Source organism: Rhizobium sp. FKL33 (assembly GCF_005222915.1).
Lineage (GTDB): Bacteria > Pseudomonadota > Alphaproteobacteria > Rhizobiales > Rhizobiaceae > Rhizobium_E.
Genome location: NZ_STFX01000018.1, coordinates 1 through 113,650, shown reverse-complemented (window position 1 = coordinate 113,650; position 113,650 = coordinate 1). Strand labels below are relative to the sequence as shown.

The window sequence follows — 113,650 nt, the reverse complement described above, 5'->3', positions numbered from 1 at the left end:
GTCGGCCGCGACGTGCTGACACGCATCCTCTACGGCGCGCGGATCGATCTTCTTATGGCTGTAGCAGGCGTCGCAGGTCCCTTCGTGTTGGGCACGACGATCGGCCTGGCGGCCGGCTATTTGGGCGGCTGGATGGATGGGCTGCTGATGCGCATCCTCGACGTGACGATCTCCTTTCCCTATTTCGTCCTGGTCATCGCGATCGTGGCGATCATGGGACCCGGCCTTCAGAGCTATCTGATTTCGCTGACGGTGGTGAACTGGGTCACCTATGCCCGGCTGGTTCGGGCTGAAACCATGGTTCTGTCGAATGCCGATTTCGTGCTGGCCGCCCGGGTTCTCGGCTATAGCCCGAGCCGGATCATGCTGCGTCATGTCTTTCCGAACGCGATCATTTCGGCAAGCGTGTTCCTGATGACCGACGCGGTGCTGACCATTGTTCTCGGATCATCGCTGGGCTTTCTCGGCCTCGGCGTGCAGGCGCCGACGCCGGAATGGGGCGTGATGATCGCCGAAGGCCGCACCTATCTGGGGACGGCCTGGTGGATTTCGCTCTGCCCCGGGATCGCCCTTTGCAGCCTGGCCTTTGGCCTTTCGCTTGTCGCCGACGGTATGGCGCAGGTTCTGGACCCGGAGAGCTGAGATGGACGACCTCGTTTCGATTGAGAATTTGTCGGTCAGCTTTGACACCCGGCATGGTCAGGTCGACGCCGTCAAGAACGTGTCCTTCGCCATCCGACGTGGCGAAGCGCTGGGCATCGTCGGCGAATCCGGATCAGGCAAATCGGTTGTCTGCCGCGCCCTGTTGCAGCTCTTCGCCGCCAATGCGCGGGTGACTGGCGGCAAGATCCTGTATGAAGGCGACGATGTGCTGGCGATGACGGAGGCGGACCTGAACCGCTATCGCGGCGAGAAAGCCGCGATGATCTTCCAGGATCCGTCCACCCATCTGGACCCGATCATGAGAGTGGGGGATCAGGTCGCCGAAGGCCTGAGGATACATCGCAAGCTCGACCGTGCGGAAGCGACTGTGCAGGCGGTGCAACTGCTCGACGACATGAAGATCCGCGACGCCGGGCGAAGAGCCTCCTCCTATCCACACGAATTGTCCGGCGGCATGCGCCAGCGCGTGATGATCGCCGCGGCGCTTGCATGCTCCCCGGACCTGCTGATCGCCGACGAACCGACAACGGCGCTCGACGTCACCGTACAGGCGCAGATCCTGAGCCTGCTCGCCAAGATCCGGGAAGAGCGCAAGCTGACGGTGGTGCTGGTGTCGCATGATCTCGGCGTGATCGGCGCGGTCTGCGACCGCATCGTCGTCATGAAGGACGGTCGCATCGTCGAGACCGGCACGACAGAAGAGATCCTGACTGCACCCAAGGCCGACTATACCCGCAACCTCATCCGCTCCCAGCCGTCGCTGCTGCCGGACCGGACCGAGGCCGCGGCGGCCGGCCCCGAAATCCTGTCGATCGACAAGCTTTCCGTGGAATTTGCGGCGCCGAGGCGTCTCGCCGATATCGTCGCTGGCAGACCGGCGCATAGTGTCCGCGCCGTCGATGACGTCAGCCTGTCGGTCAGACGCGGCGGCTCGCTTGGCATCGTCGGCGAATCGGGGTCTGGCAAGAGCACGCTCGCCCGCGCCATCGTGGGGCTGACAAAGGCGAAATCCGGTTCGATCCGCATTGACGGCCCGCAAGACAAGCAGGCGAGAGCGCGGATCGTGCAGATGGCGTTTCAGGATCCCTACCTGTCGCTGAACCCCTCCTACACCATTGCCCAGACGCTGTCGGAACCATTTATCGCTCACCGGCTCTGCGCGCCTTCCGAGACGCCGGAACGGGTGAGACGGCTGATGCGAACCGTGGAACTGCCGGAGAACTTGCTTCGCCGGAAATCCGGGCAGTTGTCCGGCGGGCAGCGCCAGCGGGTGGGAATCGCCCGCGCGCTCGCCATGTCGCCGGAAATTCTGATCGCCGATGAAGTGACCTCGGCGCTCGACGTCTCCATCCAGGCGCAAATCCTCGATCTGTTCAAGCGTCTGCAGGCTGAGCTCGGGCTGACGCTGATCCTGATTTCGCACGACCTCGCCGTCGTCCGCTATCTCTGCGAGGATGTGGCCGTGATGCAGCATGGCAAGCTCGTGGAATATGGCCGCAGCGCCGATGTTCTGCGCCATCCGCGCACTGACTATACCCGGGCGCTGCTAGCCGCCGCGCCGAAACTGATGACCGCCAAGACAGGACTGAACTGACCATGACCAAACCTCGCGCCCGCGCGCTTGGGCTGCCGTTTCCCGGCGCGCCCGGCCCTCACAACGCCATCACCGATGTGCCCGGCGTCATGGTCGGCTTCACGACATTGACGGACCCAGAAAAGAATATGCGCACCGGCGTCACCGCCATCCTCCCGCGCGCCGAAAAAGACAGTCCCAAACCCGTCTGGGCCGGCTTCCATACGCTCAACGGCAATGGGGAAATGACCGGCGTGCACTGGATCAACGATGCCGGCTATTTCGTCGGACCGGTCTGCATCACCAACACGCATGGCGTCGGCGCTGCGCATACCGGGGCGACGCGCTGGATGATCGACACCTACGCCAAGCATTTCCGTGAAGAGCATGCCTGGGCGATGCCGGTGGTCGCCGAAACCTATGACGGCTGCCTGAACAACATCAACGCGATGTTCGTCGAGCCCGAACACGCCGTCGCCGCCCTGAATGCGGCGCGTTCCGGCCCCGTCGCCGAAGGATCCGTTGGCGGCGGCAACGGAATGATCGCCTATGGGTTCAAGGGCGGAACGGGAACCTCGTCCCGGCAGGTCGTCATCGGAGGCCAGACCTACACGGTGGGCGTACTGGTGCAGGCCAATTTCGGCATCCGGCCCTGGCTGACGGTGCTGGGCGTGCCGGTCGGGCGCGAATTTCCCGAGGACTGGCCCCAGCAGAAGGAGCGGGGCTCCATCATCGTGGTCATCGCCACCGATGCGCCGCTATCAGACGCCATTCTCCGACAGCTCGCCAAGCGCGCCTCCATCGGCATCGGTCGGTCGGGCACGCCGGGGGGCAACGGATCGGGGGACATCTTCCTCGCCTTTTCCGTCGCCGACGACATGCCCAACTCCCTGCATGCCGGCCCGATCATCAGCCGCCGATCGCTGAATTGGGAAGAGCTGGACCCGCTCTATGAGGCGGCGGTCGAAGCCGTCGATGAAAGCGTGATCAACGCCATCGTCGCCGGCGAAGACGTTCCGACCTTCAAGCCCGCAGGCTATATCTGCCCGGCCATCGACATCGACCGTCTGTTGACGATCATGGCGGCGCATGGCCGGCTTGAACAGCCAAAACAGGGAGCCTGACGATGACCAGTCCCAGCCAACAGGACAATGCCCGCTTTCTGATGACCGGCGTGCAGATGCCGATATCCCTGACCGAGAATAACATTCCCGCCATGCGCGCCAAGGTGACGGAGGTCATGGCGCTCTTCCCCGGCACAGGCATGATCGTCTTTTCGGAGCTCGCGATGCATGGGCCGCTGGAGCAGCGCATCGCCGCCGAGCCCGAAAAGGATCTCGAAATCTTCCAGGATCTCGCCGCCCGCCACAAGGTCTGGATCGCGCCGGGCTCCATGTATGTCCGCCGGGAGGGGAAAGTGTACAACCACGCCGTCATCATCGACCCGGACGGTGCGATCGTGGGACGCTACGACAAGCTCTTTCCTTTTCGGCCATTCGAGTCGGGCGTCACCGGCGGCGCATCCGTCCTCGCATTCGACGTGCCTGGCGTCGGACGTTTCGGCCTCAGCATCTGCTACGATATCTGGTTTCCGGAAGTGATGCGGGCGCTCACCAGCATGGGCGTCGAGGTCCTGATCCATCCGACACTCACCGGCACCACGGATCGCGCCGCCGAAAATGCCATCGCCAGGGCGACGGCCGCCATGTTCCAATGCTATGTGGTCGACGTCAACGGCCTCGACGGCGGCGGCAACGGCCAGTCCCTCGTGGCCGATCCCTGCGGCAACGCCGTCTATCAGGCCGGCCAGGTGACGCAGATTTTTCCGGTCATGCTGGATCTGGGCCTCGTCCGCCAATCCCGACGCGAGGGCGCCAACGCTCTCGGACAGGTGCTCAAATCCTGGCGCGACCGAGAAACCGAATTCGATGTCTACACGCCCGGGCGAACGTCAGCCTATCTCGACAGCCTGGGGCCGCTTGTGCCGATGAAGCGATAAAGGGCTGACTGTCTCGGCGCGGCTTGCGAGATCACAGATGGAACGTCCTGATGTCTCGGCCGTTGCGCTCAAGGGGCCGTGAGCCGGACAGGAAATCGACATCATGAAAATACGCGCGGGATTCCGCATTGGCTATGAATGCCCGATCGAGACGCCGATGTTGCTTGTCCTGAAGGTTCATCCCTTACGGGAGAGGGATCTGTGCAGCGAACAGACGCTCGCCTTCGACCGCGTGGTTTCCCAGCGGGATTATCTCGACGATTACGGGAATGCCTGCACGCGCATATGCTGCGCCTCTAGACCATGCTGCCGACCTGCGTGGACACATGGTTGAATTCGCTGAAAATCAACGGTTTCGGCCAGCTATGGACCAAGCTGTCAACCGGCGCCATGGAAGCGGGACAGATCATCGCTGGCAGCGTCTTGAGCTTTGGGCATAACACTACGCCGGTCGATACCGCTCAGCGACGACTATACGCGGCAATTCGTCGACAAGTTCGCAGCTGTGGTGCGCGCCACCGTGCGCGGCAATGTCACCATCGCACTCGCCCAAGGCGTGATCGGCGGCGTCAGCTTCTGGGCCCTCGGCATCGAGGCGGCCCTGCTGTGGGGCGTGGTCATGACGTTCCTGTAGATGCTGCCGGCCGTCGGGGCCGCGATCGTCTGGGCGCCCGCTGCGCTCTGGCTCTTTCTCGCCGGCGCCTGGATCAAGGCCATCGTCATGGTGGCCATCGGCGTGCTGATCATCGGGCTGATCGACAACCTTTTGCGTCCGCCGCTCGTCGGACAGGGCACGAAGATGCCGGATTATGTCGTCCTCATCTCCACCGTAGGAGGGCTTTCGCTGTTCGGCCTCAGCGGCTTCGTCATCGGTCCGCTGATCGCCGCGCTCTTCATTTCAGCCTGGTCGCTGTTTGCCCAGCAGCAACTTCAGCGTCCCCCGCTGGCGGTCGAAGATCGACCTTTGGGAGTAACAACGCAGATTCTGACAAGCGACGGCGAACCGGCCGTTAGTGAAGACAGATTGACAACAGCGGAACGATGACGCGTTGTCTTTGCCTGACAGCCCGCAAAGCTATTTGTTCAAGGAATATGCGCCAGCAAAAATCATGTCGTTGCTCCTGGCCTTTTGGGCGTTTGTCGAAGTCCTGCAATCGGCAAGCGGCCAGACCGTAAATCAATTGCGCTTAGAACAAGGATGTACTTGCGCAGCGCGACAACATACAAAGCGAGGCCAAGCAGTTTGTCTGGCCTTTTTTCATGTCTGCAGGTGCGTCTTGAAGCGCTCGGTTTTCGTTTTTTCCAGACGTCTTCTCAACTTGTAGCCAGAGTCACAGGGTCGACGCCGAACACCAACAGATGGCCGCCGTCTATGAGCGCTGCGGCAAGGAGCGTCGTGACGCCGAGCGCGAGCCATGCCGGCCAGTCCCATCTGACCGCGAGGGGACTGCAGACGAAAAATGAGGTTCCGTCCGCCATAGAATTCCAGCGCGCGCCGAGGCGTTTTCGGCTGCGGCGTTCCTGCATGGCCACACCGCCCAGGGAAAACAGCGCGAAACCGCCGAACAGCAGCAGCGACCGCAGATCGCCATTCGGTGCGATATGGCCGATAGCCCAGACGAAGAAACCCCAGAGCACCGGATGGCGGGTGAAGCGGACGATCGCGCCGACCTTGTCCGTTTGCCGTCTCAACGTAACGGAGAAAGGATTTTGGCTGATCAGTCCGGCGGTGACCAGAAAAAGGCCGACCGGAGCCAGCAGGAAGGTGATCCAGGCTTGCCAGGGCGTGGGCTCCCAAAGCTCGATATAATCCGTCTGCAGCGCCTCGTAGAACAGCCAGCCGAGAACCAGCGTCGAGACGACCGAATAGGCGATGAGGTAGGCCCTGCGCCCCATTTTTTCGATCAGCCGACCGCGCAGGGCAGGGATCGCCGGGACCGAATGCAGCGCGATGAAGACGGAGAACGCGATGAGAAGGCGGATCATGGCGGCCTCAACCCTATTGCTGAAAGAACAGCACGCCCGCGATCACGACAGACGCCATCACCGCGACCGTCGTGCTGTAGCGCTGCAGCACGCCCATTCTGTAAAGCGCGATTGAAAATCCGATGATCACAGGCGTCGCCACCATAAGTCCCGTCTGCGCATCCGTCATGGTCAAATCTCCGTTTCTCGTTCTATCCGCCGTTGAAGCCGCCTGCTCTTTGTCAAAGAGCAAAGAAGAGAAAATTTCGCCGCGCTACCCCGGATCGACGAAACGGAGAGACGGCGATGGCGGCGATCATAGACAGCACTGCATTGGAAGACGAAGGCGGAGACCTCATTCTTTGGATTTTGGTATGGAGCGAGCTTGCGGCCTTCGGCGTGTTGCTTGGCGGTTTCCTGGTGATGTCGTTTCTGCATCCGGAGGATTTCGGCGTCGCCAAGCTCCATCTCGACACGCGGCTCGCCAGTCTCAACACGCTGGTCTTGCTTGCAAGCGGCTGGCGGGCGGCGGCGGCGGTGCGGGCCAACACCGAACTGGGTCGCAAGATCGGTCTGTGGTCGGCGGCCTTTCTCGGCCTCGTCTTCGCCGCGATCAAGGCTTGGGAATATCGGGGCGATCTGCATTTCGCAGGCGAAGCGAGCTTCAACGCTTTCTTCGAACTCTATTTCCTGATCACCGGCTTCCATCTCGCCCATGTCGTCGTTCTGAGCTTGATCATGTTGCTGGTGGCGCGGCGGCCGCAGCCGGGCAATATCGCCCTTGTCGCCACGCTCTGGCACGCGGTCGATCTCGTCTGGCTCGTCATTTTTCCCATCGTCTATCTCGGGTGATTTCATGCGCAATATGCAAACGCGCTGGCTGTTCGGCTGCGCCATCTGGCTTTTCCTTATCGCCATCGCCGCCTCGCTGATCGTCTCGCAGTGGAAACACGAGACGTTGCCGCTCTGGGCGCTCGCCGCCGTGATCGGGCTGACGATCATCAAGGCGCGGATCGTCATTCTCGATTTCATGGGACTGCGCGGGGAGAGGCCGCGACTGGCTGCGGCGCTGATCGCCTGGCCCGCGCTGTTCACGGCGCTCGCGGCCGCCAAAGCCGCCATTCCCTTTTTCCTGAGCTGACGCGGAGGCCCTTCGGGGCCTCTCATTTTTGGCGTCAGATTTGTTTGCCTTTCGACAAAGAAGGCGCGCGTCTCTTCCGGCATCCCTAAACTCAGAGGTTGGCGCGCCGGCCTCCGCATCATCCGATCCCGCGCCTTGTCCGCGGGAAGCGAGAGGGACAGACATGTCGGACTATTTGACCAAAACAGGAGCGCGGAACGTCTTCTACGGCGGCTCGGCCTTCTTCTTCGCCATCTTCATCGGGCTGACCGCGCACAGCCACTACTACATGCGCACCACCTCGACAGACGAAAGCACGCTCACCTCTGCGGTCGAGCGGGGCAAGCGGGTCTGGGAGAAGAACGCCTGCATCAACTGCCACACACTGCTCGGCGAAGGCGCCTATTTCGCCCCCGAACTCGGCAATGTCTGGACCCGCATGGGCGGCGACGATGATGTTGAGACAACGCGCGAGACCTTCAAGGCCTGGATGGCTGCCCAGCCTTCGGGCATCGAGGGTCGTCGTCAGATGCCGCAGTTCCATCTCAACGATCAGGAACTCAACGATCTCTCCGAATTCCTGCGCTGGACCAGCAAGATCAAAACCCAGAAATGGCCGCCCAACGAGGCCGGTTGAGAGACGGGAAGGAGCATCATCATGAAATATCAGACCCAGAAGGTCGCCATGCTGTATTTCTACGGCGCGCTCGGCCTCTTCTTCGCCCAGATCCTGTTCGGCGTGCTCGCCGGAACGATCTATGTCCTGCCCAACACGCTGTCGGAGCTCCTGCCGTTCAACATCGTGCGCATGATCCACACCAATGCGCTGATCGTCTGGCTGTTGATGGGCTTCATGGGTTCCACCTATTTCCTGCTGCCTGAAGAGGCGGAGACGGAGCTTTACAGCACCCGCATCGCGGTGGCGCAGTTCTGGTTGTTCCTTGTCGCGGCCGCGGTCGCCGTCGTAGGCTATCTCTTCCACATTCATGAGGGCCGTGAATTCCTCGAACAGCCCTTCGCCATCAAGGTCGGCATCGTCGTCGTCGCGCTGATGTTCCTGTTCAACGTCACGCTGACGGTGCTCAAAGGCCGCAAGACAGTGGTCACCAATATCCTGATTTTCGGGCTCTGGGGCGTGGCGGTCTTCTTCCTGTTCGCCTTCTTCAATCCCGCCAATCTCGCGCTCGACAAGATGTATTGGTGGTTCGTCGTCCATCTCTGGGTGGAGGGCGTGTGGGAGCTGATCATGGCCTCCGTCCTGGCCTTCCTGATGATCAAGCTCAATGGCATCGACCGCGAAGTGGTGGAGAAGTGGCTCTATGTGATCGTCGGGCTCGCGCTGTTCTCGGGCATTCTCGGCACCGGCCATCATTTCTACTGGATCGGCGCGCCCGGTTACTGGCAGTGGATCGGTTCGATCTTCTCGACGCTCGAAGTCGCGCCCTTCTTCACCATGGTCGTCTTCACCTTCGTGATGACCTGGAAGGCCGGGCGCAAGCATCCCAACCGCGCCGCCATTCTCTGGTCGCTCGGCTGCTCGGTCATGGCCTTTTTCGGCGCCGGCGTCTGGGGCTTCCTGCACACGCTGTCCTCGGTCAACTATTACACCCACGGCACACAGGTCACCGCCGCGCATGGTCATCTCGCCTTCTTCGGCTCTTATGTGATGCTCAACCTCGCGATGATGGCCTATGCGGTGCCGGAACTCAGGGGACGCGCGCCCTATAATCAGATGCTGTCGATGATCAGCTTCTGGATCATGTGCTCGGCCATGTCGGTGATGACCTTCGCGCTCACCTTCGCCGGCGTGCTGCAGGTGCATCTGCAGCGGGTTCTCGGCGAAAGCTACATGGATGTGCAGGACCAACTGGCGCTCTTTTACTGGATCCGGCTTGGCTCGGGTGTCTTCGTGCTGATCTCGGCCGTCATGTTCCTCTGGGCTTTGTTCGTGCCGGGCCGCGAACGCGAGACCCGCGCGGCAAGCCTGCAGGCGGCTGAATGATCTCCCTTCGGTTTCGCCTCGGGCGGGGCCGTCTTCTTTCCCCTTCTCGGAGTGACGTCATGAATATGCTCTCCACCGCGCGCGAACGCGCAGCCATCGATATTCCACCCTACATCCCGAGCGGCCGCGAATGCGAACTCTTCGAAGCCGCCTGGACCCGTCAATTGCCGCTGCTCCTCAAGGGACCGACCGGCTGCGGCAAGACCCGGTTCGTGAGCCATATGGCGGCGCGGCTGGGACTTCCACTCTCCACCGTGTCCTGCCACGACGATCTCGCCGCCGCCGATCTGACCGGCCGTTATCTGCTCAAGGGCGGCGATACAGTCTGGGTCGACGGGCCCCTGACCCGCGCCGTGCGCGACGGCGGGATCTGCTATCTCGACGAGATCGTCGAAGCGCGCAAGGATGTCGCCGTGGTGCTGCATCCCTTGACCGACGACCGCCGCATTCTGCCGCTCGAACGGACCGGCGAAACGCTCGCCGCGCCAGCGGGCTTTATGCTGGTCGTGTCCTACAATCCCGGCTACCAGACCATGCTGAAGGCGTTGAAACCCTCGACCAAGCAGCGTTTTGTGTCGATTGAGTTCGACTTCCTGCCCAAGAAGCAGGAGATCGCCGTCGTCGCGATCGAAAGCGGGCTAGACGAAGCCCGTGTTGCGCCCCTGGTGGAGCTGGCGAGCAGGCTGCGCAAGTTGAAGGGCGCAGACATCGAGGAGGGGGTGTCGACCCGGCTGCTCGTCTATTGCGCCGCCCTCATCGACAGCGGCATGGACCGGAAGGATGCGATCCGCGCCGCCATCATCGAGCCCCTGAGCGACGACGCCGACGTCAAGGCCGCACTGACCGAAGTCGCCGCCGCCATCATCGCCTGAGGCCGCCATGTTCGAATTCCTGGAACTCGAGGAGAGCGTCGGCAAGGCCTGGCACCGACTGGTCGGATCCACCTCCAGCATGCCGCGCTATCCGCAGGCCGCCATAAGCTTCGATGACGTCAAGCCGGTGCTGGCGACCTGCTTTCGCGGCTTCGGCGGCGATATCGCCGCCCAGCTCGGCCCCGCCCATGCAAGAGCCAGCGGCCATCGGCTGCGGCTTCGGCAATTGGTGGGGTTGGGAGAGGAAAAGACTGCTCCCGCGGCGCGCGATCGCGGCGCTGTGCAGCTACCGCCCGTGATCGACCTGTTCCCTGAAGCAGTGCTCAATCGCGACCTCTATATCTGGCTCGCGGCCTATATGGCGCAGATGGAGCTGACCTCCACCGATGCGGAAGACGCGCTCAACGCGGATGTCGCCGCGCTGGACGCGGCCAAGCGCGCGACGCGGCGGACGCTACAGGCCTTTCCGGGACTGGCGTCGCGTTATGCCGCGCTCTGCCGCGGCGTGCTTGCTGGTCGCCGGCGCGGCGCGCTTCCGCCGGTGGAGCAATTGGTGGAGAACGAGGCGCTCGCCATGCTCAAGGCCGGCGCCGGTCTGCCGATCGATTGTCCGCCGTCGATCTTTCCACGCAGCGCGCCGGCAGGCTACCAGCCCCTGATGCCCATCCCGCTCTGGCCGCGCTACGAGCCGCGCGCCGAAGTTCCGAAGGGCGTCGAGGCCGAGGATGATGCGGCGACCACCGGTGACGGACTGGGCTCCGCCGGCCGCTACCGCGCCGATCGCGAAACAGAGCGCGGCGCCAGCGACCGCTCGCCCTTCATCCTCAACCGTTTCGAGAAGATCCTGGCGATGGCGGAGATGGTCAATGTCGACCGTCCCACCGACGACAATGACGAGGCCGATCGCGAGGCCGCGCGGGACCTTGATGAAATCACGCTGGGCCGGCGCAAGGAACGGCCGTCCTCGAAATTCCGCTTCGATCTCGACCTGCCGCCCGAAGCGGTCGATCCCTCGGCTATCGAGGCGGAGATCAGCTATCCAGAGTGGAACTACCGGACCGGCGCCTATATGCCCGCTTACTGCCGCGTCGTCACCACTGTTCCGGGCGAGGCGGAGGCGAGTCTGACGTCCACCGAGGAGACGCGCGCACATATCCGCAAGGTGCGGCGGCAGTTCGAATTGTTGCGGCCTAAAAATGAGGCGCTCAAGGCGCAGCTTGATGGGGAGGAACTCGATCTCGACGCGCTGGTGCGCCGGCAGACGGACCTAGTCGCAGGCGGCGAGGGCAGCGACCGCATTCATCTTCTGTCGCGGCCGCAAGGCCAGGATCTGGCTGTGAGTATTCTCGTTGATGTGTCTCTCTCCACTGATGCCTGGCATGACGATCATCGCGTGCTGGACGTCGAGAAAGAAGCGCTCGCCGTGCTGACCCATGGCTTGTCGGCCTGCGGGGTCAACCATTCCGTCCTGACCTTCACCTCGCGGCGGCGCGCCTGGGTGCGGATCGAAACGGTGAAGGCCTTCGGCGAGCCGATGAGTGACCGGATCGAGCGCCGCATCGCAGGTCTCAAGCCCGGCTATTACACCCGTATGGGCGCGGCGATCCGGCATGCGGCGGCGGAACTGTCAAAGCAAGCCAACCGCCGCAAGCTGCTGCTGGTGCTGACAGACGGCAAGCCCAACGACATCGATCATTATGAAGGCCGTTTCGCGCTGGAGGACTCGCGCAAGGCGGTGGCGGAGGCGCGCCGAAGCGGCGCGGCCGTCTTCGCCGTCACTGTCGATAAAGAGGCGCAATCCTATCTGCCCGTCATGTTCGGCCGTCACGGTTTCACCGTCGTGGGCGATATCGGCAAACTGCCCAGGGCGCTGCCCGCGATCTATCGCGGCCTGACCCGCTGACCGACAAGACGACTAAAAAAAGACCCGGCGGAGCTGGTCTCGGCCGGGTCTTTTTATGCGCGTGGGTAATGTTCTTGCTGCTTTACGCCGCTTTGCTGAAGGTGCGCCCGAGATCATTGAGATAGGCGTCGAAGGCGGCCGCCACGGCGCGGATCAGAAACCGCCTGGACGGATCGACCCGAACGACGCCATCGGCAATCGTTGCGATCCCATCCTCGGCGAGAGAATGCAGCGCGGCATTGCCGCGCAACAGCATATCGCGCTCAAAACCGTGAGAGGCGGAGATTGATGCGACATCAGCAGCGAAATCGCACATCAGCCGCTCGATCACATGCGCCCGCAGCCGGTCTTCGGCGGTGAGACGATAGCCTTTCGCCGTGGGAAGACGACCGGCCACGACTTCGCGGGCATAGACGCCCGGCGGCGTTGCGTTTTGCACATATCCCTCGGCGAGCCGACCGATGGATGAAGCGCCGAAGCCGATCAGAGCGTCGCAGCTGTCCGTCGTATAACCCTGGAAATTGCGGCGCAGCAGGCCGGCGTCGGCTGCTTTCGCCAAATCGTCTTCGGGGAGGGCGAAATGGTCGAGGCCGATGCGACGATAGCCGCCGGCTTCGAGCGTCTCGGCGATGGCTTCGGCCTGTTGATGGCGGGCGGCGGCGTCGGGGAGCGCAGCTTCATCGATGAGACGCTGGTGTTTCTTGAAGCTCGGCACATGCGCATAGCCGAACACGGCGAGTCGTTCTGGCCGCATCGCCACGCAGGCGCGGGCGGTTTCCTCGCAGGAGCGGATGGCCTGGTGCGGCAGGCCATAGATCAGGTCGAAATTGATGCTTCCGATTCCATTTGCCCTCAAACCCTCGGTCGCCAGCGCCGTTTCCTCCTCCGACTGAATGCGGTTGATGGCTTTCTGGACGCGGGGGTCGAAGCTCTGCACGCCCAGGCTCGCACGGGTGACGCCGGCTTCCCCTAAAGCTTGCGTCATCTCTGGGGTTAGCCGGCGCGGATCGATCTCCACCGACACATTGGCGCGGCTGTGAACGCCAAAGCTGCCGCGCAACCGCGCCATCAGGCCGAGAAATTCTTCGGGCTTGATGATGGTGGGCGTGCCGCCGCCGAAATGGATCTCGCGGACATCGAGATCGCCCTCTGTCAGCCGGGAGACCATGTCGATTTCCCGCGTCAGAGCATCGAGATAATCGACGATCGGCTGGTCGCGCTCGGTGATCGTGGTGTGGCAGCCGCAATACCAGCACATCGACCGACAGAAAGGGATGTGCAGATAGAGCGATGTCTGGCCTCCCCTCGCGCCCTTCAGCCATTCGGCATAGTCCGCCGGACCGATCGTATCGGCGAATTTGGGCGCCGTGGGATAGCTGGTGTAGCGCGGCAGGCGCGCTTCTCCATAACGGGCGATGACGGCGTCGGACATGGCGTTTCCTCTGATTTTGCTGTCCGAGGCGTAAGCGTTTCGCGCCGTCCCTTCTTTGCCCCAGCGCAAGCCGGCCTGACGAAATGCAAGCAGTTTGTTCCGGAACAAGGTGCGCAAGGCGGCGTCCGTCTATCCAATGCTTGCCGGGCGAAAGACCCGGCGCGACAGCAACATTGAACCGGAGACGATATGTCGAGCGCCATTCCAGAAATCGATGTGCGGGTGATCCCGCCCAGCCAACGCCATCCCTCCATCTTCGGCATGCTCGCCCAGCTCGAACCGGGCCGGGCGATGCAGGTGACCAGCGACCACGATCCGCGGCCGCTGCATCACCAGATCATGACCCGCTTTCCCGACGAATTCGGCTGGGATTATGTCGAGCGGGGTCCCGACGTCTGGAAAGTGCTGATCACCCGCGCCGAAGGCGGCGGCTGCGACTGCTGCTGCGGCGGTCACTGAGGACCGATCATGCCGGGAGCTCCCTTGTCACGCTGGACCATGAGCTATTTCGCCGTCGCTCTCGCCTGCCTGTTGTCAGGGCTTGCGCTGATGGGATTCGGCTTCGGCTTTCCGTCCGCCGATGCGGGGGCTCCGGACACGCTTGTTCTTGTGCATCTCATCGCGATCGGCTGGCTGGGATTGCTGTTTCTGGGCGCGCTCCTGCAATTTGCGCCAGTGTTGGCGGCCGCCTCGCCGCGATTGCCCGGGATTGCCGCGCCTGCGCTCGTAGCGCTTTCTTTCGGGCTGCTTCTGCTGCTTTTGGGTTTTCTGTCCCTTGGCGGTCGGCTCGAATTCGACATTGTCGTTCTACCGATCGGCGGCATTCTGCTCCTCATCGGATTTGGCGTCCATGTTCTGTCGATCGCGGCCACGCTAATGGCGCGAAAGCAGCATGATCCGCCGGGGTTTTTGGTGCTGCTCGGCCTCTTGGCGCTTGCCGTCACGGCCGGCCTCGGCCTCGCATTTTCCTGTCTACTCGCCGGCGTGGTCATGCCCGATTGGGCGGGCGATCTTCTTGCCCATGGCCTTCCCGCTCACGCTTTTTCGGGCCTTGTGGGCTGGATGACGCTCACCGCCATCGGTGTGAGCTACCGTCTGTTTTCTATGTTCATGCTGGCCCCGGAAAAGAGCCGCTTCGGACGCTGGCTCGGGGTTGCGGCTTTTACCGGTCTTATATCACTTTGGGCGGGGGCGATGACGGCTTGGGTTCTCCCGGAGTTTCGCGACGTCGCATTTTGGCCCGCCAGCGCCTTCTTCGCGCTCTCAATTGTCTGCTATCTGGCCGATCTCGTCGCCATGTTTCTCGCCCGCCGCCGCAAGGCGCTGGAGCTCAACACGTCTGCAGGCCTGGTCTCCGTGCTGCATCTGCCGACCGGTCTCGTGCTTATCTTTCTGTCGCAAACCGTTGCGGCGTCTGGGCCGCTTCTCGAAACCGGCGTCTATTGTCTGGCCATGGGTTGGCTTTCCGGCCTCGGCCTCGCGCAACTCTACAAGATCGTGCCGTTTCTCACCTGGCTCGAAGCCTATGGGCCGGTGATGGGCCGCAGCGCCGTGCCGCGCGTGCAGGATCTGGTCCGGGAGCCGAAGGCGCGGATGTACTTTGCGCTGTATCATGTCGCGGTCATCGCCGGCGGTCTATGCCTGCTCTTGGGGCTCGATTTCTGGTTCCGGCTCGCCGCCTGGGCGCAGTTTGCGACGGTGGCGGGGCTTGGGCTGGAATTCATCCGCGCCCGGCGCCTGAGCTACGCGCCCGAGCGCCTGCGGCTTCCCTCGGGCGCTGTGCGCCCGCAACTCGTCACCGCCAATCCGAATTGAAGGAGATCATCATGGCCGTGGAGTACAAGGACCTCGATGTGAGGCCGATCCTCAAGGCGGGCGTTGAGCCCTTCGCCGAGATCATGGCAAGCGTCAATGCGCTCGGTCCCGATCAGGGGCTGAGGCTGATCGCGCCGTTCAAGCCTCAGCCGCTATTTTCGGTGATGGCGCGCAAGGGCTTCCGTCACGAAGTGGTCGAATTGGAGGATGGCGATTTCGAAGTGCGCTTTCTGCCGGAAACCATCGCCGTGCGCGTTTCTGATGACGCCGAAGGCGCGGACGCCTGGCCGGATGCCCTCATCGAGCTCGATCTCACCGATCTCGATCCACCGCAGCCGATGCTGCGCATTCTTCAGACGCTGGAAACGTTGCCGTCGGGGGCCGTGCTGTTTGCGGCCCTCGGCCGCGAGCCAATCTTGCTTTATCCCGAACTGGTCAAGCGCGGCCATCAGTGGGTCGGCAACTACGACAAGACCGGCGAGACCTTCCGCGTGATGATCCGGCGTGGGGAGACGGCGACATGACCGCCGATCTCGTTCCTCAAATAGCCGCAGCGCTCGCCGAGGTCATCGATCCAGAACTCGGCCTGAGCGTCATCGACATAGGCTTGATCTATCGAGCCGAAGCTATGCCGAAGGGCGGCCTTCGCATCGTCATGACCACGACGACGCGCGGCTGCCCCGCCGCGGGTCTTCTGGTCGAAGCGGTTCGGGAGAGGGCGCTGGCGTCGGGTCTGGCCGCTTCCGTCGAGGTGGAGCTGACCTATGATCCGCCCTGGACGCCGGACCGCATGCGCGCCTGATCCCGCACAAACGAAAAGCCGGGAGGAACCAGATCGGTTCCTCCCGGCTTTTTTCGTCTCCCATCAATCGCCGATCGACTGCCGGCGGCGGTTGACCAGCATCGGGCCATATTCCCATAGATAGAGGCCGAAACCGCCGACCCACAGCATCCCCGCTGCCGCATAGATCAGCGACAGTTGATCCGGGAACAGGCCGGCGAGCGGGCGAATGAAGGCGCAGACGAAGAGGGCGGCATAGCTCAGGCAGGTCATGCGTGAGGCGGTCAGCGCCCGGCCGGTATGGCCGCGGGTGGCGCGCGTCATCACCGCCAGCATCATCGTCGCCACGCTGCCCACCGTCAGGACATGCAGGCTCGATACGGGGTCGAGAACGTCGAAAGCAGTGGCGGCGATGGCAAGAAAACCGAGCGGAATGAAGGCGTAAGCAAGATGCAGCACGCTCACCAGCGGCTCCCGGCCGGTCGTCCAGCCCTTCCAGCGAATGAGCCTCGCCGCGTGGAGCGCCGCTGCCGCGAGCGCCGCCGCGCCGGTGATCCTCTCGTCCGGCAGCATGATCCAGAGCGCCAGAGCCGGCAGCGAGGCGAGGATTGCCGTCGCGTCGTACCGATTATGGGGCGTGGGGAAACTTGTCTTGCCCGCCTTGGCGAGCCAGTTGCGGGTGAAGCTCGGCAGCATGCGGCCGCCCACCACGATGATCATCATCAGATAGGCGGAGACCCCCAGCCTTCCGGCATGAACAGGACCACCCTCGGCAATGACTTCATAGTGAAAGCAGAGATTGGCGAGCGCCAAGGCTCCGAGCCCGGCCATGACCTTGAGATCCGCCCATTTGCGGCCGGCGATGATCTCGCGAACGCAGACGACGGTCATAACCGGCAAGAAGGCCGCTTCGATCATTGCTGATGGGACCACTCCGAGCGTATCCGGAAACAAGAGGGCAAGCCGGCCCGCCGCCCAGAGAAGAAACAGCAGCATCAATGGCGGCCCGGAAATCGGCAATCTGCCCGTCCAGTTCGGCGTGGCGGTCAGCAGAAAGCCTGCGACAATGGCGGAACCGAAGCCGAACAGCATTTCATGCCCGTGCCACGCGCGCGCGCCATAGCCGCCGCCTATCCCGATGTCTGTGGAAAGAGACGCGATCCAGAGGATCATGCTTACGCATGCCCAACTTGCGCCGCCGAGGAAGAACGGCCTGAAACCGTAAGAAAACAGTATTGGGCCGAACCTCGACAAGCCACGGGGATCCTGTCTTTTGTCAATTGCTTCCTGTGATAACGTCATGGCGGTCTCCTGATTGTTTTGGAGACAGTAAAGACGGCGGCGATCATGCTCTTTGCGAAAACACAAGTCCGGAGAAGGTTGATAAATCCTTGAGATATTGTGCTGGCGCAAAGAGAGGGGAGGGCTGATCGGTTAGGTTCTTCTTCGACAGGGCGGCAAAACCTCCGTCCACATCAAGGAGATGTCCGATGAGCAATGAGTTCCAGATCACAAGACGCTCGATCCTCGCAGGCGCCGCTTTCGCAGGCGCCATGGCGCCGCTCGTGGCCGCCAGCGTCGCCCAGGCCAACGACAAGCTCGCGGCGAAGCCGGCTCCGGCCGACCTCTCGACCCTCGAACGGGTAAAGCTCGAACTGGTCAAGCCTCCTTTCGTCCATGCCCATAGCCAGAAGGCTGAAGGCGCTCCGAAAATCTATGAGGTGACGCTGACCATCCAGGAAAAGAAGATCGTCGTCGACGACGAAGGCACGGAAGTCCATGCGATGACCTTTGACGGCTCTGTGCCCGGTCCGATGATCGTCGTTCATCAGGACGATTATGTCGAACTGACGCTGGTCAACCCGGAAACCAATGAATTGCAACACAATATCGATTTCCATTCGGCCACCGGCGCGTTGGGCGGCGGCGCGCTCACGATCGTCAATCCCGGTGAAAAGGCCGTGATGCGCTTCAAGGCCACTAAGGCGGGCGTGTTCGTCTATCACTGCGCCCCTCCCGGAATGGTGCCCTGGCATGTCACCTCGGGCATGAATGGCGCGATCATGGTGCTGCCGCGTGATGGGCTCAAGGATCACAAAGGCCATGATCTCGTTTACGACCGCGTCTATTATGTCGGCGAGCAGGATTTCTACGTGCCGCGTGACGAGACAGGCGCCTACAAGAAATATGAAAGCCACGGCGACGCCTATGCCGACACGCTTGAAGTGATGAAGACGCTCACTCCCAGCCATATCGTGTTCAACGGCGCGGTCGGCGCGTTGACCGGCGAAAATGCGCTCAAGGCCAAGGTCGGCGAAAACGTGCTGATCCTGCATTCGCAAGCCAACCGCGACACCCGCCCGCATCTGATCGGCGGTCATGGCGATTATGTCTGGGCGACCGGCAAATTCGCCAATCCGCCGGAACTCGACCAGGAGACCTGGTTCATTCCCGGCGGCGCGGCAGGGGCGGCTTTCTACACGTTCCAACAACCCGGCATCTACGCCTATGTGAACCACAATCTGATCGAGGCTTTCGAGAAGGGCGCAGCCGCCCATTTCAAGGTTGAGGGCGAGTGGAACAACGACCTGATGACGGCAATCGTGTCGCCGAACAGCCACTAACCGGGCGGAGCAACCGAGGAGATCGCCATGACGGGCCAGACTTTCATCACCAAGACCGTCTCGCTCTTCTCGGTCGCCGCGCCGGCTGCGCTTCTCCTCGCCTTCTCGCTCGGCGTCGCCCATCAACTGGGCGTCGGAAATGGGAAGGCGAGCGTCAATCCAGCGATTGCGCCGGTGACGGTGACTATTCCCGACCACGCTTTCCGTTATCGCGCCGACGGCGAATTTTATCGAAATGGATTTGCCGTCGATCCGCCGATGGTGTCGAAGGACGGTCTCGGTCCGATCGCTGTTATGAAATATCAGGTTTCGGAGGTCGACTATCGTCGTTGCGTCCAGGCCCAAGCCTGCCCCGCCACTGCAATAGCCGATCATCATGGCGAAGTTTTCCCTGTGACAGGCGTCAGCTTCGATGACGCCAGCGCCTATGCCCGCTGGCTGAGCCGAGAAACTGGCGAGGTCTGGCGGCTGCCGAGCCATGAGGAGATCGCCTATGCGGCGGGCGACCGCTTTCCCGACGATGCGCTCGGCGTCGATGAAGATAGCGACAATCCTGCTCTGCGTTGGCTGGCGGATTACGATCGCGAGACTGCACGCAAGGCGGCCAGCGATCCCAAGCCGCGCGAGCGCGGCCACTACGGCGAAAACCTCTATGGTCTCGCCGATTTCGCAGGCAATGTCTGGGAATGGACCACCACCTGTCATCGCCGCGTCGATCTCGCGGGTGATTGGACTGCGTCGGCCGTATCGAGTTGCGGCGTCTATGTCACGGTTGGGCAACATCGGTCGCCGATGAGCGCCTTCGTGCGCGATCCCAAAACTGGCGGCTGCTCGGTCGGCGCGCCGCCCGCCAATCTCGGTTTCCGGCTGATCCGAGACGATCGCTGGTACGCCAAGGCCTTGATGCGGTTGAGGGAGCGCGGGCTTATTTCGTGACGATTTGCTCTATGTCAATTGCGGAGGGTCTCCATCGGTTATCGTCGCGCCAAAGACCGGGGAGAATTCCGTGAAGATCGACAGAACCGTCCTGCGCCGTTTTTCCATGTTCGAACGCATGCCGGACGGGGATCTCGACGCGCTGATCGCGCAAGCCGTTCCCAAGCGCGCGGATGCCGGCGAAGCCTTCTTCGAACAGGGCGCGCCGGCGACGCACTTTTATCTGCTGATCAATGGCCGGCTGAAGGTGACGCAGGTCACGCAGGACGGGCAGCAGATCATCGTACGGGTTGTTCATCCTGGCGATCTTTTCGGCTTTGCGCGAGCGTTGCGGCGCAACGATTATCCCGGCACCGCGCTGACGATGACGGAGAGCCTCGCTATGTCCTGGCCGACCGAGGCCTGGCCGCAATTCATCGACCGAAGCCCGCATCTGGCGGTCAGCGCGCTCAACACCATCGGCCAGCGGCTTGAAGAAGCCCATACCCGCATTCGGGAAATGTCCACCGAAGAGGTGGAGCGCCGGGTCGCCCATACGGTCCTGCGGCTCAGCCAGCAGGCGGGCAAGCCGGCCGAAAACGGCGTGCGCATCGATTTCCCGATCACCCGCCAGGACATCGCCGAGATGACCGGCACCACGCTCCACACTGTTTCGCGCATTCTCAGCGCCTGGGAATCCAAGGGGCTTGTCGAGGGCGGAAGGCAGAAACTTCTGGTGCGCGACGTCAAGGGGCTGCAGGCCCTCGCCGACGCCTCAAATCGCTAAGTCTGTCTTTCCTCAAGATCTTTGACGAACCGCAAAGAGCGTCTCGGCGAAACGATTATGGTCTTCTCAACAGAGCCGAATGCGCTCTCAAACCGGAGCTAGACCGATGACCAAGACCCTCCTCTCCCTCGCTGCTACAGCCGTAATTTCCTTGGCGTTGGCCTTTGGCGCTCAGGCGGCCGACCATGAAATCCACATGCTCAACAAGGGCAAAGACGGTGCGATGGTGTTCGAACCCGGCGGCCTGAAGGTCGCCCCTGGCGACACGGTCACCTTCGTTCCAACCGACAAAAGCCACAACGCGGAAAGCGTCAAGGATCTCATCCCGGTCGGCGCCGAAGCCTTCAAGGGCAAGATGAACGAGGCGATCAAGATCACCTTCACCGTGCCAGGCGCCTATATCGTAAAATGCGCGCCGCATTTCGGCATGGGCATGGCCGCCGTCGTGGTCGTGGGCGATGCGCCGGCCAATCTCGACGCAGTCAAATCCGCAAAACTGCCGAAAAAGGCGCGCGAGCGTGTCGAAAAAGATCTCAGCGCACTGGGCCTCTGACATCCACGGAGGTGCTGCGCAACAGAGCGGTTGGTGGCGACAGCCCCGGCCGCTCTCTTTTCATGGGGGCATTCGAGAACAACACCGTTGACGGAGAGAGATCAGATACCTCGCTCATCCTTCCGGATGAATGGGCTCGTTGACGAAGTGACCGCCCTGATACAAGGACGCTGCGTCCGAGGGGGGCGGAACCGGCATGGCGGCGTCGAGTTCGGCGCGAAACTGTTCGGCATTGTCCTTGGGGCGCCAGCCGAGATAGCCGGCGGCGCTATTGTCCCACCAGGATCGATCATTGTTCGATACGCCCCAGATGATCGGGCAGCCGAGCATCGGCGCCGTGAAGACGCGGCCAATCAAGGCCTCGAAATCGTCGAAAGACATCCAAGTGGCCAGCATTCGATGGTTCCGTGGCTTTTCAAAGCAACTCCCAATGCGAACAAGGGCTGTTTCCTGGCCGAATTTTTCGAAATACATCCGGGCGAGCGCTTCGCCGAAACATTTCGACACCCCGTACAGGCTGTCGGGCCGCATCGGAGAGGCGGCATCGATATGCTCGTCCTGGCGGTAATAGCCGATTGTATGGTTCGAGCTTGCGAAAAGGATGCGTGGCATGCCATGCGCGCGCGCCGCTTCATAGAGATTGAACAGTCCCGCGATGTTCGCATCGAGAATTTTGGAAAACTTGTCCTCGACGGACACTCCGCCAAGATGCAGGATTCCGTCGCAGCCCTCCACCAGACGCATCACGGCGCCGGCGTCGGCGAGGTTGCCGCTGACAAGCTCCTCATGCGGCTGGGCTTCGCCAAGATCGGCGATATCCGAAAGACGCACTGTATCGGCAAGTTTGCCCATGCGGGCGCGCATTGCGCGCCCTAATCCGCCGGCGGCGCCAGTGACCAAAAGTCGTTTCAACATCCAGTTTCCTCCTCGCCCCCAGGCGCATGTTCTGTTAACTTATCATACAGGTTGCTGGATTTGCGTCAACAAGTGGACTATAAGAAGATCGTGGCGCGGGCGCGGATCCGGAGTCCGGCTTTGAAGATGGAGGCGACGACCCATGGCGATGACTGCCCGGCCTGTTCAAGGCGCTACTCTTTCCGCGCGCTTGGGCGATGAGCTGCGTCGCGCCATCGTCGGCGGAGAATATCCTCCCGGCAGCAAATTGCCGAGCGAAGCGCAGTTAAGCGAGGCGCATGGGGTCAGCCGAACGGTCGTGCGCGAAGCCATCGCCTCGTTGAGAGCCGACCGGCTTGTCGAAGCGCGTCAGGGTGCCGGCGTCTTCGTTTTGGAGCCTCAACCCGGTCCAGACGCCACGATCCTCGCGTTGCAAAATATTGATCCGGAACGTGTTTCGTCGATGATTGAGGTGCTTGAGCTTCGCACGGCGGTTGAAGTGGAGGCTGCCGGGCTGGCAGCGTTGCGCCGGTCTCCTGCGCAGGAAGAGATGATCCTTGATCGGCATGATGCGGTGCGCGCCTGCTTCGACAACGGCGTATCGAGCGCCGAAGCAGATTTCGCGCTGCATCTCGCTATCGCGGAAGCGACAAACAATCCGAGGTTTCGCGATTTCCTGGCGATGATCGGAAAAAACATCATTCCTCGCGCCGCCCTCAGCGCGGATAGTTCCGAGCGGGATCAGGCCGATTACCTCAAGATGATCGACAATGAACATCGGGCCATCGTCGTGGCCATTTCAAACGGCGACGAGGATGGGGCGAGAGAGGCGATGCGTCGTCATTTGCGGGGCAGCCAAGCCCGCTATCGGGCGCTTCTTCGTGGCCAACGCGGCGCTGTTTGATTAACCTGTATGATAAGTCATTGACATGGGTTGGGTATAGTTGTACGACAAGTTTGCCGGAGGAGGCAAGCAGAGGACAATCAGTATGACGCCGCAAGAAATCAAGGTCGCGCTCGGCGCGGGCCTTCTGTCATTTCCAGTGACCCATTTCGACGGAGAGGGGCGGTTCAACGCCGAAAGCTATCGTCGCCATGTCGAATGGCTCGCGGGATTTCCGGCGCCGGTTCTGTTTGCCGCGGGCGGCACCGGCGAATTTTTCTCTCTGGCTCCCTCGGAGGTCCCGGATATCGTCCGTGCCGCGAAGGAGGCTGCGGGCAAGACCGCAATCGTGTCGGGATGTGGTTACGGCACTGAAATAGCGATCGAAATTGCCCGATCCGCTGAGAAGGCGGGCGCCGACGGCATTCTTCTCCTGCCGCATTATCTGATCGACGCGCCGCAAGAGGGCCTGTTTCACCATGTCCGTCGCGTGTGCCAGTCGGTTGGCATCGGGGTTATGGTGTATAATCGCGACAATTCGGTGATCGGCGTCGAGACGCTTCAAAGGCTTTGCGACGCTTGCCCGAATTTGATCGGTTTCAAGGATGGAACCGGTGATATCGGGCTCGTGCGTCAGGTCACGGCGACGATGGGGGATCGGCTGACCTATCTTGGCGGCATGCCAACGGCGGAATTGTTCGCCGAGGCCTATCTCGGCGCCGGCTTCACTACCTATTCATCCGCAGTCTTCAACTTCGTGCCCCATCTGGCGGTGGAATTCTATGCTGCGCTGCGCGGCGGCGATCGATCGCGCTGCGAGCAAATTCTGAAAGACTTCTTCTATCCGTTCATGGCTCTGCGCAGCCGCCGCAAGGGTTATGCCGTCGCTGCTGTCAAGGCTGGGGTTCGGCTGCAGGGCTTCGACGCCGGCCCGGTGCGCGCGCCGCTCGACGATCTCACAGCCGATGAGGAAGCGGTCCTCGAGCGGCTGATATCGCCCTGGAAGCGGTGACGCCATGAAAATCGCCGAGGTCCGCACGCATCTGCTCGATTATCGATTGCCGACGCCGTTCGAAAGCGCGTCCATGCGGTTCGACCGTCGCGCGCATGTGCTGGTGGAGATCATATGCGACAATGGCCTGACCGGCTGGGGAGAATGCCTCGGTCCGGCCCGTCCGAACGCCGCCGTCGTCGCCGCCTATCGAAACTGGCTGATTGGTGAAAATCCGCTTGAAACTGAAAAGATCTGGGCGCGGCTCTACAACGCCTTGCGGGATCAGGGCCAGCGTGGCCTATCCGTCACAGCCCTTTCCGGCATCGACATCGCGCTCTGGGATATCAAGGGAAAGTTCTTCAACGCGCCGATTTCGATTTTGTTGGGCGGCCGATTTCGTGACCGCGTGAAGGCCTACGCCACCGGGAGTTTCAAGCGCGATGGCGTCGATCGCATAGCGGACAATGCGGAAGAGGTGGCGCGCTACAAGGCCGAAGGTTTCCACGCGGCCAAGATCAAGATCGGCTTCGGGGTCCGTGAGGATCTCCAGGTCATCCGCGCCGTCCGCGAGGCGGTTGGCCCCGAGATGCGCCTGATGGTCGACGCCAATCACGGCTATGATGCTCTGGAAGCGGTCCGGTTCGGCCAGGCTGCGGCCGAACTCGATATCGACTGGTTCGAGGAACCTGTCGTCCCCGAACAGATCGGGGCCTATTGCGATGTCAGGGCGCGTCAGCCGATCCCCGTCGCCGGCGGCGAAACCTGGCACGGCCGGTTTGCGATGAAGGATCCGCTTGAGCGTCGGGCGATCGATATCCTGCAGCCAGATCTCGCGGGAACCGGAGGCTTCACCGAGGCGCGTCGTGTCGTCGATCTGGCAGCGCTGCATGGCGTTCGCGTCGTGCCGCATGTGTGGGGAACCGTCGTTCACATTGCCGCCGCCTTGCAATTCATGGCGGCAATGGCGCCAAGCCCGGTTCGTGTCGACCCCGTTGAGCCGATCCTCGAGTTCGACCGAACGGAAAATCCCTTCCGGCAAGCGGTGGCGACTCGCCCGATCGAGCATCGGAACGGCATCGTGACGATTCCTGAGGGCCCCGGGCTTGGCATCGACATCGATCGCGCGGCGCTTTCCGAATTTCGGATGAGGGAGGACTGAGATGCTGACGCGCCCCCTTTCCGGACGGAAGCCGGCCATCGGACTGCCCGAAGGGGCTGTCGATACCCAGATGCACGCCTATCTTCCGGGCTATCCGTCCCTGCCGGGCGGACCGCCTCTGCCGGCCGGCGCTTTGCCAGACCCTGAACAGTACCGGCAGGTGATGATTTGGCTCGGAATTTCCCGGGTCATCGTAACTCAAGGCAATGCGCATCAGCGGGACAATGCAAATCTTCTGGCGTGCCTGGAGGCGTTCGGATCGGCTGCCCGCGGCGTTGCAGCGTTCGGCGCCGAAATGTCCGACGCGGAACTCGACCGGATGGGCGAGGCCGGCGTCGTTGGCGCCAGAATCATGGACCTGCCGGGCGGCGCCGTGTCTCTCGACGAATTGGATGCGGTCGACGCGCGTGTCGCAGATCGCGGATGGATGCTGGCCGTGCAATTCGACGGCAATCGAATTTTCGATCACTTGGACCGCCTGAGCGCAATTCGTTCGCGCTGGGTGCTGGATCATCATGGCAAGTTCTTTGCCGGCGCCAGCCCGGACGGCCCCGAACTGGCTGCAGTAAAGCGGTTGATCGATCGCGGGAACTGCTGGTTCAAATTCGCCGGCGTGTATGAATCGTCGAAAGAGGGAGGCCCCGATTACCGGGATGTCGCCGCGATCTCGCGCGCAATCGCACGTCACGCCCCGGATCGCATCGTCTGGGGCACGAACTGGCCGCACAATCTCGCCCGAAGCCAGGACGCTTATCCCGACGACGCTGCACTTACTGACACCGTTCTCGGCTGGCTGGACGATGAAGCGGCCCTTCGGCGCACGCTGATCGACAATCCACAGGAACTATACCGCCTGCCGCCCTATCGGGGCGTCGGACTTTGACAGACCTGCCCCGGGAGGAGATCGGGGCGAAACCAGGAGGAAGCCATGAAGATCGCCAGAATTCTCGCTCTTGCGGCCAGTGTCGTGCTGGCCGCAGCCGCAGCGCAGGCCCAGGAAGTGACGCTCAAATCCGCCGACATTCATCCGGACGGCTACCCCACCGTGGAAGCGGTGAAGTTCATGGGGCAGTTGGTCAAGGAGCGCACCAATGGCCGCATCGACATCCAGGTCATGAACAACGCCGTTCTCGGCTCGGAAAAGGATACGATCGAACAGACACGTTTCGGCGTCATCGACATGAACCGCGTCAATGCGGCGCCGTTCAACAATCTGGTTCCTGAGACGGTCGTCTTCGGCCTTCCCTTCCTGTTCCGGGACGCCGAACATATGCATCATGTTGTCGACGGTCCGATCGGCGATGAAGTGCTGGCGGCGTTCGAACCGCATGGGCTTGTCGGTCTCGCTTTCTATGACTCCGGCGCGCGCTCCTTCTACACCACCAAAAAGCCGATCAAGTCGCTTGCCGATTTGAAGGGCCTGAAGATCCGCGTCCAGCAATCGGATCTGTGGATCGCCATGATGGAAGCCTTCGGCGCCAATCCGACGCCGATGCCGATGGGCGAGGTCTATTCGTCGCTCGAAACCGGCGTTGTCGACGGCGCGGAAAACAATTGGCCGTCCTACGAATCCGCCCGTCACTATGAAGTCGCCAAAAACTATACGCTGACGCAGCATTCGCTCACTCCGGAAATCCTGGTGATCTCCAAGATGAGTTGGGACAAGCTGTCGCCTGATGATCAGAAGATTCTTCGCCAGGCCGCCAAGGATTCCGTCGTCAAGATGCGTGAGCTGTGGACGGCGCGCGAGAAAGCATCGGAAGAAAAAGTCCGCGCCGCCGGAAACACCATCATTGAAGTCAACAAGGATGAATTCCGCGCCGCGATGCAGCCCGTCTATGACCGCTTCGTCACCGATCCCAAAATGAAGGATCTGATCGAGCGTGTCCGCGCGACCAAGTAAGCGACAGGCGAGGCCGGCTCCAGGGTCGGCCTCGTCGGGCAGATGCCTGACGCGCGTCGGAGGAGGAGTTTGATGCGGCAATTGATGTCTATAATCCGACCGGTTTTGTCCGGTCTCAGCCGGGCGGCGCTCTATCTCGCAGGCGCAGGCATCGTAGCGATGACCCTGATTATTGGTTGGCAGGTTTTTGCACGCTACGTTCTCAATGACACACCGAGCTGGTCCGAGCCGTTGTCCCTGCAGTTGATGTCCTGGTTCATTCTCTTGGGAGCTGCCGTCGGGGTGCGCGAAAGCGTGCATCTCGGACTGGATCTGTTTCGTCATGTGTCGCCTGCGCCGATCCAGAAACTGATGGACGTTGCTAGCCTCGGAATGATCGTCGCGTTCGGCATCGGCATGACATATTACGCCATACTTCTCGCGATCGGCACCTGGAGCGCGACGATCCCGGTTCTCGGTTGGCCGGGCGGCGTCGATTTCATGCCGATGATCGTCGGCGGCGCACTGATCGCGCTGTTCGCGCTCGAACGCTTGATTGATGCTTTGCTTGACCAGGAAAAGACGCCAGTGGTCGTCATGCAGGAGGTGGCCTGATGGCCTATACGATTCTCTTTGGATCCTTCACGCTGCTGATGGCGATCGGAATGCCGATCGCTTTCTGCCTGGGCATCGCTTCTTTCGCCACCGTTCTCTATCTCGGTTTGCCGCCGATCATCGTCTTCCAGCAGATGAATTCCGGCATGAACGTCTTTGCAATGATGGCGATCCCCTTTTTCATCTTTGCGGGCGACCTGATGGTGCGCGGAGGCATCGCCAGTCGGCTGATCCGTTTCGCAGCCGGACTGGTCGGGCATCTTCGCGGCGGCCTGGGTCAGGTGAATATTGTGGCCTCCACGCTGTTCGGCGGCATTTCCGGATCGGCCGTCGCGGACGCCTCTGCTGTCGGCGGCCTGATGATCCCGCAAATGGCGGCGCGCGGCTATGATCGCGGCTATGCGGTCAATGTTACCGTGAATGCGGCGATCATCGCTCTGATGATCCCGCCGTCGCATAACATGATCCTGTATTCGATTGCTGCCGGCGGCAATGTCTCGATCGCCGACCTTTTCACGGCGGGCGTCGTTCCCGGCATCCTCCTGGCCGGAGCGCTGATGGTGACAGCCTATGTCGTGGCGCGGCGTCGCGGCTATCCTTCCGAACCGTTTCCCGGCTTTTCGAAGCTTGCTTATTATCTCTTGGCGTCTTTCCCCGGCCTGCTGTTGATCGCCATCATTTTCGGAGGCGTGCGGTCAGGTGTGTTCACCGCCACCGAAAGTTCCTGCATCGCGGTGCTCTACGCCTTTCTCGCCGCCGCTTTCGTCTATCGAGAACTGGACTGGCACAATTTCGTCGAAGCGGTGCTCGGTGCTGCGCGAACGACGTCCATGGTGTTGCTGGTGATCGGCGCTGCGGCAGCGTTTGCCTGGCTGATGGCGTTCCTGCAGGTGCAGACATTGATGATCTCGGCAATCTCGGCGATTTCGGACAATCCGCTCATCGTCCTGCTCGTCATCAATATCGTTCTCCTGCTGCTGGGAACATTCATGGACATGGCGCCGCTGGTGATCATTTCCACGCCCGTTCTCCTGCCGGTGGTCAAAGCCTTCGGCGTCGATCCGGTGCATTTCGGCGTGGTGATGATCCTGAACGCCGGCATCGGTCTCAACACGCCGCCTGTGGGCACGGTGTTGTTCGTGGGCTGCGCGGTGGGCGGAATTTCTATCCGCGAGGCCATGCGAACCATCTGGCCGTTCTTCGGAGCAAGCGTGGGCGTTCTGATGCTGGTGACCTATATCCCGGCGCTGTCGCTCTGGCTGCCCAGCCTGTTCAAGTAGGCGGGAGCCGGTCTCTGTCGCCCGCTCTTCGGGCGACAGAGTTAAACACCAATCGTATTACGCGCTCCCCTGCTGATCAGGGCAGCGACGCGCCGTTTGCCGTCAGATAGACCGCGTAGAGCGACGTCGTCCCGCAAATAAACAACCGGTTGCGCTTCTCGCCGCCGAAAGCGACGTTGGAGACGTATTCGGGAATGCGGATCTTGCCGATCAGCGTTCCGTCCGGGTCATAGCAATGCACGCCATCGGCGGCGCTGGTCCAGATCCGTCCGAGGCGATCGACCCTGAAACCATCGAACAGGCCGGCCGTGCAAACGGCGAACACGCCCTGGTCCACGAGACTATTGTCTTCGGTCACCCGAAATTTGCGGATATGGCGCGGGCCGCCTTCGAGATGAGACGCGCCGGTGTCGGCGATATAAAGTATGCGTTCGTCGGGCGAAAAGGCCAGACCGTTTGGCTTTTCGAAATCGGTGGCCACCGCCGCGATCGAGCCGCCGGGATCGACGCGGTAGACATGGCAGCCGTTCTGCTCCTGCTCGGCATAGTCGCCTTCGTAATCATGCAGGATGCCGTAGGAGGGATCGGTGAACCAGATGGAGCCGTCCGATTTCACCACGACGTCGTTGGGCGAGTTCAAACGCTTGCCGCCGGAGCGGTCCGCGATCACCTCGATCCGTCCGTCAAAGCCGGTGCGGGTGACGCGGCGGGTGAGGTGCTCGCAGGTCACCAGCCGTCCCTGAGCGTCGACCGTGTTGCCGTTGGAATTGTTCGACGGCGCTCTGAACTCGTAAACCTGGCCCGAGGTGTCGTCATAGCGCAGCATGCGGTTGTTCGGAATGTCCGAGAACACCAGATAGCGCCCGGCCGGGAACCATGCCGGCCCCTCGAGCCAGCGTCCCCCCGTCCAGAGCCGTTCGACGCGGGCGTGACCGACGAAACAGGCCCCGAACCGGGGATCCAAAATTTCGAAACCCGCGCCTTCGATCTCCCCAAACATGGCTTGCCTCCTCCGCATGCAAAATCTATGTTATCGATAATCGGATTGGCGCAGAGATCAAGGTCTTTCTCCCCGCCATTCAACCCCAAACATACCGCGAGAGGCTCGCCCGCGTGAAAAAATCTCCGCCGCCCGCGAAGCAGCAACGCCAGCAGGTTTCGCCTGGCAAGGCGACCATGGCCGATGTCGCGCGCCATGCCGGCGTTTCGGCCATGACTGTATCGCGCGCGCTGCGCAACGATCCCCGGGTGTCGCGCGAACTGCGCGAGCGGATCGACGCCGCCGTCAATGCGCTGGGGTATGTGCTCGACCAATCGGCGGGCAGCCTGTCCTCAGGCCGCACCGGCTTCATTGCCGCCTTGGTGCCGTCGATCAACAACTCCAACTTCTCCGACACCGCGCGCGGGCTCACCGATGCGCTCGAGAAAAGCGGCCTGCAACTGCTGCTCGGCTATACCGAATATTCGATGGAGAAAGAGGAAAAGCTGATCGAATCGATGCTGCGGCGGCGGCCCGAAGGCATCGTGCTGACCGGCGGCGCGCATACGCCGCGCGCCCGAAAGATGTTGGAAAATGCAGGGATTCCTGTGGTCGAGACCTGGGAGCTGCCGGCAGACCCGATCGACCAGGTCGTCGGCTTCTCCAACAGCGAGGCGATGGCGACGCTTGTTCGCACGCTGGCGTCCCAGCGCGGCTATAAAAAATTCGCTTATATCGGCGGGACTACGGAGCGCGACACGCGCGGCAATCAGCGCAAGGAAGGCTTTCTGAAAGCGCTCGCCGAGATGGGCCTGCCGCAGGGGCGGGTCATCTCTTTCGGCATTCCACCGATCTCGACCGAGCAGGGCGGCCAGGCGATCGCCTCGGTGCTGGAGCGTTGGCCCGATACCGACGTCGTGCTCTGCGTCTCTGACCTTTCGGCCTTCGGCGCGCTGATGGAATGTCAGCGGCGCGGCATGAAGGTTCCAGGCGACATCGCCATTGCCGGTTTCGGTGACTACGAGATTTCAGCCTCCTGCTATCCGCGCATCACCACCGTCGATGTCGACTGTTACGGTATCGGCCGTCTGGCGGCTGAGCGGGTGTTGCGCTCTCTGCAGTCAGGGACGGACGGCGCGGCCGATGAACTGATTCTGACGCCTTATCGCGTCGTGTTGCGCGAAAGCGCCTGAGAAGGAAAGATCCATGAATCCTGTTCGCCAGACTCTATCGCTGTCGCATGCCGGCGCTATGGCCGCGCTCGCCGCCGCCGTCTCCAAGGCCGAGGAGATAGGCATTCCCCAGAATATCGTCATCGTCGATACAAGCGGCGTTTTTCTCGCAGGTATTCGCATGGACGGCGCGAAATATCTGTCGATCGAGACGGCAACCGGAAAAGCGCGGTTCTCGGCCTCTCACAATGCTCCGTCCGGCCATCAGGCCTTTGAGACCAGTGTGACCTTTGGTCTGGCCACCAAGGGCGGCACAACCAATCTTCCGGGTGGATTGCCGATCCGTTTCGACGGCGTGCTGGTCGGTGGCATCGGCGTGGGGTCTGGCACGGGAGACCAGGATCTCGAAGTGGCCCGCGCCGCGCTCTCGGCTGTTGGCGCGGACCAGATTTAGGTCAGAAGGCGATCTGCACCTTCATCGAGCGGGAGCGATCGCTGGCGAGTTCAAAGGCTTGCTGGGCTTCGTCGAGCGGCAGGACACCCGTCAGCAGCGGCTTGAGATCGACCCGCTTCCTGTTGATGAGATCGACGGCGAGGCCGAACTCCTCATGGAAGCGGAACGCGCCGCGAATCTCGATCTCCTTGGACACGACCATGTTCTGCGGCAGCGAGATATCGCCGCCGAGACCCAGTTGCACCAGCACGCCGCGCGGCGCCAACGCTTCCAGCCCCGCGCGCACGGCGCGTTCATTGCCGGAGGCCTCGAACATCACGTCGAATGTGCCCTTGTCGGCGCCATAGGCGGCGAGATCCTCGGGCCGTTCGGCGACATTGATCGTGCGATCGGCGCCGATTTTCGCCGCCAGCGCCAGCACGCCGTCGGCGACATCGGTGGCGACGATTTCACGGGCGCCATGTGCGCGCGCCGCGATGATCGCCAGCGACCCGATCGGACCGCAACCGGTCACCAGAACGCGTTTTCCCAGAAGGCTGCCGGCGCGATTGACGGCGTGCAGGCAGACGGCGAAAGGCTCGGCCATCGCCGCCTCATGGATGGACACGCCTTCTTCGATGCGGTGGCACTGCCAGGCCTCGGCGATCAACTGCTGGCGGAACGCGCCCTGGATATGCGGAAACGGCATGGCCGAGCCGTAAAAGCGCATATTGAGGCACTGGTTCTGCTGACCCTTGAGGCAGTATCGGCAGCTGTTGCAGGGCCGGCTCGGCGAGACGGCGACGCGGTCGCCGACCGCGAGGCCGGAGACGCCGGCGCCGAGGCTCGCGACGCGGCCCGCCACCTCATGGCCGAGGATCATCGGTTCGCGCAGGCGCACCGCGCCGAAGCCGCCATGATTGAAATAATGCAGGTCCGAACCGCAGATGCCGCCGGCCTCGAGTGTTATCTCGACCTGACCTGGGCCTGCCGTTTCAAGCGGACGATCCTCGACGCGCAGATCGCGGGCGGCGTGAATGACGATGGCTTTCATGTCGTCGCTCCTCAAACCACGGGTGTGATCAACGGCTTGCCGGCGAAATGCGCGGCGAGATTGTCGCGCACCAGCTGGCCCATCGCCTTGCGGGTTTCCACCGTGCCCGAAGCGTGATGTGGTTGCAGCAGTGCATTCGGCAGCGCCAGAAAACGCGGATCGATGCGGGGCTCGTTGTGGAAGACATCCAACGCCGCGCCCTTGATCACCTTGTTTTCCAGTGCGGCGAGCAGCGCGGGCTCGTCGACCGTGGTGCCGCGCGAGACATTGATGAGATAGCTGTCCGGGCCGAGCGCTGCGAGCACATCGGCGTTGACGATGCCATAGGTCGAGGGACCGCCGGCGATCGTCACGATCAGGAAGTCCGACCAAGCCGCGAGCGCCTTGAGATCAGGCTCGAAATCCCAAGGCAGGTCGTCGCGCGCCTGGGTGTCGAAATAGCGGATGTCGCAATCGAAACCGGCGGCGCGCTTGGCGGTGGCCGCGCCGACGCGGCCCATGCCGGCAATGCCGACCTTCTTGCCGAAGAAGCGGGTCACCAGACCCATATTGGCTTTGGCCCATTGTCCCGACAGCACATAGTCATGCCCTTCGCGGATTTGCCTGCAGATAGCCAGGCTGAGCCCGATGGCGATGTCGGCCACGTCGCCGGTCAGCACGTCGGGCGTGTTCGTAACACGAATCCCGCGGCTCCTGGCGTAAGCGAGATCGATGGCGTCGGTGCCGACGCCGTAGCAGGAGACGATTTCGAGATTCGGCAGCTTCGCCATCAGCTCCGCCGAAGCGCCGAGTTCGCCGCGTGTGGCGATGGCCCGCACCGAGCCTGCGGCTGAGGCGATCAGCGCGTCGCGATCGTCGGCTTCCCAGACTTTGAACAGCGTATAGCGCTGTTCGAGATCTTCCATATCCCATTGGGGATAGGCTCCCATCATGAGAATGTCTGGCTTGGTCATAGCGTCCTCCCGATTTTCTGTTTGCGGCGTCTTGCGCATGTTAGCGATATCATATAACTCGTATCGCCATGTCAAGGCCGCCCCGCAAGGGATGGTCAAGCGGAACGGGATGAGGGAAAAATCCGGTTCGGCGACAGGTGAGGAGGAGTTTCATGTCCGATTTGTTCAATCTTGGCGGCGCGCTTGCCGTCGTCACCGGCTCTAGCCAGGGCATCGGCCTGGCTTTGGCGGAAGGGCTTGCTGCGCATGGCGCGCGGGTCGTCATCAATGGTCGCGGTGCCGAGAAGGTGGAGCAGGCGGTCGCTTCACTGAAGGACAAGGGCTATGAGGCGCATGGCCGGGTTTTCGATGTGACGAACCCGAGCGTGGCCTCCGCCATCGATGCGATCGAGGCCGAAATCGGTCCGATCGACATTCTCATCAACAATGCCGGCATGCAGTTTCGCGCGCCGCTCGAGGAGTTTCCCGCCGACAAGTGGGACGAACTGCTGAGAACCAATATTTCGAGCATGTTCTACACCAGCCAGGCCGTAGCCCGACATATGATCAAGCGCGGCCGCGGCAAGATCATCAATATCGGTTCGGTGCAGAGCGAGCTCGCCCGCCCGTCGATCGCGCCTTATACCGCCACCAAGGGCGCGGTGAAGAACCTGACGCGCGGCATGTGCGCCGATTGGGCCAAGCACGGGCTGCAGATCAACGGCATCGGTCCCGGCTATTTCAAGACGCCGCTCAATCAGGCGTTGGTCGACAACCCCGAGTTTTCCGGTTGGTTGGAAAAGCGCACCCCCGCCGGTCGTTGGGGCAATGTCGAGGAACTGATCGGCGCTGCCGTGTTCCTCGCAGGCCCCGCATCCTCCTTCGTCAACGGACACATGCTCTATGTCGATGGCGGCATCACCACCTGCCTCTGACGTCATGGCCGTCGTGGTCATGGGCGTTTCGGGCTGCGGCAAGTCCTCGATCGGCGAGAGGCTGGCGGCAGAGATCGGCGGCGCCTTCATCGAGGGCGACGCGCAGCATCCGGCTGAAAACATCGCCAAGATGTCGGCGGGAACGCCGCTCACCGATGCCGACCGCTTTCCCTGGCTCGACCGAATTGCGGCGGCGGTGTCGCAGGAACTTGCCGGCGGCCGGTCTGTGGCAGCGTCCTGCTCGGCGCTGAAGAAGATCTATCGCGATCGCCTGAGGGCGGCGGCTCCCGGGCGCGTCCGCTTTGTGTTTCTCAAGGGAGATCAGGCGCTTTTGCATGCGAGAATGTCGACGCGACCGGGCCATTTCATGCCGGCCTCGCTCTTGACCTCGCAGCTGGCGACGCTCGAAGATCCCAGCGGGGAAGAGGGCGTCGTGACCATCGATATTGCGCTTGCGCCGGAGGAGATCGTGGCGCGGGCGTTGGATGAAATCGGGCAATCCGCAGCCTGAAGCGGAAGAGGGAGGACATGATGTCGGACGGTAACAAAACAGCAGTGGCGGTGATCGGGGCTGGGATCATGGGATCGGCCATCACCCGCAGGCTGCTGGAGACAGGACATCAGGTTCATGTCTTCGACCTCGATGCAGCCAAGGTCGGCGCGCTGGTCGCAGATGGCGCTGTCGCCGCCGAAACGGCTGCGGCCGCTACGCGCGGGGCGGATTTCACCATCCTCAGCCTCAACAGCGCTGCGATCGTGCGCGCCGCAGTCTTTGGCCGGAATGGCGTCGCCGAAGGCGCTTCGGGCGATAAGCTTCTCATCGATATGTCTTCGATCGATCCCGTCGACACGGCGCAGATGTCGGCGCAACTGGAGTCGGATACGGGCATGGCCTGGGTCGATTGCCCGCTGTCCGGTGGCGCGCCCGGCGCGCTTGCCGGTCGGTTGACGATCATGGCGGGCGGGGCAGCCGACGATTTCGAGCGGGCCCGCCACGTGATGCGCCATCTCGCGGCCAATTATACGCTGATGGGGCCTTCGGGCGCCGGGCAGACCGTGAAGCTAATCAACCAGCTGTTCTGCGGTGTGATGTTCCAGGCGGTGGCGGAGGCGGTGAAGCTCGCCGAAGCGGGCGGCGTCGATGCGAGCCAGATCCCGGCGGCGCTTGCGGGCGGCCGGGCCGACAACCGTATCATGCAGGAATTCATGGCGAAATTCGCCGCCCGCGATTACAGCCCCACGGGCCGTATCGACAATATGCTGAAAGACCTGAATTCCCTGCAGGCGTTTGCGCTGAAAACGGGCGTGCCCCTGCCGATGACCGCTCAGGTCGTCGAGGTCAATCGCCTGCTCTGCGCGGCCGGGCTTGGGTCGAAGGATTCCGCCGAGGCCATGCGCCTGCTGGACGGCGATTTCGCCTCATCTGATCGTTGATTTTCCGTTCGCTTGCCCGATAGGGGCTTGACTGTCGCGCTGTGATATCGCTAACATGACATCACTTGCGGTACTTTGGGAGGAGCGCCGTTGACTGACAAGGCATTGCTGGAGTTCCGCTCCATCACCAAGATTTTCGGCGGCACGCGCGCGCTGAGTTCCGTTTCGCTCGATCTGAGAGAGGGCGAAATCGTCGCGCTGCTCGGCGAGAACGGCGCGGGCAAGTCCACGCTCATCAAGACGCTGGCCGGCATCTACAAGCCCGACGAAGGCGAGATCCGCTTTCGCGGCGCGGCCTATCATCATCGCCCGCCCAAGCCGAACGAGCGCCAGCCGGTGGCTTTCATCCATCAGGATCTCGGTCTCATCGAGTGGATGACGGTCGGCGAAAATGTCGGCCTCGCCCAGGGTTTTTCGATGCGCTCGGGCGTGATCGACTGGAACGCGACCGAGGCGAGGGCGCTGGAGGCTCTGCGGCTCGTGGGCTGCACCTTCGATCCCTCGACGCGCGTCTCCCAGCTCACCCGCACGGAAAAGTCGCTCGTCGCCATCGCCCGCGCCCTTGCCGTCGAGGCCGATATTCTCGTGCTCGACGAGCCGACCGCTAGCCTGCCGGCCGATGAGGTGGAACGGCTGTTCGCCGCCATCCGCCCGCTTAAAGCGCGTGGCGTCAGCATGATCTATGTGTCGCATCGTCTCGACGAGGTGTTCCGCATCGCCGATCGCGTCGCGGTCCTGCGCGACGGCAAGCTGGTTGGCCAGAAATCGGTCAGCGACACCACGCCATCCGAATTGATCGAGATGATCGTCGGTAGGCCGGCGACCGAACTGTTCTTTAAGGCGGGCACTGTCGCCGCCGAGCCCGTGGTGCGCATCCGCGACCTCGTCTGCGAGGGTGGCGCGCCGGTGAGTTTCGATGTTCGCCGCGGCGAATTGCTCGGCCTTGTCGGCCTTCGCGGCGCGGGTCATGAACTCGTCGGCCGGGCGCTGTTCGGCGCCGAACCATTCTCCGGCGATGTCACCATTCATGGCGAGACGCCCGATCTCTCCTCGTCGATTGCGGCCATGCGCTCCGGCGTCGGCCTGATCGCCCGCGACCGCACCGAGGAATCGGCGGCAATGTCGCTGTCGATCCGCGAAAACACCTTCATCAACCCGGGCGCAGCCGGCAGAGGATTATTCTCCTTCCTGTCACCGCGTCGTGAGGCGAACAAGGCGCGCGAGATCGGCGCATCCGTCGGCCTCCGCCCCAATGACCCAGATCTCGCCATCGAGGCTCTGTCGGGCGGCAATCAGCAAAAGGTGATCGTCGGACGTTGGCTGGCGACCGGCCGCAAGCTGCTGATCGCCGAGGATCCGACCGCCGGCGTCGATGTCGGCGCCAAGGCCGATATCTACCGGCTGATCGCCCGCGCGCTCGAAACCGGGCTGGCGGTGATCGTGGTCTCCACCGACTTCGAGGAAATCGCCCATATCTGCCACCGCGCGCTGGTCTTCTCGCGCGGGGCCATCGTCCGCGAATTGAGCGGCGATCAACTGTCCGTCCAATCCGTCATCGCCGCCGCATCGGCATCCGAAGCGGCCTGACCGCGAGCGAGGAGTAATCATCATGCAATCCATCCAATCCACCGCGCTCGAGCCGACGCGCAGCGAGATGCGGGGCCTGACGACAAGCGAAAAGGTCATGCGTCTTCTGCCGGTCTATGGTCTGGTGATCCTGACGCTCGCGCTGATCCTGATCTTTTCGCTGATCCTGCCGACGACCTTCCCCACGCTTCTCAATTTGCGTTCGATCATCTCCAACAAGGCGATCATCGCCATCCTGGCGCTGGCGGCGATGATCCCGATGGCGGCCGGTCGCATCGACCTGACCATCGGCTATGGCATCGTTCTCTGGCACGTGCTGGCGATTTCGCTGCAGACCATGTTCGGGTTGCCCTGGCCGGTCGCGGTGCTGATCGTGCTCTCGCTCGGCGTCATCTGCGGTTTCCTGAACGGGCTGCTGGTCGAAGTCGCCAAGATCGACTCTTTCATCGCAACCCTCGGCACTGGCACGGTTCTCTACGCCATCGCGCTCTGGCATACGGGCGGCCGCCAGGTTGTGGGCTTGTTGCCGGAAGGCTTCTATGCGCTCAACGGGACGATGTTTCTGGGCCTGCCGATCACCGGCTTCTACGTGCTGGCGCTGGCCGCGCTGCTCTATATCGTGCTCGAATATTTGCCGATCGGACGTTACGTCTACGCCATCGGCGCAAATCCCAAGGCGGCGGCGCTCAACGGCATTCCGGTGCGCAAATTCGTGATCGGCGCTTTCATTTCGTCGGGCTTCCTGTCGGCGCTCGCCGGCGTGTTGCTCGCCTCGAAACTGCGCATCGGCCAGGCGAGCGTCGGTCTCGAATATCTGCTGCCGGCGCTGGTCGGCGCCTTTCTGGGCTCGACCACCATCAAGCCGGGCCGCGTCAATGTCTGGGGCACCCTCGTTGGCGTTGCGATCCTAGCGGTCGGGATCTCCGGCATCCAGCAGATGGGCGGCGCTTTCTTTGTGGAGCCGCTGTTCAACGGCGTCACGCTTCTCGTCGCCATCGGCATCGCCGGCTACGCGCAACGCAAGAAAGGCGCGGTGATCAAGCGCGCCCCCGAACCATCAAAACCCGCGGTCTGAGGAGGCCGCGCATCATCAACAGGAGGAGGAAACCATGAATCGTAGAACATTTCTGAAGGCCGGCGTCGCCACGCTCGCACTCGCCGCGGCGCTTCCCGCGCTGGCGGATCCGATGACGGACGCCAAGGCCGTCGTCGAAAAATACGCCACCAAGGTCGACAAATGGGATGGCCCGACCACCGGTCCCAAGGCCCAGACCGGCAAGAACATCGTCATTCTCGTGGGCGACATGAAGAATGGCGGCCAGCTCGGCGTCGTCAACGGCATCCAGGAAGCAGCGACCGCCATCGGCTGGACCGTGACCGTGCTGGATGGCGCCGGCTCGATCGACGCCCGCACGGCCGCCTTCGGCCAGGCTATGGCGCTCTCGCCGAACGGCATCATCATCAATGGCTTCGACGCCGTCGAACAGGCGCCGGCGATGGAGCAGGCGAAGGCCGCCAAGATCCCGATGGTGTCGTGGCATGCCTCATCCGCAGTCGGTCCGGTTCCGGAAGTCGGCGTCTTCGCCAATGTCACCACCGACGCCATGGAAGTCTCCAAGGCTGCGGCGAATTACGCCTATGTCGATGCCGGCGGCAAGCCGGGCGTGATCATCTTTACCGACTCGACCTATGCGATCGCCATCGCCAAGGCCGACCGTATGAAGGAGGAGATCGAGAAGCTCGGCGGCACGGTGCTCGAATATGTCGACACGCCGATCGCCGAAACCTCCCAGCGGATGCCGCAGCTGACTGTGGCGCTTCTGCAGAAATACGGCGCCGCCTGGACGCATTCGCTGGCGATCAACGATCTCTATTTCGACTTCATGGGGCCGGCTCTGTCGGGCGCGGGCATTCCCGGCGACGGCGCGCCGATCAATGTCGCCGCCGGCGATGGGTCGGAAAGCGCCTATCAGCGCATCCGCGCCAAGCAGTATCAGAAGGTCACGGTGGCCGAGCCGCTCAATCTGCAGGGTTGGCAGCTGGTCGACGAACTGAACCGCGCTTTTGCCGGCGAGGGCTGGTCGGGTTACGTGTCGCCGCTGCACGTGGTGACTTCGGACAATGTCGAATTCGATGGCGGCCCGAAGAACACCTTCGATCCCGACAACGGCTATCGCGACGCCTACAAGAAAGTCTGGGGCGTCTGAGCCTCGACGGTCCGGGCGGCTCGCCGTCCGGACCACCTCCCAACCGGCCTCGGGCCGCATTTCTCAGGATATGTCATGATTATTCGCTACGCCCTTTTCGAGGGCGAGATCCATGCCGGCATGGAAGAACAGTTCCGCGCCTTCGTCAAGGAACGGCTTGTGCCGCTCTGGACCCGCTTTCCCGGCGCAGAAGAAATCCGTGTTCTCGACGGGCTCGACCGGGACGAAGGCGCGCCGGTCTATGCGATGGCGCTCGCCATCCGCTATCCCGACATGGCCGCTGTCGAACAGGCGCTGGCCTCCGACGCCCGCGTCCAGAGCCGCGCGGTGACCGGAGAGCTTCTCAAGATGTTCACCGGCAAGGTGCATCATCACCTGTTTTCGGCGAACGAATACGCGCCTGCTTAATCAGCGGCTTTGTTGTTTTGTCTCCCATGCCTTCCTCGAAATAAGCCGGCTCCGCCCATGCGTGGCGGAGCCGGCTTTCCATCGGGAGCAGAACTGATCCGCCTCAGAATTTCGTCGCGAAATTCACCCACACGGAGTCGCCTTGGGAGCGGTTTTCCGAATAGACATCGTGCTGCCAGGAGGCGCTGAGCTGCAGCCCGGGATTAAAGCTGTAGGTCAAGGACGGGCCGATGGCGAAACCTTCGCCGCGATGGCCATCCGCCGCCGCCGTCGGCCCCTCGTCATCGGTGAACTGCTTGATGAAATAGCCGACGGCGCCGGCGCGGATCTTGCCGAAGTTCCAGCCAGCCGCATAGTCCAGCACGAATTCGTTGCCGCTCTCATAGTCGGTCGCCGTGTTCTCGGTATTGAAGATCATGCGCGCCGCGGCGGCGAATTCCAGTCCTTCCGGATCCGAGTAATGATAGCCGAGCGTCGGCTGAAACGACCAATGGTTCAGACCCGTATTGGCCAAGGCGTTTTCATCATAGGGTCCCGTCGGGATGCCGACGTCGAGGCCCATCACGAAAGTCTGGTGTCTGTCCGGATGCCAGGCCAGGCCGATGGTGGTTGTGGCGTCGCCGATATTGAAGGCGTTGTCGGAGCCGAACGCGGTATCGAGATCCAGATGGATCACCGGCAGGACGAGCTGACCCCAAAGCTGCGCCTCGCCGATCTTGATATCCGACACATACATGAAGCGCATGGTCTCGACGGCGGCCTTGACGCTGAAATCGATCGGAACCTCGTTTCCATCGCCGTCATTGGTGCGGTTGGCGCTGAAATAGCTCGTTTGAGACAGGAAATAGAAGCCCTCATAGGGCGGAATTGCGCCGCCATAGAATTGCGAGGCGCCGGGCGCGTATTGACTGTTGCCGTTCTCGGCGGCGAAAGCAGGCGCTGCCGAACAGGCTAAAGCTGCAACCAAAATGCTCGTATGGATTTTCAATTCGTCCTCCTCATGATCCCGACGCCAACCCGCAGGCTGGATGTTCGTATGTCCTCGGGGAGATCGCTCAGCCGTCCCGCCGCGTTGCGGTCGGAACGGGCCATGCCGCCGGCCAAACTCATGACGGCAAACGCGCGTCAACACCGGCGCCAGAGCGCACAAAATTCGCTCATGGCGCTTCAGGCCGGATGTTTTGTGATATTCTCCCCGTCTCTTGGGTACGGCAGGCAATTGGCATTTGTAAAATTTTGATTCAGAATATTATGTATTCATATCTCTAATGCCTGGCGGGCTCCTGGCTCCTAGCGGCGAGAATTCTCGCGGCGGATTTCAGCTTCTCGCGCACCCAGGTCAGGGCGGGATCCCGCGAACGATAGCTGTGCCACTGCGCGGATTGTTCGAGAAGCGGCAGCTCGAGCGGCGGCGCCACCATTGTCAGCCCCCCGGTCTTGACCATCTCGGTGGCGAGCGTCTTTTGGACCAGCGCCAGACGATTGCTCCCGCGCACCAAGAGGGACAGCGTGGAAAAGGCGTAGGTCGAGACTTCCACCCGAATGGCGAGACCGACTTCCCGGCATGCCCGCTCGGCAAAGCTTTCTCCGCCGTTCGGCGGCCGCATGACCACGTGCCCCGATGTCTCGAACTGCTCCCTTGTCATTCTCTCCCCCTTTGCAAAACGGCTGGAAGAGTCGGTGACGCAACAGATCTCATCGGCGAACAGCACATCCGAGGGATGCTGGGTGGAGCAAAACACCGATGGTGCGATCAGCAGATCCGCTTCGCCCTTTTCGAGAAGGAGATGCGGGAAATTCTGTTGCGGCTTGAAATCGAATTGAAGCCCCGGAGCTTCCTGTGCGGCGATGGATAGGAAAATCGGCACCAGAGTGTGAAGCGAATAGTCGGAGACCACCATCCCGATCACCCGCCGGGAATCGGCGGGATTGAACGACGGCGTCGAGACGACCGCGCTGTCGATGCGCACGATGATGTCGCGCAACGGCTGTTCGAGCGAGGCGGCGAGCGGCGAAAGCTCCATGGTTCGTCCGACCTGGATCAGCAGCGGATCGTCGAAATATTCGCGGAGGCGTCCGAGCGCATTGCTCATCGCCGATTGCGTGATGAACATTTCATCGGCTGCGCGGCTGACATTGCGCAGACGGATCAGCGCGTCGAGCGCAACCAGCAGATTGAGATCGAGATTTTTGAATCGCATGGGTTCCTCCACGTATTCACCATATCAATAGCATGGATTGAAACAACCAATTTCATAAACGTTTTGCTTTTCGTTAAGTCTTTGCCAGGGAGGAGCCATCGGTCGGCGCGCAAACGCGCCGCTGTCGGTTGCCGCCTGTCGCGCCGGAGTGACCGGCGCCGGAGAGTTGAGGAGGCGTCATGTTCAAGTATTTCCCCACCAATTATGTCTGGAACCTCTCGGTGGATCTCTCCATCGAAATGGGCGCGCGGATCGGGGAGATCGAGGAAATGTGCGCGCCGCTGCAGGAAGCCGCCAAGGCCCCGGACGCAGCCGGCGTCATGGCCTTTCGCCAAACCTGGGTCAGCATGGGCGACAAGTTGATCTCGCTCGCCGAGGAAGACGAGGCGCGGGGCCGGATGATGTCCGCCGGCGACAAGCTCATTCGCGCCGCCAATTATCTGTTGACCGCCGAGCGCTTACAGGCACACGGGGCCGAAGGCCGGGTTGCGCTCTACCGCCGCTTTCTCGATACGTTCGCAAAGGGACTGCGCCTTTCGGGTTCGTCCTGCCGCCGCGTCGAGATCCCGTATGAAGGCGCGCATCTGTCGGCGCTTTATGTGCCTGCCGAAGGCGTCAGCGGTCCGCAGCCTTTGTTGGTCCAGGTCAACGGCCTCGACAGCACCAAGGAAATGAAATTCCTCGTCGGTCTGCCGCAATGGCTGGCCAAGCGCGGCATTGCTTCGCTGGTGGTCGACCAGCCCGGAACCGGCGAAGCGCTCCGGCTTCAGGGTCTCACGGCGCGCTACGACAGCGAGCACTGGGCGAGTCGCGTGGTGGATTGGCTGGAGACCTTGCCCGAGGTCGATGCGAAGCGCATCGGCATGGAAGGCGTTTCGCTCGGCGGCTATTACTGTCCCCGCGCCGTCGCCTTTGAGCCCCGTTTCGCCTGCGGCGTTATCTGGGGCGCCAATCATGATTGGCGCGACGTGCAGAAGAAGCGCCTTGCCCGGGAAGGCAATTTCCCGGTGCCGCATTACTGGGCGCATGTTCAGTGGGTCTGGGGCGCCAAGGACATGGATGAATTCATGCGCATCGCCGAAAACGTCCATCTCGACGGCGTGCTCGACCGGATCCGTGTTCCCTTTCTCGTCACCCATGGCGAAAAGGACAGCCAGATCCCGCTGCATTGGGCGCAGGCGACCTATGACCAGTTGGTCAACAGCCCAAAGCGAGAATTGAAGATTTTCGACGCCCGAACCGGCGGCGTCCAGCATTCGAGCTTCGACAATTCCGCCAATGCCGGCGCCTACATCGCCGATTGGGTCGCGGAAATTCTCGGCGGACGCACGGCCCAGGACGGCGCGGCATGACCATCAAGCTGATGATGTTCGGGCGGCGCTCTCCGGGTCAGACCCTGGTCGAGCATCGCCGCCATATGAAGGACGTGCACGGCCGGATCGTGCTCGACTATATTGCTGCCGATCCGCAAAACGCCCCACGCAAATATGTGCAGAACCATGGGCTCGATGCGGTTTTTGCCGGAGATGACGCCGCGCCCGCCGCTCTGCGCCTGGGACTGGATTTCGTCACCCAGATCTGGTTCGAGGATCTGGGGTCGTTGAAGGCCTCTCGGGAAACTGCGTTCTACAACGAACGCCTTCGTCCTGACGAACCACGCTTTGTCGACAACGCCAATGTGATCGGCCAGCCGTTTTCGGAAGAGCGCGTGCGGGAGCCGGCATCCGCCTCGACCGACGTCAAAGTGTTCGTCGTCAGGCCCGCCGGCCAACCCGCTGTCGATGTCGCCGAACGTCTTGCCGCCAGCGATGTCGCCTATTCCGGCCACTGTCGCAACACGGCCGTCACGCCGGGGCCCATTGCCGCCGTCGATGAATTCTGGACGGACGGTGAAGACGAGGCGCGCCGTCTTCTCGATCATTGCCGCGCAGCGCTCAACGCCCACGCGACGGAGGCTGAGCGTTCAGCCGCTTTTCTCATCGCTCGCGAATACAGATTGTTTGCCGGTCGCTGACGCGCCGGTCGAAGGGAGGATCACCATGAACATCATTGGACCGGACTATCTGGTTTTCGGCGTGGACGACGTCGCCGCCGCTTCTGACTATCTCCGTGATTTCGGCCTGCACCCCGTCGATGTCGATCACACCGGCGGACTGTTCGCCGCGCTCGACGGCACCGGCATCATCATCAGGCACAAGTCCGACCCGTCGCTGCCCGCGCCGCTTCCCACCGCCAATCTGCTGCGCCAGCAGGTCTATGGCGTGCGCTCCACGGAGGATCTCGACGCGATCGAGGCTGAGCTTTCCAAAGATCGCCGCGTCACGCGCCTCGCCGACGGCTCCATCGAAACCCGCGACGCCCATGGTTTCGAGCTCAAATTCCAGGTGACGATCCGCCGCGAACTCAACATGCCGGCCGAGAAGATCAACGCGCCCGGGGCGCCGGCGCAGCGCAAGCCCAACGAGATCGGCGTATGGGAAGAAATGCCGGCCGCGCCGCGGACGCTCAGCCATGTTGTGCTCTTCGTGCCCGATATCGAGATCGCCACGGATTTCTACTGCAACCGGCTTGGTTTCGTGATTACCGATGTACTCAAGGGCGCTGGTCCGTTCCTGAGGCCCAAAGCCAATGACGACCATCACACGCTCTTCTTCATCCGCACGCCGGAATATATGAAGGGCTGCGAGCACCTCGCCTTCCATATGGGTGGACCGACCGAACTGATGGTCGCGGGCACCCGCTTCGTCAAAAAGGGCTATCAGAGCTTCTGGGGCCCGGGCCGCCACAAGTTTGGTTCGAACTGGTTCTGGTATTTCAACAGTCCGCTCGGCTGTCATTTCGAATATGACGCCGACATGGACAAGCATGACGACAGCTGGGTGGCGCGCGAAGCGCCGATGGGCGCGGAAGCCTCCCAGATCGTGCTGTTCGAAATGCGCGAGAAATGGGCCCCCGGCGGGCCGCCTCCGGGCGCGAAAGGCTAAGCCGATGTTGTCCCCCGCATCGCGTCTCGTGGGTCTCTGCAATTCCGCAGATGTCGGCGAGGGCGAAGCCAAAGGCTTCGGTCCGGTCGGAGGATATCGTCGCAAGATTATCGTTCTGCGCAAGGACGGGCGACTGCATGCCTGGCTCGACGCCTGCCCTCACTATCCGCAGGGCACGCCGATGGCCTGGCGGTCCAACGCTTACCTGAATGGCGATGGCACGCATATCGCCTGCCATTCGCATGGAGCGCTGTTCGACATGCAAACGGGAGAATGCGTCTTGGGTCCCTGCCTGGGGCAGGGGCTGACGCGCGTGGAGTTGACGGTCAACGAGCAGGGCGAAGTTTTCGCCGCTCTGACCGAGGAGGAGGTAGCACTATGAATGCAGGCATCAACAAGGCACTGATCATCGGCGGCGGCTTTGCCGGCATGACGGCGGCGGCGCGGCTGGCCAGCCAGGGCGTCGAAGTCGATCTCTTCGAAGTCGATCCGGGCTGGCGATCCTATGGAGCCGGCATCAGCCTGCATGGCTCGACCCTGCGGGTGCTCAAGGATCTCGGTCTTCTCGACCGTTTCATGGAAGAGGGCTTCGCCTCCGATGGCGTCGAGATACGCGGTCCCGACGACCGCGTTCTCGTCAACCTCCCAACGCCGCGGGTGGCGGGTCCGGACATTCCGGGCGGCGGCGGCATCATGCGGCCGGCGCTGGCCAAGATCCTGCAGGAGGCGGTCCGCGCCGCAGGCGTCAATGTCCGGCTCGGCGCAACCTTTTCGACGATCGAAAACCGCGAGGACGGCGTCTGGGTCGGGTTCGGCGATGCCGAGCCGCAGCGATACGATCTGGCCGTGGGCGCGGATGGTCTCTATTCCAGCGTTCGCGCCAAACTGTTTCCAGAAGCGCCCAAGCCCCGCTTCATCGGACAATCGGTCTGGCGAGCCGTGCTGCCTCGGCCCGCGGAAATCACCACTGTCGCCATGTGGATGGGGCCTAAGCTGAAGGTCGGCCTGAACGGCGTGTCGCCCGACAAGGCCTATCTCTTCCTGACGGAAGACAAGGAAGTCAACGACTTCGTGGCTCCGGAGACCTTCGTCGAAACGCTGCGGGCGCTGCTGAGAAAGTTTCCTTCGCCGATCATCCAGACCATTGCCGACCAACTGTCCAACGAGCATCACGTCATCTACCGGCCGCTCGAGCAGATGTTGATGCCGCGCCCCTGGAGGAAGGGGCGCGTGGCGCTGATCGGCGACGCCGTGCATGCGACGACGCCGCATCTCGCGGCAGGCGCCTGCATCGGCATTGAGGACGCCATGGTGCTGGCCGAGGAAGTCGCACGCGCGTCATCGGTGGAAGACGCCCTCTCGGCCTTCGAGGCGCGGCGCTGGGAACGGTGCCGCATGGTGGTCGAAAATTCCGGACGCCTTGCCGACATCGAGATCCATGGCGGCAGCCGCGACGAGCATGCCGCGATCATGCGGGAATCCATGAAAACGCTCGCCGAAGTCATTTGAACAGGCAGAGCCACAATCGGGGAGAGAGGCCGGGCGGCTGACGCCGCACCGGTTCGGGAGGATCGAAAATGACAGGACAAAAATACGGCGTGGGCGGAACTGCGGCGCTGGTGGTGGCGCATTGCGCCGGAATGCTCGATCTCATCGCTTTACCGGTCTGGGTGGGCGCGCTGGTCGAAAGGTTCGGCTTCAGCCCGCAGCAGGCCGGCGGCATCGTGACCCTCTTTCTCTTGGGCGCGGTGGCGGCGAGCCTCTTCGTTGCGCCGCGTCTCAACCGGATCAATCAGAAGCTGGCCGCGACATTTGGTTATGGCGCGGCGGCGCTCTCCTTTTTCGCGGCCTCGACCCAGAGCGGTTTCGTCGAACTGGCGGCTCTTCATCTCCTGGCGGGGCTGTCGGTGGGAACGGGCTTGTCGATGGTGCATGGCGCGATGGGAAAATCCGCCAATCCCCATCGTCTCTTCGCTCTGGCTGGCATCGCGATCGGTCTTCTCGGCATCATTCTTCTCGGCGCGCTGCCGCAATTGCTGATCGCCTTCGGCGGTCCGGTGTTGTTCCAGGTGTTCGGCCTTGTGATGGCTGTGGCTTGCCTCGTATGCGCAGCTCTTTTCGTGAACCCGTTACGCGGAGAAGAGCATGCATCGGCGCCGCTCGGCCGCGCCGTCTGGTTTACGGTTTTCGGCATCAGCGTCATGACCTTCAATCAGGCGATGGTCTTCTCCTTCGTGGAAGTCATCGGCAAGCTGCGCGGTTTTCCCGCCGAGGGTGTCCTGGGCGTCCTGATCGCCCTGGGCGTCGTCAACTTCGTGGTTCCGTCGCCGCTCGCCGCTTTGCTGCAGAAACGGGTCGCGGCTGAACGGGTTGTCCAGATCGGCCCTGCCGTGCAGGCTGTCTTCGCCGTGATCGTCACGAGCGCCACCATCTTCACTCTATGGGCGCCGGTCGCGGCCTTCTTCGTCGCGATCCAGATCTTCACCCACACCTTCGCCTTCGGCCTGCTGGCCCGTCTCGATCCGACCGGCCGGGCCGTTGCGGCCACACCGGCAATGCTGATGATCGGCGCAGCGCTCGGTCCGATCGTCGGCGGCGCTCTCGGGCAGAATCTCGGTTTCGGCGCGCTTGGAGCGGCGGCCGTGGTCGTCGCGCTAGTTTCGATTGTCTTCTTCACCAAAGCGAGATCCGCATGACTGAATTCCCCGCCATCACCCGGGTGGTGACAGGCCATGACGAGGCAGGTCGCTCCGTCATAGCCCAGGTCGGCCCGCTGCCGACCGTCGTGGAACTGGCGGCCATTCCCGGCACCGTCTTTCATGAGGTCTGGTCGACCACGGGCGCGCCCGTCATTGTCGGCAACGGCGAGGATCCCACCACAGGTCCGCTCGTCCTGCCGCCGCCGTCCAGCGGCACTCGCTTCCGGTTCGTCGATATTCCGCCGGATACGGAAGAATTTCTGGCGCATGGCGCGGCGAAGATGGGCGCGGCCTTTACCGAGATCGGCGACGAGGCAGCCTCGACAGTAACGGAAGGCTCGCCGCATCCGCTGATGCACCGGACGCAATCCATCGATTACGGCGTGGTGATCGAAGGCGAAATGACGCTGGTTCTCGATAAGGGCGAGACACTTCTCAAGCCGGGTTCGGTCGTCATCCAGCGCGGCACCAATCACGCCTGGGCCAATCGTTCCGGCCGGATGTGTCGGATGTTGTTCGTGCTGATCGACGGCGTTTACGAGCCGGAAATCGCAGAGGCGCTGTCCTCTCGCTGAGGGGAATCGCGCGTGGTTTGGAGATAAAGATGAAGCTTGCGACCTATAAAGACGGCAGCCGCGATGGTCAGCTGTGGGTGGTCTCGAAAGATCTCTCCGTGGCCGCTCCCGCAGTCGGCATCGCGTCCACCTTGCTGGAAGCAATCGAAAATTGGGACGCGGCGGCGGCGCGGCTTGAAGCGCTCTACCAGCGTTTGAACGCCCGCGAAGAAGCCTTTGCCACGCGGTTTGAGCCCGAGCGTTGCATGGCGCCCCTGCCACGCGCGCCGCAATGGCTCGACGCATCCGCCTTCCTCAATCATGGACGGTTGATGGACAAGGCTTTCAACAATCCGGTAAATCCGGATTTCGAAACCATTCCTCTTGTCTATCAGGGCGCGAGCGATGATCTGCGCGGTCCCGTCGACGATGTTGAATTCCCGGACGACGGCCTGTCTATCGACATGGAGGGCGAGTTCGGCGTGATCCTGTCCGACGTGCCCATGGGAGTGAGCGCCGAACAGGCCGCGTCGCATGTCAGATTGCTGGTGCAGATCAACGACTGGTCGCTGCGCAAGCTCGGCGCGCGAGAAATGCGGGCAGGCTTCGGCTGGCTGCAGGCCAAGCCCTCGACAGCGTTTGCGCCGCTCGCGATCACGCCGGACGAGATTGCTCCCTATTGGGAGGGCGCGCGGGTGAAATTGCCGCTGCATGTCGAGATCAATGGGCGTGAAGTGGGACGGGCGAACGGTGCGGAGATGCATTTCTCCTTCGCGGACATCATCGCCCATTGCGCCCGCACGCGAAAACTGTCCGCTGGCTCCATCGTCGGCTCCGGAACGGTGTCGAATGCGGATCGCAGCGCCGGCTCCTCCTGTATTTCGGAAATCCGGGTCATCGAGCTCCTCGATCAGGGCGCATCCGTCACCCCCTTCCTCACCTGGGACGACCTGGTGCGGATGGAGGCGCGGCTTCCCGATGGATCGGCGCCGTTCGGGGTCATCGATCAACGGGTGGTGAAAGCCTGATGCGCATACTCGTCACCGGCGCGGATGGCTATCTCGGCTCCGGTCTCGCCCGGCGGCTCGCCGATACGGTCCCGGGCCTGAGCCGTTTGACCTTCACGGACCGGCAGTTGGTCGGCGAGGCGACGCGGATCGCGGGCGCGGATCTCATAGCCGGCGATCTGACGCAGGCCGATTTTCTCGACGCCCTGACCGAACCCGGCTTCGATATCGTCTTCCATCTCGCCAGCCTGCCCGGCGGGCAGGCCGAGGCGGAGCCTGAGCGCGGCCGGAGGATCAATCTGACCATGCCTCTCGATCTCGCATGGAAGGCGGCGGAAAAGCGACCCGGCGCGCGCTTCGTCTTTGCCTCCTCGATCGCTGTCTATGGCGACACCGTTACGGATGTGATCTCGGAGGCGACGCCCACGGCGCCCGGACTGTCTTACGGCGCCCACAAGCTGATGACGGAGATGTATCTCAGCGATCTCAACCGCAGGGGCGAGTTGTCGGCGATCAGCCTTCGCTTCCCCGGTCTCGTCGCGCGGCCCCCGACCGAAAGCGGACATGGCTCCGCCTTTATGAGCCAAATGTTTCACAAGATCGGCGCCGGCGAGGAATTTCTGAGCCCCGTTCCGGCCAGCGCACGATGCTGGTGGATGTCCCGGGCTGCGGCGGTCGAAACGCTTCTGCATGCCTCGACGCTGCAAGCCGGTGCGCCGACCGTGGTGTTGCCTCCGGCGCTCTCCGCCACGATGGCGGAAATGGCCGACGCCATCGCGATCGCCGCGGGACGAACGGCGTCCGTTCGATGGGGCGATGACGCGCGGTTGACCCGTCTGTTCGGCGCGATGCCTGAGATCGACGCCTCGCTGGCGCGCGGTCTCGGTTTCGCCGGCGACGCCGATCTTCAATCCCTGGCCCGTGCGGCCCTTTCCGGAGCATGACCATGAAAATCGTCGATCTGTCCGTCGCCATCGACAATGAGACCCCTGCGGACCCGCCCGGACTCGGACCGAAAATTGTCTATTCCGATCACCAGGCCGGGGCGGAAGAGGTGATGCGCTTCTTTCCGGGCCTCAACCAGGCGGACCTGCCGGGCGCGGAAGGCTGGGCGGTGGAGCAATTGACGCTCACCGCGCATGCCGGCACCCATCTCGACGCGCCCTGGCATTTCGCCTCGACCATGAATGGTGGTGAGCGCGCCTGGACGATCGACGAAGTCCCGCTTGACTGGTGCATCCGCCCAGGCGTGAAGCTCGATCTTCGCCATCTGCCGGATGGTCACGTCGCGACCGCCGACGAGGTGCGCGCCGCTGTCGAGGCGACCGGCGCGCCGCTCGCACCCTTCGACATCGTGCTCGTCAACACATCGGCAGGCGCGGCCTATGGCCGGCCCGACTTCATTGGACGGGGTTGCGGCATCGGTCGCGAAGCGACGCTCTGGCTCTTGTCGCAAGGCGTGCACATCACCGGCACCGACGCCTGGTCCTGGGACGCGCCGTTCCGGATCACCGCCGAACGCTTCGCCGCCACCGGCAATGCCGGTCTGATCTGGGAAGGCCACAAGGCCGGGCGCGACGGGATCTTCCTGCATATGGAAAAACTCACCCGGCTTGAGGAATTGCCGGCCCGCAGTTTCACCGTCTCGTGTCTGCCGGTCAAGATCAAGGGCGGCTCGGCCGGCTGGTGCCGCGCGGTCGCGATCTTCCCGTAAGGCGGCGACGTCGCGCATTCCAACGAGCGGCTTTATGCAAACGGCCCCCTTTCCGGATTGGAAAGGGGGCCGTCTCTGTATCAGCTCTACGCTTCGGCAATTACGCCAGATCGAAGCGATCGGCGTTCATCACCTTGGTCCAGGCCGCGGCGAAGTCGTGCACGAACTTCTCCTTGGCGTCGTCCTGGGCGTAGACTTCGGCATAGGCGCGCAGGATGGAGTTCGAACCGAACACCAGATCGACGCGCGTCGCCGTCCACTTCACCGCGCCGGTCTTGCGGTCGCGGATCTCATAGAGATTGTCGCCGGTCGGAACCCAGCTATAGGCCATGTCCGTCAGGTTGACGAAGAAGTCGGTCGTCAGCGCGCCTTCGCGATCCGTGAAGACGCCGTGCTTGGCGCCGCCATAGTTCGCGCCGATCGCGCGCATGCCGCCGATCAACGCCACCATTTCGGGGGCGCTGAGGTCCAGCAATTGGGCGCGGTCGAGCAGCATTTCCTCGGGGCTGACGACATAGTCCTGCTTCTGCCAGTTGCGGAAGCCGTCGGCCAGCGGTTCGAGATAGCTGAACGAGTCGACATCCACTTGTTCCTGGCTGGCGTCGCCGCGGCCCGGAGCGAACGAAAGCTCCAGCGGAATACCGGCAGCCTTGGCGGCCTGTTCGACGCCGACATTGCCGGCGAGAACGATGACGTCGGCGATGCTGGCGCCGGTTTCGGCTGCGATCGGTTCGAGAACCGAAAGCACCTTGGCGAGACGCGCCGGCTCATTGCCGGCCCAGTCCTTCTGCGGAGCCAGGCGAATACGGGCGCCATTGGCGCCGCCGCGCATGTCCGAGCCGCGATAGGTGCGGGCGCTGTCCCAGGCGGTGGCGACGAGCTCGGCAACCGAAAGACCGGAAGCGGCGATCTTCGCCTTGACAGCGGCGACGTCGTAACCGCTGCTGCCAGCGGGGGTCGGATCTTGCCAGATCAGATCCTCGGCCGGAACATCCGGGCCGATATAGCGGGTCTTCGGGCCCATGTCGCGATGAGTCAGCTTGAACCAGGCGCGGGCGAAGGCGTCGGAGAACGCGTCGAAGTCGTTCATGAAGCGCAGCGAGATCTCCCGATAGATCGGGTCGACCTTCAGCGCCATGTCAGCGTCGGTCATCATCGGATTGTGGCGGATCGAGGGATCTTCCACATCGACGGGCTTGTCTTCATCCGCGATGTTGATCGGCTCCCACTGCATCGCGCCGGCCGGGCTCTTGCGCAATTCCCAGTCATGCTTGAACAGCATTTCGAAGAAACCGTTGTCCCATTTGGTCGGATGTGTAGTCCAGGCGCCTTCGAGACCGCTGACCACGGTGTCGCGGCCGATGCCGCGGCCCTTGAGGTTGAACCAGCCGAGACCCTGGAATTCAGGATCGGCCATTTCAGGATCGGGGCTCAGATTGTTCGCGGACCCGTTGCCATGGGTCTTGCCGACCGTGTGGCCGCCAGCAGTCAGCGCCACGGTCTCTTCGTCGTCCATGCCCATGCGGGCAAAGGTTTCGCGCATCATCGCCGCCGTCGCCAGCGGATCGGACTTGCCGTTCACGCCTTCCGGGTTGACGTAGATGAGGCCCATCTGCACGGCGGCAAGCGGGTTGGCGAGCGTTTCCGGCTTGGTCACGTCGGCGTAGCGATTGTCGCTGGGCGCCAGCCATTCCTTCTCGTCGCCCCAATAGGTGTCCTTTTCAGGATGCCAGATGTCTTCGCGACCGAAGGCGAAACCGTAGGTTTTCAGGCCGGCGACTTCGTAGGCGATCGTGCCGGCGAGCATGATGAGGTCGGCCCAGCTGATCTTGTTGCCGTACTTCTTCTTGATCGGCCAGAGCAGACGGCGGCCCTTGTCGGTGTTGACGTTATCCGGCCAGGAATTGAGCGGGGCAAAACGCTGATTGCCGGTGCCGCCGCCGCCGCGACCGTCGGTCACGCGGTAGGAGCCGGCCGAGTGCCAGGCGGTGCGGGCGAACATGCCGACATAGCTGCCCCAGTCGGCGGGCCACCAATCCTGGCTGTCGGTCACCAGCGCGCGGACATCGGCCTTGATCGCTTCGAAATCGAGCGACTTCAGCTCTTCGCGGTAATTGAAAGTCTTGCCAAGCGGATTGGTCTTGACGTCGTGCTGATGCAGGATGTCGAGATTGAGCGCATTCGGCCACCAGTCGGTGTTGGTCGCCTTGTGCGACGTGTGGCCGCCATGCGCGACCGGACATTTGCCGACGATTTTCGGATGTTCGTTCATGTCGTTTTCCTTCCCTTCTTGCTGCCTGGGAGTGTCGCAGCCGCCCGTTCTGTTGGCGGGTCCTCAACCCGTGACCATCTTCTAGAACATCCCACACATAAAATATAATTGCATTTTCTAAATGTTCCGATAGGAAAAAATTATGGCGAACCTTTCGATGAAGCATCTCAGATATTTCGACGCTTTGGCGCGGCATGGACATTTCGGGCGAGCCGCCGCCGACTGCGCCGTGACCCAGCCGGCATTGTCGGTGCAGATCAAGGAGTTCGAGGATCTCCTCGGCGCGCCGCTCGTCGAGCGGGGCGCGCGGCAGATCCGTCTGACGGCGCTTGGTGAGGCGGTCGCCGCGCGGGCGCGCGAAGTGCTCACTTCGGTCGAAGAAATAGCCAATCTCACGCGGGGCGCGAATGGCGACTTCATGCGTGAGCTCCGCCTCGGGGTGATTCCCACGATTGCACCCTATCTCCTGCCGGCTTTGATCAAGGCGCTTGCCGGGCGCTATCCGGATCTCGACGTTCGGCCCCGCGAAACCGTGACCCAGCGCCTGATCGCCGATCTCGGCGACGGAAAGTTGGATGCCGCCATCGTCGCCCTGCCGGTATCCGAACCGTCGCTTGCCGAAACGCCGTTGTTCGAGGAGGAATTCGTGCTCGTGAGGTCACTCGAGGATGCCGCAAAGCCTGTTCCCAATCCGCAGGCGCTGCGTGAAATGCGTCTGCTTCTGCTGGAAGAAGGACATTGCTTCCGGGAACAGGCGTTGTCTTTCTGCGATATCGCCCCGCCTGCGCCGCGCGATCTGATGGAGGGCAGCTCACTCTCAACCCTGGTGCAGATGGTCGGCGCGGGCATCGGCATCACGCTCATCCCGCAAATGGCCGTCGCCATCGATACCCGCTCGGCAGCGGTGTCCGTCGCCCGACTCGGCGATCCCAGTCCGTCGCGTATGGTCGGCATGGTCTGGAGAAAAAGCAATCCGCTGGCGGCGCAACTGCAGCAGATTTCCGACATCGTGCGGGATGAGGGGCTGCGTCTTCTCTCGGATATGAACGGCCGTCCCTGACGCACCGCCTGTTGATCGGCTTGAACTGAGACAGTATGGCTGACTAAAAAATCGCCAGCTAATCGCCTTGACACATTTTTGGGCCGCCATTAACAATTTCTACCAATTGGTAAAAAATGGGGAACCACAAAATGTCTAGCCAATTCAAACTGTCGCGTCGCTCCGTGCTCGCCTCGGGCCTCGCGCTCGGCGCATCCTCCTTCATTCCCTCCGTGCGCGCCGCCGAACCGATCAAGGTCGCCGGCATTCACGGCTCGCCGGTCGAAAACGCCTGGAACTCAGTGCTGCATAAGGCGCTGCAGGACGCCGCCAAGGAAGGCGCGATCGAATATGTGTTTTCGGAAGGCGTATCCGGCACGGATTATCCCCGCGCCATGCGCGAATATGCCGAACAGGGCGCCAAGCTGATCATCGGCGAAACCTTCCCGGTCGAAAAGCAGGCTCGTGAAGTGGCGGCCGACTATCCCGAGACCGCCTTCGTGATGGGGTCGAGCGGCAAGGAAGCCGGCGATAATTTCGGCGTGTTCGGCACCTGGAATTTTGACGGCGCCTATCTCGCCGGCATGCTGGCCGGCAAGATGACCAAGTCGAATGTGGTCGGCTCGGTCGGCGCCATGCCGATCCCGGAAGTCAACATGCTGATCAACGCCTTTGCGGCGGGCGTCAAGGCGGTCAATCCGGACGCCAAGCATCTCGTCACCTTCATCGGCACCTTCTTCGATCCGCCCAAGGCGCGCGAAGCGGGTCTGGCGCAGATCGACGCCGGCGCCGACATCCTGTTCGGCGAACGCATCGGCACGGCCGACGCCGCCAAGGAGCGCGGCATCAAGTCGGTCGGTTCGCTGATCGATTACACGCCGCGTTATCCTGATACGGTGTTCGCCAATGCGCTGTGGAATTTCCGCCCGATCCTCAACGCCGCGCTCGCCGATGTCGCCGCCGGCAAGCCGACCGGCCGCGATTACACCGCTTACGGCCTGATGAAGGAAGGCGGCAGCGACATCGTTTACGTCAAGGGCGTGGCCCCCGCCGACGCCGAGGCGGCGATGGAGAAGGTGCGCGCCGAGATAAAGTCCGGCGCCTTCGAAGTTCCCCGGATCATGGACGAGCCCAAGTAAGCCTTGATCATGCAGGAAGACGCCACCAGCCTCGCGGAGGCGATCGCAAATGGTCGCCTCGCATCTGTCGAGGCGATGCGGGCTTCCCTCTCGGCAGCCGATAGGGCTGCCGATCTGGGTTCCATCGCCTATCGTGACGATGGCAAAGGCCTTGCCACCGCCCAGGCGATCGATGCGCTGCCGCTATCCTCACCCGAGCGTGCGGCCATGCCCTTCGCTGGCGTTCCCACGCTCGGCAAGGATCTTGGCGGCCCCTTCGCCGGTTTTCCGATGGCGGCGGGATCGCGGCTCATGGCGCGGCGTGGCGGCTTTGTTGATTCCGATCTCGCGGAACGGTACCGCAGCGCGGGCTTCTGCCTGTTCGGCCTCACTACCAGCCCCGAATTCGGCCTGTCGCTCGCCAGCGAGCCGGACATCGGTCCCATCGCCCGTAATCCCCTGTCGCCCGATCTTTCGGCCGGAGGCTCCTCCGGCGGAGCCGCATCTGCCGTTGCGTCGGGCATTGTCAGCATCGCGCACGCCACCGACGCGGGCGGATCGATCCGCGTGCCCTCCGCCTGCTGCGGTCTCGTCGGCTTGAAGCCGAGCCGGGGCCTGATGCCGGCCGGGCCGCATTTCGGCAATCACCTCGCCGGGCTGGCCACCGAACTCGCTGTGTGCCGTTCGGTGCGCGACAGCGCCGCTATGCTCGGCCTGTTATCTGGCGAGGCGAGGGGGCCTTTTCCACCCGTAGCGCTGGCTGCTCCCGGCGATGGGCCGCTGCGCATCGGGCTCCTGACCGACACCGGAGACGAGTTTCCCACCGATCCGGACCGCGCCCAGGCGATCGAAGACGCCGCTCGCTATCTGGAGCAGGACGGCCACCACATCGTCCCCATTTCGTTTTCTGAGATTGACGCGGCGGCGGCCAGCAGCAGGCGCGCCTTCGTCGATATCGTCTGCATCAACCTCGCCGATACGATCGCACAGTTCAACCTCGACGCGACCAAGACCGAGCGGCTGACCCAGGCGGTCATCGAGCGCGGCCTGGGAATGAGCGCCGGCGCGGTGTGGCGCAGCCTCAACGCCATGGTCATCGTCAGCCGTGACCTCTGGCGTCTGTTCGACGGGATCGATTGCCTGCTCACGCCGATCCTGTCGTCCGCGCCGCTGCCGGTCGGCTCTTTCCCCAGCGATCACGCCGATACGGATCTGCATTTCGACCGCATGGCCGCGTTTTCGCCGCTTGCGGCGCTGGCCAACGCGTCGGGCTTCCCGGCTCTGACCCTGCCCTTCGGCAGCGACGCCAGGGGATTGCCGCTGCCGGTGCAATTGATGGCGCCGATGGGCGGCGATCAGATGCTCTTGCGTCTCGCCGCGCGTCTGGAGCAGGATGGGCGCTGGACGCATCCTTTCCCGATCGCAGGATTGACCGCATGAGCGCTTCCGTTCTCGACATTGTCGGCGTCAGCAAGCGCTTCGGCGACAATCTCGCCAATGACGATATTTCACTGTCGCTGGGTCGGGGCGAGATCGTCGCGCTGCTCGGCGAAAACGGCGCCGGCAAGACCACGCTGATGAGCATCCTGTTCGGCCATTATACGCCCGACAGCGGACATATCCTTATCGACGGGCGCGATCTGCCGCCGGGCAAGCCGCGCGACGCCATCCGAGCCGGCATCGGCATGGTGCATCAGCATTTTTCGCTCGCGCCCAATCTGACCGTGCTCGAAAACGTCATGACCGGAACCGAAAGCCTGTGGTCGCTCGGCTCGAAACGCGCCGAGGGCCGGGCCAAGCTGATGGCGATTTCCGAGCGCTTCGGCCTGAAGACCGATCCGGACGCCCGGTTGGGCGGTCTCTCGGTCGGCGAGCAGCAGCGCGTCGAGATCCTCAAGGCGCTTTATAACGACGCCCGCATCCTCGTGCTCGACGAGCCGACGGCGGTTCTGACCCAGATCGAGGCGGAACGCCTGTTCGCCATTCTCAAGGACATGGCGCGCCAGGGCCTGTCGCTGATCTTCATTTCGCACAAGCTCGACGAAGTGATGTCGACAGCCGATCGCGTCGTCGTGCTGCGCGGCGGACGGCTGGTTGCCGAACGCAAGGCGGCGGAGACCAGCAAATCCGAACTCGCCGAACTGATGGTCGGTCGCAGCGTGTCGCGTCCGGTCCGCGAGGCCTCGACGCCCGGTGAGATCGTGCTCGAAGCGGCGGGCGTCACCATCCGTCAGGGCGGCGTCGACAAGCTCAAGACGGTGGAATTCCGCCTGCGCGAGGGCGAGGTGCTGGGCGTCATCGGCGTATCCGGCAATGGTCAGGCACAATTGGCGCAGATGCTGTCGGGCACGCTGCCCTGGACGTCAGGCGACATTCTCCTGTTCGGCCAGACTGTTGAACGGCTGACGGTGTCAGATGCGGTCGCGGCGGGTATTGGCCGCATCCCCGAAGATCGCAACAAGGACGGCGCGATCGGCGAAATGGCGATCTGGGAAAACGCCGTGCTGGAACGCCTGTCGAAATTCTCGAAAAACGGTCTGGTCGACCGCAAGGCGGGCGCCGCCTTTGCGCAGGAGATTATCGGCCAGTTCGACGTGCGTGGCGGCTCGCCAACCAGCCGCATCCGGCTGTTGTCGGGCGGCAATATGCAGAAGCTCATTCTCGGCCGCAATCTCATCGAACGACCGAAGATCCTGATCGCCGCGCAGCCGGCGCGCGGGCTCGACGAAGGCGCGGTCGCCGCGGTTCATGCGCGTATTCTGGAGGCGCGCCGCCAGGGCGCGGCGGTGCTGTTGATTTCCGAAGACCTCGATGAAGTCATGGCGCTCGCCGATCGCATCCAGGCCATTGTTGGCGGCAGGCTGTCGCCGCCGATCTCCGCTGAACAGGCATCGACGCGAAAACTCGGGCTGATGATGGCGGGCGAATGGGAGAGTGAGGTGGCGCATGCGGTTTGAACGCCGGGAACACAGGCCGCTGGCGCTGGTCGTGGCAACGCCGCTGATCGCCATCGCCGCCGCCATGGCGATCGCCGGCGTGCTGATCGCGATTGCCGGCGCGCCGGTTCTGGAGGCCTATTGGCTGATCCTCAAGGGCGCCTATGGCTCCAGGCTGTCCGCGACGGAGACCCTGACCCGCGCGGCGCCGCTGATTCTGACCGGGCTTGCCGCAGCCGTAGCGTTTCGTGCCCGCCTCTGGAATATCGGCGGCGAAGGCCAGCTTTATCTCGGCGCCATCGCGGTCGCCTGGATGAGTTCGCATGTTCTGGGTGACTTGCATCCTGCCGTTCAGATACCTCTGTTGCTGGTCTTCGGCGCAATCGCCGGCATGATCCTGCTGCTGGCGCCGCTCTGGCTGAGATTGCGCTTTTCGGTCGATGAAGTGGTGACAACACTGCTTTTGAATTTCGTCGCGGTCCTGTTCGTCTCGATGCTGATCGACACGGTGCTGAAAGATCCCATGGCATTTGGCTGGCCGCAGTCGCAATCGGTCGCCGATGAGGCGATGCTACCGAAGCTCTTGTCGCGGTCGCGATTGCATCTCGGTCTGGTCATCGCGATTGCGCTGGCCTTTGTCCTGCATTTCGTTCAGTCGCGCACGGTGTTCGGCATGCAGTCGCGCGCGGCTGGTCTCAATCCGCAAGGCGCGGTCTTCGCCGGCGTGCCGCTCGGGCGCACGCTGGTGATCGTCGCCTGCCTGTCGGGAGGTCTCGCCGGTCTTGCCGGCGCGATCGAGGTGATGGGCGTCAAAGGATACGTGACCACGGATCTGTCGCCGGGTTACGGCTATTCCGGCATCGTCGTCGCCATGCTCGCCAATCTCAATCCGCTCGGCGTCGTGCTGGCGGGACTGTTCACCGCCACCATGTTCGTCGGCGCGGATGGCATGAGCCGCAGCCTCGGCATCCCCAGCTATATCGCCGATGTGATCGTGGCGTTGTCGCTGCTCACCATGCTGATCGCCGTCTTTTTCACCCAATACAGGATCCGCCGATGAGCGCGCTGTTCGACATCGTCGCCTCCGCCGGTCTCTGGGCCGCTGTGCTCAGGATCGCGACGCCCCTGATCCTCGGTACGCTCGGCGCACTGCTGTGCGAGCGGGCAGGGGTGCTCAATCTGGGCATCGAGGGAATCATGACCTTCGGTGCGATGATCGGCTGGCTCGCGGTCTATAACGGCGCCGATCTCTGGACAGGCTTCCTGATTGCGGGGATCGCCGGCGGCGTCTTCGGCCTGCTGCATGCCGGCCTGACCGTGACGCTTGGCCTGTCGCAGCATGTCTCCGGTCTCGGCGTCACGCTGTTTGCGTCGAGTTTCAGTTACTACGTGTTCCGCCTCATGGTGCCGGTCGCCGGCACGCCGCCGACAATCGAGCCCTTCAAGCCGATTGCGATCCCCGGCCTGAGCGATATTCCCTTCATCGGACCGGCGCTGTTTTCCCAGACGCCGCCCACATACGCGGCCATTCTTCTCGCAATCGTGCTGGCCTATGTGCTGTTTCGAACTCCGCTGGGGCTTGCGATCCGGATGACGGGGGAAAATCCGCATGCGGCGGATGCGCAGGGCGTCAATCCCATGGCGGTGCGTTATGGCGCCGTCATCGCCGGCAGCGCCCTGATGGGCATGGCGGGGGCGTTTCTGACGCTGTCGGCTTTCAACAGCTTTTTCCCGACCATGGTGCAGGGACGTGGATGGATCTGCATCGCGCTCGTGGTGTTTTCGTCCTGGCGGCCCGAGCGGGCGCTGTTGGGCGCACTGCTATTTGCCTTTTTCGACGGATTTCAGCTCAGGCTGCAGACGACGCTCGGCGGCGCGGTGCCCTATCAGCTGTTCCTGATGATCCCCTATATCCTGTCGATCGCGGCGCTGGCGGTCATGGCCCGGCGCGCGCGCGTTCCCCAGGCGCTGATGCAACCCTATCGGCGCGGCGAGCGCTGACCTCCGGAGAGTGACCATGTTCGATCTGATCATCCGCAACGCCAATCTTCCCGATGGCCGCCAGGGCTGGGATATCGGTCTATCGGACGGCAAGATTGCCGCGATCGAGAAGAGTATCGCCACTGACGCGGGCGAGGAGATCGACGCGTCGGGCCGCCTCGTCAGCCCGCCCTTCTGCGATCCGCATTTCCACATGGATGCGACGCTGTCGCTCGGCATGCCCCGGATGAATGTATCCGGCACGCTTCTGGAGGGTATTGCACTCTGGGGCGAGCTGCGGCCGCTGCTCACCAAAGACGCGCTGGTAGAACGCGCCCTGCGCTATTGCGATCTCGCCGTCAGCCAGGGGCTTCTTTATATCCGCAGCCATGTCGACACGTCGGATCCCCGGCTGGTCACGGCCGAGGCGTTGATCGAGGTGCGCGAGCGCGTCGAGCCCTATATCACGCTTCAGCTCGTCGCTTTTCCGCAGGACGGCTATTACCGCGCGCCCGAGGGCGAGAAGTCGCTGGAACGCGCGCTGGACATGGGCATCGATATCGTCGGCGGCATCCCGCATTTCGAACGCACCATGGATGACGGGCGACGCTCGCTGGAAGCGCTCTGCCGCATCGCCGCCGAACGCGGCCTGCCGGTCGATATCCACTGCGACGAGACCGACGATCCCATGTCCCGACATATCGAGACGCTGGCGGCTGAAACGATCCGCTATGGCCTGCAAGGCCGAGTCGCCGGCTCGCATCTCACCTCCATGCATTCCATGGACAATTACTATGTCTCGAAACTCATTCCGCTGATGGCGGAGGCCGAGATCAACGTCATCCCCAATCCGCTGATCAACATCATGCTGCAGGGCCGACACGACACCTATCCGAAACGTCGTGGCATGACGCGGGTGCGCGAGCTGATGGCGGCTGGCCTCAACGTGTCCTTCGGCCAGGATTGCACCATGGACCCCTGGTATTCGATGGGCTCGGCCGACATGCTCGAAGTCGGGCATATGGCGATCCATGTGGCGCAGATGGGCGGGATCGAGGACAAGAAGAAGATCTTCGAGGCGCTGACCGTCAATTCCGCCAAGACCATGGGACTGGAAGGCTATGGCCTGGAGGTCGGCTGCAACGGCGATCTCGTGGTGCTCCAGGCAGCCGATGTGATCGAGGCGCTCCGGCTGAAGCCGACGCGGCTTTATGTCGTCAAGAGCGGCAAGGTCATTTCCCGCTCTCAGCCGCGCATCGGCGAATTGTTCCTCGAAGGTCGCCCCGCCAGCATAGATCCGGGGCGAGACTATGTGCCGGCTCCCTGAAGCCCCGGAAAATCAATAGCGGGTGTAGCGCTCTTCCGGCTGCGGCGATTTGAGGTCGTGGCAGACACACGCCTCGTCGTCAGCGAAGCGGGCCGCGGTTTCCAACGCCAGCCGAGACGCGGTCATCGACAGGCTCGGCAACACCCCTTCCTGCAGGAGTTGCCCGCGGCTGCGGTCCATATAGTCGTTGAAGCCGGCCGTGACGAAAGCCAGCGGCGTGAAGCAGGCGCCGATTTCCCGCGACAGAGTGGCTTCCGGCGCGATCGAGTGATTGATGATGTCGGCGCCCATCGACCGATAGGCGAGCGCCTCGGCCGGGCTCGTCAGGCGCGGGCCATAGGCATGGGCGGCGACCAGCCCCTGGGACACGCCGTGGACGCGGCAGGAACTGGGCCAGATGTCGCGCGCCGTCTCCTCAAGAACGCCCGCGCAATGCTGGCAGACAAGTTGTTTGCCGGAGCAATCGAAACGCTGGCGACCGGGCAGCAACGAATAGGGGGTTTGGCCGAGTTCGATGATATCGGCATTGATGACCAGGTCGCCGGGCTGGATCGCCTTGTTCACCGCGCCGATCGTTGAGCAGGCCAGCACCCGTCTCACGCCTGCCTGCATCAGCACCCAGAAGGAGCGGCGATGACATTCATGGTCGATATGGTCGCGGGGATTGCCGTGCGAATACATGCAAAGCGCTGTCTTACTGGAGCCGCTTGCGGTGATCGACGCGTCGAACTCGATCAGCTTCCAGTTTTCTGACACGCCGTATGGGGTCTCGAAAGCGAGGTCGCGGGCGAGCAGTGCGACGCCCGGCGCGCCGACGTCTTCCGGAAATGCGAGGCCCCAATTGGCCGACCCGGTGATGATCGCCAATCCTGTCGACGGGATGGCGGAAAATGTCTGAATGTTGGTCATGTCATGAACTTTCAAGGAGACTGGTCGGCGCTTCGCAAGTTGAAGAGCAGGACGGCGCCGGTGACAAAAACGGTCCACAAGGTCGAAATCGCGGCGATTGTGGGGTCGATCTGATCGCGCAGCGAAATGAACATCAGCTTCGGCAAGGTGGCGTTTGGCCCGTTGGCGAGGAAGATCGAAATAACGGCCTCGTCGAGCGAGGCCAGAAAGGCCATAAGCGCCGCAGTTGCTAGGCTTAGCCGGAGCTGTGGCAGCATCACGCCGATGATGGCCCGCGCCCAGCTGGCGCCGAGACTGCGCGCAGCCTGGATCTGGTTCCAGTCGAAGCGATGGACAGCAGGAGCGAGAACGATGACCGCGATCGGGATGGCAAGCGCGACATGGCCGATGAGCACGCCCGAGAGCGTTCCGACGAGGCGTAGTGGCGCAAGCACGAAAAACAGGCCGATCGCCAGCAGGATGCCGGGCGTCACAGACGGGGCGAGCAGGATGCCGTAAATGGCGTTTGCAGCGCGACCGCCGATGCGATTCATCGCCAGACAGGCCAGGAAGGCCGCAGGGGTCGCCAGCGCCGCTGTCAAGAAACCGAGCAGCAGGCTGGTTCGCAACGCCGCCATCCAGGGCGGCGAACCAAAAAATGCTTCATACCAGCGCAGCGACCAGGCTCGAGGCGGAAATTCGAGGAGGTCTGAGGCTGAAAAGGATAGCGGCGCTACGATCAGCGTCGGCAAAATCAGGAAGAACAGAACGAGCCCAGAAATCGCCCAGAGCAAGCTCCTTGCAAACCGGCTGTCCTGATAGGCGTCAAGCATGTCGGAACCCTCCTTTTGCCAATCGTTTCAGGGCGAACACCATGCCGCCCGCCAGCATGACCAGCACAAGGAGCAACACACCCAGAGCGCTCGCCGAACTCCAATCTTGGAAGGTCGACAAGGTCTTCTCGATCCGGATCGAGATGGGGTTGACGCGACCGCCGCCGAGAACGGCGGGTGTGATGAAGAAGCCGAGCGTGTAGATGAACACGATCGTCGAGCCCGACATAATTCCCCCGGCTGAGAGCGGCAGGACGACGGTGCGGACGCAGCGCCAGAAACTCGCCCCCATGCTCGCGGAAGCGCGGATCAGATTGGGATCTATGTCGCGCATGGCGGCATAGACGGGTAAGACGAAGAGCGGCAGCATGTAGTGGGTCATGCCGATGAGTGTGCCGGTGAAGTTGTAGACCAGCGGCAAGGGCGTATCGATCAGGCCGAGAGCTTTGAGCGTCGAGTTGACGAGCCCGTCCTTCCGCAACAGCACCAGCCAGCCATAGGTGCGCACTAGAATGGATGTCCAGAGCGGCAACATGATCAGGATCAGCAGGCGGTTCGCCGTGGTTCGGCGAGCGCTTGCCAAGGTCAAAGCCAGGGGCGTGCCGAGAAGGATGCAGAGGGTCAAAGTGGCGCCGGAAAGAGCCAGGGTCACGCCGATGGCCGACCAGGTCAGTCCGCTCGAGACGACGGATTGCGCCGCCGAAAGGCTGGCTTGGCCTCCGGCGTCCGTAAAAGCCTGCTTGACGATCCAAAGGATCGGCAGGATGGCGCAGAGCCCGACGATAACAATGGCCGGCGCCGACAGCGCCAGAAACAGTCGCTGCTCGCGTCTTTCGTCGCGCAGGAGGCCGTCCGCCATCACGCGCCCGCCTCTTTGGGAAGAAAATGAATATCAGCCGCTGGAGTATAGGCTGTGACGATGTCGCCTGCGGCAAGACCGACGCAACCGGCGGCGCGGCTCGCTGGAATGCTCAGCATGATTGCGGAACCGTCGTCCGCGATCAGATTGAGCAACCAGTTTTCGCCGCGAAACGCCTTCGTTGCGATCTTTCCCTTGATCATGACGTTTTCGCCTACGATCCCTTCTGGTGAAAGATCGAAGCCCTCAGCCCTGATCATGGCGAGGCCGCGTCCAGCAAGTGTTCCGCCTGTCGCGGTCAGGAGCAGTTCCGAAACGATCAGGTTAGCCTCGCCCATGAACTCGGCCACGAAGCGATTGGCCGGCCGACGATAGATTTCTTGTGGCGCGTCCATCTGTCTGATGCGGCCCGCCTCCATCACCGCGATGCGATCGGACATGGTCAGCGCCTCGCGTTGATCATGGGTGACGTAAATGGTGGTGACGCCGAGATCGTCATGCAGTCGGCGGATTTCGAATTGCATGTGCTCCCGAAGATTCTTGTCGAGCGCGGAGAGCGGTTCGTCCATCAGCATCACCCGTGGTTCGAACACGATCGCACGGGCGAGCGCGACGCGCTGCCGCTGACCGCCGGAGAGCGCCGCGATGTTGCGATCTCCGAAGCCATCGAGTTTCACTCTGGCGAGGGCCGCAAGCGCCCGTTCACGCGCTTCCGCGCGAGGCGTCTTGCGCAGCATCAGCGGATATTCGACATTTCCAAGCACGCTCATATGCGGAAAGAGGGCATAGTTCTGGAAGACGATGCCGATTTCCCGCTTGTTCGGCGCAAGACGGGTGACGTCCTGTTCGCCAATGGTGAGAGAGCCGCCATCGAGACGGACGAAACCCGCGAGCGCCATCAGAAGCGTCGTCTTGCCGGACCCCGAGGGGCCGAGCAGGGTCAGAAATTCGCCTGCGGCGATATCGAGCGAGACATTGTCGAGCGCGACATAGGATCCGTAGGCTTTTCGGACCGATGCGATGCTGATGGGAAGCGATGTCATGGTGTCATCCGTTTCGTGGCGGCCTTCATGTCGTATCAGCGGTTCATCATTTCATCGAAGGCGCGCTGTGCGGCCTCGCCGTTCTTGACCCACCAGTCGGCATTCGAGAAGACTGAGCCTTCGGTGTTGCCCGGGGATGTCGCCAGAAGCGGCAGGCGGTCGGCGGGGATTAGGCCGCCTTCATAAGCTTTCGGATTGACTGGGCCATAGCTGATGAAATCGGTGAGTTTTGCGCCGCGCTCGGGAGCCGTCATCGCCGCGATCAGCTTCATGGCGGCGTCCTTGTTGGCCGATCCCTTCGGCACCGCAAGGCAGTCCGTTCCGATCACCGAGCCCTGGAAGCGGTAGTCTGCCGCGCCGCCATCCGCCTTGACGCTTTCGGCGCGTCCATTCCAGGTGACCACCAGCGGGGCCTCGCCATCCTTCAGGATCTGGGCTGATTGCGCGCCGGAGGTCCACCAAACCGCGACATTCGGCTTCAGCTCCTCGATCCGCTTGATCGCCCGCTCGATGCCGCCGGGAGCGCTGAGCGTCGGATAGACGTCTGCGGGCTTCACGCCTTCCGAGAGAAGAGCGATCTCGATCAGATCCTGGGCATTGGCGCGCAGGGCGCGGGAGCCGGGAAATTCCTTGACGTTCCAGAAATCGGCCCAGGTCTTGGGCGGGTTCGTGCCGAAGTCCTTCGTGCTCCAGGCCATCACAGTGCCGTAGGAACTGAAGGGGTAGCAGAATTTGGATTCCGCGCCGGCGGGCAGTGATTTGGGATCGATGATCGAGTAATCCAGCGGCTCGAGCAGGCCCTGGGCTGCGGCTTGCGCGCCTTCAGGCGAACCGAGATGCACGACATCGGTGGTCACCGCGCCGGAGGTGACCTGCATTTTCAGTGCTGCGAAGCCGTCGCTTTGCGTCTCCTCGCGCACGTCATAGCCAAGTTCCTTGGCGGCGGGTTCCCACATCGCCTTCTTCATCGCCTCGCCGTAGTCGCCGCCGGCGGTGGTGATGGTGAGGGTCTGAGCCGCAAGCGGACCGGCCGCCGCAAGGGCGATCACCGCCGTGGTCATGCGTAAGAAATTGAGCATTGCTGGTTCTCCTCTTCGAGCTGAATGTCACGATTTTTCGGTCTATCGCCGGTCTTTTCTAAAATCGTAACGTTACGATTGCGATTTGTAACGTTTTCGTCAAGCGAAATCTTCGAAGGCGAGCCTCTTCCATTCCGGCTCGCGACAGGGCAATCTGCCGATCGACCGCTAGATCAGAATAAAGTTGCAGGGCGCGATGACGGGTAACGGACGGCCGAATCTACGGCAAATCGCTGACGAGCTTGGACTTTCCGTCACGACGGTCTCGCGGGCGCTCAAGGATGGGCCTGAGGTTCGGCCCGAAACCATCGAGCGTGTGAAGGTTGCCGCGAAAGCGGCAGGTTATGTGCCCAATCCGCATGGTCGTGCGCTCAGGACCGGTCAGACGCGGACCCTGACCGCCATTCTGCCGATGGAGACCAGGGATTATCTCTCCGACATCGCCAAGCTGCCGTTGATCGAAGGCCTGACGCTGGGAGCGCAGGAACATGGGTATGGGTTGACGGTCTATTCGACCACGCCGGAGGAAGATCCGGAAGACAATCTCGCCAAACTCGTGCAGGCCGGCAGCGCCGATGGGGTGGTGATTACCCGAATGGTGCGCGACGACCCGAGGATACCCTATCTTGAAGCCCGAAAGACGCCCTTCATCGCCTTCGGGCGTTGCGATGGCGGACACAATCATGCCTATGTGGACATCGACAATGAAGGCATCGCTTACGAGGCGACGCGGCTGCTATTCGAACGCGGCGCGCGACGCATCGCGCTCCAATCTCTGAAGCCGGAGGACCAATATAGCGTGGCCCGGGCAACTGGCTACGCCAGGGCGCATGCCGATGCCGGACGCGACATGGACTCCAATCTTATTGGGCGTGAAGAATTGACGATGGAGGCCGCAGAGGCATGGCTTGACCGTCTGCTCGATCTGCCGAACGCGCCCGATGCGCTTGTATGCGCCAATGAGTTGGGCCTGCTGGGAGCTCTGTCGACGCTTCGGCGTCGCCAATTGGCCCCCGGCCGCGATTTCCACATCGCTGTTCGCGACAGCACGCATCTCTGCCGCTATCTCTCTGCCCCGCTCATCACCCACTCTGTCGATATGGTCGAGGTCGGGCGCAAACTGGTGGATGGCCTCGTGCAGAGAGTCGAAAATCCCGACTGGCCCCCAATGCGGATCGTGCTCAGGGGCGCACTCGGATTTATCGACTGACGTTTGTAAAGAGGCCCCAGCGTCACCCCACGAAGGCGCGCTCCACCACGAAGGTTGCCGGCGCGTTGTTGGCGCCTTCTTCGAGGCCGAAGCTCTCCAGAACAGACTTGGTCTCGTTGAGCATAGCCATCGAGCCGCAGATCATCGCCCGGTCCGTTTCAGGCGAAATCGTCGGCAGGCCGAGATCGTCAAATAACTTGCCGCTGCGCATGAGATCGGTGACGCGGCCCATGCGCGGGGACGCTTCGCGGGTCGTCGTGGTATAGAGGCGCAGCTTGCCGGCCGAGCATTCGCCGACCAGCGGGTCCTCCGCCAGAGCTTCCACCAGTTCGGTGATGTAAGTGAGCTCGGCGACCTCGCGGCAGGTCTGCACCAGAATGACCTCTTCGAACTTCTCGTAGGTTTCAGGATCGCGGACGAGGCTTGCAAATGGCGCGACGCCGGTGCCGGTCGAAAAGAGGTAGAGTCGCTTGCCGGGCAGCAGCGCGTCCAGCACCAGCGTGCCTGTCGGCTTCTTGCGCATCAGCACGGTGTCGCCGGGAACGATCTTCTGGAGATGTTCGGTCAGCGGGCCGTTCTCCACCTTGATGGAGAAGAACTCCACTTCCTCGTCCCAGGACGGGCTCGCCACGGAATAAGCGCGATAGACAGGCTTTTCGGCGTTGGGCAGGCCGATCATCACGAATTCGCCGGAGCGGAAGCGAAAAGCGGCGGGACGGGTGATCCGGAAGGAAAACAGCCGGTCGGTGTAATGCTTCACACTCACCACGCGTTCGGCGAAGACATTGTCGGGAATGGGGAAAGCGGGTGCGGAGACGAGGGCGTCCATGACGGGCTCCTGTGGAGAGATTGTTTGTGTACGAATTAAATGCATGCACGTTGACTGAGGAGGGCGTCAGGCGGCCCTCAGGCCGCCTTTGCAGATCGCGATGCTTTCGTCGCCACGATTTCGACATCGCCGGCCGCATCGAGCGCCACGCCGAACAAAGCCAGGGCTTGGTCGAACGTGTAGCGTCCGAGCCTCACATCGCGCGCCACGGCTTCCGGGTCTCTTTCGAACGGATTGCCGTAGCCGCCGCCGCCGGGGGTTTGCACCCGCACCCGGTCGCCGGCTTTCAGCGGAATATCCTGCGCCTTCGACAGATGCTCGGGCGTCATGGCGACGCCGTCGCGATAAAGCGTCACCTGGTTGGGCGCGCCATCCTTGCCGCCGAGAGCGCCCGGAGGTCCGAAGCGGCCGTGATCCATCACGAAGCTCGCCGTGGCCTGTCCGCGCCTCAGTTCGATCTCATAGTCGAGACCGAAACCGCCGCGATGGCGGCCTGCGCCGCCCGAGCCTTCGCGAAGCGCATAGCGATGATAGAGCACCGGATATTGCTGCTCCATGATTTCCACCGGCGGCGCCTTGGAAATGCCGATGGTCGAGCAGCCATTGGCGAGCCCGTCGTGATCGGCGTTGCCGCCATAGCCGCCGCCGGAAATCTGATACATGACATAGCCTTGGCCGCGTTCGGGATCATGGCCGCCGAGCGCGAAATTGCCGGAGCTTCCGGCGGGCGAGGCCGTCACCCGGTCCGGCAGCGCCTCGACCAGCGCCGCAAACACCGCCTCGGCGATGCGCTGGCTGACTTCGGCGGCGCAGCCCGACACCGGTCGGGGATAATGCGCATCGAGGAACGTGCCTTCCGGGCGGATCACCGTCAGCGGCTCAAACGCGCCGGCCGAGATCGGCACATCCGGGAAAATGTGGCGCATGGCGAGATAGACGGAGGACAGCGTCGTCGCCAGCACCGAATTCATCGGGCCGATGCAGGGCTTGGAAGATCCGGTGAAATCGAAGGTCAGCTCGCCCTGACGGGCCGTCACCGTCAGGCGGATTTCGAGCGGCTCATTGACTACGCCGTCGCTGTCGACATAGGCGGTCGAGCGATAAACGCCATCTGGTATCAGGCGGATATTGGCGCGCATCTGATCGGCCGCGCGACGGCGCAATTCGGCGATCGCCTCGGTTACTGTCGCGTCGCCATAGCGATCCAGCAGCCGCACAAGGCGCTTTTCGCCGACGAGAAGGGCTGCGGCCTGCGCCTTGACTTCGCCGATGCGCTGGTCCGCCACGCGGATGTTGGAGCAGATGATCGCGTAGATTTCCGTGTCGAGTTCGCCTTGCTTGAACAGGCGCACGGGCGGCAGACGCAGGCCTTCCTGCTCGACGGATGTCGCCGAGGCCGAAAAGCCGCCCGGCACCGCGCCGCCGGTATCCGGCCAATGGCCGGTGTTGGACAGCCAACAGAAGATCTCGCCATTGCGATAGACAGGCATGGCGAAGCGCACATCCATCAGATGCGTGCCGCCGAGATAGGGGTCGTTGACGATATAGATGTCGCCCGGCTTCGGAGCGGCCGCCTTGCCGGCGGCGATCATCTCGATCAGCACGCGGGTGGAATATTGCATCGTGCCGACGAACACCGGCAGGCCGCTCGATCCCTGCGCAATCAGCGCGCCATCAACGGCGGAATAGATGCCATCGGAACGGTCGTTTGCTTCGGCGATGACGGGCGAGAAGGCGGCGCGGGAGAAGGACAGATCCATCTCGTCGCAGACCTGCTGCAGGCCGGATTGAATGACGGAGAGCGTGATGGGATCAATGCCTTGGGTCATGGCTCAGCCTCCGATGGTGATGATGATGTTGCCGTCGGCATCCTGCCGGGCGACGTCGCCGGGCTCGATGACGATGGTCGTGTCCATCTGTTCGATGATCGCAGGACCTTCGACGACGGCGTCGGCGGGCAGATGGTCGCGCCAGTAGACCGGCGTCTCCACGAAGCCGCCGAAAAACACCGGACGTCTGCCGGTCTCGGCTTCGGCGAGGCTCGCCTTGCGACCGTTGGCGTCGATCAGCGCCGAAAGATCGATCTCCTCGCGGCGTCCGATCACCGATGTGTTGACATTGACGAGATTGGCGCGGATTTCCGGCAGCGCCACATGGAAGCGAGCGAAATAGGCTTCTTCAAAGCGCTGCTGCAACTCTTCGCGGCTCGGCGTGGGGTTGGGCAACGGCACGCGCAGCACATGCGTCTGGCCGATGAACTGCATGTCGACCGAACGCATCTCGCGGATCTCGCGGATTTGTACGGCTTCCTTGGCGATCAGGCTGCGGCCTTCCTCGCTCTGACGGGCGAAGATCTGGTGCACCGTGTCGATATCGGCGACGGCCAGGGGACGATTGACGGTCTGCACGAAATCATGCCGGAGATCGGCCACCACGCAGCCCAGCGCATTGGTGATGCCGGGGCGGGAGGGAGCGAGCACTTTAGGAATGCCGAGTTCCCTGGCGATGGCCGAGGCGTGCAGGGGCCCCGCGCCGCCAAAGGCGAACAGGGCGAAATCGCGCGGATCCTCGCCGAGGCTGACCGAGACCATGCGCACGGCGTCGGACATGCGGGCATTGGCGATGCGGATCACGGCGTCTGCCGCCTGGATCGCGTCGAGGCCGAGCCGGTCGCCGATCTCGCGGGCGAATGCGGCTTCCACATCGGCGAGCGTGACGCCCCCCGGCACTTTGTTGAGGCGCGAGGGATTGAGGCGGCCGAGCAGAAGATTGGCGTCGGAAATGGTCGGCCTGGTTCCGCCCTTGCCATAACAGATCGGGCCGGGGGTGGCGCCGGCGCTTTCCGGGCCGATCTGCAGCAGGCCCGCCTCGGTGACGCGGGCGATCGAGCCGCCGCCGGCGCCGACGGTGCGCACATCCACCATCGGCACATGGATCGGCATGGCGTATTCCACCTCGATCTCGTTGGAGACGGTGGGTTCGGCGTCGCGGATCAGCGCGACATCGGTGGAGGTGCCGCCCATGTCATAGGTGATCAGATTGGGCATGCCGGCGCGGCGGCCGGTATAGGCGGCGGCCATCACGCCCGAGGCCGGGCCGGACATCACCGTCTTGGCCGCCTCATTGGCGACCCGGCGGGCGGAGACCATGCCGCCATTGCCGTTCATCACCAGCACGTCATGGCGATAGCCGCGCGCGGCAAGAGTATCGGCGAGACGCTCGACATAGCGGCGCAACAGCGGCTGCACCGAGGCGTTGACGGCGGCGGTGACGCCGCGCTCATATTCGCGGCTTTCCGACAGGAGCGCGTGCCCAAGCGTGATATTGCCGTTCGGCCAGACCTCGCGGGCGATTTCGCCGGCCCGGAGTTCGTGGGCCGGATTGGCGTAGGCATGCAGGAAGTGAATGACGAGCGCCTCGCAGCCTTTACCGGCGAGGTCCTTCAGCGCCGAACGAAGCGCATCCTCGTCGAGCGGCGTCACCACCGTGCCGCGCGCATCCATGCGCTCGGGGATCTCCATGCGCAGATCGCGGGGAATGATCGGCCGGAAGTCGCCCTTCATGCCATAGGCCTGCGGGCGAGTGCGTCGGCCGAGCTCCAGCACGTCGCGGAAGCCCAGGGTGGTGATCATCCCGGTCTTGCAGAGCTGGCGCTCGAGCACGGCGTTGGTGGTGGTGGTGGTGCCGTGAACGATGAGATCCAGCGCTGCCAGATCGGCTTCGGCCGCGTCCAGCGCGTTGATGACCCCGAAGGCCTGATTGTCGAGCGTCGTCGGGGTTTTCGCCAGCCGCACCGTGCCGGTAGCGGCGTCGAACAGCACGAGATCGGTGAAGGTGCCGCCGACATCGACGCCGGCGACAATAGATTGGCTTGATGATGGAGTCCTGGCGTCGGTCGCCGAAGCGGGGGGCTGAGTCACGGCTGTTCCTTGGTTTTTATTGTTTGTATACAAATGATATTGTCAGCCGTTTTCCCGGCTGTCAAGCAAGGGCGGTCAGCGCAGGCCGTCCTTGCCTTCGATTTCGTCGACTGTCAGTCCGCCGATACGGGGCAGAGGGCGGCCGCTGTCCGTCAAGGCCACCGCGACCATGATCTCTCCGGCTCTCGGACTATCCGCGAGCCTGATATCCATGCCGTCGAAATGCGAGCGGACATAGGCCGCATCCTTGTGTCCCAAGGGAATGTCGAGCGTCTGACCCGGGCCGCCGCGCTTCTTGGACGAAGGCACAAGTGCGGCGCCCTTTTCGACGGCGGCGCGAAGCGGCTTGCCCAGAGCGGGATGGAGGATGGCGGCGGCGTGTTCCAGTTCGCCGTCCTCGCCCACCATCGCCGCCTTGCCATAGCTTTCGACGGCGCTGGGTTCGATGCCCAACGCTTCGACGCAGCGCCGGCCGAGGAGATCGCCCAGTTCCGCGCCGATGTCGATCAGATCGGTGAGATCCTCGACATAGTGGCCCGCGAAGGGGTTGCGGATCACCGCCACCGCCGCGACCTTGCGGGTGGCAGGGCTGATCTCGCGGCCCATCTCTTCGCGCAGTTCCTCGACGAATACAGCGATTTTCCGGATTTGCGCCTTCACCGCAATCCGTCCTCGCCCTTGATGTCCTCGGCCTTGAGGCCGCCGACGCGGGCGTGAATGCGAGCGCCGGTGGTCATGACCAGGCACATCACGATCTCATTGGCGCGCGGCGCATCCGACACGCCGACTTCCATGGCGTCGAAATGGCTGCGCACATAGGACGCGTTGATATGGGTGACGGGCACGTCGAGCCGGGTTCCGGGGCCGCCGACTTTCTTGGTCGATGGGACGATGGCCTTTGCGTCGCCGAGCGCTTCGCGCATGGCGTAGCCGCCCGGCACATGCCAGAGCGCGCCATGTTCGAGTTCGCCGCCCTGGCCGACGATCGCGCCCTTGCCATAGGCCTGGATATCGTTGACGTCGCCGCCGAGACACTCGATCAGCTTGCGCGCCATCTCCAGGCCGAGCGGCTCGAGATCCTTCATGAAGCCTGCAATCTCCGGCTCATAACGGCCGGCGAAGGGATTTTCGATCACGGCCATGACTGCGCCGCGCTTGAGCGGCGTCTCCGACACCGGGCCGCCCTCGTGGAAGACCTCTTCGACGATGGTGGCGATCTTGCGGACTTTGGGTTCAGGCATAGCGTTTTTCCTCCGGAATGGGGATGTGCGGGGCAGAAGGGTGGGGCGGCGCAACGAGCCGGCCATGACGACCGAGAAACAAAGCCGACCGCTCGACGAGAGTCCGTAGGCGAAGGTTTTCCGCCATGGCCTCGCCTTTGTCGAGCGCGAAGGCAATGTCCTGATCTGTAAGCGCGCCGACGCCTGTCGTCACCAGACGCGCGCCGAGATCGCTGTCGTCGACGACATTGTCTGCGGGCGCCCTGCAGACGGCGGGGTGACCAGGAAGATCGACGGCGTTGGCGATGATCGTGGCCGCCGCGTCTGCGTTCGCAGCACTCTCTGAAAGCGTGGTCACGGAATCGGCGATGCCCATGGACAGAGACCGTCCACCGCGTCCCGACGTGGCGACGCCCCGGCAGCGATCTTCGGCGGTCACGGTGAAATCGCCGAGATCGGCGCCATCCTCGCGGGCGATCTTCACCCGGAACGACGCGTCCTGTTCCAGATGCAGCGCGATGTCGCCGCCATTGTTGACATAGATGCGGTTGGGGCGGTTCTCGATGGGAAAGCCTGAGATCATCGCTGCCAGGATTTCGTCGGCCACCGCGCCGGCCACTGCGGCCATCGGTGTGATGAAAAAGTCTTCGGCGAAGGGCCGCACGGCGCGCCACATGCGCCTGGCGACAGCGCCCTGAGGCTCAACGCCATCTGGCAGCGCCTGGCTCCTGAGAAGGGGAAGTTCCGCCACGAGTTCGTCGAGAACCGTCTTGAAGCGACGATGCGCAAGCGCGAAGGCATGAGCCCGCTGATAGGCTTCAAGTTCCAGCGAATGAGCGCCGTCGACGCCGATCACCAAATCGATCGGACCGTGCTGCAGATGCAGACGGCCGTTCTGGTGTCCATCGAGATAGGCGGCGACCGGTCCCGGCATGGTCTCAGGCGCCCCAGCGAAAATTCTTGCCGTCCATCGGCCAGACGCTGTCCTCGGTCGAGGCGATCCGCCGTTCGGCCTGCTCGACGGCGTGCTCCACCGGAATGACTGCTTCCATATGGCCGCCCAGCGCCCGGTAGTCCTCGAGCCGCATGGTGAATTCGATCGGCGCGACGATTGCCGGCGTCGGCACATAGCCGAAACTGTTGGTCGGCATCCTGGTGACGTCGGCCATTACGGTGATGCCGCCGCCTGGCCAGACATAAGCAGGCGCGCCGCCCACGGAGACATAGGTCAGCGCATCCTTGACCGAACGCGTCAGCCTCACCGGATTGGTTGTGACGCCCGCGCGCAAGCTGCCGCCGGCGCCGCCGATAAACAGCACCGAGGTCATGGCCGGTTCGCAGTTTTCAGCGACGATCTCGACCGTTTCCTGAACCGCGGCGGGCAGGATATCCTGCAAAACGGGGCGAAGCTCGTCGTCGAGAATGTAATAGCCGTATTGCTCGCCGGTGGTGGAGACCATCAGCAAGCGAAGGCCGGGATATGCGACTTTCGGGTCGAAATCGCCGAGAATGGCGAGGGGATCGGAAATATTCGTGCCGCCCCAGCCTGTGCCGGGTTCTGCGACCTGGAAATAGCGGCCTGGGGTCGAGCGGCGGCCCTTGATCTTGATGCCGGTGGGCGCGACGTCCAGCAGTTTGCCGGCCTGATGTTCGGAGAGCACGCCGGTGATATGGTCGTCGACCACGACGACCTCGTCGACCATGTCCTTCCATTGCTTGGCGAACATCCCGATCGTGGCGGAGCCGCAACCCACGCGCATGCGGCTTTCTTCGACGCCGTTGATGATGGGGGGACAGCCTGCCGTGAGCGTCAGCGTCGCGCCGCCTTCGATCAAGAGATCGACGCTCTCGCGATTGCACAGGCGCATGATTGTGTCGCAGGTGATGCGGCCCTCTTTCTTGGAGCCGCCGGTCAGATGGTGCACGCCGCCGATCGACAGCATCTGCGAACCATACTCGCCTGTCGTCACATGGCCCACCGGCTCGCCATCCACCAGCACTTTGGCGGTTTCCGGGCCAATGAAGCGGTCTGTGTCGATCTTTATCTTGGCGCCGCAATAGGAGAAGATGCCCTCAGTGACCACGGTCACCATGTCGACGCCGTCATGAGACTGCGAGACGATGAAAGGCGCCGGTTTGTAGTCGGGATAAGTCGTGCCTGCGCCGACGGCGGTGACAAAAGGCGTGGAGGCGTGTACAAGATCGCCGTTCCAGTCTTCAGCGGGCTCGTCGGGAAGGAAAGCCACCACCTTGCCGCCATCGTCGATGGTGTTTTCAATGATGGTCAAGGGGTCGACACGGATCAATTCGCCTGCGACATTGGCGTAGCGGTCGCAGGCGCCGGAACGGCCATCGGCGATATAACACATGACCGGACAGGCGTCGCAGCGGATCTTTCCATTCACGGCGCTTTCGACTTGCTGTTTAACCATCGAAAATTCCCCCGGGCGCCAATTCGGCCGGCGCGCTCAAATTATTTGTATACAAACAAACTAGGTCTGCTTTGCCGAGGCTGTCAAGCACTGTTTCGCGTCCGCTTCGCAATCCTTAGGGTTGTCTCATGTTTGCCGTGCGATTGACAATAAACCCGCTGTGGTTAAACCGGAAAGCGGAGCGGGACTGTCTCGCCCGGAAGGGGATGCGTTGATGTCGATGGAAAGCGCAGAGCAAGATAGGCCAGTTGCGGCAGTGGCTGGGGGCTATCGCGTCGATCAACAGGTCGGCTTTCTGCTCCGGCAGGCCAATCAGCGGCATGTGGCGATCTTCTCGGCGCGGATGGGCGATAAACTGACGACGATGCAATGGTCCGCGCTGGTGAAGCTCCGCGAAATCCAGCCATCGTCTCAAAACCAGCTCGGCCGTGAAATCGCCATGGATGCGGCGACGACGAAGGGCGTCATTGATCGGCTGGTGGCGCGTGGCTATGTTTCGACGTCTCCGGACCCAGAGGATGGCCGACGGCTGATCCTGTCTCTGACCGAGGCTGGCAATGAGGCCGTCGAGCGCAATCTCGCCTCCGCCCAGACGGTAACCGAGGAGACGTTGGCGCCGTTGAGTCTTGAGGAGCGGTCGACCCTGCTCAAACTGATCCGCAAGCTCTGCTGACGGACAACCCTTCGGCGCGTCAGACCGCAAGAATTCATTTGCGCACGAATGATTTCTTGTTATCATCCCCTTGATGGATGCGATCGAAAAAAACCAAAAGGGGAACGCCGCAATCCTGAGCCCAATCCCTGTCCGGGATCAAGGCCGGATTCCCGCGCGATGTCCCACCGATGAGGCGGGTGCGCTATGTCTTCACCCCCGCTGACGCTCATAATCAACGGCGAGGACCGGGAGTTTTCCCTGCCAGCGGACACGCCGCTCCTTTATGTCTTGCGCAATGATTGCGGGTTGAACGGCCCCAAATTCGGCTGCGGTCTCGGCGAATGCGGCGCCTGCGCCGTGTTGCTCGACGGTCGGCCTGTGCGATCCTGCGCGACGCCGCTTGCGGCTGTCGCAAAGCGGGAGCTGACGACGCTCGAGGGGCTTTCTCGCGATGGAAAACCGCATCCGGTGCAGCAGGCCTTTATTGAGATGCAGGCAGCCCAATGCGGCTATTGCCTCAACGGCATGATCATCGCCACTGTCGGGCTTCTCTCCCGCAATCCCGATCCGACCGAAGCCGAAATTCGCGCAGCACTCCGCCGCCATCTCTGTCGCTGCGGAACGCATATGGAAATCCTGGCGGCCGTCAGGCTGGCGCGCGCGCGGCTTGCTGCCCCTGAACCTGCGGAGACTGAAGCATCATGACTGCGCCGCGCGAAGCCAGCCGGGACGCCTATCTCGCCATGTCCGACGCGCTCTTGGTGGTCAGGCCGGGAGGTTCGAACCAGCCCGACATCTATCTCGCCATGACAGCGGAGGGCGAGGTGGTCGGTTTCAATGGCCATGTCGATCTTGGCACCGGCATCCGCACGGCGCTCGCCCAGATCATCGCCGAAGAACTGGATGTTGCGTTCGAGAGTGTGCGCATGGTGCTGGGCGCGACCAGCGCCGCCCCCGATCAAGGCCCCACCATCGCCAGCGAAACGATCCAGATCACCGCGATCCCGCTCAAGCAGGCCGCGGCGACGGCGCGGCGCCGGCTGGTGCAGGCGGCAGCCGAACAGTGGGGCGTCGATCCCGAGGCCATCACCGTGTCTTCTGGAGTGCTGACGAACGGCGTCCGCCGGACCTCCTATGCGGAGCTGCTTGTCGGCTGGCGTGAGCGGATCGAGATCGACCCCACAGCGCCCTTGAAGCCGGGGACCGAGTTCCGCATCGTCGGCCAGTCGCAGCCGCGCAATGATATTCCGGCCAAGGCGACAGGCGACTGGGTCTATGTGCATGATGTCAGGCTGCCGGACATGCTGCATGGCCGCGTCATCCGCCCGCCCTATGTCGGCTTCGATCATGGCGAAGGCGTCGGCGCGAGCCTGCTGGATGTCGATGAAGCCTCTGTCGCCCGGATGCCGGGTCTGGTGTCCGTGGTTGTGGTCGGCGATTTCGTCGGCGTCGTGGCCGAGCGCGAGGAGCATGCCGCAGCCATCGCCAAGGCGCTGAAACTGACTTGGCGTGAGCCGCCCAAACGCCCGGATCTCAACGCGCCGGAACAGCCGTTGCGCGACAATCCCGCCTCGCGTCGGCTGTTGAAGGAGAGCGGCGATGTCGATCTGGCGCTCGACGGCGCTTCGCCGCGCATGGACCGCACCTATGTCTGGCCCTATCAGATGCATGGCTCGATCGGTCCGTCTTGCGCGGTGGCCGACTGGACTCCTGAGCGCCTGACCGTCTGGTCTGGCACGCAGAACCCCTATTTCATGCGCCGCGATCTTGCCCGCCTCATGGACATGCCCGAGGAGGCGATCGTGGTGGAGCGGCACGAGGCCGCCGGCTGTTACGGCCGCAATTGCGCCGATGACGTGACCGCTGACGCAGCACTTCTGTCGCGCGCCGTGGGGCGTCCTGTCCGCGTGCAGTTGACGCGTGAGCAGGAACATGGCTGGGAGCCGAAGGGCGCGGCGCAGGTGATCGATGTGCGCGGCGGCCTGGATCTCGAAGGCGGCCCGATCGCCTATGATTTCGAGACACGCTATCCCTCCAATCTCGCCCCGACGCTGGCGCTGGTGCTGACCGGCAAGACGACCGGCAACGACACCGTCGAAATGGGCGACCGCACGGCGATTCCGCCTTATGCTGTCGGCAATATGCGCATCGCCGTGCATGACATGCCGCCAATCGCGCGGGCCTCCTGGTTTCGCGGCGTCTCCGCCATGCCGAATTCCTTCGCGCATGAAAGCTTCTTCGACGAACTCGCCGCCGCCGCCGGCGTCGATCCCGTCGAATACCGGCTTCGTTATCTGACCGATCCCAGGGCGATCGACCTGGTGCGCGCGGTGGCGGAGAAGGCCAAATGGAAGCCGCGCACCCGCTGGGGCAGTGAAGGCGGCGAGGGCGACCTGCTTTACGGTCGCGGCTTTGCCTATGCCCTTTACGTCCACGGAAAGTTTCCCGGAACACCGGCGGCATGGTCGGCCTGGGTGGCCGATGTCGCCGTCAACAAGCGAACCGGTCAGGTGACGGTGACGCGGGTGACGGTGGGCCAGGATTCAGGCCTGATGATCAATCCGGACGGGGTCCGCCATCAGATCCACGGCAATGTCATCCAGTCCGTCAGCCGCGTGCTGAAGGAAAAGGTGACGTTCACCGAGACCGGCGTCGAGAGCCTGGAATGGGGCGGCTATCGGATCCTCACATTCGAGGAGACGCCCGATATCGATGTGCTGATGATCCCGCGTCCGGACGAGCCGCCAATGGGCGTCGGCGAATCCGCCTCGGTGCCGAGCGCAGCGGCGATCGTCAACGCGGTTTATGACGCCACGGGCCTGCGCTTCCGCGAATTGCCGTTGACGCCCGACCGGATCCTCGCCGGATTGGGGCAGCAGGCCTTGCCTCCTTCCGGCAATGATGGCGGCAAAAAGCGGATGTCCTGGTTCCGCCGCGGCTTCGGCTTCGCCGGGCTGGCGGGGTTGGCCGCCTTCGGACTGGCGACCGCTTCGCCCTGGCGGCCGTCGATCGCGGCCATTCAACGGCCCGATCCGGCCGTGTTCAGTCCCGCTTCAGTCGAGCGCGGCCGTCTGGTCGCCGCCGCCGGCGGCTGTGCGACCTGTCATGCCGGCGCCGATGGCGTGGCCTTGGCCGGCGGTCGGGCGTTCGAGACGCCGTTCGGCACGGTGCGCGCCGCCAATATCTCTCCGGATGAGACCCATGGCATCGGCGGCTGGTCCTATCCGGCCTTTGCGCGAGCGGTGCGCGAGGGCGTCAGCCGAGACGGCTCTCATCTCTATCCCGCCCATCCATATACCTCTTTTGCGACTGTGTCCGATCAGGATCTTCAGGATCTCTACGCCTTCGTGATGAGCGCGCCGGCCGCAAATCGGCCTGCTGCCCAATCGGAGATGAAGCCGCCTTTCAACATCAGGGGATTGATGGCCGGCTGGAACACGCTGTTTCTTGGCGCCAAGACCGTCGCCTATGACCCCGCCAAGGGCGAAGCCTGGAATAGAGGCGCTTATCTGGTCGAAGGACTGGGCCATTGCTCCGCCTGCCATACCGACCGCAATATTCTGGGCGCCGAGCGCAGCGGCGATGTCCATCTCGCTGGCGGCTTTGCCGATGGCTGGGTGGCGCCGGCGATTAATGGCCGGGGCGACGGCGCCGTTCCCTGGACCAAAGCGTCGCTTTACGACTATCTCCGCCGCGGCCATTCCGATGATCACGGCGGCGCCGGCGGGCCGATGGCGCAGGTCGTCGCCTCGCTCTCGGCGCTGCCGGACACGGATATCGAGGCGATGGCGACTTACCTCGCCAGCATGGCCCCGGAGCCCAGTCAAGCCGAAGTCGAAAGCCTGAAACAACAGGCGTTGCAACGCGCCGACGCTGCGCGAGATGCGGCCGCGCTGGCCCATCCCGAAGGTCAGCGGCTCTTCGAGGGCGCCTGTTCCTCCTGCCACGAAGACGAGGCGCTCGCGACCCATCTTGCGCTCAACACCAATCTCCGCAGCGACAGGGCCGACAATGTGCTGCAGGCGATCCTGCATGGCGCGCCCGCGCCGGCGGGTATGAGGGAACGCCTGCAAGCCGCCGGCCAGCCGATGTCGATGCCGTCTTTCGCGGACAGCTTGTCGGATCGGCAGATCACGGAGCTCACGCGCTATCTCCGTGCTCGCTTCGCATCCGACCGCGCCGCCTGGGAGATTGACGCCAAGACGCTCTCCGCCATTCGCAGCGCGTCCGCGTCGCATTGACGGATTTCGTGTGGGACGCGGGGATGTGCGGCGCACAAATTTGCCGCATTGCCGGTTTGGGGAAAAGCAAATAGAGAGGGGCCATGACCCGGTTTTGGCCCCGTATTGACCGTCTGAACGTCGCGATCACGCTGCGCTTTCTGTGCGCGCTCGCCGTCGCGATGATCGGCTTTGCGCATAAGCCGGTCTTTGCGGCGCAGCCCTATGGTTACGAAGTTTCGGTTTTGCCGGATGGCGAAATCGCCACGATGTGCCTGTCGTCGCCGAACCCGGGCGGAAAGAAAACTGTCGCCGGGAGTTCGTGCGAAGCCTGCCGCCTGTCATCCGCTTGCCTGTCTCCAGAGCCGCCAGAGAGTAGTGGCGTCTTGATCCGGCCGGCTCTCGCGATGCTTCCCGTCGCCGGGCAGGGCGGCCCGCCGCTTGACGTTCTTTCCTATCGCGGCGCGCCGCGCGCATCGCCAGCCATCTGAGCGCTCCGTCGCCCGCGCCCGTTTGGGGCGAAGGCGAAGTCGAAGCGCGAGCGGGATAGTCGATGTCATTCCCGCTTGCCGAAGTTCAGAGACAGTTTGCAGGGTCAATTCCCATGAAGAAGACACTCATCCGCGCCGCCATGATGGCCGCATTGTTCGTCGCCACGCCCGTCCTCGCCCACGAATACAAGCTCGGACAACTCGAAATCGATCATCCCTATTCCCGCGCCATGTTGCCGGGCGCGGTCGTCGGCGCCGGCTATCTGAAAGTCGTCAATCACGGCGACGCCGACCGTCTGCTGCGGGTCACCACGCCCCGCGCGCAATCGTCGCAATTGCATGAGATGCAGATGAGCGACGACATGATGAGCATGCAGGAAATGGGCGACGGCCTCGAAATTCCTGCCCATGGCGTTCTCGAATTGAAGCCCGGCGCCTTCCATGTGATGTTCATGAATGTCGCCCAGCCGTTCAAGGAAGGCGAACGCGTCAAGGCGACGCTTACGTTTGAAAAAGCCGGCTCCGTCGATGTCGACTTCGTCGTCGGTCCCCCGGCTGGCGATCAACCCGCTCATGACCATCACGGCGACCATACGGACCACGCGCAATGACCAAGACCAACCCCTTCCTGATCGTGGTGCTTGCAGTCGTCGGCTTGTTCATGTCGGCGCTGATCGGCATCATCGCCTGGGTGGCCGCGGATGACTACAGGCCGGGCCCTTTCCGCGAAACCTTCACGCTGATCAATGATCGCGGCGAGACGGTGACGGAAAAGATGTTCCGGGGGCGGCCCTCGCTCGTCTATTTCGGCTACACGCATTGCCCGGAAGTCTGCCCGACCACGCTTTATGACGTCTCGGTCTGGTTGAAGAAACTGGGTCCGGAAGGGGCGGGTCTGCAGGTCTATTTCATCACTATCGATCCCGAGCGCGACACCCAGCAATTGCTGCATGGCTATGTCAACGCCTTCACCGACCGCATCACCGGCATCACCGGCGATCCCAAGGAAATCAGGAAGGTGGTCGACGGCTGGATGATCCATGCCTCGAAATCGGCGAGCAAGAATGGCGACTATCACATGAGCCATACGACGTCGCTGCTGCTGATCGGCTCGGACGCCCGGCTGAAATATCTGCTTCCCTATGGCACGGAAGACAGTGTCGCGGTCGACCGCATCCGCGATTTCCTGAAGCGGGATCGCCGCGCGGCGGAAGCCAACAGTTAGAATTCGCACGCCCGAAGACATATGATGCCGCGCGCCTTTTGACGCGCGGCTTTTCTCTTGCCTATCTCAGGCTGCTCGCCGCTGGTCCCAGGCGGTTCCGAGCTCACGGGCATCGGCTTGGCGGTTGAGCTTGAATTGTCCCACCAGTTCCGAAAGCCCGGCCGAATCCTGCGCCAGCGAATGGCTTATAGCGGTCGTCTCCTCCACCATGGCGGCGTTCTGCTGGGTCATCTGGTCGATGGAATTCACCGCTGCAGATATCTCTTGCAGTCCGATCGACTGTTCGCGCGAGGCGGTGTCGATGGCGTTGATCTTGAGATCGATGTCGTTGACGAAGGCCGCGATCCGGGTCAGCGCCTGGCCGGTTTCATCGACGAGACGGACGCCGGAGGAGACCTGTTCGCTCGAACTCTTGATGAGCGCGGAAATTTCCTTGGCAGCCTGCGCCGAGCGTTGCGCCAGCTCCCGCACTTCCTGTGCCACGACCGCAAACCCCTTGCCGGCGTCGCCAGCGCGCGCGGCTTCGACGCCGGCGTTCAGCGCCAAGAGATTGGTCTGGAAGGCGATCTGGTCGATCACGGCGATGATCTGGCCGATCTTGCCCGAGGATTCTTCGATCCGGCGCATGGCGTCGACGGCCTCGGTCACCACGTCCTGGGAGGTCTGGGCGCAGGCGCGGGCGTCGCCCACCAGAATGCGGGTCTCGGAGGCGCGTTCCGCCGAGGATTTGACCGTCGACGTCACCTCGTCGAGCGAGGCGGAGGTCTGTTCGAGCGCTGCGGCCTGTTGCTCCGTGCGCTTGGCGAGATTGCCGGCCGAATCCTTCATCTCCTCGGCATTGCCGGAGACCTGGGCGGTCTTGGCCAGCACCTGTTCGAGCGCGCGCTGGAAGGTGGCGATAGAGTTGTTGAAATAGTGCCGGAGCGGCTCGAAGCGCGGCGCGAAGGGATGGTCGATCGTCACCCGCATATCGCAGGCCGCAAGCCGTTCGAGGCCGGCGCCGAGTTCGTCGACCACCTGCTTCAATTCGCCGGCTTCCGTCTGCATCAGTTCCTCTCGGGCGCGCTTTTCCTCCTCGATCCGGTCATTCTGCTCGGCGATCTTGCGCAACCTGTCCTGGACACGGGCGCTGACGGAATCGCGCAGCGTTTCGAGCGCCCGCGACATGTCGCCGAATTCGCTGCGATCCTTCGCGCCGCCGATCGGCGCGTCGAACTCTTCCGATGCGATGCGCTGCATCGCGCGCATCAGCGATTTCATTGGCGCGATGACGCTGCGGATGACGGTGAAGGCAAAGCCCTGCAGGATGATCATGCCGATGATGCTGACGAGCCCTTGCTGTCGGCCGATCTCCCAGCGACGGGCATGGAGATCGTCGACATAGACGCCGGTGCCGATCACCCAGCCCCAGGGTTCGAACAGGGCGACATGCGACAGTTTTTCAGCCGGCTCCGCTTCGCCGGGCTTCGGCCATTGATAGGTCACGAAGCCGGATTTCTCATTGCGCGCCACGCGGGTGAATTCTGAAAACAGCGACAGGCCGGTCGGGTCTTTCATGCCGCTGACATTCTTGCCGTTCAGCTCGGGCTTGGTCGGGTGCATGACCATCTTCTGGTCGAGGCTGTTGATCCAGACATAACCGTTTTCGCCGTAGCGCAGCGCGCCGATCGCTTCCATTGCCCGCGCCTGGGCCTGTTCGCGCGTCAGTTTGCCGGAGGTTTCCAGTGCATGTGCCGCCTTGGCGATCGCCATGGCGTTGTCGTCGATGGAGGACAAAAGCATGCGCCGGTCCGACATCATCTGCGCGTCGGTGGTCGTCAGGCTGAAATAGAAGACGCCGCCGAGGACGAGAAAGGCAAGCGCCACGAGGGCGTAAAGTCTCGAAGAAACCGAAAAGTTCTGCATGGCCGATCCTGAAAAGCAGGTGAACGAATGCAGGGGACAAGACATGCCTGACCCCGTCGGCGCCATGACATTCGTCAACGCAACTGTGGGAACGGCTTGTTGAGGCGGATATTTATGATTGTGGTATAAAATTAGTTTCTAACGAATTTAGAGAGCGGCCTGAAAACTTTAGGCCGCTTCCTGAAATGCTTCACTCTGCAGCCTGCGGCAACGGTTCCGGAAGATGGTGATCCGCCTCCGTCACGTTGTCTTCCGCAGGTTCCGCTTTGGCGCCGCTGTCCTTTTTCGTGCGGCCGAAGAATAGTGCATAGCCGGCGGGCAGCACGAAGATGGTCAGAAGCGTGGCGACAAGGATGCCGCCCATCATCGCATAGGCAAGCGGTCCCCAGAACACTCCGCGTGAGATCGGGATCAGCGCCAGCACGGCGGTGAGCGCTGTCAGCGTGATCGGCCGGAAACGCCTGACGGCGGCGCCGATGATGGCTTCGGATCGCTCCATTCCGGCGGCGATATCCTGGTCGATCTGGTCGACGAGAATGATCGAATTGCGGATGATGATGCCGAGCAGCGCGATGACGCCGAGGATGGCGACGAAGCCGAACGGCGCGCCGCTGATCAGGAGCGCGGCGGCGGCGCCGATGATGCCCAGGGGACCTGTGGCAAGCACCAGCATCGCCTTGCCGAAATGCTGCAGCTGGACCATCAGCAGCACCACGATGATGGCGAGCATGATCGGCGCCTTGGCGGCGATCGAGGCCTGGCTTTCGGCGGAATCCTCTGGCCCGCCCTGGATCTCCACCCGATAGCCAGCCGGAAGCGTGGCGCGGAGATCGGCCATGCCGGCATACATGGCGGTCACTACATCATTGGCCTGGACGTCGTCGGGCAGCGTGGCGCGCACGGTGATCGTCGGCAGGCGGTCGCGACGCCATTCGATGCCCTGCTCCATGACCGGTTCGACCTTGGCGATCTGCGACAGCGGCACGAAGGTTCCGAGATCAGTCGGTATGGAGATGCTCTGGACCGCCGAGAGCAGCTTGCGATCGGCTTCGGGCTCGCGGGCGACGATCGACACGGTTTCTTCGCCATCGCGGAAATCATCGAGCGGCGCGCCTGACATCGTCGCCTGCAACATCTGGCGGATACGTTGCGACGTGACGCCGAGGGCGCGGGCGCGGTCCTGGTCGACGACCAGTTTCATGGCTGTCACAGGCTCCAGCCAGTCGTCATGCACGGCGCCGAGTTGCGGATTGGCTATGAAGCGTTCCTTGACCTGATCTGCGATGCGGCGCACCTCTGCTCTGTCAGGACCCATCACCCGCATCTGCACCGGCCAGCCGGTCGGCGGACCCAGGAACAGACGGTCGACCTTGCCGCGGATCGAGGGGAAGTCGCTGGCGAGAATGCCGCGCAGCTTGACGATCAACCTTTCGCGGGCCGGTTCGTCCTGCGCCATCACCAGAAGCTGGGCGTAATTCGGATTGCGCAATTGTTGATCGAGCGGCAGGAAGAAGCGCGGCGCGCCTTCGCCGATATAGGTGGCGACGAATTTCTTGTCCTTGTCGTCGGCGATTTTGGCTTCGAGCAATTTGGCCTGACGCTCCACTTCCGTGATGCTGGTTCCCTCCGGCAGCCAGAGATCAACGAGAATTTCCGGACGCGACGACTGCGGGAAGAAGTTCTTCGGAATGAACTGGAAGGCCCAGAGGCTCGCGCCGAAGGTGAGAAGCGTCAGCGTCAGAACGATCGCCTTGTAACGCACCGCCCAGGCGACCGTGTGGTGGAGCCCGCGATAGAAGCGGGTGTCGAACACATCCTTGTGCGCGCCAGCATGCGCCCGCTGCTTGAGGATCATGTGGCCGAGCCAGGGCGTGAAATAGACGGCGACGAACCAGGAGAGCACCAGTGCAATGCCGACCACATAGAAGAGCGAGCGCACATATTCGCCGGCGGTGGATTCCGCAAAACCCACGGGAATGAAGCCGGCGGTGGTGATCAATGTGCCCGTGAGCATGGGAAAAGCGGTGGAGGAATAGGCAAAGCTCGCGGCCTCCAGCTTCGGCAGGCCTTCCTCAAGTTTGCGCTCCATCAGCTCGACCACGATCATGGCGTCGTCGACCAAGAGGCCGAGCGCGATGATCAGCGCGCCGAGCGAGATGCGCTGCAGGTCGATGCCGAGCTCGTACATCACGCCGAAAGTGGCGGCCAGCACCAGCGGAATGGTGATGGCGATGACGATGCCCGAACGCCAGCCGATCGACAGGAAGGAGACGATCAGCACGATCACCAGCGCCTCGCCGAGCGCCTTCATGAATTCGCCGACGGCTTCGGTGACCACATGCGGCTGATTGGCGATCTGGTCGACCTTGACGCCATAGGGCAGGGAGGCCTCGAAACGCTTATAGGTTTCCTCCACCTGCGCGCCGACATCGGTGACTTTGAACCCCTTGCTCATGACCACGCCGACCTGGACGCTTTCTGCGCCATTGAAGCGAAACTTGCGTTGAACGGGATCTTCGAGCCCTTGATAGATCGTGGCGATGTCGCCGAGGCGGGTCACCTCGCTGCCCGCGCGGAGGCGGAGTTCACGAATGGCTGCAACGCGATCGACAGCGCCATCGACGGAAATCCGCACCGATCTCAGGCCGGTGTCGAGGGTCCCCGAGGGGTCGACGCCGTTCTGGCCCTTCAGCGCATTCTGGATATCGGTGAGCGTCAGTCCGCGTTCGGCAAGCGCTTTGGAGGAAATGTCGATATAGATCTTCTCAGGCTGGTCGCCGAGGATGACCGCCTTTTCGACGCCGGGCGTGGTCAGCAGCATGTCGCGCGCCTGGATGGCGAAAGCCTTGAGTTCCGGATAGGAATAGCCCTCGCCGCTCAGCGAATGCAGCGTGATATAGGTGTCGCCGAATTCGTCGTTGAAATAGGGACCGAGCAACCCCGACGGCAGTTCACTGGCGATATCGCCGACCTTCTTGCGCGCCTGGTAGAAGGACTCGCCGACGTCAGCTCCCGTCGTGTCGCCCTTGATCTGCAGGGTAATGATGGCGCTGCCGGCGCGGGTATAGGATTTCACCCAGTCGAGATGCGGCGTTTCCTGAAGCTTGCGCTCGATTTTGTTGACGACCTGATCCTGCATCTCCTGGATCGACGCGCCCGGCCAGACAGCCTGGACGACCATGACCCGGAAGGTGAAGTCGGGATCTTCCTTTTGCCCCATATTCAGGAGGCCGAATACGCCGGTCAGCAGAATGAGGCCGAACAGGAAGCGCGCGATGCTCGGATGGCCGATGGCCCAGCGCGACAGGTTGAACTTTTCCTTGCCAGGGGATGTCGTCTGCATGGCCGGGCTCCGTCTGGATGTCGGGTTCAGTTGAGGATGTTTTCAGCCAGCGCCCCGACATCGGGAAGCTTCACCGTCAGATTTTCACGCATGAACTGGGTGCCCGCCGCAACCACGAGGTCGCCGGCCTTGAGCCCGGAAATGATGCCGACGCCATCGGCGGTGAAGGCGCCGACCTCAACGGGCCGGGCATGCACGGTCGCCTTGGCGCGATCGACCGTCCAGACGATCTTGGCGCCATCCTTCTCTGCCAATGCCGTCAGCGGCACCGCGTATTCGGCGGCGTCGGCATGGGTCTCCGCCTCGATCGTCGCCGTCATGCCGATCAGCACATGATCGTTGGCCGGCAGGCTGATGCGGACAGAGAAGGTGCGCGACTGAGGATCTGCGCTGCCCGAGACTTCCCGCACTTTGCCGGTGAGCGCCAAGGCCTTGTCGGCCCAGAAGCTGGCCTTGACCGTATTACCGGGGATGAATTCGGAGATTTCCGTCTCCGGAACGGCGATCTGCACTTCTTTTTCGTCGTCGGCGACGACGGTGAGAACGGGCGAGCCTGCGCTGACGACCTGACCGCGATCGGCGCTGACGGCTGAGACAATGCCGTCGCGGTCGGACATCAGTTCGGCATAGGCCAGCTGGTTCCGCGCCTGCTCGAGAGAGGACTGCGCGGCAGTGCGGGTCGCCGCCGCCTGATCATAGCTCAACTGCGCCTGTTCGAGCTGCGCCTTCGGAATGGCGTTGGTGGCGAACAGCGTCTTGGCGCGGCGATTGGCGAGATCGGCGGTCTCCAGCGCCTTCTGCGTCGAACGCAGATCCGCTTCGGCCGATTGCACCGCGAGCTGGTAGTCCGTCGGGTCGAGACGAGCGAGAACCTCGCCCTTCTTCACACGGTCGCCGATATCGACCTTGCGCTCGATCACCTTGCCTGCGACCCGGAAGCCGAGATTCATTTCGGTGCGGGATTTGACCGAGCCGGAATAGGACAGCGTGCGGGTGGTCGCGGCCGGCGCGATCTCGACAACCTTGACCGGCCGGATTACGGCGGCGGGCGCCTCGGCCTTTTCCTCGGTGCAGCCAGAAAGCAGGCCGGCGCCGATCGCGAGACCGGCGAGAAGAACTGATGTCCTGATGCGCATGCGGTTCGACGTGGTCATGGGAGCCTCCGGTCGTTACTTGAGCGCGGCAAGCGCGAATTCGATGAGCTGTTCGGGCGTCGCCCGGTTGGTCTTGGCTAGGCACTGCGCGACCATCTGCGGATGGCAAAGCACGACGGTCGCGCCGCCAAAGCAGCGCGCGGCGATCTCGGGATCCTGATCGCGGAATTCTCCGGCCTCCACGCCCTGGCGGATGGCCACGGCCAAGAGGTCGTGCAAGCGATTGATGTGCTGATCGATGACATGCCAATCGCGCTCCAGCGCCACGACCACCATTTCATGCACCTTTTCCTGGTCCAGCATGGTCTCGACCGTCATGCGGTGCTGCGCATGAGCCCATTGCCGCAGGCGCTCGGTCGCGCTGATCGGCTGCGACAGGATCTGCTTGGACATCTCATAGGAGCCCATCAGCATGCGGCCGCAGATCGCCTGATGGATTTCGACCTTGGAGGTGAAGAAGCGATAGATATTGGCCGGGGACATGCCGAGATCGCGGGCGATATCGGCCACATTGGTCTTGGCGTAGCCGTAATGGCGAAACAGCCGCTCCGCGGCGTCAAGGATGCGGGTGACGGTTTCGTTTTTCGAAACATCGGAGGCAAGGTCTGGCGCATCAATCACGACTGACGTCTTTCGAATTACGTGTGACGAAATATATAATTCGTCAGTAGTCATAATTTTAGCCGTTGTCAATGGATGATGGGCTGCGGGGTCTGGTCCCGGGCGGCAAGGGCAACAAAAAACCCGCCGGAAAGCGGCGGGCTCGTATCGTCTTGGTGCTGGGAAAGTTCAGTCGTGGTGGAAGACCTCTTCCATTGAAGCCCACCATTCCCCCTCTTTCCGCGTCTCAAGCGGCTTCTGGCAGGGCATGCAGACGGCCCACCAGTCCTGTGTCACCGGATCGGCGGCCATGACCTTCATGTCGGCGTCGAAGTCCTCTCCGTGATATTCGAAATAGGAGAAGAGAAGGTTTTCCGGCTCCTTGAGGAAGATCGAATAGTTGCGAATGTGGCATTGGCTGATCATCTTCAGCACATCGGGCCAGACCGCAGCGTGCAGACGCTTGTATTCCTCGATCTTCTCGGCGTTCAGGCCGATCACCATTCCCATCCGCTGCATGCTGCTCTCCCTCAGGCGATGACGCTGTTGAATTCGGAAATTGCCCTGCGGCGAATTTCCTGCCAGTCCCAGTCGATCCCGAGGCCGGGGGCGGAGGGCGCGATCGCCATACCGCTTTCGATCTTCATCTTCTCGCCGGTGATCTCGTCGAGTTGGGGAATATATTCGACATATTTGCCGTTCGGAACTGCGCAGGCGAGGCTGACATGCAGTTCCATCAGAAAATGCGGACAGATCGGTATATTGTAGGCCTCAGCCGCATGCGCGACCTTGAGCCAGGGCGTGATGCCGCCGATGCGTCCGACATCGACCTGGACGATCGAGCAGGCGCCCCGCTGCATATATTCCCGGAAATGCCGGATGGAATAGAGCGATTCACCGATGGCGATCGGCGTCGAGGTCGAGGCGGAGAGCCTGACATGGCCGTCGATATCGTCGGCGGCCAAGGGCTCTTCAATCCAGGCGAGATCGAGATCGGCGAAGCGACCCGAACGTCGGATGGCTTCGTCCAGCCCAAAACCCTGATTGGCGTCGGTCATGATCTCATAGCCGTCGCCGAGGGCGGCGCGCATGGCCTCCAACCGTTCGACGTCTTCTGCTGCGCGCGGCTTGCCGATCTTCACCTTGGAGCCGGTGAAACCTTTTTCGCGCGCGGCCAGCGCATCCTCGACCAGCGCCTGCTTGTCGATATGCAGCCAGCCGCCTTCGGTGGTGTAGAGCGGCCGGCGATCGGAAGCGCCGCCGGCGAGTTTCCAGAGCGGAAGTCCCATCTTCCGGGCGCGGAGATCCCAGAGCGCCGTGTCGATCGCCGCAAGCGCGATGGCGGTGATCGCGCCGATCGTCGTGGCGTGGGTGTAAAATTCCAGATCGCGCCAGATGGCCTCGATCCGGTCAGCGTCCTGGCCGATGATGCGCGGCGCGAGATGATCGGCGAGAAGCCGCATGACGGAGGAGCCGCCGGTGCCGATCGTGTAACTATAGCCCGCGCCCGTTGCGCCATCGCTGTCGGTGATGATGACGATGGGCGTTTCCTGGCTGACGAAGCTCTGGATCGCATCGGTGCGCTTCACTTTCGGCGCAAGGTCGACCATCAGCAGTTCGACTTTTTCGATTTTCGCCATGGTTCAGACCCTCAGGCTCGCGCCAGTCTCGGCATCGAACAGATGCGCCTGCGACAGATCCACGCTCATGGCGATTACTTCGCCGGATTTCAGCGTGCGCGGATTGAGCATGCGCGCCACCCATTCCTTGCCGGCGAAGGTCACGAAGACCAGCGTCTCGTTGCCGAGCGGCTCGGTGATCGACACCGGCAGCTCGAGAGACGCCACTTCATGGGCTTCTCCCGAATGCAGGCCATGGCCGGCGGGATAGAAATCGTCAGGGCGGATGCCGAAGACCACTTTCTGTCCTGGCCGCAGCCTTTCACGGAAGGCCTGCGGAATGGGCAGCGCATCACCATTTGCGAAGACGAGCCGACCCTGATCCACCGTCGCCTCGACGAGATTCATCGGCGGCGAGCCGATAAAGCCGGCGACGAAGCGGCTGGCGGGGCGTTTGAACACGTCTTCAGGCGTTCCCGCCTGCTCGATGCGGCCGTCGCGCATGATGACGATGCGGTCGGCAAGCGTCATCGCCTCCACCTGGTCATGGGTGACATAGATGACGGTCGACTGCACCTTCGCGTGCAGCTTCTTGATCTCGGTGCGCATCTGCGTGCGCAGCTTGGCGTCGAGATTGGACAGCGGCTCGTCAAAGAGGAAGACTTCCGGGTGGCGCACGATGGCGCGGCCCATCGCGACGCGCTGGCGCTGACCGCCTGAAAGCTGCGCCGGTCGCCGATCCAGCAGCGCCTCCAGATCGAGCGTCTTGGCGGCGTCGGCGACGCGCGCGGCGATCTCATCCTTGGAAGCGCCGGCGATCTTGAGCGAAAAGCCCATATTCTCCGCCACCGTCATATGCGGATAGAGCGCATAGGACTGGAACACCATCGAGATGTTGCGGGCCCGCGGCGGCAGGTCGTTGACCACCTTGCCGCCGATTTCGATCTCGCCGCCGGAAATGTCTTCGAGGCCGGCGATCATGCGCAGCGTTGTCGACTTGCCGCAGCCGGACGGGCCGACCAGCGCGATGAATTCGCGATCGGCGACATCGAGATTGATGCCGTGGACGATTTCAAAGGCGCCGTAGCGCTTGACGAGGTTTCTGAGTGTGACGGGAGCCATGATTTACCCTTTGACCGCGCCGGATGTCAGGCCGGAGACGAGATGTTTCTGGACGGCGAAGGTGAGCGCGAGCGCGGGCAGGATCATCACCACGGCCAGCGCGCACATGCCGCGCCAGTCGATGGTGAATTCCGCCGTGTAATCGAGCAGCCCGACCGGCAGGGTCTTGGAATTGACCGAGCGGGTGAGGTTCGACGCCAGCGCGAACTCGTTCCAGGAGGTGAGAAAGGCGAAGATGCCGGCGGACGCGATGCCGGGTCCGGCAAGCGGAAACTCGACCTGCCAGAAGGCCTGCCAGCGCGTGCAGCCGTCGATCTGGGCGGCTTCGGCGAGGTCCTTCGGCACCTGGCGGAAGAAGCCGTCGATCAGCCAGATCGTGAAGGGCACGTTGAGCGCCACATAAGCGAGGATCAGGCCCATATGCGTGTCGAGAAGGCCGAGCTTGGCGTAGACGAAGAACAGCGGCAGCGACAGAGCGATGCCGGGAACGGTGCGCGTCAGCATCAGTCCGAGAAACCAGCCGGCCTTGCCCCTGAAGGAGAAGCGGGCGAAGGCGTAGCCCCCGGAAATGCCGATGGCGAGCGCGATCACCGTCGAGGTGATCGAGATGATCAGCGAATTGCGGAAATAGTCGATGACCGGAATGCCGCCTTTGCCGACGCCGGAGAACATCGCGACATAGGCGTCGAAGGAGATCTCGCTGGGGATCCAAACCGGCGGCTTGGCCATGATCTCCACGGTCGGGCGGAGCGACGACAGCACGATCCAGAAACCGGGCAGGCAGATGACCATCATCGCCAGGAACAGGCCGACGAGATGCGCGGCCTTGAGGACCCGGCGGCGGATGCGGTGGCTTGAATTGACGTCCATGATCACCACTCCGTCCCGACCTGGGCGCGGGCAAGCGCGAGTTTCTTGTAAAAATAAACTGTGAAGACGATCGACAGCAGGATCGAGAAATAGGCCATGGCGTTGGCCATCCCCATCTTGGCGTCGGCATAGGCTGTGCGCGAGACCAGCGTCCAGAGAAGTTCGGTACGCTTGGCGGGGCCGCCATCGGTCATGATCTTGACGATGTCATAGGCGCGCGCCACATCGAGCGAGCGGATGGTCATGGCGATGAAGGCGAAGGGCATCACGAAGGGCCAGGTGACATAACGGAAGGTCTGCCAGGGCGTGCAGCCGTCGACTTTGGCCGCCTCGATCGGCTCCTTCGGCATGGCGAGCAGGCCCGCCAGGATGAGGATCGCGAAGACGGAGGTGGATGACCAGACTTCCGCCACCACGATCGAAAAGAAGGCGAGCTGGCCGTCGATCAGCCAGGGAATGGCTTGATCGGTCAGCCCCAGGGATTGCAGGGCGTTGTTCACCAGACCGACATTGTCGTTGAACATGAATTTGAACTGGAAGCCGACGAGCAGCGGCGAAAACATCATCGGCAGCATCATCAGCGTGCGCAGGATGCGCTGGCCGGAGACGGCTTTCTCCACCAGCATGGCCAGTCCGAGGCCAAGCAGCATTTCGAGATTGAGCGCCACGGTGAGCAGCAGCACGGTGCGGCCGAAAGCGGTCCAGAATTCGAGATCGGCCAACAGCCGCGCATAATTGCGCAGACCGATGAATACCCAGAACGTGTCCTGCTTGGTCAGCCGGAAGGGCGTGAAGCTCGAATAGAAGGACAAAATCAGGGGCGCGATCACCACGGCCGCCAGCACGATTACGGCCGGCAACAGCAGGAGAACGGGCGCCGAAAGTTTAAAACCTCTCATTCGAGGGCTCCGGCCGATATGCGTGATAACAAGGGAGAGGCGCGACCGCGGTTGGCGGTCGCGCCCATGTCGGAAATGCTCAGAGAGCGCCGGCGTCTTCGAGGATGGCGGTCGCCTTGGCGGCGGCGGCGTCCAGCGCCTGCTTGGAGGTCTTGTCGCCGAGAATGGCGGCCTGAAGCTCCGGATAGACGGCGTTGGAAATTTCGATCCATTGCGGCGTCTGCGGCACCGGGAAGGCGTGCTTGGCGGCTTCCTGGAAGGCGGTGAGCACTTCCTTCTTGTAGGGATCGTTTGCTGCCTGCGCGACGTCCCATTCCCAGACGGCGGTGCGGGTCGGCAGCGGGCCGGCGGCGGCTTCGAGTTTCTGGCTGTCCTCATTGGTCAGGAACCAGACGAGCGAGGCGGCCGCGTCCTTATGGGCGCAGCTCTCGGTCACCGAGAAGCCGTGATGGCCAGACCAGCCGGTGCGGATGCCGGCGGAGCCCTGCGGCTGAACCTTCACGCCGACATTGCCGGCGACCTTGGACGACTTGGGATCGTTGAAGAAAGTCGCCCAGCCCGGCCAATCGAGATTGAGCGCCACGGTGCCGGAGGCGAAGCCCTGGCCGAGGTCGTCCCAGAGATAGTTGGTCGTGCCGGCCGGAACCGCCTTGTTCTTGTACAGGCGCACGAACCAGTCGAGCGCGCGTACGCCGGCGTCGGAATTGAAGGCCGGCTTGCCGTCGCCGTCGAGATACTGGCCGCCTTCGGCCACCAGCATTTCATAGAAACGGCCGTTGATCGCCTCTTCCTTGCCGGCGAACTGCGTGCCGTAGAAATCCGGCGGGCTCGCGAAGAATTCCGCCTGGTCGGCGAGATCGGCCCAGGTGTCGGGCGGTGTCAGGTCACGGCCATATTTTTCCTTGAAGGCCTTCTTCTTGGCTTCGTCCTGATAGAGGCTCTTTTGGTAATAGAGCGCCGAGACGTCGAACTGGGCGCGCGGCAGCATCACCAGCTTGCCGTCGAGCGTCGAAGCCTTGATGTTTGCCGGCACGAAAGCGTCGATTTCTTCCTTGGGCAGCAATGCGCCGAGATCGGTGTAGATGTCGGGATATTGCGGGGCGAAGGACGAGTGGTTCGAACCTACGCACCAGGTCACGCTGCTCGACGCGATGTCCGACTTGATTTCCTTGTCGAGTTCGAAGTGGTTCTTCTTCGAGAGAATATTGACCTTGGCGCCGGTCGCCTTCTCCCATTCGCCGATCCGCGCATAAAGCGCCTCATATTGCTGGCCGCCGATCAGCTTGGCGTCGATCGTGACGCCGTCGAACTTTCCCGGCAGATCCGCGGCCTGAGCAAACCCGCCCAGCAACATCAAGGAGACGACTCCGGCGGAGACGCCGGACAGCAATTTCACCATGACTTCCTCCCAGTTTGACAATGGCGGCCCCCTCCGGACCTGGCCCATCAAACCCTCACCCATGAAGGTTTCATTCATATGTAAACAGTGAATCCGACATGCGTCAAGCCGGGATTGTGTTTGCGGAACAAAAGCGCCCGGAACACGTGCGTTCGTGGCCGCCCGGGCGCACGTCGCTTCCGTGGTATTTTGGGGAATTGAGAAAGAAGACGCGGCAAAGAAGGCCCGTGCGCTTCAACGCCGATGAAGTCGGGGCCTATAGACGGCCCTGTCTCATGGAGGGCGCGGAAGAAAGCACGCAAAAAAAATAGCCCGGGCGCTGGGCTCGGGCCATGATCGAAAGTGAAAACTTGGGGATCAGGACTTCAGATACCAGCCCCAGGTTTCGGATGCGTCGAAGCTGGTGATCTGCTTGGTCTCCAGATAGTTCTCGAGTCCCCAGCGGCCCAGTTCGCGGCCGATGCCAGATTGCTTGTAGCCGCCCCAGGGCGCTTCGGTGAAGGTCGGCTGCGAGCAGTTGACCCAGACGATGCCGGCGCGGAAAGCCCGGGCGACGCGCTCACAGCGGACAAGATCATCCGACATCACCGCAGCGGCGAGGCCGAAGCGGCTGTCATTGGCCATGCGGATGGCGTCCGCCTCGTCCTTGAACGGCTTGACGCAGACGACGGGTCCAAAGATCTCTTCCCGCCAAAGGCTGTTGTCCTCGGCGAGATCGGTGATGATGGTGGGCTCCAGGAAATAGCCTTTTTCGAAAGACGACGGCGGCTTGCCGCCTGTGGCGACGACGGCGCCTTCCGAGATGCCGCGTTCGATCATGGCGAGGATCTTGTCACGCTGGCCCTTCGACACGAGCGGGCCGAGCAGCACGCCGTCTGTGAGACCGTCGCCCATGGTGATCTTCTGCGCTTCTTCGACCAGCCGCGCCAGCAAGGTCGGATAAAGGCTTTCCTCGACGAGCACCCTTGATGTCGCCGAGCAGACCTGTCCTTGGTTCCAGAAGATGCCGAACATGATCCATTCGACGGCCTTGTCGATGTCGCAATCGGCGAAAACGACGAAGGGTGATTTGCCGCCGAGTTCGAGGCTGACATTCTTGATGTCACGCGCCGCCGTCGCCATGATCTTGGAACCGGTCGGAACCGAGCCGGTGAAGGCGAGTTTGTCGACGCCGGGATGTTCCGACAGCGGCTGGCCGGCGTCCGCTCCAAAGCCGGTGACGATGTTGATCACGCCAGGGGGAAGGCCAGCCTCCTCGGCGATCGCCCCGAGTTCGAGGGCGGTGAGCGGCGTCAGCTCCGACGGCTTCAGCACCATGGCGCAACCCGCCGCCAAAGCGGGGGCGACCTTCCAGGCTGCCATCAGCAGCGGATAGTTCCAGGGGATGATCGCGCCGGCGACGCCGATCGGTTCGCGGACGACCTTTGACGTGAAGCGGGCGTCGCCAAGCGGAATGGCTTCCTCGGGATGGGCGTCCAGCTGTTCGGCGAGACCGGCATAGAAAGCGAAGCAGCCGGCGGCGTCCTCGATGTCCCACACCGCCTCGGGCAGCGGCTTGCCGTTGTTCATCACCTCGATCCGGGCGAGATCCTGTTTCCGGTCGAGGATTTTCTCCGAGATCGCTCGCAGATAGCGGGCGCGCTCGGCGCCGGTCATGCGCGGCCAGGGGCCGCTGTCGAAGGCGCGGCGCGCGGCTTTCACCGCGAGATCGATATCGCCCGCGCCGCCGGCCGGCGCCGTAGCGAATTCTTGTTCGGTGGCCGGATTGATCACCGGAAATGCGCCGCCGCCGAGCGGGGCGACCCATTGGCCGTCGATGAAGAGCTTGTCGCGCATGAAGCCTCCTTGCAGAAGTCAGCGCCGCGCCGCGCGCGTCGCCTGGGTGTCGCTGATGGTGTCGAGGATGCGGCGGGCGGCGAGCGTCGCGCCGGAATGGGCCTGCATGGTCGCGGCATTCGCCTTGAGGCGCGCCTGCATCTCTTCATCGCCGATCAGGCGCAGGATCGCGCCGGAGAGATCTTGGAACGACCAGTCGTAGCGATCGAGCTTTTCACCGACCTGGGTTTCTTCGGCGCGGCAGGCATTGTCATGGCCGTCCCAGCAATAGGGCATCACCAGCGACGGCACGCCGAAATAAAGCGCCTCGCAGAAGCTGTTGTTGCCGCCGTGATGGATGAACAGGCTGGATTGACGCACGACGGAGGGTTGCGGAAACCAGCTGTCGACATAGACATTGTCGGGCACATCGGAATAGTCGTCGCGCCATGGCCCGGCATTGACCAGGAAACGGCAGGGCAGATCGGCGAAGACCTCGATCATCCGCTTCATCATCTCGACATCCATGGCGCCGAGCGAGCCGAAGCTGACCAGCGCAAGCGGCGCGTCATTGTGGCTGGCGAAACGCGGCGGCGTGTAATCCACCTCGCGGCGGACGCAGCCGTCGAGAAAGACGAAACGGTCGGGATCGAGCGGATTTTTGCGCTCCCGGCGGATGATCTCAGGCGCCAACAAGAGATTGAGCCAGGGTGAGGGATCGAGGAAGGACGGCGAGGGCGGGGCCTTGACCCCGCAGTCGCCGAGAAAGTTCGAGAAACGGCGATGGGCCGGCGCGGTGACCTTGGCGTAGGCGCTGGAAAACTCTTCCCAGCTTCGGTTTGGCTCGCCCCCCAGGCCTGAGAGATAGGGCGGCACGGATGCGTCGGCGATCTCGGTCTCGGCGCAGGAGACGATCCTGATCCAGGGAACGCCGGCTGTGGCGATGGCCGGAAACATCACCACATTGTCGAGCACGATCGCATCCGGTTTCAGCCGCGCCAGCAATTGGCGCAGCGGCTCTTCAGCCTTCACGGCGGTGTCGACGATGGCGTCCCAGGTTGGGCCGACATAACTGGTCAGCTGCTCATAGGGCGACTGCCGGAATGCGTCCTGATGGCGGGCGATGAAGTCGGTCCAGTCGGTCGCATCCGTCCCGTCGTCGCTGCCCAGCTGATATTCGGCGAAGCCGTATTCGGCAAAAACGCCGCGAAAGCCGGGGTGACAGATGAAGACCGGATTGGCGCCCATGTCTCTCAGCGCCTGCGCCACACCGACGCAATTAAGCGCCGCGCCGAAGCTGGCTTCCGGAAACAGGGCGATTGTCTTGGCTGCGCTCATTACTGTGTTTGGACTGCGTTTCTAACGTGTGGCGAGTTTGAGGGCGGGTGGAACGCCGCGCCCGGCGAGTCGCGGCCGCTGGGATTGCGATAGCTGCAGATGCACGCGCATGAGATCCGCCGCAAGCGTCATTTGCCCGCGTTCGATCTGTTCGAGGATCTGCAGATGCTCCATATTGGACTGCATCAGCCTGAACGTGCCGACATGATTGGCGGCCGGAAGCGCAAAACGCCGGCGGTGATGCGCCGTCAGCGCTTCCGCCATGAAGGGATTGCCGCAGCTCTTGGCAATCAGCAGGTGAAAGTCCATGTCGGTGCGTTCGAACAGTCGGCGGTCGAAATCGCGCTCGTCCATCGCCTTCAGCGCCGACATGGATTGGCGAAGCGAGAAGATCGCGGTGGCGTCGCGCTTGAAGTCCGGCATGGTCAGCGCGAGAGGCTCGGCCGCGAGGCGGAATTCGAAGCTCTTGGCCAGAGCCTCGGCGCCCACCGCGAACTGCTTGAGCAGCCATTGCTGGCCGGCGCCCCGTTCGGCGAGATTGTCTTCAGACAGTTTCATCAGCGCATTTTGTACCGTCTGCCGGCTTGCGTCATAGCGGCGTTGCAGGCTCGCGACCGTCTGGACCTCGCCGATGCGCCCGGCGGCGAGATCGCGGAGGATCGCGGCGTGCAGATCGTCTTCCGAGGAGTCGGCGAGATCGGCGTCGCTCCGCGCCAGCATCACGGGATCGGCTGCGAAGCGGTATCCGCCGTCGGTATCGGGCAGGACAAGGCCTTTTTCCGCCAGGATCTGCAGCGCCTTGCGCACGGGAGTTCTCGAGACATTGCAAAGACTTGCGATCGCTTGCTCAGCCATGCGCTCACCCGGCGCCATGCCGCGCTCGGTGGCGATCTCCAGTATTTTCTGCGCCAATTCGACATGGCGTCGATTGGGCTTTTTCGGCGTGTCCGTCATGCGCTCTTGTCCGGTTCAATGGGCATGCTGCCTGCGAAACCAGTGCTTTGCAAGCGTCTCCCGCGGCTTCCAGCGTAAAATTTGCGCAGCTCACAATTTCCTATTGACGTATTTTTTTTACAAATAATACTGTGGCGCATCGGGCGAACAGATCGCAACAAGCGGCGGCGCCGATGCTGAGGCTGGAACAAATCAACAAGGGAGCTTCCCGTGATTGCGAAAATTCGATCTGGTTCGCGGAACTGGACCGCGACACTCTTTGCCGCGACCATGCTCGCCTCCGGCGCCGGCATGGCCAACGCCGCCGACCTGGTGATCTCCAACTGGGCCGGCTACATGGCGCCCGACATCGCCGAGGCCTTCAAGAAGGCGACCGGGCTCGAAGTCGAGATCGTCAATCACGCCACCAATGAAGAAATCATGGGCAAGCTGATGGCGAGCGGCGGCAAGGGCTATGACCTCGTCTTCGTGTCCTCGCCCTTTGCCGAGATCCTCAATGGCCAGGGCCTGGCCGAGCCGATCGACAAGGCCGCCGTTCCCAATCTCGCCAATCTCTATCCGGAAGCCGCAAGCCTCGCTTACGATCCCGGCGCGAATTTCTCCGTCCCCTATACCTGGGGCACGACCGGCCTCTGCTATCGCTCCGATCTGGTGAAAACCACGCCGGACAGCTGGATGAATCTGCTGAAGCCGTCGGACGACCTCAAGGGCAAGGTCACGATGCTCGCGACCGACCGTTGGCTGATGGCTGCCGGGCTTTTCGCGCTGGGCTATTCGGCCAATGAAAAGGATCCGGCCAAGATCGAGCAGGCCAAGAACCTGCTGATCGAGGCGAAAAAGACCTTGCTCGCCTATGACGACACGACCTTCTATTCCAAGCTCGTTTCCGGCGAAGCTTCGCTCGTGCATGCCTGGGACGGCTGGTGCAATTACGGCATCACCGACAACAAGGACATCAAGTTCGTGACGCCGAAGGAAGGGTCGGATCTCTGGGTCGACACGATGGTGGTGATGAAATCGTCCGAGCACAAGGATGCGGCGATGAAGTTCATCAACTTCATGCTCGACGCCAAGAACCATGCCTGGGCCGCCGCCAATATTCTCTACAAGGTGCCGAACAAGGCCGCCATGGAAAGCCTCGATCCGGCGCTCATCAAGACCTATCCGAATATGGGCATGACGCCGGCTGAGCTCACCAAGTTCGAACTGCTGCGCGATCTCGGCGATGCGCAGAAGGATTATTCCAAGGCGGTCAGCGAGATCAAGGCCGCCAACTGACGGTCTGCCTCTCAAGACCCGGCGGGGCTCTTTGAACTCCGCCGGCGCCGAGGCGAAAGCGAGGCGGGCCGTGTTCGCCTCGGCCAATCTCATCCCATTGTCAGACTGTGAATCGAAACCCCGTGTCCTCCAAGGCTGCACGTTCCAATCTCATGGCCGCGCCCGCCGTCGCCTGGCTTCTCCTGTTCATGGTGACGCCCTGCGCGCTGGTGCTCGCCTACGCTTTTTTCGAACGAGGTCCCTGGGGCGGCGTCGTCTTCAATTTCAATATTGACAATTTCATCCGGGTCGCCGATCCGCTTTACGCCAAGATCTTCCTGTCTTCGGCGCGGATTGCTGCGATCACCACGCTCATCGCCATTCTCATCGCCTATCCCGCCGCCTACGCCATCAGCCGCGCGCCGCGTTCGCGTCAGGCGCTGCTGCTGTTCTTTGCTGTGCTGCCGTTCTGGAGCAATTATCTGATCCGTACCTATGCCTGGATCGTGCTGCTCAATCGCGAGGGCCTGTTCAACAATCTCCTGCGCTGGCTGGGATACGAGGGCGAGCCGCTGTCGCTGCTCTATACCGAAGGCGCTGTGATCACCGGCCTCGTCTATAACTATCTGCCTTTCGTCATCCTGGCGATCTACTCCTCGCTGTCGCGGCTGAGCCCGGATTACGCCGAAGCGTCGCGCGATCTCGGCGCCGGCCCCGTCAGAACCTTCCTGCGGGTGATCCTGCCCTTGACGCTGCCGGGCGTCGCCGCCGGCGGCGTGTTTGTCTTCGTGCTGTCGATCGGCAATTTCGTGACACCGGCGCTGCTCGGCGGCGGACGCTTCCAGATGATCGGCAATGTCGTCTACGACCAGTTCCTCACCGCCAATGACTGGCCGTTCGGCGCAGCGCTCGGCATGGCGCTGATTGCGGTCATGGTGGCGCTGCTTACCCTTCAGGCCAAGGCCGCCTCCCGCGCCGCCGGCGAAGTCAGGGAGGCCGAGGCATGAAGACCCGTTCGCTGCCTTTCCGCCTGATCCTACTCGCCGTATTCGGCTTTCTCTATCTGCCGATCGCTGTGCTGGTGCTGCTGTCCTTCAACGAGGCGGGCCTGCCGACCGCCTGGTCCGGCTTTTCGCTGAAATGGTACGCGTCGCTTGCCGAGAACAAGGACATTCTCGGCGCGGCCTGGAACACATTGGTCGTGGGCGTCTTCGCCACCGTGATCTCCACCGTGCTCGGCACGATGCTGGCGATCGGCATCGAGAGCCGGAGGCGGAAAAGCGCCTCGCTCGAAGCGCTGATCTTCGCGCCGATGGTGATCCCCGATATCGTGCTTGCGGTCGCGCTTCTGACCTTCTTCTCGCGTCTCGACATCACGCTCGGCCTGCATACGATCATAATCAGCCATGTGATCTTCGATCTCGCTTTCGTCAGCTCCATCGTTCGCGCCCGGCTCAAGCATTTCGACTATTCGATCGTGGAAGCGTCGCGCGATCTCGGCGCCTCGCCCTGGACGACCTTCTGGCGGATCACCTTCCCGGTGCTGGCCCCGGCCATCATCGCCGGCGCGCTTCTGGCCTTCACCCTGTCGGTGGATGAATTCATCATTGCCTTCTTCACCGCCGGCGCCGGACGCGGCTCGATCACGCTGCCGATCCAGATCTATTCGATGATCCGCTTCGGCGTGACGCCCGAGATCAATGCGCTCGCGACCATCGTCATGGGGGTCAGCGCGCTCGCGCTCATCCTTTCCCAATGGCTCAACAAAGAACAGATGCAATGACCGATACCGCCCCGCAGACGATCCTGTCGATCGACAGCCTCAGCAAGGACTTTGGGCCGGTGCGCGCGGTCGATCGCATTCAGCTCGATATCCGGCGCAACGAATTTTTCGCGCTGCTCGGCCCGTCGGGCTGCGGAAAATCGACGCTATTGCGCATGCTGGCTGGTTTTGAAGCGCCAAGTTCGGGGCGCGTATTGCTCGACGGCGCCGACATCACGTCGCTGCCGCCGGAGAAGCGGCCGCTCAACCTGATGTTCCAGTCCTATGCGCTGTTTCCGCATATGACGGTCGCCAAGAACCTCGCTTATGGGTTGGAAATGGACGGTCTGCCCAAGGCCGAGATTGCTTCCCGCGTCGAGGAGATGATGGCGGTCACCGATCTCGGCGAATTCGCCGCCCGAAAGCCGGAGCAGTTGTCGGGCGGTCAGCGCCAGCGCGTGGCGCTCGCCCGCGCGCTCATCAAGCGGCCCAAGGTGCTGCTGCTCGACGAGCCGCTCGGCGCACTCGACAAGAAACTGCGCGAGCGTATGCAGCTCGAATTGAAGCGCCTCCAGCACGAGGTCGGCATCACCTTCATCATCGTCACCCATGACCAGGAGGAAGCGTTGGTGATGGCTGACCGCATGGCGATCCTGAGGAATGGCCGCCTGCTGCAATGCGGGTCTCCCGAAGAGATCTATGAGCGTCCGGTCGACCGTTTCGTCGCCAATTTCATCGGCGTCATGAATTTTATCGAGGGCCGGGTCTCCGGCGGCCGCTTCGGCGCGCCCGGGCTGGATATCGCCGCGCCCGAAATGGTCGATGGGCCTGCGGCGCTGGCAATCCGCCCCGAGGATCTCGAAGTCGCAAGCGGTGCGGACGGCGAGGCTGTGCTTGAGGGCGTCGTGGTCGATATCGCCTATCATGGTCTTGACCGTGTGCTGCATGTGAAAACGCAAGCGAGCCAGACGCTGCTTCAGCTGCGCGTCGCCGCCCGCAATCCGGCCGGACATGCCGCCGGCGAGACGGTGCGTCTCGCTTTGCGCCCCGAGCGCTGCAAATTCTTCAACGAAAAATCAGAACCGAAAGAGGGTTGAGATGTCCAAGACGATTGCATTTTTCCCGGAAGCGGCCTTCGGGCCGGCGCTGAATTCCGTCGGCATCGCCCAGGCTGTCGAAGCGCTGGGCCACAAGGCCGTGTTCCTGTCCGATCCGGGTTTCGTCTCTGTTTATGAAGGCTATGGATTTGAGGCGCATCCGGTCAATCTTTCCGAACCGATGCCGCCCGAGCAGATGGCGAAGTTCTGGGAAGACTTCATCAACGGCCATATCCCGAACTTCCGCAAGAGCCCCTATGATCAGATCGACAATTATGTGAAGGATTGCTGGACGGCGATCGTCGACAGCGCCAAATGGGCCGAGAAGGATCTGCCGGGCGTTCTCGCCAAGATCAATCCGGACATGATCTGCGTCGACAATGTCATCCTGTTTCCGGCGATCAAGCATTTCGGCAAGCCCTGGGTGCGCATCATCTCCTGCTCGGAAAACGAGATCGAGGATCCGAAGATCCCGCCGCATCTGTCCGGCTGCCGTCAGCACGACTACGAGGGCCACAAGGCCTATCGCGATCACTTCAACGAGGTGATCAAGCCGATCCATGACGACTACAACGCCTTCCTCGCCTCGACGGGCGAAGCGGCCTATCCGATCGGCCAGTTCTTCGAAGCCTCGCCCTTCATGAACCTGCTGCTCTATCCGGAGCCGGCGAAATTCGATCGCGAACATCCGCTCGATCCCAACCAGTTCCAATATCTCGAAGGTTGCGTCCGCAAGGAAAAGCCCTATGAGGTCCCGACTTTCGCCATCAACAACGACAAGCCGCTGATCTACATCTCCTTCGGCTCGCTCGGCGCCGGCGACACAGATCTCCTGAAGCGGCTGATCGAGACGATCGGCAAGCTGCCTTACCGGGCGCTCGTCAATGTCGGCGATTACAAGGACCAGTATGAAAACGTGCCGGGCAATGTAGTGATCGAGAGCTGGTTCCCGCAGCCCTCGGTCATCCCGCAGGTCGACGCCGCCATCCATCACGGCGGCAACAACTCCTTCACCGAATGCCTCTATTTCGGCAAGCCCGCCATCATCATGCCCTATGTCTGGGACGGTCACGACAACGCCACCCGCGTCGACGAAACTGGTCACGGCTTCAAGATGCCGCGCTATGACTGGACCGACGAGGAACTGGCCGCCAAGCTCGACCACATGATCAACGATCCTAAGATGAAGGCGAAGCTTCAGGCCACCTCGGCGCATATGCAGTCGCAGAACGGTCCGCAGAAGGCGGCTGTCATTCTGGATCAACTGGTGAAGACGGGGGCGTATCGTGCTTGAGGCATCGATCGTTTGCGGTTGTGGCGCACCCCCCTCTGTCCTGCCGGACATCTCCCCCTCAAGGGGGGAGATTGGCAAGATGCGCGACCACCGCCCAGCAACCGACGCCGAATTGAAGGGAAGCCGGCGCCCCGATCCAATCTCCCCCCTTGAGGGGGAGATGGTCGGCAGACCAGAGGGGGGTAACCCCTTTGCTCCAACCACCCCGGAGGCCTTCCATTGACCGACACCCTCAAATCCACCGCCCCGCACATCCACAACGCCACCACATTCGACGATCTCGTCGGCTGGGGCGTGCAGTCGGACGCCATCGAGGGCCAATCGACATCCACCGGGCGGCTGCTGTTCAAGGGACCGAACAATGAGCCGGAAACCGGCATCTGGGTCTGCACGCCCGGGCGCTGGCGACTGTCGATCCCGCGTGACGAATTCTGCCATTTCGTCTCGGGCTCGGCCACCTATCGTTCGGATGACGGCGAAGTGGTCGAGGTCTCGGCGGGAACCGCGGTGATGTTCAAAGCGGGCTGGACCGGCGAATGCACGGTGCATGAGACCATACGCAACATCTATATGCTGGTATGAGGCCGAGATGACCACACCCCACTGGGCGAAAGCCGACGCCGTGGCGCTCGAAGACTGGGGCGCGTCGACGACCGCCACCGAAGGCAATCCGGTCATGGCCGGCAAGATCCTCAGCGTGAACGCGGATGGATCGAGCGAATGCGGCATCTGGTCCTGCACGCCGGGAACCCGGAAGATCACCATCCCCAGCGACGAGTTCTGCGTCTTTCTGGGCGGAAAGGGCCTCTATATCAGTGAAGACGGCGAGGAGATCGCCGTTAAAGCCGGTTCGATCGTCTTCTTTCCCGGAGGCTGGACCGGAACCTCCATCATCACCGAAACCCTGTCCAAGGCTTTCATGAGCCGCTGACTGCAAGGAATAGACATGACCTCCGCACCCCTGATGTACAAGCCGCTCGAACAAGACAACCTGGTCGATTGGGGCACGATCCCCACCATGATCGAAGGCGTCAGCCACGTCTCCGGCAAGCTCATTCACAAGGGCCCGAACGGCGAAAGCGAATGCGGCTTGTGGATCTGCACGCCCGGCAAATGGGAATGCCATGTGACGCGTGACGAATTCTGCCATTTCCTCGAGGGACGTTCGACCTATGTGCATGAAAGCGGCGAGGTGATCGAGATCACCCCGGATACCGCCGCCTTCTTCCCCAAGGATTGGAAGGGCGTCTGCACCGTCCATGAGACGATCAAGAAAGTCTACATGATCCGCTGAGCAAGCGGGACGGCCTCAAGGGCCAGTCAGGACCAGATATGCAGGATTTGTTGAAACCCGTCCATTTCGTGGACGGCGGCTACCGGCCGAGCCTGGGCGCTCGCGCCGATGTGATCGACCCGGCGACGCTCGCCGTGGTCGGCGCGTTTGCCGAAACCACAGACGGCGAGCTCGACGCAGCGCTGGCGCTCGCGACCGCCGCGCAGAAGAGCTGGGCGAAGATCGACGCCAAGACGCGCGCCGCGATCCTGCACCGGATCGCCAACCGCATCGAGACGACCGATATGCGCCGCTGCGCCGAGGTGATGTCGCGGGAAATGGGCAAGCCCTATCCCGAGGCGATCGGCGAAGTCGCCAATTGCGCCGGGGCCTTCCGCTACTTCGCCGAGATCGCCCGCGACGAAGCGGGAAAGGTGGCGGGGACGACGCAGACCGGCTCGTTTCAATATGCGCGCTACGAGCCGCTGGGCGTGTCGGTGCATATCATGCCTTTCAACTTCCCTATCCTGTTGATGTGCTGGACGGTCGCCGCCTCGCTTGCCTCCGGCAATGCCTGCATCATCAAGCCGGCGCCGGCGACGACGCTGTCGACATTGATCTTCATGGAGGTCTTTGCCGATCTGCCAGCCGGCCTGATCGCCTGCCTGCCGGGCGGCGCCGAGATCGCCAAGGCGCTGGTGGCGTCGAAGAAGACCCATGCCGTCGCTTTCACCGGTTCGGCGGAGGCGGGCAGGGCGGTGGCCATGGCTGCTGCCGGCGCTATGAAGCCTGCGGTGATCGAGGGCGGCGGCTCGGATCCGATGATCGTCACCGCGCATGCGCCGCTCGATGTCGCCGCCGCCGGCGCGGTCACGGCCGCCTTCCACATGTCGGGCCAGGTCTGCACCTCGGCCGAACGTTTCTTCGTGGTCGATACTGTGCATGACGCTTTCATCGAGAAGTTCGTCGCCGAGACCCGCCGCCTGCGGATCGGCAGAGGCCTCGACAAGGCCGAGATCGGCCCTCTCGTCTCCAAGGCGGCGCGCGACAAGGTGATCCGTCTGGTCGAGGACGCCAAGTCCAAGGGCGCAACGGCTGTTATCGGCGGCAAGATCCCCGAGGATCAGCCAGTCGGCTGGTTCTATGAGCCGACCATCCTGACCGGCTGCACGCCTGATATGGCGATCATGCAGGAAGAGTGCTTCGGCCCGGTCGCGGCCGTGATGCGCGTGCAGGATTTCGACGAGGCCATCACCCGCGCCAATGACAGCGAATTCGGTCTCGGCGCATCGGTGTTCACCACCTCGCTCGAAGAGGCGATGGAGGCGGCGGAACGGCTGGAGGCCGGCATGGTCTGGGTCAACAATCCGCTGATCGACAATGACGCGCTGCCGTTCGGCGGCTGGAAGCGCTCCGGCCTGGGCCGGGAACTCTCGCGGCTTGGCCTCGACGCCTTCCGGCGGTCCAAGATGGTCATCATCGACCACAAGCCGGTGCGCCAGGGCTGGTGGTATCCCTATCCGGACGACTGGTTCTACGAGACGGGCGGCCGCAAGCACGTCTGACGCTTTTGTTTTTACGCATTTCCGGACGGAAAACCGCAAGGACACTTTTCCTGGAAATGCTCTCATTCACGCAGGAACGACATCATGATCATCAGCCTTCTCGGCGGCGCCGGCCTTATGGGCGCGGGCATCGTGCGCGACCTTCTTTCCGATCGCGCCATCATCGACATCAAGACCGTCCGCATCTGCGATGCGCAGCGCGAGCGGATGGAGGCGCTGAAAGCCGAACTCGACGACGTCAGGATCGAGCTTTTCGATCTCGACGTCACCAAGCCGGACGCGCTGGCCAGCGCCGTGGCCGGCGCCGATCTCTGCATCAATTGCGTGCCGACCCTGCTCGGCCACCAGATGGCCATCTTCGAAGCCGCGCTGGCGGCCAAGGTCGCCTATATGGATCTCGGCGGCTTGGGCACCTACACCGTCAAGCAGATCGCCGAACATGAGCGCTTCAAGGCGGCCGGGGTGACGGCGGTGGTCGGCTGCGGCGCCGATCCCGGCATGTCCAACGTCATCTGCCGCGCCGTCGCCGACGAACTCGACGAGATCGACACCATCAATCTCTATTGGGCGGCGGAACTGGTCGGCGAGGAGAACCCGGTTCTCGTGCCGCCCTACAGCGTCTCGACGGTGCTGGCCGAATACGCCCATGAAAGCACGCAGTTCTACGACGGCAAGCATGTGACCTGCCCGCCGATGAGCGGCTCTGAATATCTCGACCTTCCCGAGCCCTGGGGCCGCTGCGAATTCATGCATTCGCCGCATTCCGAACAGCTTACCGTTCCCCTGGCTGACGGCATTCGCGAAAAGGGTATCAAGGAATTTTCATGGAAGCTGCATCTGCCGCATCGCGAGCATGAAGCCTGGGTCGGCCTCGTCAAAGCCGGTTTCGGGGATTTCGACGATCCGGTCGAGGTTAATGGCGTCAAGGTCCGGCCGCTCGACGTGCTCAACAAGGTCATCGAACGCAATATCAAGAAGAACGCCGCCCGCATGCCGGAGCAGGAAAGTCACGAAATCCATTTCGCCATCGGCCGCGGCCGCAAGGATGGCGTCGCGCGTACGGTGACTGTCGAAGTCGTGGTCAAGCCGGATGCGATGTATGCGCCCTATGTCGACGCCTGCACCTCGATGAACGGCTCGATCGCCGCCCAGCTGATCCTCGCCAGTCCGAAAAAGCCGGGCGTCTGGGCGCCGGAAGCCTATTTCGACATTCCGCCCTATTTCGCCGAATTGGAGAAGCGCAAGTTCATCCTGTCGACGCGGATCGAATAGGCGCGTTGCGTCCGGGGCCGGCAATCGCCTATGTGACGTCTACGCCATGACGGCGCGACAGGCGATTCCCGGTCAGGATGCTCGATGCACGACAATAGAAGCACGGACAGGCTTTTTAGCGATCAAGGCCAGCGCAACCCGCTCTCGGTCCTGAAGGAAATCTACGGCTATCCAGCCTTTCGCGGCAAGCAGGGCGCGGTCATCGACACCGTCACCGCTGGCGGCGACGCCGTGGTGCTGTTTCCGACCGGCGCCGGCAAGTCGCTCTGCTATCAGATCCCGGCGCTTTGCCGGCCCGGCCTCGGAGTCGTGGTCTCGCCGCTGAAAGAATGGGGAATTGGATATATCAAAGGAAAATCAATATATTAGACAATATTACTCCTGACCTTACTCCGCGAACAGTTAATCGCCAGGAAGTTTTGGAAATAGAAGGCAATCCGCAGATTGGGAAATAACCGTCAGGGGACGTTGGCGGAATCAGGCCAACGCACCGGTATTGCCATGTGATTCGCGTTGGGGCGTTGGCGCAAAGACGAAGCACGGCTTGTCGGCACTTGGTCATCGCCAATCGGAGTCTTTCCACGTTCGCAATCGAAGTCTTGACGGTGATTGGCTTCAAGAAAGTTGAAGTCTTGAAGGTCTTTTAAAACAATGACTTAGCCTTACAAAGACCCCGAATATCGCTTGCAAAAACCCGTGAAGCCGGTCCTAACTGCTATAAGAGAACAGCAGTTAGGAGCGCACTGTGACGCTAAAGCAATTTGGGCTGGCAGCCCGACCGCCACATCTTCCCGTTCAGCGGAGGAGCATACCTTGCCGCAACGGACCGGTTGCTGAGCGCTCCTACCTTGCGCCGAGCGTTGTCAACCCGGTTACCACCATCCGGCCGTTCTCAGTCTTTTTTCCTAAGCCAACAGACCGCAATTCGCGAGCGTCAGTGGGGCTTTGTCCATCGGTTTGGTTAGGCCGCCGGGTGTCGCGGCCATTCTCGCGGTTTATGCGAGAACGGCACGCCGGACGATGGTCGGCGGAAATAGGGGGCGAGCCCACGGGTAAGCTACTTTCCCTCAAAACGATTGAGCATGTTGCCTATTCTGCCGCAGACTTCCTAAACTGGCTGTTCGCGCACGGCATTCGGCCGGAGGATGCTGAATACCATCACGTCCTCTCATATCAGTCGGACGTAAGGCATGGGCGATGGAGCAGTGGCACTGTTATGTTGTCGCCCGGATGGGCGAACGTCAAAGCCGACGAAGCCTGCACCCTACTCCGTTGGATGGCCGCCAGGGGATACAGGCGAGCTTTTCATGTCCCGACGAAGAAGGTGAGTTGGCGCACGCGCGATGGAAAGACCATCTACAAGGAAGTCCGCGTAGGAAAGGAAGACCAGGGCACCAGCGGGCTTGAGCTCATGAACTTACCGCTGGAACCGCAGGTCGCGGATTGGTTGGAAGTTGTCAGAAAGCGCAGGGGTCGAGCAAAATCGCTGGCTTGCAGGGCAGTAGTTGAATTTGGTTCTCGGAAGACCGAAACCTGCTCGATAGAGGTGACTGCTTGGCCAGCAGCGGCCGTGATCGACAAAGCGAAGAGCCTTGGCAAGAAGCTAGTTCGCATTCAGCTTACAAAGAACATCAAGAACGGTCGACCACGCGCGATCGACTTCGACGTAGAGTTTGCTCACATAGTGCGGGTCTGGATCGACGGACCTCGAAACGAACTGGCAGCGATCTACGCGAAACGCCACGGCACTGAGCCCACCCAGCTTTTCCTATCCGACGCGAAGGGCCACGAAGGCACACCCATCTCTGCACACGCGCTTTACGAGTGCTTCAAGCTCAAGTGGGATGGGGGGCCTGCTATCTGGTATCCCCACCTCGCTCGCCATTACTCCATCTGCCTTGGCATTCTGAAAGGTCTTCAACGAGATGCTGCCACGCTCGATCGCCTGCCCAATGATATGCCCCTGGAGTGGGTTCAACGCCGGACGTCGTACTGGGTGGATATCCAACGTCGGAGAAGTGGTCACGTCAGCGCCCAGACGACCGAAATTTACACCCAATGGATTGAAAACAACCTCGTCTTGATCCCCGCCCACAAGGATTACATGGCATTTCTCGAGGGGGACGAGCATGCGGATGCCTGATGAAGAATTGTCGCCCTTTGCCGCCTGGATACTACCGAAAGACGGGGGGCCACCGTACTACGTCGATTTCTCAGAGTTCTATTTCGGGCGACGGAAATCGGATTTGAGTAGGAAGGCCCAGCGTTTCTGGAAGTCCGACATCGTCGGTCTGCCCAATCTTGCCCGAGATTTTCAAACTGTAATCCTGACTGAGAGGCCCCTGGAAACCGTCTACAATACCCACGCTTCGGCCTGGCGGAATATGCATCGGTTCATTCAAGTATGTCCCGACTTGCCTCAAACAATGTCGATATTCGATATCGGGGAAATCCATGGGCTAAGGCTGAAGCAGTGGATTTTTGACAATGGAATGACGTCGCACACCTACAAGCAGATCAAGTGGGTGATCGAGCGCTACTCGCAAATCCATAGGGGTACACCGTCAGATATGCCCCCCAGGGACGCGCCCCCAGAGCCAGACCCTGTGGAACCAGATTTTGTGGCGCTCCAGCGGCTGAGCTTGGTGTTGCGAAAACATGCGCGGTCAATCTTTTCGATGTGGAAGGACGGCGCTGCTCTGGCGGCACAAGGGTGCGATCCACGAGCCAAATTTGGCGGGCTGCATGGAGACTGGAAGAAGCCAGAGAACCATGCTCACCTCATTTATCATCTGACGGAAACCTGCGTCCCTTCGAACGCCGAGGTCGTCGCACTAGGATTGAGGACGCTCGTCCAAACAACTCACGCCACCAAGCCTGGAAACAATATCAAGGGTCCACATTGCCCAATACCAGGTATAACTACAAACGCCCATCACGGATATCCTTCTAAATTGCGATGGCGGTTTCCGCTTGAAGTAGACATGGCAGTGTTCATTTGGATCGTCCTAATTTACACTGGTTTCAATCTGTCGACAGTTCTAGCCATCGACATCAGCGAGCCCTCCAAGTGGTACGCCCCGGCCCTGCAAGACCCAGACCATGTGCTGATCTTCAGCGATAAGGATCGAGCCAAAAAGATAGTCTACGCTCCGTCGAAAGTCAGAGCCCAATTCCACGCCTTTAGAATTATCAAAACTCTCACAGAAGTGACCGAGCCGTTAAGGGAGACGCTTAGGCGCAAGGTAGAGAAACTGCGAGCCAAAAACAATGAAAGCTACACCCATGAGACCCAGAGAGAAATCCAAAAGCTGGAAGAATCAATCCGGAGCCCATGGCTTTATGTTGGACTTATGGAACGTGACGAAGAAACCCTGATTCGATCTGTACAAAACACTGACGTTTCTAATCTGAACTCCATCATTCGGTTGATTGCGGAGGACGCAAATCTTACGGACGATCATCCTTATCTGAAAACGCTTAGTACTTCGCAAGCGCGAGACTCGATGATAAACTTTACCTATCGAAACTCGCGCCGTATGAGTGTTGCGAAACTCGCGTCGCAGCAATCTGATTATCGCTCTCTGAAATATTACCTCGCGCGGAGGAAGATAAGGCGAGCGAATTTCCAGATCGTAAATCAGGTTCTTACCCACACCTTTAGCGAAATTAGCCACCGCGATGTTTTTGACGAAACAAGAATTAAGATCGCCTTGAAGACGGGCGAGATTACCCGCGAGCAAGAACGTAGGCTTAGAGACGTACGACAGCGGACCCGAGTTGGAATGGGATGCAAAAATCCCACAAATCCACCGCCCGAGATTGATCCCTACCATTTGGACGGCGAAATTTGTGCAGTCCAACGCTGCACGGGCTGCATTCACGGCGTCATATTTCCCGAGAGCGTTCGCCCAATGGCTTACGCTTTGGCAGACCTCCGTTATCTCTGCCGAAAAGTGGGGCTCGCTGTTTGGAAGGGATCATCTTTTGAAGAAGAGGAGATTTCTATTGTCGAGACGTTGAAGCAATTCGACGATGAAGTCGTCAAGAAATACTTTCAGGAACGTATGGAAGCTCTAAAGAGCGGAGAGGAGATGGCCTTCGATGTCTACCCGCACTATTAGAAAAGAATTCGAAGACGTCAGGAATGATTTTATAAACAACCTTGGAGGCCGTGAAGCCATAGGGAAGATGACGTGGGATCAGATCGCCCAATTGGAATTGTTTTCTGGCAGTTCTATTGGTTCAGGAACAATCCTCCTTCCAGAGATGTACATGCCTGCAGGCTCGCGTCGGAAGCTGGCTAGCCGAACCATAATTTTATTCCCTGCCGATCGCCCGAAAACGCACACGCTCGGATTACGAAACGAGTGGATCGGTCGTGCTGCACTTTCGCTGTGGTTGCCTCGACGTAAACGTGGCCGCCGGACTCTATCCCCGCCATTGGACTTGCTTCGGAAAAGTGGAGAGGCATTTTCAGATCAAGCGGCCAGTCTCTCAAACTGTGCGGGGCTTAGGTAGTCAA

Annotated in this window: 106 protein-coding genes and 3 pseudogenes (1 of these 109 cut by a window edge); 73 read left to right on the top strand and 36 right to left on the bottom strand. The window is 62.4% G+C overall.

The window, feature by feature from the left end:
* The 6 genes and pseudogenes from E8Q41_RS11110 to E8Q41_RS11090 form a co-directional block, all read left to right on the top strand.
* Positions 1 to 642 carry the 3' portion of an ABC transporter permease gene (locus E8Q41_RS11110; protein WP_137155607.1) on the top strand. 189 nt of this gene lie to the left of the window's left edge, so only the last 642 of its 831 coding nucleotides appear in the window; its start codon lies off the left edge, out of view; it ends in the stop codon at positions 640 to 642.
* Position 643: 1 nt separating this feature from the next.
* Complete coding sequence (locus tag E8Q41_RS11105; protein ID WP_137155606.1) at positions 644 to 2,257, top strand: ABC transporter ATP-binding protein; 1,614 nt, start codon at positions 644 to 646, stop codon at positions 2,255 to 2,257.
* 2 nt (positions 2,258 to 2,259) lie between these two features.
* Positions 2,260 to 3,360, top strand: a complete 1,101-nt coding sequence (locus tag E8Q41_RS11100) for a P1 family peptidase (RefSeq protein WP_137155605.1) — start codon at positions 2,260 to 2,262, stop codon at positions 3,358 to 3,360.
* A 2-nt stretch (positions 3,361 to 3,362) separates the two neighbouring features.
* Positions 3,363 to 4,235, top strand: a complete 873-nt coding sequence (locus tag E8Q41_RS11095; RefSeq protein ID WP_205910386.1) for a carbon-nitrogen hydrolase family protein — start codon at positions 3,363 to 3,365, stop codon at positions 4,233 to 4,235.
* A gap of 103 nt (positions 4,236 to 4,338) precedes the next feature.
* A pseudogene (locus E8Q41_RS25855) lies at positions 4,339 to 4,521 on the top strand (transglutaminase family protein); the annotation flags it as partial.
* A gap of 86 nt (positions 4,522 to 4,607) precedes the next feature.
* Positions 4,608 to 5,163, top strand: a pseudogene (locus E8Q41_RS11090) (AI-2E family transporter); the annotation flags it as partial.
* Between the two features lie 386 nt (positions 5,164 to 5,549).
* On the opposite strand, the gene E8Q41_RS11085 reads toward E8Q41_RS11090, so the two are convergent.
* Both E8Q41_RS11085 and E8Q41_RS25535 read right to left on the bottom strand, forming a co-directional pair.
* On the bottom strand, positions 5,550 to 6,221 hold the full coding sequence (locus tag E8Q41_RS11085; RefSeq protein ID WP_137155604.1) for an NnrU family protein: 672 nt from the start codon (positions 6,219 to 6,221) through the stop codon (positions 5,550 to 5,552).
* Between the two features lie 13 nt (positions 6,222 to 6,234).
* Complete coding sequence (locus E8Q41_RS25535) at positions 6,235 to 6,390, bottom strand: hypothetical protein (RefSeq protein WP_170976445.1); 156 nt, start codon at positions 6,388 to 6,390, stop codon at positions 6,235 to 6,237.
* Between the two features lie 116 nt (positions 6,391 to 6,506).
* On the opposite strand from E8Q41_RS25535, the gene E8Q41_RS11080 reads away from it, so the two are divergent.
* The 6 genes from E8Q41_RS11080 (at position 6,507) to E8Q41_RS11055 (ending at position 12,097) form a co-directional block, all read left to right on the top strand.
* Positions 6,507 to 7,052, top strand: coding sequence for a cytochrome c oxidase subunit 3 (locus E8Q41_RS11080; RefSeq protein WP_137155603.1), 546 nt, complete (start codon positions 6,507 to 6,509; stop codon positions 7,050 to 7,052).
* Between the two features lie 4 nt (positions 7,053 to 7,056).
* Positions 7,057 to 7,341: a cytochrome C oxidase subunit IV family protein gene (locus E8Q41_RS11075; protein WP_137155602.1), complete on the top strand. Its 285-nt coding sequence runs from the start codon at positions 7,057 to 7,059 to the stop codon at positions 7,339 to 7,341.
* A gap of 163 nt (positions 7,342 to 7,504) precedes the next feature.
* Positions 7,505 to 7,957: a cytochrome c gene (locus tag E8Q41_RS11070; protein ID WP_137155601.1), complete on the top strand. Its 453-nt coding sequence runs from the start codon at positions 7,505 to 7,507 to the stop codon at positions 7,955 to 7,957.
* A gap of 21 nt (positions 7,958 to 7,978) precedes the next feature.
* On the top strand, positions 7,979 to 9,322 hold the full coding sequence (locus tag E8Q41_RS11065; protein WP_137155600.1) for a cbb3-type cytochrome c oxidase subunit I: 1,344 nt from the start codon (positions 7,979 to 7,981) through the stop codon (positions 9,320 to 9,322).
* 59 nt (positions 9,323 to 9,381) lie between these two features.
* Positions 9,382 to 10,194, top strand: coding sequence for a CbbQ/NirQ/NorQ/GpvN family protein (locus E8Q41_RS11060; protein ID WP_137155599.1), 813 nt, complete (start codon positions 9,382 to 9,384; stop codon positions 10,192 to 10,194).
* A gap of 7 nt (positions 10,195 to 10,201) precedes the next feature.
* Entirely contained in the window at positions 10,202 to 12,097 is a 1,896-nt protein-coding gene (locus E8Q41_RS11055; RefSeq protein ID WP_137155598.1) for a VWA domain-containing protein, read from the top strand.
* 82 nt (positions 12,098 to 12,179) lie between these two features.
* On the opposite strand, the gene hemN is transcribed toward E8Q41_RS11055, so the two are convergent.
* The gene (hemN, locus tag E8Q41_RS11050; RefSeq protein ID WP_137155597.1) at positions 12,180 to 13,529 is read right to left on the bottom strand and encodes an oxygen-independent coproporphyrinogen III oxidase; all 1,350 of its coding nucleotides are present in this window, start codon (positions 13,527 to 13,529) and stop codon (positions 12,180 to 12,182) included.
* Between the two features lie 189 nt (positions 13,530 to 13,718).
* On the opposite strand from hemN, the gene E8Q41_RS11045 reads away from it, so the two are divergent.
* From E8Q41_RS11045 to E8Q41_RS11030, 4 genes are read left to right on the top strand one after another with little or no spacing between them, the layout of a single operon-like run.
* Entirely contained in the window at positions 13,719 to 13,988 is a 270-nt protein-coding gene (locus E8Q41_RS11045) for a DUF2249 domain-containing protein (RefSeq protein ID WP_137155596.1), read from the top strand.
* 9 nt (positions 13,989 to 13,997) lie between these two features.
* Positions 13,998 to 15,344 (top strand): hypothetical protein, encoded by a 1,347-nt coding sequence (locus tag E8Q41_RS11040; protein WP_137155595.1) that lies wholly within the window; start codon positions 13,998 to 14,000, stop codon positions 15,342 to 15,344.
* Between the two features lie 11 nt (positions 15,345 to 15,355).
* Positions 15,356 to 15,868: a DUF2249 domain-containing protein gene (locus tag E8Q41_RS11035; RefSeq protein WP_137155594.1), complete on the top strand. Its 513-nt coding sequence runs from the start codon at positions 15,356 to 15,358 to the stop codon at positions 15,866 to 15,868.
* Positions 15,865 to 16,146: a metal-sulfur cluster assembly factor gene (locus E8Q41_RS11030; RefSeq protein WP_137155593.1), complete on the top strand. Its 282-nt coding sequence runs from the start codon at positions 15,865 to 15,867 to the stop codon at positions 16,144 to 16,146. The genes E8Q41_RS11035 and E8Q41_RS11030 overlap by 4 nt, the downstream gene beginning before the upstream one ends.
* A 63-nt stretch (positions 16,147 to 16,209) precedes the next feature.
* Here the strand turns inward: E8Q41_RS11030 and E8Q41_RS11025 are convergent, their stop codons facing one another.
* Complete coding sequence (locus E8Q41_RS11025; protein ID WP_137155592.1) at positions 16,210 to 17,427, bottom strand: NnrS family protein; 1,218 nt, start codon at positions 17,425 to 17,427, stop codon at positions 16,210 to 16,212.
* A 188-nt stretch (positions 17,428 to 17,615) separates the two neighbouring features.
* Between E8Q41_RS11025 and nirK the strand changes: the two genes are divergently transcribed.
* From nirK to E8Q41_RS11005, 4 genes are all read left to right on the top strand, one after another.
* Positions 17,616 to 18,749, top strand: coding sequence for a copper-containing nitrite reductase (gene nirK, locus E8Q41_RS11020; RefSeq protein WP_137155591.1), 1,134 nt, complete (start codon positions 17,616 to 17,618; stop codon positions 18,747 to 18,749).
* 27 nt (positions 18,750 to 18,776) lie between these two features.
* Positions 18,777 to 19,685 carry a formylglycine-generating enzyme family protein gene (locus E8Q41_RS11015; RefSeq protein WP_137155590.1) on the top strand — a complete coding sequence of 303 codons (909 nt, stop codon included), beginning with the start codon at positions 18,777 to 18,779 and terminating at the stop codon, positions 19,683 to 19,685.
* Positions 19,686 to 19,755: 70 nt separating this feature from the next.
* Positions 19,756 to 20,451, top strand: coding sequence for a Crp/Fnr family transcriptional regulator (locus E8Q41_RS11010; RefSeq protein WP_137155589.1), 696 nt, complete (start codon positions 19,756 to 19,758; stop codon positions 20,449 to 20,451).
* 106 nt (positions 20,452 to 20,557) lie between these two features.
* On the top strand, positions 20,558 to 21,004 hold the full coding sequence (locus tag E8Q41_RS11005) for a pseudoazurin (RefSeq protein WP_137155588.1): 447 nt from the start codon (positions 20,558 to 20,560) through the stop codon (positions 21,002 to 21,004).
* A gap of 114 nt (positions 21,005 to 21,118) precedes the next feature.
* Here the strand turns inward: E8Q41_RS11005 and E8Q41_RS11000 are convergent, their stop codons facing one another.
* On the bottom strand, positions 21,119 to 21,916 hold the full coding sequence (locus tag E8Q41_RS11000; RefSeq protein ID WP_137155688.1) for an NAD(P)-dependent oxidoreductase: 798 nt from the start codon (positions 21,914 to 21,916) through the stop codon (positions 21,119 to 21,121).
* A 145-nt stretch (positions 21,917 to 22,061) separates the two neighbouring features.
* On the opposite strand from E8Q41_RS11000, the gene E8Q41_RS10995 reads away from it, so the two are divergent.
* The 7 genes from E8Q41_RS10995 (at position 22,062) to E8Q41_RS10965 (ending at position 28,711) form a co-directional block, all read left to right on the top strand.
* Complete coding sequence (locus E8Q41_RS10995; RefSeq protein ID WP_137155587.1) at positions 22,062 to 22,802, top strand: FadR/GntR family transcriptional regulator; 741 nt, start codon at positions 22,062 to 22,064, stop codon at positions 22,800 to 22,802.
* Positions 22,803 to 22,887: 85 nt separating this feature from the next.
* Complete coding sequence (gene kdgD, locus E8Q41_RS10990; protein WP_137155586.1) at positions 22,888 to 23,793, top strand: 5-dehydro-4-deoxyglucarate dehydratase; 906 nt, start codon at positions 22,888 to 22,890, stop codon at positions 23,791 to 23,793.
* Between the two features lie 4 nt (positions 23,794 to 23,797).
* Complete coding sequence (locus tag E8Q41_RS10985) at positions 23,798 to 24,934, top strand: mandelate racemase/muconate lactonizing enzyme family protein (RefSeq protein WP_137155585.1); 1,137 nt, start codon at positions 23,798 to 23,800, stop codon at positions 24,932 to 24,934.
* Between the two features lies 1 nt (position 24,935).
* Positions 24,936 to 25,817, top strand: a complete 882-nt coding sequence (locus E8Q41_RS10980) for an amidohydrolase family protein (RefSeq protein ID WP_137155584.1) — start codon at positions 24,936 to 24,938, stop codon at positions 25,815 to 25,817.
* 45 nt (positions 25,818 to 25,862) lie between these two features.
* Positions 25,863 to 26,837, top strand: coding sequence for a TRAP transporter substrate-binding protein (locus E8Q41_RS10975; protein WP_137155583.1), 975 nt, complete (start codon positions 25,863 to 25,865; stop codon positions 26,835 to 26,837).
* Between the two features lie 72 nt (positions 26,838 to 26,909).
* Positions 26,910 to 27,431: a TRAP transporter small permease gene (locus E8Q41_RS10970; protein WP_137155582.1), complete on the top strand. Its 522-nt coding sequence runs from the start codon at positions 26,910 to 26,912 to the stop codon at positions 27,429 to 27,431.
* Positions 27,431 to 28,711, top strand: coding sequence for a TRAP transporter large permease (locus E8Q41_RS10965; RefSeq protein ID WP_137155581.1), 1,281 nt, complete (start codon positions 27,431 to 27,433; stop codon positions 28,709 to 28,711). Before E8Q41_RS10970 ends, E8Q41_RS10965 begins: the two co-directional genes overlap by 1 nt.
* 76 nt (positions 28,712 to 28,787) lie before the next feature.
* On the opposite strand, the gene E8Q41_RS10960 is transcribed toward E8Q41_RS10965, so the two are convergent.
* Positions 28,788 to 29,711: an SMP-30/gluconolactonase/LRE family protein gene (locus tag E8Q41_RS10960; RefSeq protein ID WP_137155580.1), complete on the bottom strand. Its 924-nt coding sequence runs from the start codon at positions 29,709 to 29,711 to the stop codon at positions 28,788 to 28,790.
* Between the two features lie 176 nt (positions 29,712 to 29,887).
* Between E8Q41_RS10960 and E8Q41_RS10955 the strand changes: the two genes are divergently transcribed.
* Positions 29,888 to 30,883 (top strand): LacI family DNA-binding transcriptional regulator, encoded by a 996-nt coding sequence (locus tag E8Q41_RS10955; protein WP_137155687.1) that lies wholly within the window; start codon positions 29,888 to 29,890, stop codon positions 30,881 to 30,883.
* A gap of 13 nt (positions 30,884 to 30,896) precedes the next feature.
* Positions 30,897 to 31,316, top strand: a complete 420-nt coding sequence (locus E8Q41_RS10950) for a heme-binding protein (protein ID WP_137155579.1) — start codon at positions 30,897 to 30,899, stop codon at positions 31,314 to 31,316.
* Between the two features lies 1 nt (position 31,317).
* Here E8Q41_RS10950 and E8Q41_RS10945 read toward each other — a convergent pair whose 3' ends face one another.
* On the bottom strand, positions 31,318 to 32,349 hold the full coding sequence (locus E8Q41_RS10945; RefSeq protein WP_137155578.1) for an L-idonate 5-dehydrogenase: 1,032 nt from the start codon (positions 32,347 to 32,349) through the stop codon (positions 31,318 to 31,320).
* An 11-nt stretch (positions 32,350 to 32,360) separates the two neighbouring features.
* Positions 32,361 to 33,302, bottom strand: a complete 942-nt coding sequence (locus E8Q41_RS10940; protein WP_137155577.1) for a 2-hydroxyacid dehydrogenase — start codon at positions 33,300 to 33,302, stop codon at positions 32,361 to 32,363.
* 152 nt (positions 33,303 to 33,454) lie between these two features.
* Here E8Q41_RS10940 and E8Q41_RS10935 point away from each other — a divergent pair, with 152 nt between their 5' ends.
* The 7 genes from E8Q41_RS10935 (at position 33,455) to E8Q41_RS10905 (ending at position 39,852) form a co-directional block, all read left to right on the top strand.
* The gene (locus E8Q41_RS10935) at positions 33,455 to 34,216 is read left to right on the top strand and encodes an SDR family oxidoreductase (protein ID WP_137155576.1); all 762 of its coding nucleotides are present in this window, start codon (positions 33,455 to 33,457) and stop codon (positions 34,214 to 34,216) included.
* A complete protein-coding gene (locus tag E8Q41_RS10930) occupies positions 34,185 to 34,727 on the top strand; it encodes a gluconokinase (RefSeq protein WP_137155575.1) in 543 nt (180 codons plus the stop codon). The genes E8Q41_RS10935 and E8Q41_RS10930 overlap by 32 nt, the downstream gene beginning before the upstream one ends.
* 20 nt (positions 34,728 to 34,747) lie before the next feature.
* Positions 34,748 to 35,650, top strand: coding sequence for an NAD(P)-dependent oxidoreductase (locus E8Q41_RS10925; protein WP_137155574.1), 903 nt, complete (start codon positions 34,748 to 34,750; stop codon positions 35,648 to 35,650).
* A gap of 90 nt (positions 35,651 to 35,740) precedes the next feature.
* Positions 35,741 to 37,237 (top strand): sugar ABC transporter ATP-binding protein, encoded by a 1,497-nt coding sequence (locus E8Q41_RS10920; protein ID WP_137155573.1) that lies wholly within the window; start codon positions 35,741 to 35,743, stop codon positions 37,235 to 37,237.
* A gap of 22 nt (positions 37,238 to 37,259) precedes the next feature.
* Positions 37,260 to 38,312, top strand: a complete 1,053-nt coding sequence (locus E8Q41_RS10915; RefSeq protein ID WP_137155572.1) for an ABC transporter permease — start codon at positions 37,260 to 37,262, stop codon at positions 38,310 to 38,312.
* Positions 38,313 to 38,346: 34 nt separating this feature from the next.
* On the top strand, positions 38,347 to 39,444 hold the full coding sequence (locus tag E8Q41_RS10910; protein WP_137155571.1) for a substrate-binding domain-containing protein: 1,098 nt from the start codon (positions 38,347 to 38,349) through the stop codon (positions 39,442 to 39,444).
* Positions 39,445 to 39,519: 75 nt separating this feature from the next.
* Positions 39,520 to 39,852, top strand: coding sequence for a hypothetical protein (locus E8Q41_RS10905; protein WP_137155570.1), 333 nt, complete (start codon positions 39,520 to 39,522; stop codon positions 39,850 to 39,852).
* A 103-nt stretch (positions 39,853 to 39,955) separates the two neighbouring features.
* Here E8Q41_RS10905 and E8Q41_RS10900 read toward each other — a convergent pair whose 3' ends face one another.
* Complete coding sequence (locus E8Q41_RS10900) at positions 39,956 to 40,840, bottom strand: transporter (RefSeq protein ID WP_170976444.1); 885 nt, start codon at positions 40,838 to 40,840, stop codon at positions 39,956 to 39,958.
* Positions 40,841 to 41,117: 277 nt separating this feature from the next.
* Complete coding sequence (locus E8Q41_RS10895) at positions 41,118 to 42,053, bottom strand: LysR substrate-binding domain-containing protein (RefSeq protein WP_137155568.1); 936 nt, start codon at positions 42,051 to 42,053, stop codon at positions 41,118 to 41,120.
* A 179-nt stretch (positions 42,054 to 42,232) separates the two neighbouring features.
* Here E8Q41_RS10895 and E8Q41_RS10890 point away from each other — a divergent pair, with 179 nt between their 5' ends.
* From E8Q41_RS10890 to E8Q41_RS10845, 10 genes are all read left to right on the top strand, one after another.
* Positions 42,233 to 43,405, top strand: coding sequence for a prolyl oligopeptidase family serine peptidase (locus E8Q41_RS10890; protein WP_137155567.1), 1,173 nt, complete (start codon positions 42,233 to 42,235; stop codon positions 43,403 to 43,405).
* Positions 43,402 to 44,067: an EthD domain-containing protein gene (locus E8Q41_RS10885; RefSeq protein ID WP_137155566.1), complete on the top strand. Its 666-nt coding sequence runs from the start codon at positions 43,402 to 43,404 to the stop codon at positions 44,065 to 44,067. The genes E8Q41_RS10890 and E8Q41_RS10885 overlap by 4 nt, the downstream gene beginning before the upstream one ends.
* A gap of 25 nt (positions 44,068 to 44,092) precedes the next feature.
* Positions 44,093 to 45,037 (top strand): VOC family protein, encoded by a 945-nt coding sequence (locus E8Q41_RS10880; RefSeq protein WP_137155565.1) that lies wholly within the window; start codon positions 44,093 to 44,095, stop codon positions 45,035 to 45,037.
* Positions 45,038 to 45,041: 4 nt separating this feature from the next.
* Positions 45,042 to 45,419, top strand: coding sequence for a Rieske 2Fe-2S domain-containing protein (locus tag E8Q41_RS10875; RefSeq protein ID WP_137155564.1), 378 nt, complete (start codon positions 45,042 to 45,044; stop codon positions 45,417 to 45,419).
* Complete coding sequence (locus E8Q41_RS10870; RefSeq protein ID WP_137155563.1) at positions 45,416 to 46,546, top strand: FAD-dependent oxidoreductase; 1,131 nt, start codon at positions 45,416 to 45,418, stop codon at positions 46,544 to 46,546. Before E8Q41_RS10875 ends, E8Q41_RS10870 begins: the two co-directional genes overlap by 4 nt.
* Before the next feature lie 68 nt (positions 46,547 to 46,614).
* Complete coding sequence (locus E8Q41_RS10865) at positions 46,615 to 47,733, top strand: MFS transporter (protein ID WP_137155562.1); 1,119 nt, start codon at positions 46,615 to 46,617, stop codon at positions 47,731 to 47,733.
* Positions 47,730 to 48,311, top strand: a complete 582-nt coding sequence (locus E8Q41_RS10860; RefSeq protein ID WP_137155561.1) for a cupin domain-containing protein — start codon at positions 47,730 to 47,732, stop codon at positions 48,309 to 48,311. The genes E8Q41_RS10865 and E8Q41_RS10860 overlap by 4 nt, the downstream gene beginning before the upstream one ends.
* A gap of 29 nt (positions 48,312 to 48,340) precedes the next feature.
* Positions 48,341 to 49,318 (top strand): fumarylacetoacetate hydrolase family protein, encoded by a 978-nt coding sequence (locus E8Q41_RS10855; protein WP_137155560.1) that lies wholly within the window; start codon positions 48,341 to 48,343, stop codon positions 49,316 to 49,318.
* Positions 49,318 to 50,241 (top strand): NAD-dependent epimerase/dehydratase family protein, encoded by a 924-nt coding sequence (locus E8Q41_RS10850; RefSeq protein WP_137155559.1) that lies wholly within the window; start codon positions 49,318 to 49,320, stop codon positions 50,239 to 50,241. Before E8Q41_RS10855 ends, E8Q41_RS10850 begins: the two co-directional genes overlap by 1 nt.
* Entirely contained in the window at positions 50,238 to 51,011 is a 774-nt protein-coding gene (locus tag E8Q41_RS10845) for a cyclase family protein (protein ID WP_137155558.1), read from the top strand. The genes E8Q41_RS10850 and E8Q41_RS10845 overlap by 4 nt, the downstream gene beginning before the upstream one ends.
* A 100-nt stretch (positions 51,012 to 51,111) precedes the next feature.
* Here E8Q41_RS10845 and katG read toward each other — a convergent pair whose 3' ends face one another.
* Positions 51,112 to 53,283, bottom strand: a complete 2,172-nt coding sequence (gene katG, locus E8Q41_RS10840; protein ID WP_137155557.1) for a catalase/peroxidase HPI — start codon at positions 53,281 to 53,283, stop codon at positions 51,112 to 51,114.
* Positions 53,284 to 53,425: 142 nt separating this feature from the next.
* On the opposite strand from katG, the gene E8Q41_RS10835 reads away from it, so the two are divergent.
* The 7 genes from E8Q41_RS10835 (at position 53,426) to E8Q41_RS10805 (ending at position 61,683) form a co-directional block, all read left to right on the top strand.
* Positions 53,426 to 54,343 carry a hydrogen peroxide-inducible genes activator gene (locus tag E8Q41_RS10835; protein WP_137155556.1) on the top strand — a complete coding sequence of 306 codons (918 nt, stop codon included), beginning with the start codon at positions 53,426 to 53,428 and terminating at the stop codon, positions 54,341 to 54,343.
* Positions 54,344 to 54,474: 131 nt separating this feature from the next.
* Positions 54,475 to 55,461, top strand: coding sequence for a BMP family protein (locus tag E8Q41_RS10830; protein WP_137155555.1), 987 nt, complete (start codon positions 54,475 to 54,477; stop codon positions 55,459 to 55,461).
* Between the two features lie 9 nt (positions 55,462 to 55,470).
* Complete coding sequence (locus E8Q41_RS10825; RefSeq protein ID WP_137155554.1) at positions 55,471 to 56,880, top strand: amidase; 1,410 nt, start codon at positions 55,471 to 55,473, stop codon at positions 56,878 to 56,880.
* A complete protein-coding gene (locus E8Q41_RS10820; protein ID WP_137155553.1) occupies positions 56,877 to 58,397 on the top strand; it encodes an ABC transporter ATP-binding protein in 1,521 nt (506 codons plus the stop codon). Before E8Q41_RS10825 ends, E8Q41_RS10820 begins: the two co-directional genes overlap by 4 nt.
* Positions 58,387 to 59,436, top strand: coding sequence for an ABC transporter permease (locus E8Q41_RS10815; protein ID WP_137155552.1), 1,050 nt, complete (start codon positions 58,387 to 58,389; stop codon positions 59,434 to 59,436). The genes E8Q41_RS10820 and E8Q41_RS10815 overlap by 11 nt, the downstream gene beginning before the upstream one ends.
* Positions 59,433 to 60,377: an ABC transporter permease gene (locus tag E8Q41_RS10810; RefSeq protein ID WP_137155551.1), complete on the top strand. Its 945-nt coding sequence runs from the start codon at positions 59,433 to 59,435 to the stop codon at positions 60,375 to 60,377. The genes E8Q41_RS10815 and E8Q41_RS10810 overlap by 4 nt, the downstream gene beginning before the upstream one ends.
* 16 nt (positions 60,378 to 60,393) lie before the next feature.
* Positions 60,394 to 61,683 (top strand): amidohydrolase family protein, encoded by a 1,290-nt coding sequence (locus tag E8Q41_RS10805; protein WP_137155550.1) that lies wholly within the window; start codon positions 60,394 to 60,396, stop codon positions 61,681 to 61,683.
* 12 nt (positions 61,684 to 61,695) lie between these two features.
* Here E8Q41_RS10805 and E8Q41_RS10800 read toward each other — a convergent pair whose 3' ends face one another.
* The 5 genes from E8Q41_RS10800 to E8Q41_RS10780 are packed head-to-tail and all read right to left on the bottom strand — an operon-like array spanning position 61,696 to position 66,385.
* On the bottom strand, positions 61,696 to 62,592 hold the full coding sequence (locus E8Q41_RS10800; RefSeq protein ID WP_137155549.1) for a 5'-methylthioadenosine phosphorylase: 897 nt from the start codon (positions 62,590 to 62,592) through the stop codon (positions 61,696 to 61,698).
* Positions 62,593 to 62,603: 11 nt separating this feature from the next.
* Entirely contained in the window at positions 62,604 to 63,404 is an 801-nt protein-coding gene (locus tag E8Q41_RS10795; protein WP_137155548.1) for an ABC transporter permease, read from the bottom strand.
* A complete protein-coding gene (locus E8Q41_RS10790; RefSeq protein WP_137155547.1) occupies positions 63,397 to 64,263 on the bottom strand; it encodes an ABC transporter permease in 867 nt (288 codons plus the stop codon). The genes E8Q41_RS10795 and E8Q41_RS10790 overlap by 8 nt, the downstream gene beginning before the upstream one ends.
* Positions 64,263 to 65,306, bottom strand: a complete 1,044-nt coding sequence (locus E8Q41_RS10785; RefSeq protein WP_137155546.1) for an ABC transporter ATP-binding protein — start codon at positions 65,304 to 65,306, stop codon at positions 64,263 to 64,265. The genes E8Q41_RS10790 and E8Q41_RS10785 overlap by 1 nt, the downstream gene beginning before the upstream one ends.
* Positions 65,307 to 65,341: 35 nt before the next feature.
* A complete protein-coding gene (locus E8Q41_RS10780; protein WP_137155545.1) occupies positions 65,342 to 66,385 on the bottom strand; it encodes an ABC transporter substrate-binding protein in 1,044 nt (347 codons plus the stop codon).
* Between the two features lie 196 nt (positions 66,386 to 66,581).
* On the opposite strand from E8Q41_RS10780, the gene E8Q41_RS10775 reads away from it, so the two are divergent.
* On the top strand, positions 66,582 to 67,595 hold the full coding sequence (locus tag E8Q41_RS10775) for a LacI family DNA-binding transcriptional regulator (protein WP_137155544.1): 1,014 nt from the start codon (positions 66,582 to 66,584) through the stop codon (positions 67,593 to 67,595).
* 22 nt (positions 67,596 to 67,617) lie between these two features.
* Here the strand turns inward: E8Q41_RS10775 and E8Q41_RS10770 are convergent, their stop codons facing one another.
* The 7 genes from E8Q41_RS10770 to E8Q41_RS10740 form a co-directional block, all read right to left on the bottom strand.
* A complete protein-coding gene (locus E8Q41_RS10770) occupies positions 67,618 to 68,424 on the bottom strand; it encodes a ferredoxin--NADP reductase (RefSeq protein WP_137155543.1) in 807 nt (268 codons plus the stop codon).
* A 77-nt stretch (positions 68,425 to 68,501) separates the two neighbouring features.
* Positions 68,502 to 70,253, bottom strand: coding sequence for a hydantoinase B/oxoprolinase family protein (locus E8Q41_RS10765; RefSeq protein ID WP_137155542.1), 1,752 nt, complete (start codon positions 70,251 to 70,253; stop codon positions 68,502 to 68,504).
* A 3-nt stretch (positions 70,254 to 70,256) separates the two neighbouring features.
* Positions 70,257 to 72,344, bottom strand: a complete 2,088-nt coding sequence (locus tag E8Q41_RS10760) for a hydantoinase/oxoprolinase family protein (RefSeq protein WP_137155541.1) — start codon at positions 72,342 to 72,344, stop codon at positions 70,257 to 70,259.
* A 75-nt stretch (positions 72,345 to 72,419) separates the two neighbouring features.
* Positions 72,420 to 73,004: an amino acid synthesis family protein gene (locus tag E8Q41_RS10755; protein ID WP_137155540.1), complete on the bottom strand. Its 585-nt coding sequence runs from the start codon at positions 73,002 to 73,004 to the stop codon at positions 72,420 to 72,422.
* A complete protein-coding gene (locus E8Q41_RS10750) occupies positions 73,001 to 73,585 on the bottom strand; it encodes an amino acid synthesis family protein (protein ID WP_137155539.1) in 585 nt (194 codons plus the stop codon). The genes E8Q41_RS10755 and E8Q41_RS10750 overlap by 4 nt, the downstream gene beginning before the upstream one ends.
* Complete coding sequence (locus E8Q41_RS10745) at positions 73,578 to 74,498, bottom strand: UPF0280 family protein (RefSeq protein WP_137155538.1); 921 nt, start codon at positions 74,496 to 74,498, stop codon at positions 73,578 to 73,580. The genes E8Q41_RS10750 and E8Q41_RS10745 overlap by 8 nt, the downstream gene beginning before the upstream one ends.
* 4 nt (positions 74,499 to 74,502) lie before the next feature.
* A complete protein-coding gene (locus E8Q41_RS10740) occupies positions 74,503 to 75,996 on the bottom strand; it encodes a 6-hydroxynicotinate reductase (protein ID WP_137155537.1) in 1,494 nt (497 codons plus the stop codon).
* 214 nt (positions 75,997 to 76,210) lie between these two features.
* Between E8Q41_RS10740 and E8Q41_RS10735 the strand changes: the two genes are divergently transcribed.
* The 6 genes from E8Q41_RS10735 (at position 76,211) to E8Q41_RS10710 (ending at position 82,587) form a co-directional block, all read left to right on the top strand.
* Positions 76,211 to 76,669, top strand: a complete 459-nt coding sequence (locus tag E8Q41_RS10735) for a MarR family transcriptional regulator (RefSeq protein WP_246660158.1) — start codon at positions 76,211 to 76,213, stop codon at positions 76,667 to 76,669.
* Between the two features lie 186 nt (positions 76,670 to 76,855).
* Positions 76,856 to 77,356 carry a (2Fe-2S)-binding protein gene (locus E8Q41_RS10730; protein WP_137155536.1) on the top strand — a complete coding sequence of 167 codons (501 nt, stop codon included), beginning with the start codon at positions 76,856 to 76,858 and terminating at the stop codon, positions 77,354 to 77,356.
* Positions 77,353 to 80,892 (top strand): molybdopterin cofactor-binding domain-containing protein, encoded by a 3,540-nt coding sequence (locus E8Q41_RS10725; protein WP_137155535.1) that lies wholly within the window; start codon positions 77,353 to 77,355, stop codon positions 80,890 to 80,892. Before E8Q41_RS10730 ends, E8Q41_RS10725 begins: the two co-directional genes overlap by 4 nt.
* 83 nt (positions 80,893 to 80,975) lie before the next feature.
* Positions 80,976 to 81,362 (top strand): hypothetical protein, encoded by a 387-nt coding sequence (locus E8Q41_RS10720; RefSeq protein ID WP_137155534.1) that lies wholly within the window; start codon positions 80,976 to 80,978, stop codon positions 81,360 to 81,362.
* A 113-nt stretch (positions 81,363 to 81,475) separates the two neighbouring features.
* Positions 81,476 to 81,973, top strand: coding sequence for a copper chaperone PCu(A)C (locus tag E8Q41_RS10715; RefSeq protein ID WP_137155533.1), 498 nt, complete (start codon positions 81,476 to 81,478; stop codon positions 81,971 to 81,973).
* Positions 81,970 to 82,587 (top strand): SCO family protein, encoded by a 618-nt coding sequence (locus E8Q41_RS10710; RefSeq protein WP_137155532.1) that lies wholly within the window; start codon positions 81,970 to 81,972, stop codon positions 82,585 to 82,587. Before E8Q41_RS10715 ends, E8Q41_RS10710 begins: the two co-directional genes overlap by 4 nt.
* Before the next feature lie 66 nt (positions 82,588 to 82,653).
* On the opposite strand, the gene E8Q41_RS10705 is transcribed toward E8Q41_RS10710, so the two are convergent.
* From E8Q41_RS10705 to E8Q41_RS10645, 13 genes are all read right to left on the bottom strand, one after another.
* Positions 82,654 to 84,492 (bottom strand): methyl-accepting chemotaxis protein, encoded by a 1,839-nt coding sequence (locus E8Q41_RS10705; RefSeq protein WP_137155531.1) that lies wholly within the window; start codon positions 84,490 to 84,492, stop codon positions 82,654 to 82,656.
* A gap of 190 nt (positions 84,493 to 84,682) precedes the next feature.
* Positions 84,683 to 87,835 (bottom strand): efflux RND transporter permease subunit, encoded by a 3,153-nt coding sequence (locus E8Q41_RS10700; RefSeq protein ID WP_137155530.1) that lies wholly within the window; start codon positions 87,833 to 87,835, stop codon positions 84,683 to 84,685.
* 26 nt (positions 87,836 to 87,861) lie between these two features.
* Positions 87,862 to 88,989, bottom strand: a complete 1,128-nt coding sequence (locus E8Q41_RS10695) for an efflux RND transporter periplasmic adaptor subunit (protein ID WP_137155529.1) — start codon at positions 88,987 to 88,989, stop codon at positions 87,862 to 87,864.
* Between the two features lie 15 nt (positions 88,990 to 89,004).
* Positions 89,005 to 89,610: a TetR family transcriptional regulator gene (locus tag E8Q41_RS10690; protein WP_137155528.1), complete on the bottom strand. Its 606-nt coding sequence runs from the start codon at positions 89,608 to 89,610 to the stop codon at positions 89,005 to 89,007.
* A gap of 168 nt (positions 89,611 to 89,778) precedes the next feature.
* Entirely contained in the window at positions 89,779 to 90,108 is a 330-nt protein-coding gene (locus E8Q41_RS10685) for an L-rhamnose mutarotase (protein WP_137155527.1), read from the bottom strand.
* A gap of 11 nt (positions 90,109 to 90,119) precedes the next feature.
* A complete protein-coding gene (locus tag E8Q41_RS10680; RefSeq protein WP_137155526.1) occupies positions 90,120 to 91,229 on the bottom strand; it encodes a mandelate racemase/muconate lactonizing enzyme family protein in 1,110 nt (369 codons plus the stop codon).
* 3 nt (positions 91,230 to 91,232) lie between these two features.
* Positions 91,233 to 92,330 (bottom strand): sn-glycerol-3-phosphate ABC transporter ATP-binding protein UgpC, encoded by a 1,098-nt coding sequence (gene ugpC / locus E8Q41_RS10675; protein WP_137155525.1) that lies wholly within the window; start codon positions 92,328 to 92,330, stop codon positions 91,233 to 91,235.
* A 3-nt stretch (positions 92,331 to 92,333) separates the two neighbouring features.
* On the bottom strand, positions 92,334 to 93,200 hold the full coding sequence (locus E8Q41_RS10670) for a carbohydrate ABC transporter permease (RefSeq protein WP_137155524.1): 867 nt from the start codon (positions 93,198 to 93,200) through the stop codon (positions 92,334 to 92,336).
* A gap of 2 nt (positions 93,201 to 93,202) precedes the next feature.
* The gene (locus E8Q41_RS10665; protein ID WP_137155523.1) at positions 93,203 to 94,099 is read right to left on the bottom strand and encodes a sugar ABC transporter permease; all 897 of its coding nucleotides are present in this window, start codon (positions 94,097 to 94,099) and stop codon (positions 93,203 to 93,205) included.
* 79 nt (positions 94,100 to 94,178) lie between these two features.
* Positions 94,179 to 95,453, bottom strand: coding sequence for a sugar ABC transporter substrate-binding protein (locus tag E8Q41_RS10660; protein WP_246660161.1), 1,275 nt, complete (start codon positions 95,451 to 95,453; stop codon positions 94,179 to 94,181).
* 402 nt (positions 95,454 to 95,855) lie between these two features.
* Positions 95,856 to 97,334 (bottom strand): aldehyde dehydrogenase family protein, encoded by a 1,479-nt coding sequence (locus E8Q41_RS10655; RefSeq protein ID WP_137155521.1) that lies wholly within the window; start codon positions 97,332 to 97,334, stop codon positions 95,856 to 95,858.
* A gap of 18 nt (positions 97,335 to 97,352) precedes the next feature.
* Complete coding sequence (locus E8Q41_RS10650) at positions 97,353 to 98,651, bottom strand: glycosyltransferase (RefSeq protein WP_137155520.1); 1,299 nt, start codon at positions 98,649 to 98,651, stop codon at positions 97,353 to 97,355.
* 21 nt (positions 98,652 to 98,672) lie between these two features.
* A complete protein-coding gene (locus tag E8Q41_RS10645) occupies positions 98,673 to 99,605 on the bottom strand; it encodes a GntR family transcriptional regulator (RefSeq protein WP_137155519.1) in 933 nt (310 codons plus the stop codon).
* Between the two features lie 210 nt (positions 99,606 to 99,815).
* On the opposite strand from E8Q41_RS10645, the gene E8Q41_RS10640 reads away from it, so the two are divergent.
* The 13 genes and pseudogenes from E8Q41_RS10640 (at position 99,816) to E8Q41_RS10575 (ending at position 113,249) form a co-directional block, all read left to right on the top strand.
* Positions 99,816 to 100,883: a spermidine/putrescine ABC transporter substrate-binding protein gene (locus E8Q41_RS10640; protein ID WP_246660157.1), complete on the top strand. Its 1,068-nt coding sequence runs from the start codon at positions 99,816 to 99,818 to the stop codon at positions 100,881 to 100,883.
* A 152-nt stretch (positions 100,884 to 101,035) separates the two neighbouring features.
* Complete coding sequence (locus E8Q41_RS10635) at positions 101,036 to 101,869, top strand: ABC transporter permease (RefSeq protein WP_137155684.1); 834 nt, start codon at positions 101,036 to 101,038, stop codon at positions 101,867 to 101,869.
* Positions 101,866 to 102,645, top strand: a complete 780-nt coding sequence (locus tag E8Q41_RS10630; RefSeq protein WP_137155518.1) for an ABC transporter permease — start codon at positions 101,866 to 101,868, stop codon at positions 102,643 to 102,645. Before E8Q41_RS10635 ends, E8Q41_RS10630 begins: the two co-directional genes overlap by 4 nt.
* Positions 102,642 to 103,721 carry an ABC transporter ATP-binding protein gene (locus E8Q41_RS10625; protein WP_137155517.1) on the top strand — a complete coding sequence of 360 codons (1,080 nt, stop codon included), beginning with the start codon at positions 102,642 to 102,644 and terminating at the stop codon, positions 103,719 to 103,721. The genes E8Q41_RS10630 and E8Q41_RS10625 overlap by 4 nt, the downstream gene beginning before the upstream one ends.
* A gap of 1 nt (position 103,722) precedes the next feature.
* A complete protein-coding gene (locus E8Q41_RS10620) occupies positions 103,723 to 105,015 on the top strand; it encodes a glycosyltransferase (protein WP_137155516.1) in 1,293 nt (430 codons plus the stop codon).
* A gap of 219 nt (positions 105,016 to 105,234) precedes the next feature.
* Positions 105,235 to 105,597, top strand: a complete 363-nt coding sequence (locus E8Q41_RS10610; protein ID WP_137155515.1) for a cupin domain-containing protein — start codon at positions 105,235 to 105,237, stop codon at positions 105,595 to 105,597.
* 7 nt (positions 105,598 to 105,604) lie between these two features.
* Entirely contained in the window at positions 105,605 to 105,946 is a 342-nt protein-coding gene (locus tag E8Q41_RS10605) for a cupin domain-containing protein (protein ID WP_137155514.1), read from the top strand.
* 15 nt (positions 105,947 to 105,961) lie between these two features.
* Entirely contained in the window at positions 105,962 to 106,309 is a 348-nt protein-coding gene (locus E8Q41_RS10600) for a cupin domain-containing protein (RefSeq protein ID WP_137155513.1), read from the top strand.
* 38 nt (positions 106,310 to 106,347) lie between these two features.
* Positions 106,348 to 107,853 carry an aldehyde dehydrogenase family protein gene (locus E8Q41_RS10595; protein ID WP_137155512.1) on the top strand — a complete coding sequence of 502 codons (1,506 nt, stop codon included), beginning with the start codon at positions 106,348 to 106,350 and terminating at the stop codon, positions 107,851 to 107,853.
* Between the two features lie 84 nt (positions 107,854 to 107,937).
* A complete protein-coding gene (locus tag E8Q41_RS10590; protein WP_137155511.1) occupies positions 107,938 to 109,125 on the top strand; it encodes a saccharopine dehydrogenase NADP-binding domain-containing protein in 1,188 nt (395 codons plus the stop codon).
* A gap of 84 nt (positions 109,126 to 109,209) precedes the next feature.
* A pseudogene (locus E8Q41_RS10585) lies at positions 109,210 to 109,446 on the top strand (DEAD/DEAH box helicase); the annotation flags it as partial.
* An 895-nt stretch (positions 109,447 to 110,341) separates the two neighbouring features.
* Positions 110,342 to 111,268 (top strand): hypothetical protein, encoded by a 927-nt coding sequence (locus E8Q41_RS10580; RefSeq protein ID WP_137155510.1) that lies wholly within the window; start codon positions 110,342 to 110,344, stop codon positions 111,266 to 111,268.
* Positions 111,255 to 113,249, top strand: a complete 1,995-nt coding sequence (locus tag E8Q41_RS10575; RefSeq protein WP_137155509.1) for a hypothetical protein — start codon at positions 111,255 to 111,257, stop codon at positions 113,247 to 113,249. The genes E8Q41_RS10580 and E8Q41_RS10575 overlap by 14 nt, the downstream gene beginning before the upstream one ends.
* Positions 113,250 to 113,650: the final 401 nt, after the last annotated feature.

Coding starts and splice junctions, on each gene's coding strand:
- E8Q41_RS11105 (WP_137155606.1), top strand. CDS start 644: ATGGACGACCTCGTTTCGATTGAGAATTTGTCGGTCAGCTTTGACACC.
- E8Q41_RS11100 (WP_137155605.1), top strand. CDS start 2,260: ATGACCAAACCTCGCGCCCGCGCGCTTGGGCTGCCGTTTCCCGGCGCG.
- E8Q41_RS11095 (WP_205910386.1), top strand. CDS start 3,363: ATGACCAGTCCCAGCCAACAGGACAATGCCCGCTTTCTGATGACCGGC.
- E8Q41_RS11085 (WP_137155604.1), bottom strand. CDS start 6,221: ATGATCCGCCTTCTCATCGCGTTCTCCGTCTTCATCGCGCTGCATTCG.
- E8Q41_RS25535 (WP_170976445.1), bottom strand. CDS start 6,390: ATGACGGATGCGCAGACGGGACTTATGGTGGCGACGCCTGTGATCATC.
- E8Q41_RS11080 (WP_137155603.1), top strand. CDS start 6,507: ATGGCGGCGATCATAGACAGCACTGCATTGGAAGACGAAGGCGGAGAC.
- E8Q41_RS11075 (WP_137155602.1), top strand. CDS start 7,057: ATGCGCAATATGCAAACGCGCTGGCTGTTCGGCTGCGCCATCTGGCTT.
- E8Q41_RS11070 (WP_137155601.1), top strand. CDS start 7,505: ATGTCGGACTATTTGACCAAAACAGGAGCGCGGAACGTCTTCTACGGC.
- E8Q41_RS11065 (WP_137155600.1), top strand. CDS start 7,979: ATGAAATATCAGACCCAGAAGGTCGCCATGCTGTATTTCTACGGCGCG.
- E8Q41_RS11060 (WP_137155599.1), top strand. CDS start 9,382: ATGAATATGCTCTCCACCGCGCGCGAACGCGCAGCCATCGATATTCCA.
- E8Q41_RS11055 (WP_137155598.1), top strand. CDS start 10,202: ATGTTCGAATTCCTGGAACTCGAGGAGAGCGTCGGCAAGGCCTGGCAC.
- hemN (WP_137155597.1), bottom strand. CDS start 13,529: ATGTCCGACGCCGTCATCGCCCGTTATGGAGAAGCGCGCCTGCCGCGC.
- E8Q41_RS11045 (WP_137155596.1), top strand. CDS start 13,719: ATGTCGAGCGCCATTCCAGAAATCGATGTGCGGGTGATCCCGCCCAGC.
- E8Q41_RS11040 (WP_137155595.1), top strand. CDS start 13,998: ATGCCGGGAGCTCCCTTGTCACGCTGGACCATGAGCTATTTCGCCGTC.
- E8Q41_RS11035 (WP_137155594.1), top strand. CDS start 15,356: ATGGCCGTGGAGTACAAGGACCTCGATGTGAGGCCGATCCTCAAGGCG.
- E8Q41_RS11030 (WP_137155593.1), top strand. CDS start 15,865: ATGACCGCCGATCTCGTTCCTCAAATAGCCGCAGCGCTCGCCGAGGTC.
- E8Q41_RS11025 (WP_137155592.1), bottom strand. CDS start 17,427: ATGACGTTATCACAGGAAGCAATTGACAAAAGACAGGATCCCCGTGGC.
- nirK (WP_137155591.1), top strand. CDS start 17,616: ATGAGCAATGAGTTCCAGATCACAAGACGCTCGATCCTCGCAGGCGCC.
- E8Q41_RS11015 (WP_137155590.1), top strand. CDS start 18,777: ATGACGGGCCAGACTTTCATCACCAAGACCGTCTCGCTCTTCTCGGTC.
- E8Q41_RS11005 (WP_137155588.1), top strand. CDS start 20,558: ATGACCAAGACCCTCCTCTCCCTCGCTGCTACAGCCGTAATTTCCTTG.
- E8Q41_RS10995 (WP_137155587.1), top strand. CDS start 22,062: ATGGCGATGACTGCCCGGCCTGTTCAAGGCGCTACTCTTTCCGCGCGC.
- kdgD (WP_137155586.1), top strand. CDS start 22,888: ATGACGCCGCAAGAAATCAAGGTCGCGCTCGGCGCGGGCCTTCTGTCA.
- E8Q41_RS10985 (WP_137155585.1), top strand. CDS start 23,798: ATGAAAATCGCCGAGGTCCGCACGCATCTGCTCGATTATCGATTGCCG.
- E8Q41_RS10980 (WP_137155584.1), top strand. CDS start 24,936: ATGCTGACGCGCCCCCTTTCCGGACGGAAGCCGGCCATCGGACTGCCC.
- E8Q41_RS10975 (WP_137155583.1), top strand. CDS start 25,863: ATGAAGATCGCCAGAATTCTCGCTCTTGCGGCCAGTGTCGTGCTGGCC.
- E8Q41_RS10970 (WP_137155582.1), top strand. CDS start 26,910: ATGCGGCAATTGATGTCTATAATCCGACCGGTTTTGTCCGGTCTCAGC.
- E8Q41_RS10965 (WP_137155581.1), top strand. CDS start 27,431: ATGGCCTATACGATTCTCTTTGGATCCTTCACGCTGCTGATGGCGATC.
- E8Q41_RS10960 (WP_137155580.1), bottom strand. CDS start 29,711: ATGTTTGGGGAGATCGAAGGCGCGGGTTTCGAAATTTTGGATCCCCGG.
- E8Q41_RS10955 (WP_137155687.1), top strand. CDS start 29,888: ATGGCCGATGTCGCGCGCCATGCCGGCGTTTCGGCCATGACTGTATCG.
- E8Q41_RS10950 (WP_137155579.1), top strand. CDS start 30,897: ATGAATCCTGTTCGCCAGACTCTATCGCTGTCGCATGCCGGCGCTATG.
- E8Q41_RS10945 (WP_137155578.1), bottom strand. CDS start 32,349: ATGAAAGCCATCGTCATTCACGCCGCCCGCGATCTGCGCGTCGAGGAT.
- E8Q41_RS10940 (WP_137155577.1), bottom strand. CDS start 33,302: ATGACCAAGCCAGACATTCTCATGATGGGAGCCTATCCCCAATGGGAT.
- E8Q41_RS10935 (WP_137155576.1), top strand. CDS start 33,455: ATGTCCGATTTGTTCAATCTTGGCGGCGCGCTTGCCGTCGTCACCGGC.
- E8Q41_RS10930 (WP_137155575.1), top strand. CDS start 34,185: ATGTCGATGGCGGCATCACCACCTGCCTCTGACGTCATGGCCGTCGTG.
- E8Q41_RS10925 (WP_137155574.1), top strand. CDS start 34,748: ATGTCGGACGGTAACAAAACAGCAGTGGCGGTGATCGGGGCTGGGATC.
- E8Q41_RS10915 (WP_137155572.1), top strand. CDS start 37,260: ATGCAATCCATCCAATCCACCGCGCTCGAGCCGACGCGCAGCGAGATG.
- E8Q41_RS10910 (WP_137155571.1), top strand. CDS start 38,347: ATGAATCGTAGAACATTTCTGAAGGCCGGCGTCGCCACGCTCGCACTC.
- E8Q41_RS10905 (WP_137155570.1), top strand. CDS start 39,520: ATGATTATTCGCTACGCCCTTTTCGAGGGCGAGATCCATGCCGGCATG.
- E8Q41_RS10895 (WP_137155568.1), bottom strand. CDS start 42,053: ATGCGATTCAAAAATCTCGATCTCAATCTGCTGGTTGCGCTCGACGCG.
- E8Q41_RS10890 (WP_137155567.1), top strand. CDS start 42,233: ATGTTCAAGTATTTCCCCACCAATTATGTCTGGAACCTCTCGGTGGAT.
- E8Q41_RS10885 (WP_137155566.1), top strand. CDS start 43,402: ATGACCATCAAGCTGATGATGTTCGGGCGGCGCTCTCCGGGTCAGACC.
- E8Q41_RS10880 (WP_137155565.1), top strand. CDS start 44,093: ATGAACATCATTGGACCGGACTATCTGGTTTTCGGCGTGGACGACGTC.
- E8Q41_RS10875 (WP_137155564.1), top strand. CDS start 45,042: ATGTTGTCCCCCGCATCGCGTCTCGTGGGTCTCTGCAATTCCGCAGAT.
- E8Q41_RS10870 (WP_137155563.1), top strand. CDS start 45,416: ATGAATGCAGGCATCAACAAGGCACTGATCATCGGCGGCGGCTTTGCC.
- E8Q41_RS10865 (WP_137155562.1), top strand. CDS start 46,615: ATGACAGGACAAAAATACGGCGTGGGCGGAACTGCGGCGCTGGTGGTG.
- E8Q41_RS10860 (WP_137155561.1), top strand. CDS start 47,730: ATGACTGAATTCCCCGCCATCACCCGGGTGGTGACAGGCCATGACGAG.
- E8Q41_RS10855 (WP_137155560.1), top strand. CDS start 48,341: ATGAAGCTTGCGACCTATAAAGACGGCAGCCGCGATGGTCAGCTGTGG.
- E8Q41_RS10850 (WP_137155559.1), top strand. CDS start 49,318: ATGCGCATACTCGTCACCGGCGCGGATGGCTATCTCGGCTCCGGTCTC.
- E8Q41_RS10845 (WP_137155558.1), top strand. CDS start 50,238: ATGACCATGAAAATCGTCGATCTGTCCGTCGCCATCGACAATGAGACC.
- katG (WP_137155557.1), bottom strand. CDS start 53,283: ATGAACGAACATCCGAAAATCGTCGGCAAATGTCCGGTCGCGCATGGC.
- E8Q41_RS10835 (WP_137155556.1), top strand. CDS start 53,426: ATGGCGAACCTTTCGATGAAGCATCTCAGATATTTCGACGCTTTGGCG.
- E8Q41_RS10830 (WP_137155555.1), top strand. CDS start 54,475: ATGTCTAGCCAATTCAAACTGTCGCGTCGCTCCGTGCTCGCCTCGGGC.
- E8Q41_RS10825 (WP_137155554.1), top strand. CDS start 55,471: ATGCAGGAAGACGCCACCAGCCTCGCGGAGGCGATCGCAAATGGTCGC.
- E8Q41_RS10820 (WP_137155553.1), top strand. CDS start 56,877: ATGAGCGCTTCCGTTCTCGACATTGTCGGCGTCAGCAAGCGCTTCGGC.
- E8Q41_RS10815 (WP_137155552.1), top strand. CDS start 58,387: ATGCGGTTTGAACGCCGGGAACACAGGCCGCTGGCGCTGGTCGTGGCA.
- E8Q41_RS10810 (WP_137155551.1), top strand. CDS start 59,433: ATGAGCGCGCTGTTCGACATCGTCGCCTCCGCCGGTCTCTGGGCCGCT.
- E8Q41_RS10805 (WP_137155550.1), top strand. CDS start 60,394: ATGTTCGATCTGATCATCCGCAACGCCAATCTTCCCGATGGCCGCCAG.
- E8Q41_RS10800 (WP_137155549.1), bottom strand. CDS start 62,592: ATGACCAACATTCAGACATTTTCCGCCATCCCGTCGACAGGATTGGCG.
- E8Q41_RS10795 (WP_137155548.1), bottom strand. CDS start 63,404: ATGCTTGACGCCTATCAGGACAGCCGGTTTGCAAGGAGCTTGCTCTGG.
- E8Q41_RS10790 (WP_137155547.1), bottom strand. CDS start 64,263: ATGGCGGACGGCCTCCTGCGCGACGAAAGACGCGAGCAGCGACTGTTT.
- E8Q41_RS10785 (WP_137155546.1), bottom strand. CDS start 65,306: ATGACATCGCTTCCCATCAGCATCGCATCGGTCCGAAAAGCCTACGGA.
- E8Q41_RS10780 (WP_137155545.1), bottom strand. CDS start 66,385: ATGCTCAATTTCTTACGCATGACCACGGCGGTGATCGCCCTTGCGGCG.
- E8Q41_RS10775 (WP_137155544.1), top strand. CDS start 66,582: ATGACGGGTAACGGACGGCCGAATCTACGGCAAATCGCTGACGAGCTT.
- E8Q41_RS10770 (WP_137155543.1), bottom strand. CDS start 68,424: ATGGACGCCCTCGTCTCCGCACCCGCTTTCCCCATTCCCGACAATGTC.
- E8Q41_RS10765 (WP_137155542.1), bottom strand. CDS start 70,253: ATGACCCAAGGCATTGATCCCATCACGCTCTCCGTCATTCAATCCGGC.
- E8Q41_RS10750 (WP_137155539.1), bottom strand. CDS start 73,585: ATGCCTGAACCCAAAGTCCGCAAGATCGCCACCATCGTCGAAGAGGTC.
- E8Q41_RS10745 (WP_137155538.1), bottom strand. CDS start 74,498: ATGCCGGGACCGGTCGCCGCCTATCTCGATGGACACCAGAACGGCCGT.
- E8Q41_RS10740 (WP_137155537.1), bottom strand. CDS start 75,996: ATGGTTAAACAGCAAGTCGAAAGCGCCGTGAATGGAAAGATCCGCTGC.
- E8Q41_RS10735 (WP_246660158.1), top strand. CDS start 76,211: ATGTCGATGGAAAGCGCAGAGCAAGATAGGCCAGTTGCGGCAGTGGCT.
- E8Q41_RS10730 (WP_137155536.1), top strand. CDS start 76,856: ATGTCTTCACCCCCGCTGACGCTCATAATCAACGGCGAGGACCGGGAG.
- E8Q41_RS10725 (WP_137155535.1), top strand. CDS start 77,353: ATGACTGCGCCGCGCGAAGCCAGCCGGGACGCCTATCTCGCCATGTCC.
- E8Q41_RS10720 (WP_137155534.1), top strand. CDS start 80,976: ATGACCCGGTTTTGGCCCCGTATTGACCGTCTGAACGTCGCGATCACG.
- E8Q41_RS10715 (WP_137155533.1), top strand. CDS start 81,476: ATGAAGAAGACACTCATCCGCGCCGCCATGATGGCCGCATTGTTCGTC.
- E8Q41_RS10710 (WP_137155532.1), top strand. CDS start 81,970: ATGACCAAGACCAACCCCTTCCTGATCGTGGTGCTTGCAGTCGTCGGC.
- E8Q41_RS10705 (WP_137155531.1), bottom strand. CDS start 84,492: ATGCAGAACTTTTCGGTTTCTTCGAGACTTTACGCCCTCGTGGCGCTT.
- E8Q41_RS10700 (WP_137155530.1), bottom strand. CDS start 87,835: ATGCAGACGACATCCCCTGGCAAGGAAAAGTTCAACCTGTCGCGCTGG.
- E8Q41_RS10695 (WP_137155529.1), bottom strand. CDS start 88,989: ATGACCACGTCGAACCGCATGCGCATCAGGACATCAGTTCTTCTCGCC.
- E8Q41_RS10685 (WP_137155527.1), bottom strand. CDS start 90,108: ATGCAGCGGATGGGAATGGTGATCGGCCTGAACGCCGAGAAGATCGAG.
- E8Q41_RS10680 (WP_137155526.1), bottom strand. CDS start 91,229: ATGGCGAAAATCGAAAAAGTCGAACTGCTGATGGTCGACCTTGCGCCG.
- ugpC (WP_137155525.1), bottom strand. CDS start 92,330: ATGGCTCCCGTCACACTCAGAAACCTCGTCAAGCGCTACGGCGCCTTT.
- E8Q41_RS10670 (WP_137155524.1), bottom strand. CDS start 93,200: ATGGACGTCAATTCAAGCCACCGCATCCGCCGCCGGGTCCTCAAGGCC.
- E8Q41_RS10665 (WP_137155523.1), bottom strand. CDS start 94,099: ATGAGAGGTTTTAAACTTTCGGCGCCCGTTCTCCTGCTGTTGCCGGCC.
- E8Q41_RS10660 (WP_246660161.1), bottom strand. CDS start 95,453: ATGTTGCTGGGCGGGTTTGCTCAGGCCGCGGATCTGCCGGGAAAGTTC.
- E8Q41_RS10655 (WP_137155521.1), bottom strand. CDS start 97,334: ATGCGCGACAAGCTCTTCATCGACGGCCAATGGGTCGCCCCGCTCGGC.
- E8Q41_RS10650 (WP_137155520.1), bottom strand. CDS start 98,651: ATGAGCGCAGCCAAGACAATCGCCCTGTTTCCGGAAGCCAGCTTCGGC.
- E8Q41_RS10645 (WP_137155519.1), bottom strand. CDS start 99,605: ATGACGGACACGCCGAAAAAGCCCAATCGACGCCATGTCGAATTGGCG.
- E8Q41_RS10635 (WP_137155684.1), top strand. CDS start 101,036: ATGGCCGCGCCCGCCGTCGCCTGGCTTCTCCTGTTCATGGTGACGCCC.
- E8Q41_RS10630 (WP_137155518.1), top strand. CDS start 101,866: ATGAAGACCCGTTCGCTGCCTTTCCGCCTGATCCTACTCGCCGTATTC.
- E8Q41_RS10625 (WP_137155517.1), top strand. CDS start 102,642: ATGACCGATACCGCCCCGCAGACGATCCTGTCGATCGACAGCCTCAGC.
- E8Q41_RS10620 (WP_137155516.1), top strand. CDS start 103,723: ATGTCCAAGACGATTGCATTTTTCCCGGAAGCGGCCTTCGGGCCGGCG.
- E8Q41_RS10605 (WP_137155514.1), top strand. CDS start 105,605: ATGACCACACCCCACTGGGCGAAAGCCGACGCCGTGGCGCTCGAAGAC.
- E8Q41_RS10600 (WP_137155513.1), top strand. CDS start 105,962: ATGACCTCCGCACCCCTGATGTACAAGCCGCTCGAACAAGACAACCTG.
- E8Q41_RS10595 (WP_137155512.1), top strand. CDS start 106,348: ATGCAGGATTTGTTGAAACCCGTCCATTTCGTGGACGGCGGCTACCGG.
- E8Q41_RS10590 (WP_137155511.1), top strand. CDS start 107,938: ATGATCATCAGCCTTCTCGGCGGCGCCGGCCTTATGGGCGCGGGCATC.
- E8Q41_RS10580 (WP_137155510.1), top strand. CDS start 110,342: ATGTTGTCGCCCGGATGGGCGAACGTCAAAGCCGACGAAGCCTGCACC.
- E8Q41_RS10575 (WP_137155509.1), top strand. CDS start 111,255: ATGCGGATGCCTGATGAAGAATTGTCGCCCTTTGCCGCCTGGATACTA.